At 63.1% G+C, this 115343-nt stretch carries 114 protein-coding genes, 2 pseudogenes and 1 riboswitch (2 of these 117 cut by a window edge); of the genes and pseudogenes, 55 read left to right on the top strand and 61 right to left on the bottom strand.

Annotated elements, in window-relative coordinates:
* From CH290_RS16595 to CH290_RS16580, 4 genes are all read left to right on the top strand, one after another.
* Window positions 1–1473, top strand: partial view of a PDDEXK-like endonuclease domain-containing protein gene (locus tag CH290_RS16595; protein WP_033187883.1) — the 3' end only. 3441 nt of this gene lie to the left of the window's left edge; only the last 1473 of its 4914 coding nucleotides appear in the window; the start codon falls outside the window, past its left edge; it ends in the stop codon at window positions 1471–1473.
* Entirely contained in the window at window positions 1443–3164 is a 1722-nt protein-coding gene (locus tag CH290_RS16590) for a DEAD/DEAH box helicase family protein (RefSeq protein ID WP_052082950.1), read from the top strand. The genes CH290_RS16595 and CH290_RS16590 overlap by 31 nt, the downstream gene beginning before the upstream one ends.
* A gap of 121 nt (window positions 3165–3285) precedes the next feature.
* Window positions 3286–5301 carry an AAA family ATPase gene (locus tag CH290_RS16585; protein WP_170947610.1) on the top strand — a complete coding sequence of 672 codons (2016 nt, stop codon included), beginning with the start codon at window positions 3286–3288 and terminating at the stop codon, window positions 5299–5301.
* Window positions 5298–6146, top strand: a complete 849-nt coding sequence (locus CH290_RS16580) for an HNH endonuclease (protein ID WP_033187881.1) — start codon at window positions 5298–5300, stop codon at window positions 6144–6146. Before CH290_RS16585 ends, CH290_RS16580 begins: the two co-directional genes overlap by 4 nt.
* Before the next feature lie 717 nt (window positions 6147–6863).
* Here the strand turns inward: CH290_RS16580 and CH290_RS29975 are convergent.
* A complete protein-coding gene (locus CH290_RS29975) occupies window positions 6864–7067 on the bottom strand; it encodes a hypothetical protein (RefSeq protein ID WP_141216214.1) in 204 nt (67 codons plus the stop codon).
* A 44-nt stretch (window positions 7068–7111) separates the two neighbouring features.
* On the opposite strand from CH290_RS29975, the gene CH290_RS31155 reads away from it, so the two are divergent.
* Window positions 7112–7591 (top strand): DDE-type integrase/transposase/recombinase, encoded by a 480-nt coding sequence (locus CH290_RS31155; protein WP_141216221.1) that lies wholly within the window; start codon window positions 7112–7114, stop codon window positions 7589–7591.
* On the opposite strand, the gene istB (CH290_RS16565) is transcribed toward CH290_RS31155, so the two are convergent.
* A complete protein-coding gene (gene istB / locus CH290_RS16565) occupies window positions 7472–8275 on the bottom strand; it encodes an IS21-like element helper ATPase IstB (RefSeq protein ID WP_033187880.1) in 804 nt (267 codons plus the stop codon). The genes CH290_RS31155 and istB (CH290_RS16565) overlap by 120 nt on opposite strands.
* Window positions 8272–9902, bottom strand: a pseudogene (locus tag CH290_RS31150) (IS21/IS408/IS1162 family transposase). The gene istB (CH290_RS16565) and the pseudogene CH290_RS31150 overlap by 4 nt, the downstream one beginning before the upstream one ends.
* Window positions 9903–10104: 202 nt before the next feature.
* On the opposite strand from CH290_RS31150, the gene CH290_RS30295 reads away from it, so the two are divergent.
* Window positions 10105–10452: a phospholipase D-like domain-containing protein gene (locus CH290_RS30295; RefSeq protein WP_170947653.1), complete on the top strand. Its 348-nt coding sequence runs from the start codon at window positions 10105–10107 to the stop codon at window positions 10450–10452.
* A 785-nt stretch (window positions 10453–11237) separates the two neighbouring features.
* Here the strand turns inward: CH290_RS30295 and istB (CH290_RS16545) are convergent.
* From istB (CH290_RS16545) to CH290_RS16525, 6 genes and pseudogenes are all read right to left on the bottom strand, one after another.
* Window positions 11238–12044 carry an IS21-like element helper ATPase IstB gene (istB, locus tag CH290_RS16545; protein WP_052082948.1) on the bottom strand — a complete coding sequence of 269 codons (807 nt, stop codon included), beginning with the start codon at window positions 12042–12044 and terminating at the stop codon, window positions 11238–11240.
* Window positions 12041–13539, bottom strand: a pseudogene (gene istA / locus CH290_RS16540) (IS21 family transposase). The gene istB (CH290_RS16545) and the pseudogene istA overlap by 4 nt, the downstream one beginning before the upstream one ends.
* A gap of 601 nt (window positions 13540–14140) precedes the next feature.
* Window positions 14141–14719, bottom strand: coding sequence for a HEPN domain-containing protein (locus tag CH290_RS29970; protein WP_141216213.1), 579 nt, complete (start codon window positions 14717–14719; stop codon window positions 14141–14143).
* Between the two features lie 100 nt (window positions 14720–14819).
* Complete coding sequence (locus tag CH290_RS16535) at window positions 14820–15971, bottom strand: DUF262 domain-containing protein (protein WP_170947609.1); 1152 nt, start codon at window positions 15969–15971, stop codon at window positions 14820–14822.
* A 449-nt stretch (window positions 15972–16420) separates the two neighbouring features.
* Window positions 16421–16699, bottom strand: coding sequence for a hypothetical protein (locus tag CH290_RS16530; RefSeq protein WP_141216212.1), 279 nt, complete (start codon window positions 16697–16699; stop codon window positions 16421–16423).
* A 507-nt stretch (window positions 16700–17206) separates the two neighbouring features.
* On the bottom strand, window positions 17207–17461 hold the full coding sequence (locus CH290_RS16525; protein ID WP_033187877.1) for a hypothetical protein: 255 nt from the start codon (window positions 17459–17461) through the stop codon (window positions 17207–17209).
* A gap of 110 nt (window positions 17462–17571) precedes the next feature.
* Between CH290_RS16525 and CH290_RS16520 the strand changes: the two genes are divergently transcribed.
* Entirely contained in the window at window positions 17572–18204 is a 633-nt protein-coding gene (locus CH290_RS16520) for a DUF4352 domain-containing protein (protein WP_230620832.1), read from the top strand.
* A gap of 513 nt (window positions 18205–18717) precedes the next feature.
* On the opposite strand, the gene CH290_RS16515 is transcribed toward CH290_RS16520, so the two are convergent.
* The 7 genes from CH290_RS16515 to CH290_RS16485 all read right to left on the bottom strand — a co-directional run bounded on the left by CH290_RS16515 (window position 18718) and on the right by CH290_RS16485 (window position 25992).
* Window positions 18718–19662: a choline/ethanolamine kinase family protein gene (locus CH290_RS16515; RefSeq protein WP_033188008.1), complete on the bottom strand. Its 945-nt coding sequence runs from the start codon at window positions 19660–19662 to the stop codon at window positions 18718–18720.
* 7 nt (window positions 19663–19669) lie between these two features.
* A complete protein-coding gene (locus CH290_RS16510; RefSeq protein ID WP_033187876.1) occupies window positions 19670–20605 on the bottom strand; it encodes a phosphotransferase family protein in 936 nt (311 codons plus the stop codon).
* Entirely contained in the window at window positions 20605–22029 is a 1425-nt protein-coding gene (locus CH290_RS16505; RefSeq protein WP_033187875.1) for an amidase, read from the bottom strand. The genes CH290_RS16510 and CH290_RS16505 overlap by 1 nt, the downstream gene beginning before the upstream one ends.
* 91 nt (window positions 22030–22120) lie before the next feature.
* A complete protein-coding gene (locus CH290_RS16500; protein WP_230620831.1) occupies window positions 22121–23353 on the bottom strand; it encodes a M20 family metallo-hydrolase in 1233 nt (410 codons plus the stop codon).
* Between the two features lie 26 nt (window positions 23354–23379).
* Window positions 23380–24942 carry a sodium:solute symporter family protein gene (locus CH290_RS16495; RefSeq protein ID WP_033187873.1) on the bottom strand — a complete coding sequence of 521 codons (1563 nt, stop codon included), beginning with the start codon at window positions 24940–24942 and terminating at the stop codon, window positions 23380–23382.
* 1 nt (window position 24943) lies between these two features.
* Complete coding sequence (locus CH290_RS16490) at window positions 24944–25222, bottom strand: hypothetical protein (protein WP_052060045.1); 279 nt, start codon at window positions 25220–25222, stop codon at window positions 24944–24946.
* Window positions 25223–25227: 5 nt separating this feature from the next.
* A complete protein-coding gene (locus tag CH290_RS16485; protein WP_033187872.1) occupies window positions 25228–25992 on the bottom strand; it encodes an inositol monophosphatase family protein in 765 nt (254 codons plus the stop codon).
* Window positions 25993–26222: 230 nt separating this feature from the next.
* Between CH290_RS16485 and CH290_RS16480 the strand changes: the two genes are divergently transcribed.
* Complete coding sequence (locus CH290_RS16480) at window positions 26223–26984, top strand: GntR family transcriptional regulator (protein ID WP_141216211.1); 762 nt, start codon at window positions 26223–26225, stop codon at window positions 26982–26984.
* Between the two features lie 153 nt (window positions 26985–27137).
* Here CH290_RS16480 and CH290_RS16475 read toward each other — a convergent pair whose 3' ends face one another.
* Window positions 27138–27794, bottom strand: a complete 657-nt coding sequence (locus CH290_RS16475; RefSeq protein ID WP_033187871.1) for a hypothetical protein — start codon at window positions 27792–27794, stop codon at window positions 27138–27140.
* 650 nt (window positions 27795–28444) lie between these two features.
* Window positions 28445–30391 (bottom strand): primary-amine oxidase, encoded by a 1947-nt coding sequence (locus tag CH290_RS16470; protein ID WP_033187870.1) that lies wholly within the window; start codon window positions 30389–30391, stop codon window positions 28445–28447.
* 650 nt (window positions 30392–31041) lie between these two features.
* On the opposite strand from CH290_RS16470, the gene CH290_RS16460 reads away from it, so the two are divergent.
* From CH290_RS16460 to CH290_RS16445, 4 genes are all read left to right on the top strand, one after another.
* Window positions 31042–31830 (top strand): DUF4352 domain-containing protein, encoded by a 789-nt coding sequence (locus CH290_RS16460; RefSeq protein ID WP_033187869.1) that lies wholly within the window; start codon window positions 31042–31044, stop codon window positions 31828–31830.
* A 166-nt stretch (window positions 31831–31996) separates the two neighbouring features.
* Entirely contained in the window at window positions 31997–32839 is an 843-nt protein-coding gene (locus CH290_RS16455; RefSeq protein WP_033188004.1) for an SDR family NAD(P)-dependent oxidoreductase, read from the top strand.
* Window positions 32836–33333 carry a hypothetical protein gene (locus tag CH290_RS16450; protein WP_052082942.1) on the top strand — a complete coding sequence of 166 codons (498 nt, stop codon included), beginning with the start codon at window positions 32836–32838 and terminating at the stop codon, window positions 33331–33333. The genes CH290_RS16455 and CH290_RS16450 overlap by 4 nt, the downstream gene beginning before the upstream one ends.
* An 82-nt stretch (window positions 33334–33415) precedes the next feature.
* Window positions 33416–34624, top strand: coding sequence for a Fic family protein (locus CH290_RS16445; RefSeq protein WP_033187868.1), 1209 nt, complete (start codon window positions 33416–33418; stop codon window positions 34622–34624).
* Window positions 34625–34664: 40 nt separating this feature from the next.
* Here CH290_RS16445 and CH290_RS16440 read toward each other — a convergent pair whose 3' ends face one another.
* The 6 genes from CH290_RS16440 to CH290_RS16415 form a co-directional block, all read right to left on the bottom strand.
* Window positions 34665–35477 carry an HTD2 family dehydratase gene (locus CH290_RS16440; protein WP_033187867.1) on the bottom strand — a complete coding sequence of 271 codons (813 nt, stop codon included), beginning with the start codon at window positions 35475–35477 and terminating at the stop codon, window positions 34665–34667.
* A complete protein-coding gene (locus CH290_RS16435) occupies window positions 35477–36703 on the bottom strand; it encodes a CaiB/BaiF CoA transferase family protein (protein ID WP_033187866.1) in 1227 nt (408 codons plus the stop codon). Before CH290_RS16435 ends, CH290_RS16440 begins: the two co-directional genes overlap by 1 nt.
* A 31-nt stretch (window positions 36704–36734) precedes the next feature.
* Complete coding sequence (locus tag CH290_RS16430; protein ID WP_033187865.1) at window positions 36735–38093, bottom strand: MFS transporter; 1359 nt, start codon at window positions 38091–38093, stop codon at window positions 36735–36737.
* Between the two features lie 23 nt (window positions 38094–38116).
* The gene (locus tag CH290_RS16425) at window positions 38117–39082 is read right to left on the bottom strand and encodes a hydroxymethylglutaryl-CoA lyase (RefSeq protein WP_033187864.1); all 966 of its coding nucleotides are present in this window, start codon (window positions 39080–39082) and stop codon (window positions 38117–38119) included.
* A complete protein-coding gene (locus CH290_RS16420; RefSeq protein WP_033188002.1) occupies window positions 39079–40359 on the bottom strand; it encodes a hydroxymethylglutaryl-CoA reductase, degradative in 1281 nt (426 codons plus the stop codon). Before CH290_RS16420 ends, CH290_RS16425 begins: the two co-directional genes overlap by 4 nt.
* Window positions 40360–40479: 120 nt before the next feature.
* Window positions 40480–42381 (bottom strand): helix-turn-helix domain-containing protein, encoded by a 1902-nt coding sequence (locus CH290_RS16415; protein WP_033187863.1) that lies wholly within the window; start codon window positions 42379–42381, stop codon window positions 40480–40482.
* 92 nt (window positions 42382–42473) lie between these two features.
* Here CH290_RS16415 and CH290_RS16410 point away from each other — a divergent pair, with 92 nt between their 5' ends.
* Together CH290_RS16410 and CH290_RS16405 are read left to right on the top strand one after the other, a co-directional pair.
* Window positions 42474–42878: a DUF6153 family protein gene (locus CH290_RS16410; RefSeq protein ID WP_033187862.1), complete on the top strand. Its 405-nt coding sequence runs from the start codon at window positions 42474–42476 to the stop codon at window positions 42876–42878.
* Between the two features lie 74 nt (window positions 42879–42952).
* The gene (locus CH290_RS16405) at window positions 42953–43555 is read left to right on the top strand and encodes a DUF305 domain-containing protein (protein WP_033187861.1); all 603 of its coding nucleotides are present in this window, start codon (window positions 42953–42955) and stop codon (window positions 43553–43555) included.
* A 92-nt stretch (window positions 43556–43647) separates the two neighbouring features.
* Here the strand turns inward: CH290_RS16405 and CH290_RS16400 are convergent, their stop codons facing one another.
* The 7 genes from CH290_RS16400 to CH290_RS16370 form a co-directional block, all read right to left on the bottom strand.
* A complete protein-coding gene (locus tag CH290_RS16400; protein WP_033187860.1) occupies window positions 43648–44418 on the bottom strand; it encodes a GntR family transcriptional regulator in 771 nt (256 codons plus the stop codon).
* A 140-nt stretch (window positions 44419–44558) separates the two neighbouring features.
* Entirely contained in the window at window positions 44559–45893 is a 1335-nt protein-coding gene (locus tag CH290_RS16395) for an NtaA/DmoA family FMN-dependent monooxygenase (RefSeq protein ID WP_019666764.1), read from the bottom strand.
* 24 nt (window positions 45894–45917) lie between these two features.
* Window positions 45918–46706 (bottom strand): ABC transporter ATP-binding protein, encoded by a 789-nt coding sequence (locus tag CH290_RS16390; RefSeq protein ID WP_033187859.1) that lies wholly within the window; start codon window positions 46704–46706, stop codon window positions 45918–45920.
* On the bottom strand, window positions 46703–47581 hold the full coding sequence (locus CH290_RS16385; RefSeq protein ID WP_019666762.1) for an ABC transporter ATP-binding protein: 879 nt from the start codon (window positions 47579–47581) through the stop codon (window positions 46703–46705). Before CH290_RS16385 ends, CH290_RS16390 begins: the two co-directional genes overlap by 4 nt.
* A 9-nt stretch (window positions 47582–47590) precedes the next feature.
* Window positions 47591–49225, bottom strand: coding sequence for an ABC transporter substrate-binding protein (locus tag CH290_RS16380; RefSeq protein ID WP_033187858.1), 1635 nt, complete (start codon window positions 49223–49225; stop codon window positions 47591–47593).
* A gap of 32 nt (window positions 49226–49257) precedes the next feature.
* A complete protein-coding gene (locus CH290_RS16375; protein WP_033187857.1) occupies window positions 49258–50106 on the bottom strand; it encodes an ABC transporter permease in 849 nt (282 codons plus the stop codon).
* 7 nt (window positions 50107–50113) lie between these two features.
* On the bottom strand, window positions 50114–51223 hold the full coding sequence (locus CH290_RS16370; protein ID WP_033187856.1) for an ABC transporter permease: 1110 nt from the start codon (window positions 51221–51223) through the stop codon (window positions 50114–50116).
* 398 nt (window positions 51224–51621) lie between these two features.
* Window positions 51622–51742, top strand: a riboswitch (SAM riboswitch).
* Window positions 51743–51771: 29 nt separating this feature from the next.
* Here CH290_RS16370 and CH290_RS16365 point away from each other — a divergent pair.
* The 6 genes from CH290_RS16365 (at window position 51772) to CH290_RS16340 (ending at window position 55304) form a co-directional block, all read left to right on the top strand.
* Entirely contained in the window at window positions 51772–52203 is a 432-nt protein-coding gene (locus CH290_RS16365; RefSeq protein WP_033187854.1) for a hypothetical protein, read from the top strand.
* An 80-nt stretch (window positions 52204–52283) separates the two neighbouring features.
* Window positions 52284–52805, top strand: a complete 522-nt coding sequence (locus tag CH290_RS16360; protein ID WP_230620830.1) for a DUF3558 family protein — start codon at window positions 52284–52286, stop codon at window positions 52803–52805.
* Window positions 52806–52813: 8 nt separating this feature from the next.
* The gene (locus tag CH290_RS16355; protein ID WP_033187853.1) at window positions 52814–53194 is read left to right on the top strand and encodes a hypothetical protein; all 381 of its coding nucleotides are present in this window, start codon (window positions 52814–52816) and stop codon (window positions 53192–53194) included.
* A gap of 332 nt (window positions 53195–53526) precedes the next feature.
* Complete coding sequence (locus CH290_RS16350) at window positions 53527–54048, top strand: DUF3558 family protein (protein WP_249277811.1); 522 nt, start codon at window positions 53527–53529, stop codon at window positions 54046–54048.
* 8 nt (window positions 54049–54056) lie between these two features.
* The gene (locus CH290_RS16345; RefSeq protein WP_033187852.1) at window positions 54057–54437 is read left to right on the top strand and encodes a hypothetical protein; all 381 of its coding nucleotides are present in this window, start codon (window positions 54057–54059) and stop codon (window positions 54435–54437) included.
* Window positions 54438–54746: 309 nt separating this feature from the next.
* On the top strand, window positions 54747–55304 hold the full coding sequence (locus CH290_RS16340) for a dihydrofolate reductase family protein (RefSeq protein ID WP_033187851.1): 558 nt from the start codon (window positions 54747–54749) through the stop codon (window positions 55302–55304).
* Here CH290_RS16340 and CH290_RS16335 read toward each other — a convergent pair.
* The gene (locus tag CH290_RS16335; protein ID WP_033187850.1) at window positions 55286–55579 is read right to left on the bottom strand and encodes a hypothetical protein; all 294 of its coding nucleotides are present in this window, start codon (window positions 55577–55579) and stop codon (window positions 55286–55288) included. The genes CH290_RS16340 and CH290_RS16335 overlap by 19 nt on opposite strands.
* Window positions 55580–55680: 101 nt before the next feature.
* Between CH290_RS16335 and CH290_RS16330 the strand changes: the two genes are divergently transcribed.
* From CH290_RS16330 to CH290_RS16310, 5 genes are all read left to right on the top strand, one after another.
* Window positions 55681–55956, top strand: a complete 276-nt coding sequence (locus tag CH290_RS16330) for an SAV_915 family protein (protein ID WP_230620828.1) — start codon at window positions 55681–55683, stop codon at window positions 55954–55956.
* A complete protein-coding gene (locus tag CH290_RS16325) occupies window positions 55953–56237 on the top strand; it encodes a hypothetical protein (protein WP_033187849.1) in 285 nt (94 codons plus the stop codon). Before CH290_RS16330 ends, CH290_RS16325 begins: the two co-directional genes overlap by 4 nt.
* 3 nt (window positions 56238–56240) lie before the next feature.
* Window positions 56241–57308: a hypothetical protein gene (locus CH290_RS16320; protein ID WP_033187848.1), complete on the top strand. Its 1068-nt coding sequence runs from the start codon at window positions 56241–56243 to the stop codon at window positions 57306–57308.
* Entirely contained in the window at window positions 57295–58116 is an 822-nt protein-coding gene (locus CH290_RS16315) for a hypothetical protein (protein WP_052082941.1), read from the top strand. The genes CH290_RS16320 and CH290_RS16315 overlap by 14 nt, the downstream gene beginning before the upstream one ends.
* A gap of 61 nt (window positions 58117–58177) precedes the next feature.
* Complete coding sequence (locus tag CH290_RS16310) at window positions 58178–58939, top strand: hypothetical protein (RefSeq protein ID WP_033187847.1); 762 nt, start codon at window positions 58178–58180, stop codon at window positions 58937–58939.
* Window positions 58940–58984: 45 nt separating this feature from the next.
* On the opposite strand, the gene CH290_RS16305 is transcribed toward CH290_RS16310, so the two are convergent.
* Complete coding sequence (locus CH290_RS16305; protein ID WP_033187846.1) at window positions 58985–59608, bottom strand: DUF2510 domain-containing protein; 624 nt, start codon at window positions 59606–59608, stop codon at window positions 58985–58987.
* Between the two features lie 145 nt (window positions 59609–59753).
* Window positions 59754–60155, bottom strand: a complete 402-nt coding sequence (locus CH290_RS16300) for a hypothetical protein (RefSeq protein WP_033187845.1) — start codon at window positions 60153–60155, stop codon at window positions 59754–59756.
* 173 nt (window positions 60156–60328) lie between these two features.
* On the opposite strand from CH290_RS16300, the gene CH290_RS16295 reads away from it, so the two are divergent.
* Both CH290_RS16295 and CH290_RS16290 read left to right on the top strand, forming a co-directional pair.
* The gene (locus CH290_RS16295; RefSeq protein WP_230620827.1) at window positions 60329–60847 is read left to right on the top strand and encodes a DUF3558 family protein; all 519 of its coding nucleotides are present in this window, start codon (window positions 60329–60331) and stop codon (window positions 60845–60847) included.
* A gap of 60 nt (window positions 60848–60907) precedes the next feature.
* Window positions 60908–61237, top strand: coding sequence for a hypothetical protein (locus CH290_RS16290; RefSeq protein ID WP_230620826.1), 330 nt, complete (start codon window positions 60908–60910; stop codon window positions 61235–61237).
* Window positions 61238–61369: 132 nt separating this feature from the next.
* Here CH290_RS16290 and CH290_RS16285 read toward each other — a convergent pair whose 3' ends face one another.
* Window positions 61370–62995, bottom strand: coding sequence for a long-chain fatty acid--CoA ligase (locus CH290_RS16285; RefSeq protein ID WP_033187843.1), 1626 nt, complete (start codon window positions 62993–62995; stop codon window positions 61370–61372).
* Between the two features lie 142 nt (window positions 62996–63137).
* Between CH290_RS16285 and CH290_RS16280 the strand changes: the two genes are divergently transcribed.
* The 3 genes from CH290_RS16280 to CH290_RS16270 all read left to right on the top strand — a co-directional run bounded on the left by CH290_RS16280 (window position 63138) and on the right by CH290_RS16270 (window position 65787).
* Complete coding sequence (locus tag CH290_RS16280; protein WP_033187997.1) at window positions 63138–63527, top strand: PPOX class F420-dependent oxidoreductase; 390 nt, start codon at window positions 63138–63140, stop codon at window positions 63525–63527.
* A 53-nt stretch (window positions 63528–63580) separates the two neighbouring features.
* Window positions 63581–65059, top strand: coding sequence for an FAD-dependent oxidoreductase (locus CH290_RS16275; protein WP_230620825.1), 1479 nt, complete (start codon window positions 63581–63583; stop codon window positions 65057–65059).
* A gap of 104 nt (window positions 65060–65163) precedes the next feature.
* Window positions 65164–65787 carry a SanA/YdcF family protein gene (locus CH290_RS16270; RefSeq protein WP_019666733.1) on the top strand — a complete coding sequence of 208 codons (624 nt, stop codon included), beginning with the start codon at window positions 65164–65166 and terminating at the stop codon, window positions 65785–65787.
* Here CH290_RS16270 and aztA read toward each other — a convergent pair.
* Window positions 65719–66423, bottom strand: a complete 705-nt coding sequence (gene aztA, locus CH290_RS16265) for a zinc ABC transporter ATP-binding protein AztA (RefSeq protein WP_020112978.1) — start codon at window positions 66421–66423, stop codon at window positions 65719–65721. The two genes, CH290_RS16270 and aztA, sit on opposite strands and share 69 nt — an antisense overlap.
* Window positions 66424–66444: 21 nt before the next feature.
* On the opposite strand from aztA, the gene aztB reads away from it, so the two are divergent.
* The 5 genes from aztB (at window position 66445) to CH290_RS16240 (ending at window position 72217) form a co-directional block, all read left to right on the top strand.
* On the top strand, window positions 66445–67314 hold the full coding sequence (gene aztB / locus CH290_RS16260) for a zinc ABC transporter permease AztB (RefSeq protein WP_020112979.1): 870 nt from the start codon (window positions 66445–66447) through the stop codon (window positions 67312–67314).
* A gap of 228 nt (window positions 67315–67542) precedes the next feature.
* Window positions 67543–68763: a PQQ-binding-like beta-propeller repeat protein gene (locus CH290_RS16255; RefSeq protein WP_230620824.1), complete on the top strand. Its 1221-nt coding sequence runs from the start codon at window positions 67543–67545 to the stop codon at window positions 68761–68763.
* On the top strand, window positions 68760–69650 hold the full coding sequence (aztC, locus tag CH290_RS16250; RefSeq protein WP_020112981.1) for a zinc ABC transporter substrate-binding protein AztC: 891 nt from the start codon (window positions 68760–68762) through the stop codon (window positions 69648–69650). The genes CH290_RS16255 and aztC overlap by 4 nt, the downstream gene beginning before the upstream one ends.
* A gap of 120 nt (window positions 69651–69770) precedes the next feature.
* Window positions 69771–71009 carry a zinc metallochaperone AztD gene (aztD, locus tag CH290_RS16245; RefSeq protein WP_033187840.1) on the top strand — a complete coding sequence of 413 codons (1239 nt, stop codon included), beginning with the start codon at window positions 69771–69773 and terminating at the stop codon, window positions 71007–71009.
* A 197-nt stretch (window positions 71010–71206) separates the two neighbouring features.
* The gene (locus CH290_RS16240; RefSeq protein WP_196248666.1) at window positions 71207–72217 is read left to right on the top strand and encodes an AurF N-oxygenase family protein; all 1011 of its coding nucleotides are present in this window, start codon (window positions 71207–71209) and stop codon (window positions 72215–72217) included.
* Between the two features lie 76 nt (window positions 72218–72293).
* Here the strand turns inward: CH290_RS16240 and CH290_RS16235 are convergent, their stop codons facing one another.
* Window positions 72294–73037, bottom strand: a complete 744-nt coding sequence (locus CH290_RS16235; protein WP_020112984.1) for a FadR/GntR family transcriptional regulator — start codon at window positions 73035–73037, stop codon at window positions 72294–72296.
* A 285-nt stretch (window positions 73038–73322) separates the two neighbouring features.
* On the opposite strand from CH290_RS16235, the gene CH290_RS16230 reads away from it, so the two are divergent.
* The 4 genes from CH290_RS16230 to CH290_RS16215 are packed head-to-tail and all read left to right on the top strand — an operon-like array spanning window position 73323 to window position 79509.
* The gene (locus CH290_RS16230) at window positions 73323–75404 is read left to right on the top strand and encodes a hydantoinase/oxoprolinase family protein (RefSeq protein ID WP_033187839.1); all 2082 of its coding nucleotides are present in this window, start codon (window positions 73323–73325) and stop codon (window positions 75402–75404) included.
* On the top strand, window positions 75401–77218 hold the full coding sequence (locus CH290_RS16225) for a hydantoinase B/oxoprolinase family protein (RefSeq protein ID WP_033187838.1): 1818 nt from the start codon (window positions 75401–75403) through the stop codon (window positions 77216–77218). Before CH290_RS16230 ends, CH290_RS16225 begins: the two co-directional genes overlap by 4 nt.
* Window positions 77164–78402 (top strand): amidase, encoded by a 1239-nt coding sequence (locus tag CH290_RS16220; protein WP_329955214.1) that lies wholly within the window; start codon window positions 77164–77166, stop codon window positions 78400–78402. Before CH290_RS16225 ends, CH290_RS16220 begins: the two co-directional genes overlap by 55 nt.
* A 57-nt stretch (window positions 78403–78459) precedes the next feature.
* Window positions 78460–79509 (top strand): zinc-dependent alcohol dehydrogenase, encoded by a 1050-nt coding sequence (locus CH290_RS16215; RefSeq protein ID WP_033187836.1) that lies wholly within the window; start codon window positions 78460–78462, stop codon window positions 79507–79509.
* Window positions 79510–79563: 54 nt separating this feature from the next.
* On the opposite strand, the gene CH290_RS16210 is transcribed toward CH290_RS16215, so the two are convergent.
* The 4 genes from CH290_RS16210 to CH290_RS16195 form a co-directional block, all read right to left on the bottom strand.
* Complete coding sequence (locus CH290_RS16210; protein WP_033187835.1) at window positions 79564–80373, bottom strand: ABC transporter ATP-binding protein; 810 nt, start codon at window positions 80371–80373, stop codon at window positions 79564–79566.
* A gap of 9 nt (window positions 80374–80382) precedes the next feature.
* On the bottom strand, window positions 80383–81411 hold the full coding sequence (locus CH290_RS16205) for an ABC transporter substrate-binding protein (RefSeq protein WP_019666719.1): 1029 nt from the start codon (window positions 81409–81411) through the stop codon (window positions 80383–80385).
* A gap of 17 nt (window positions 81412–81428) precedes the next feature.
* Window positions 81429–82313 (bottom strand): ABC transporter permease, encoded by an 885-nt coding sequence (locus CH290_RS16200; RefSeq protein WP_033187834.1) that lies wholly within the window; start codon window positions 82311–82313, stop codon window positions 81429–81431.
* Between the two features lie 114 nt (window positions 82314–82427).
* A complete protein-coding gene (locus CH290_RS16195) occupies window positions 82428–83453 on the bottom strand; it encodes a LacI family DNA-binding transcriptional regulator (protein WP_033187996.1) in 1026 nt (341 codons plus the stop codon).
* Between the two features lie 205 nt (window positions 83454–83658).
* Between CH290_RS16195 and CH290_RS16190 the strand changes: the two genes are divergently transcribed.
* The 5 genes from CH290_RS16190 (at window position 83659) to CH290_RS16170 (ending at window position 89615) form a co-directional block, all read left to right on the top strand.
* Window positions 83659–84816 carry a Gfo/Idh/MocA family protein gene (locus CH290_RS16190; RefSeq protein WP_019666716.1) on the top strand — a complete coding sequence of 386 codons (1158 nt, stop codon included), beginning with the start codon at window positions 83659–83661 and terminating at the stop codon, window positions 84814–84816.
* Window positions 84813–85994 carry a dihydrodipicolinate synthase family protein gene (locus CH290_RS16185; RefSeq protein WP_033187833.1) on the top strand — a complete coding sequence of 394 codons (1182 nt, stop codon included), beginning with the start codon at window positions 84813–84815 and terminating at the stop codon, window positions 85992–85994. Before CH290_RS16190 ends, CH290_RS16185 begins: the two co-directional genes overlap by 4 nt.
* Entirely contained in the window at window positions 85991–86842 is an 852-nt protein-coding gene (locus tag CH290_RS16180) for a sugar phosphate isomerase/epimerase family protein (protein WP_019666714.1), read from the top strand. The genes CH290_RS16185 and CH290_RS16180 overlap by 4 nt, the downstream gene beginning before the upstream one ends.
* Before the next feature lie 93 nt (window positions 86843–86935).
* Window positions 86936–88519, top strand: coding sequence for an ABC-F family ATP-binding cassette domain-containing protein (locus tag CH290_RS16175; RefSeq protein ID WP_033187832.1), 1584 nt, complete (start codon window positions 86936–86938; stop codon window positions 88517–88519).
* Between the two features lie 46 nt (window positions 88520–88565).
* Window positions 88566–89615, top strand: coding sequence for an SMP-30/gluconolactonase/LRE family protein (locus tag CH290_RS16170; RefSeq protein WP_033187831.1), 1050 nt, complete (start codon window positions 88566–88568; stop codon window positions 89613–89615).
* A 4-nt stretch (window positions 89616–89619) separates the two neighbouring features.
* Here the strand turns inward: CH290_RS16170 and CH290_RS16165 are convergent, their stop codons facing one another.
* Window positions 89620–90420, bottom strand: a complete 801-nt coding sequence (locus CH290_RS16165; protein WP_033187830.1) for an acyl-CoA thioesterase — start codon at window positions 90418–90420, stop codon at window positions 89620–89622.
* A 125-nt stretch (window positions 90421–90545) separates the two neighbouring features.
* Between CH290_RS16165 and CH290_RS16160 the strand changes: the two genes are divergently transcribed.
* The 3 genes from CH290_RS16160 (at window position 90546) to CH290_RS16150 (ending at window position 92645) form a co-directional block, all read left to right on the top strand.
* On the top strand, window positions 90546–91313 hold the full coding sequence (locus tag CH290_RS16160) for an ankyrin repeat domain-containing protein (protein WP_033187829.1): 768 nt from the start codon (window positions 90546–90548) through the stop codon (window positions 91311–91313).
* A gap of 54 nt (window positions 91314–91367) precedes the next feature.
* Window positions 91368–91895, top strand: coding sequence for a dihydrofolate reductase family protein (locus tag CH290_RS16155; RefSeq protein ID WP_020112998.1), 528 nt, complete (start codon window positions 91368–91370; stop codon window positions 91893–91895).
* Between the two features lie 75 nt (window positions 91896–91970).
* On the top strand, window positions 91971–92645 hold the full coding sequence (locus CH290_RS16150; protein ID WP_230620823.1) for a DUF998 domain-containing protein: 675 nt from the start codon (window positions 91971–91973) through the stop codon (window positions 92643–92645).
* On the opposite strand, the gene CH290_RS16145 is transcribed toward CH290_RS16150, so the two are convergent.
* Window positions 92642–93175 carry a CGNR zinc finger domain-containing protein gene (locus CH290_RS16145; RefSeq protein WP_019666707.1) on the bottom strand — a complete coding sequence of 178 codons (534 nt, stop codon included), beginning with the start codon at window positions 93173–93175 and terminating at the stop codon, window positions 92642–92644. The genes CH290_RS16150 and CH290_RS16145 overlap by 4 nt on opposite strands.
* A gap of 38 nt (window positions 93176–93213) precedes the next feature.
* Here CH290_RS16145 and CH290_RS16140 point away from each other — a divergent pair, with 38 nt between their 5' ends.
* From CH290_RS16140 to CH290_RS16130, 3 genes are all read left to right on the top strand, one after another.
* Complete coding sequence (locus CH290_RS16140) at window positions 93214–94173, top strand: EamA family transporter (RefSeq protein ID WP_033187828.1); 960 nt, start codon at window positions 93214–93216, stop codon at window positions 94171–94173.
* Window positions 94174–94269: 96 nt separating this feature from the next.
* Window positions 94270–94680 (top strand): VOC family protein, encoded by a 411-nt coding sequence (locus CH290_RS16135; RefSeq protein ID WP_019666705.1) that lies wholly within the window; start codon window positions 94270–94272, stop codon window positions 94678–94680.
* Between the two features lie 19 nt (window positions 94681–94699).
* A complete protein-coding gene (locus CH290_RS16130; protein ID WP_019666704.1) occupies window positions 94700–95059 on the top strand; it encodes a VOC family protein in 360 nt (119 codons plus the stop codon).
* Window positions 95060–95069: 10 nt separating this feature from the next.
* On the opposite strand, the gene CH290_RS16125 is transcribed toward CH290_RS16130, so the two are convergent.
* The 4 genes from CH290_RS16125 to CH290_RS16110 are packed head-to-tail and all read right to left on the bottom strand — an operon-like array spanning window position 95070 to window position 96753.
* Entirely contained in the window at window positions 95070–95555 is a 486-nt protein-coding gene (locus CH290_RS16125; RefSeq protein WP_020113001.1) for an SRPBCC family protein, read from the bottom strand.
* Window positions 95552–95929: an ArsR/SmtB family transcription factor gene (locus tag CH290_RS16120; protein WP_230594070.1), complete on the bottom strand. Its 378-nt coding sequence runs from the start codon at window positions 95927–95929 to the stop codon at window positions 95552–95554. The genes CH290_RS16125 and CH290_RS16120 overlap by 4 nt, the downstream gene beginning before the upstream one ends.
* A gap of 24 nt (window positions 95930–95953) precedes the next feature.
* On the bottom strand, window positions 95954–96421 hold the full coding sequence (locus tag CH290_RS16115; RefSeq protein ID WP_033187827.1) for an SRPBCC family protein: 468 nt from the start codon (window positions 96419–96421) through the stop codon (window positions 95954–95956).
* On the bottom strand, window positions 96418–96753 hold the full coding sequence (locus CH290_RS16110; RefSeq protein WP_019666700.1) for an ArsR/SmtB family transcription factor: 336 nt from the start codon (window positions 96751–96753) through the stop codon (window positions 96418–96420). Before CH290_RS16110 ends, CH290_RS16115 begins: the two co-directional genes overlap by 4 nt.
* Before the next feature lie 81 nt (window positions 96754–96834).
* On the opposite strand from CH290_RS16110, the gene CH290_RS16105 reads away from it, so the two are divergent.
* A complete protein-coding gene (locus CH290_RS16105; RefSeq protein WP_020113003.1) occupies window positions 96835–97827 on the top strand; it encodes an isopenicillin N synthase family dioxygenase in 993 nt (330 codons plus the stop codon).
* A 3-nt stretch (window positions 97828–97830) separates the two neighbouring features.
* Here CH290_RS16105 and CH290_RS16100 read toward each other — a convergent pair whose 3' ends face one another.
* The 4 genes from CH290_RS16100 to CH290_RS16085 form a co-directional block, all read right to left on the bottom strand.
* Window positions 97831–99093 (bottom strand): DUF2786 domain-containing protein, encoded by a 1263-nt coding sequence (locus CH290_RS16100; protein WP_033187826.1) that lies wholly within the window; start codon window positions 99091–99093, stop codon window positions 97831–97833.
* A gap of 96 nt (window positions 99094–99189) precedes the next feature.
* Window positions 99190–100740, bottom strand: a complete 1551-nt coding sequence (locus tag CH290_RS16095; RefSeq protein WP_176460152.1) for an FAD-dependent oxidoreductase — start codon at window positions 100738–100740, stop codon at window positions 99190–99192.
* Window positions 100741–100801: 61 nt separating this feature from the next.
* Window positions 100802–101818: an AurF N-oxygenase family protein gene (locus CH290_RS16090; RefSeq protein WP_020113006.1), complete on the bottom strand. Its 1017-nt coding sequence runs from the start codon at window positions 101816–101818 to the stop codon at window positions 100802–100804.
* 80 nt (window positions 101819–101898) lie between these two features.
* On the bottom strand, window positions 101899–102480 hold the full coding sequence (locus CH290_RS16085; RefSeq protein WP_019666695.1) for a TetR/AcrR family transcriptional regulator: 582 nt from the start codon (window positions 102478–102480) through the stop codon (window positions 101899–101901).
* Window positions 102481–102533: 53 nt separating this feature from the next.
* Between CH290_RS16085 and CH290_RS16080 the strand changes: the two genes are divergently transcribed.
* From CH290_RS16080 to CH290_RS16070, 4 genes are all read left to right on the top strand, one after another.
* Window positions 102534–103214, top strand: coding sequence for an FAD-dependent monooxygenase (locus CH290_RS16080; protein WP_230620822.1), 681 nt, complete (start codon window positions 102534–102536; stop codon window positions 103212–103214).
* Window positions 103215–103253: 39 nt separating this feature from the next.
* Entirely contained in the window at window positions 103254–103544 is a 291-nt protein-coding gene (locus CH290_RS30740; protein WP_230620821.1) for an FAD-dependent monooxygenase, read from the top strand.
* A gap of 65 nt (window positions 103545–103609) precedes the next feature.
* The gene (locus CH290_RS16075; RefSeq protein WP_033187824.1) at window positions 103610–104545 is read left to right on the top strand and encodes an ADP-ribosylglycohydrolase family protein; all 936 of its coding nucleotides are present in this window, start codon (window positions 103610–103612) and stop codon (window positions 104543–104545) included.
* Between the two features lies 1 nt (window position 104546).
* Window positions 104547–105056, top strand: coding sequence for an O-acetyl-ADP-ribose deacetylase (locus CH290_RS16070; protein ID WP_033187823.1), 510 nt, complete (start codon window positions 104547–104549; stop codon window positions 105054–105056).
* Between the two features lie 26 nt (window positions 105057–105082).
* Here CH290_RS16070 and CH290_RS16065 read toward each other — a convergent pair whose 3' ends face one another.
* The 10 genes from CH290_RS16065 to CH290_RS16020 form a co-directional block, all read right to left on the bottom strand.
* Window positions 105083–105751, bottom strand: a complete 669-nt coding sequence (locus CH290_RS16065) for an NUDIX hydrolase (protein WP_019666691.1) — start codon at window positions 105749–105751, stop codon at window positions 105083–105085.
* Window positions 105752–105778: 27 nt separating this feature from the next.
* Entirely contained in the window at window positions 105779–107083 is a 1305-nt protein-coding gene (locus tag CH290_RS16060; protein WP_033187822.1) for a T3SS (YopN, CesT) and YbjN peptide-binding chaperone 1, read from the bottom strand.
* A 95-nt stretch (window positions 107084–107178) separates the two neighbouring features.
* The gene (locus CH290_RS16055; protein WP_033187821.1) at window positions 107179–107892 is read right to left on the bottom strand and encodes an excalibur calcium-binding domain-containing protein; all 714 of its coding nucleotides are present in this window, start codon (window positions 107890–107892) and stop codon (window positions 107179–107181) included.
* 192 nt (window positions 107893–108084) lie between these two features.
* Window positions 108085–109209: a hypothetical protein gene (locus CH290_RS16050; RefSeq protein WP_230595473.1), complete on the bottom strand. Its 1125-nt coding sequence runs from the start codon at window positions 109207–109209 to the stop codon at window positions 108085–108087.
* A 58-nt stretch (window positions 109210–109267) separates the two neighbouring features.
* Complete coding sequence (locus CH290_RS16045; protein ID WP_020113013.1) at window positions 109268–110680, bottom strand: dicarboxylate/amino acid:cation symporter; 1413 nt, start codon at window positions 110678–110680, stop codon at window positions 109268–109270.
* 197 nt (window positions 110681–110877) lie between these two features.
* Entirely contained in the window at window positions 110878–111231 is a 354-nt protein-coding gene (locus tag CH290_RS16040) for a VOC family protein (protein WP_033187820.1), read from the bottom strand.
* A gap of 75 nt (window positions 111232–111306) precedes the next feature.
* A complete protein-coding gene (locus tag CH290_RS16035; protein WP_495677199.1) occupies window positions 111307–112962 on the bottom strand; it encodes an FAD-dependent monooxygenase in 1656 nt (551 codons plus the stop codon).
* A 51-nt stretch (window positions 112963–113013) separates the two neighbouring features.
* Window positions 113014–113787, bottom strand: a complete 774-nt coding sequence (locus tag CH290_RS16030; RefSeq protein WP_033187819.1) for an SDR family NAD(P)-dependent oxidoreductase — start codon at window positions 113785–113787, stop codon at window positions 113014–113016.
* Between the two features lie 11 nt (window positions 113788–113798).
* Window positions 113799–115133, bottom strand: coding sequence for an MFS transporter (locus CH290_RS16025; protein WP_371828557.1), 1335 nt, complete (start codon window positions 115131–115133; stop codon window positions 113799–113801).
* Between the two features lie 39 nt (window positions 115134–115172).
* Window positions 115173–115343 carry the 3' portion of an FAD-dependent oxidoreductase gene (locus CH290_RS16020; protein ID WP_033187993.1) on the bottom strand. 1269 nt of this gene lie beyond the right edge of the window, so only the last 171 of its 1440 coding nucleotides appear in the window; the start codon falls outside the window, past its right edge; its stop codon occupies window positions 115173–115175.

Here is a 115343-nt window from a genome sequence, read left to right as displayed (position 1 = left end):
GGCGTCGCCGTCCTGCAGAGCGCTGCGCAGGCGGACCTGATTCGGTCGCTGCTGTTCGAGCGGGTTCCGTCCGAGCAAATCGACGAGCGACGCATCCGCGTCGGCACCCCGCCTGATTTCCAGGGCGACGAGCGCGACGTGATGTTTCTGTCGATGGTCGTCGCACCCGGCTCGTCGTCGAACGCGATGACCGCCGACCTTTTCAAGCGCCGCTTCAACGTTGCTGCCTCGCGTGCGCGAGACCAGCTGTGGCTGTTCCACTCCGTCACGGCCGACAGCCTGTCGGCAACGGATCTACGACGGTCACTGCTGTCCTACGTCGAAGCGTCGCCGACGGTTCCAGTGCCCGCGATGCCGTCGTCGGTCTCGGCGGACAGCGGGCATCCGGACTTCGGATCGCTCTTCGAGCAGCAGGTCTTCCTCGCGCTGCGTGAGCGTGGGTATCACGTCAACCCCCGCGTCGACGTCAACGAGATGACGATCGATCTCGTCGTCACCGGTGCTGCGGTGCGCGTGGCGATCGAATGCGACGACGACACCGAGGTCGACGCCTACGAGCTCCTGGATCGTATGGAGCGCGAGTTCGAACTGCGCCGCAGCGGATGGGTGTTCCATCGTGTGCGGGCGTCGGACTTCGCCCTAGACCGTGAGCGGGTGTTCGGGACCATCACCGAGATCCTCGATTCGGTGGGCGTCCTGCCCGACGAGGTGGCGGTGGTCGTCGAGGGTGCCGAGCCGTCGACGTGGTCGCCTATCGAGCTGGTCCGTGACGCCGACGATGCCGACGCCGACGACGAGGTGATCGAGCTCGCGATCGTCGAAGAGCCCGCGCCGTCGCGGACGGTCGATGTCGATCTCGCGCCGCTGCCCGAGGTCATCGAGACGACCGACGAGCCCGAGGACCTGGACGAACCCGAGGACCACTTCGAGGACGCCGAGGATGAGGCTCTCGTCGAGCCCGAACCGAAAACGACTCGGACGATGCCGCGTGAGGATCTCATCGCGGCCATTCGGTATTCGCAGAAGCGCAACAAGTTCTCCGTGGCACAGACTGTCGAGGACTGTGAAGTCACGCCCGAGGCGGTCCAGGAGGCACTCGCAGAGATAAATTCTCGCGACGATGCGCTGAGAGCCTCGAAGAAGAGACCGCCGGCTCCGACGCCCGACGTCATGCCGCGCAAGCGTCGTACATCGGGTGTGGTGAGTAAACCGGTCGTGGTGTCCGGAAGTCGCTCACTGCAGGCCGAATTGGATGCGTTGCCGGTGGCGTCGTGGGCAGGGGCGCGGGAGATCGCGATTGCCGCGGCGCGTCCGACTGCGCCGTTGACGTTGGAGCGGTGTCAGCGGGTGACGGGGTTGTCGGGGACGAAGGCGGATCAGTTGTTGGCTGACCTGGTTGTGACCCGCAAGCTGGTCAGACGTAAGCGCGATGGTGTGGAGGAATGGGTGCGGCCGCAGGGGTTAACGCTATGACACAGGTGGTGAACCGGTCCGAGGGTTTGCGGGACTGGCAGAAAGAAGCGTTCGAGAAGTGGGTGTCGTCCGGGTATCGCGCGATCGTGGAGGCGGTCACCGGTACCGGGAAGACGCATGTGGGGTTGGCGGCGACACTGGACTCGGTGAGTCGTGGTCGTCAGGTGTTGGTGGTGGTGCCGAGTATCGATTTGCTCGAGCAGTGGTACACCGCGATGGTGAAGGCGTTGCCGAGTGTGCGGATCGGGCGGCGGGGGAACGGGCACAACGACACGTTCCGGCAGTACGACGTGCTGATCACGACGATTCAGTCGGCGATCCGGCCTGGCGCGCCGATGCCGCGGACCGGTGCTCTGCTCGTGGCCGACGAGGTGCATCGTTACGGGGCTGGTTCGTTCGCGAAGGTGCTGATCAATCGGTTCGAGGAGCGGCTCGGGTTGACGGCGACGTTGGAGCGTCAGGACGACGGTGTCGACACGCATCTGATGCCGTACTTCGAGAACTTGGTCAAGGGCTGCGATGCGGCGCGGGGGAGGCGTGACGGGATCCTGGCGCCGGTGCGGGTGATGACGGTGGCGGTGCCGTTCTCTGCGCAGGAGGCGTCGAAGTTTCAGGATTTGGACGAGAAGGCGAAGTCGCTGCGCAACACGTTGATCTACGACTATGGCTGTGCCGCCGAGCCGTTCGGTGAGTTCATGAAGAATGCGGTGGACTTGAGCAAGGAGCGGCATCTGCCGGCGAGCCGGGTGGCGAGTAGGTATCTGTCGGCGTTCAGCAAGCGGCGGGCGTTGTTGGCGGACTGTGAGGGCAAGTTGCAGGCGTTGGCTGCGATCAAGCCGGGGCTGGCGAAGTCGGAGCGGTCGATCGTGTTCTCGGAGACGAAGGAGTCTGCGGCGAGGGGTGCGGAGGTGCTGAAGGCTGGTGGGGTGGCGGCGCATCAGTATTCGAGTCATTTGGATCGGGTGGGGCGGACGCGGATTCTGAAGCAGTTTCGTAGTGGTGAGTTGACGTCTCTAGTGGCGCCGCGGGTGCTGGATGAGGGTATCGATGTGCCGGCGGTGGATGTCGGGGTGATCATAGCGAGCAGCTCATCGAAGCGGCAGATGATTCAGCGGATGGGCCGGATTCTGCGGCTCAAGCCTGATGGTCGGCCTGCGGCGTTCGTGATCATGTATGTGGCGGGGACGAATGAGGATCCGTCTCTAGGGGCGCATGAGGCGTTTCTGGATGAGTTGACGGGTGTGGCCGAGGAGGTCGTGGACGTCGAGCTGGCTGATGCGGGTGCGGTGTTGGCGAGTTGGTTGGGTCAGTCGGCGCCGATTCTGCCGAAGCCACCGGTGGAGCCGACGCCGATCGAGCCGATCGTGATTCCGCAGTCGAAGATGGTACCGACGTTGGTGTCTGCGGCGCGGACGCGGACGGTGAAGGAGATTCTGTCGGAGGCGCAGTACGGGACGCCTGATCAGCTCGACGGGATTCTGCGGTGTATGGCTGCCATCGATGTGCGGGAGGCGTCGGTGTTGATTCGGCGGTACGGCATCGACGGGGCGAAGCCGCGGACGGTGTCGCAGGTGGCGGCGGAGATGAATCTCAAGCGCATGCTCATCGAAAGCCTTGAGAAGCGGGGGTTGAAGTCGTTGGAGAGGGAGGCTGGGAGGGCTCTTGAACGCGTCGCTGCCGGACTGCCATAACTCTGGCGAGTTGCCGCCCTCAACTCGCCAGTGACCAGGTAGAGTTCCGTTTATTTGCGTCATTCGATACAAGTCGAAAGGGGTGGTGATGTCTCCCGATAGTGTGTCGAGATCGCCCCGAGTGTCTTTGGTGGATGGGGCCGGCCAGCTTCTGGAACGGATTGACCATAGTGCCACCAGTAACAAGAAGTACGCAAAATTGGAATACAAGTTTGCAAACATACTAGGCGTACAGCCTTCAGCAATATATACAACATATGTTTCAAAGGCCGGAAACGTGAGGGTGAGACTTTCTCAATCCTCTCGGGCGCGAATTGCGACAGTCTTAGTGGTTCTGGTCAGTGCACAGGATGCGAAAGATGCTGAGGGTGCGATCCGGACGCTTGTAAAATTTCACGCTGCAGAACGGCCGGACTCTGAGATTCTCGTTCTCGAGCGTAGCGGCAAGGATTCGAACGATTGGAGCGCCACCCTCGCTCTCTTCACGAAAAGAAATGCGGAGCCTGCGATCGCTAAGCTGGTCTCGTCGTGGTCAAGTCTCTCTAAAGTTGCTCCGAACCGTCAAGTTTTAGAAGTTAGCGATCAGCTTCAACTTGATGGACACGCGCTTCAAATTATCTCCACGGCAACTCAACTCTCTCGAAAACTCAATTTAAGCTACCCGTTGGCAATGCTGGAATATCAACAATGGGACGACCACGGTTTCAGGTCTACCTTTGCCGCGAAACTGTATCTTTCTCCCGCAAACTACCGAACCCTCGGGAATGTAAAGATACTCTCTACGTCGCAAACGCAGGGCATTACGGAGTTGCCGAAGCGTGTCGTATCTGTTTTGCCTGAAACGCATTATTCAATTGGTCAAGATTTCGACTACTACTTGCAACTTGATGGTCTCCCAGCCTCTTTGAAGCATGACTATCTGAGGGCCATGCGGGATATCACTCGACTGGACGAGGATGCATTGCGGCATGTCCAGACACACTCAGGTTTCGATGACTCCCTGCTGAGGAGTGCCACGGCGGAGAATATCGCAATTAAAAGCGGCGCCGGGAAAATGACGGGAGCAAAAAACGAGGTTGTTGGATCTTTCTCTTATATTCCGCCGATTAAGCATAGTGGTGGTAAGTATGACACGGCTATTAACTTCAGTTTTCTATCCGATGGGTACTTGCCGGGTCGCATAAACGCGCTTATCGGTTACAATGGGGTAGGAAAGTCGCGAACCTTATCGAGCCTTGCGATTCTAGCTGCTACAGAAACGTCCGAGCGGCTGAGGTTGGCTGATGGGCACGGTCGGCTTGAATCCGAAAACTATCGGTACAGTTCAGTATTTGCTGTCTCATACAGTGCATTTGACAATTTCGAGCATCCTTCAACCTCAGCTGGTGAGTATAGCCTCGGGTCTGACACTTACACCTATACATACTGCGGAATAAGAAAAGTCCGAGATGGGTCGCCTCAGCCGGAGCTGAAAGGCCATCAAGAGTTGGTTCAAGAGTATGCAGTGAGTCTCGACAAGATAATTGCTGCAACCGAGCGGTCATTGCTACTAACGCAATGCACAGATCTTTTACGAACTGAGCCGTCGATTGCTAGATCTTCGATCTCGTCGCTTTCGGATTCAAAGTGGGTCTCAGTTGACGATTTCGCGCTGGCTAGCTCCGGGCACAAAGCGGTGTTTCATTCCTTGGTGTTGTTGGTCGCCAACCTGCAGCCCACATCCTTGGTCTTGGTAGACGAGCCCGAGTCGCACATGCACCCCTCCCTTTTGGCAATGTGGTTGCGGGTGTTGGGGCATATTCTCGAAAATCGGGATTCACACGCCATAATCGCCACACACTCCCCGGTAATAATTCAAGAGCTACCGGCACGCGGGGTTAGGGTGCTGGAGCGAATCGGAGACCGCCATTATTCATCGAGTTTGCCTGAGGAATCTTTCGGTGAAAACCTGGGTCGAATCGTGTCGTCGGTATTTCACCTCGATGCCACGGGCACCGACTACCATCAAGTTCTTCGTAGGATGGCACTCGAAATGAGTTTGGAAGACGCAGATTTGCTTTTTGGACGCGGTATGAGTAATCAAGCCCGAGCTTTCTTTATAGCGATCCAGCGTTCGCAGAATCGACCGGCGCAATGAAGAAACCCGAAACTCTCGGTAGGGATCCAAAATCGGATTACGATCTTGCAATAAAGCGACGATCGGCCGCATCAGCCGAGCTTCTGCTGGAAGTACGGGATCGAGTCTTTTCCGAATACTGGCGGTATTTTCATCTGATTGCGTCCGAGTCGGCCAAGGGCTCAAAGTCTGCGATGACGGGGACTCGCCACGGAGGAGCGCTGATCGGAAACTACCGGTTGATGGATTCTGGCCGACCGCTCGATGGCATCAGAATGGATGTGATTCAGTCGGCGTTCCTAGCATTATGCTGGATGTGCGAGGCCGCTACTGCTATCACGGTGGATCACTTTCTCCCGAAGTCTAGGTTTCCTGAATTTTCAATTTTATATTTCAACCTACTCCCTGTCTGTTCTGAATGTAACAATAACAAGCGCGATAGGATCTTCAGTCCAAAAATTCGGTTTGGACACCCGTACGTGACACAAGATTTAGTAGAGGAGTTGCCCTGGTTAGACTGTGTAGTTGGAATCCAAGATTCGGAGGTAACAATAAAGTTCAGGATTCTCAAAAGTGCCGACTACTTTGACGAGTTGCAGGATGCATTCACAGCCTTGAAATTGGAACGTCGATATCAGGCACTTGCTATACAAGAGGTCTACAATATTGTGGATGAAGTGAATAACTTAGGTGTACCCGCTATAGTCGCTCGTGGAGCAATTGACTTGAGTAGGCGCGCCGTTGTTCTCGAGATGAGGTACGGTCATGACTACTGGAAGGTGCCGCTGCTTAAGGCACTAGATCGCTGCGATGATTTCTGGACCGATTGCATCTTGTCTGCCCAGGGGTATCCATTCGGATTGTAAGGTCTCTTCGACGCTCTAAGACCGCAATACGGGCGGTTTGTAAAACTGCAATCCATATTTCTTTCGATTACTCGGCCCCGGAGACCTCTCGCTGCCGCACGCACGTCCTACCTGTACCAAAATCCCTACTGTCTCGGTGCCCAACCAGGTACAGCCTGCTCTCCGCTGGCCAGGGCGGTAGATGTTTCTCCGGCCCAGAAGTTGCTCGCACGTACCCGTCGTATTGGTCGACCCTCGGTTTGAACCGTCCTGGGTTTGATGCCGCTTCGTTCTTTGTAAAGGACGAAGCACATGTCGAAGCGTTACCCGGCCGAGCAACGTGAGCGAGCGGTAAAGACGGTCCTCGACGACCTCCACGAGTACAACTCAGTCTACAGCGCATACAAAGCGATCGGACCGAAACTGGGCGTCGGCGCCGAGTCACTCCGGCTCAGAACACGCCAGGCCCAGATAGATGCCAACCAACCCCCCCGGAGCAACGACCGAGGAGCAACAGCGCATCAAGGAACTCGAACGCGGGAACCGAGATCTCAGGGAAGCCAACGAGATTCTGAAGTCGGCATCAATTTTCTTCGCGAGGGAGCTCGACCCTCGCCGCCGCTGATAGTCCAGTTCATCGATCAGATGCGTGCACTGAACTACCGGATCGAGTCGATCTGCCGAGTGCTTACCGAGCACGGCGTGCAGGTCGCCCCACGCACGTATTGCAACTGGAAATCAGCACCACCGTCCGCCCGCACGATCTCCGACGCGTACCTCACCGACGCTCTCCGTGGCACGGTCGGCGAACCGGAAGAGCTCGACGGTCGGCGCAAGATGTACCGTCACCTGCGTAGGAAGGGCCATAGCGCTGCTGCCTGCACGGTTGACCGCCTCATGGGCGACGGCGGCATGTCCGGCGTCGTTCGAGGGAGACGACACCGCACCACGATCCAGGGTGGCAAGAACGCCACACGGGCCCTGACCTGCTCGACCGTGATTTCACTTCCGACGCCCCGAATCGAAAATGGGTCACCGACTTCACGTACACCAGAACGTGGGCTGGATTCGACTACGTCGCGTTCGTCATCGACTGCTTCTCCCGAGCCATCGTCGGATGGCACGCCTCGATAGTCAAAGCCACCACTATGGTCACCGCAGCGTTGAAGATGGCTCTCTGGCGACGAGATCACGGCGGATACCGCGTCGTCTCAGGGGTCATTCACCACAGCGATGCAGGCAGTCAATACACTTCGAGCGCGTTTGCGGAAACGCTTGTGCGAGGTGTCGCTTGCCAGGTTGATGGGACCACCTGGTTGCCAGAGGGTAGAGACCACCGTGGCGCGTTATTGAGGATGCGTGTTGTCGGTGTTTTCGTCAACTGTCCCGAGGCGGGTGCGTTGGCGGTAGGACGGTCCTTCGATGATGAGGGTGTGCGCGGCGGAGGTCAGTCGGTCGATTGCTGACTGCGCGAGGAGGGTGTCGGCGGTCATGGTCAGCCACTCCGATGGCGCGCGGTTCGAGGTGACGATCGTGGTTCTTTTGCGGTGGCGCTCGACTATCAGTTCGTAGAAGTCGCTGGTCTCGGTGGCATCGAGTGGGCGCAGCGCGAAGTCGTCGATGATCAGAACTTCGATGGCGGTCAGCCGCCGGATTTCGGCGTCGACGGTGTTGTCGAGTCGCGCCGCTCGTATCCTGGTGAACAGTTTGTCCGATCGAGCGAACAGTACACTGTGTCGTCTCCGGATTACCTTGTGTCCCAACGCTGTTGCCAGGTGAGTCTTGCCGACTCCGACCGGCCCGAGGATGATCGCGGACTGATGCGCATCGAGAAATCGCAGTGAGGTCAGATCGCCCAGCAAAGTCCGGTCGTAGCGTAAATCGTCGAGTGCGTTCCATGAGTCGAACGCCATCGCCGGGTCGAGCCCTGCCTTGGTCGCCCGCAGCATCGCCGAACGGGAGTCGCGACGGTTCACTTCGTCGGCGAGGAGTGCCTCGAGGAATCCGATGTGGCTGAGCTTGTGCTGGCGGGCCAGAGCTGCGCGTTCGGGCAGGGTGTCGGCGAGCGCGCCGAGTTTGAGGGCCTTGAGTAGTCGGACGAGGTCGGTGCCGACCGGTTCGGTCGTGGTTGCGGTGCGAGTGGTGCTCATGAGTTTGCCTCCGAAGTTGCGGTGCTGCCGTCTACGACGGAAAGAGATGTGACTGCAGTAGAACGGAATTCGGCTGGGTCGCGGGAGAATCGAGTCGAAGATTGTCCGACCGCTTTCGGTTGATCCGGCGCGGTGGATTCGGTGGCGCGCCCAACATCGAGGCGATCTTGGTGACGGAGACGACGTCGAGATCGAGTGAGAGCGAGCATGCCTGATCAACGCGTTCGGCTCCGTAGCGGCGGACGAGTCCTTGGAGGCGGTAGACGCTGCGGATCCTCGTCCACGGCAGTGGGTCGTCGAGTATCCGTTCGGCGTAGATACCGAAGTTCGGTCCGGTCGAGGTGCACTTCGCGATGAGTGAGGTGACATCGCGCAAGGCGTAGTCGGCTTGTGTTCGGGGAGATCTGCGCGGTCGGTGCTGCGGCCACCAGGAGGCTGACGGGGGTGGATCTTGGCCAGGGTGCCGCGGTCGTAGAACTTCACCAGTTCGGTGTCCGCGCGCACCGACAGGCTCGATCCCATCCACTGCTGCGGCAGCGAATACAACGCGCGTGCGACTTCGGCATGGAAGTCGCGGTGGACCTTGACGTCCTTGAAAATCGACACGTCGTAGACCGCCGGCACCGGTAGCAGTACCGACAGTTCGGAGTCCTCGAATACATCCAGCGCCCGTGCACAGGTCGTGCCATGGATACGCATACCCGCAGTGCTGCTGCATCAGCGAACCACCGCCTCCTGCGCTTGCGAGAGGCTGGTGAACCGTTCCCCGGCCCAGAAGTTCCCGCGCACGTACTGCACCGTTCGTTCCACACGCGGCTTGTCCTTCGGCGACCGGACCCGCGCTGGATCGGTGATGAACCCGACATGATTGCTGTAGTCGAGCCAACCATCGCTGAATCGCGGAGTGATCGGGTCTGCCACGTTGACAACGGGTTTGAGGTTGTCCGGACACAGAACCGCGAAGACTCCGCCGAAGAACTTCCACGCCACCTCGCAGCCGGCAATCACCGCCCACCAATGTCTGCGAGTACGTCAACCACACGAACATGTGCCGGCTGTAGACCGCGGTGAAAATCAGGGCGTGGACCTTGCGGGCGCGCCCGTCGTCGGGGTCGGTGAGCATCCCCAGGTATCGGAAGTCGACCTGGCATTCGATCCCCGGGTCACCGTCGACGACACGGACCGTCAGGTTCTTGCGGCCGAATCCGCACCTCTCGGTGGCGAACCGGTGCAACGTCCGATACGGCACCACACAGCCCTTACGTGCAGGCAGCACTTCGATTTTGGCGATAGTGAGCGGCTTTTGTTCACCATCGCCTTCCACCCACTTGCTGATCTGCTCTTGATGGGGCACGAGCTGCTCCCATGACGCGCCGTGGCCGTGCGGGCGGTCAGGGCGAACAGTGTCGACCACTGCCGCGATCATGTCGTCGTTCACCGCAGCGACGCTGTCGGTTTTCTTCAGGTCAGCCGCCTGGGCGGCCTCTACGTAGCGGCGCACAGTCTTACGGTCCACCCCGGCATGCTCGGTGATCTTCCGCAACCCAGGAGCCGGCAGTGCCGCCGTCCCGAGCCACAATCGCAGTACCTCTCTGATTTCGTTTACACTGATCTCCCGAAAAGCCATGCTCACCGACCTCCGTGACGTGCTTCGTGCTGTCACAGACGATCGAACGAGCAAACGACGGGACCACCGGCACGGCGCGCCGGGTGGTCCCATAACTGGCAATCCAGGTGGTCCCATCACCCTGGCAAAATCAGATCAAACTGGTCCCATGCTCATCGCAGACGACACGAGGGTATCGCGGCTTCCATCGGAAGTGTCGGGGATGCCTACGATAATGCATTGGCAGAGAGCGCGATTGACCGTCCTGGCCGAGGACCCCGGCGACAATCACAACTTCTCGGGCGCACCAGCTACCGCCCTGTCCGGTCTCGTAGTCAACCGGTTGCGCTGGCCGGCGGACCAGCGACCCGCATCCGGGGCGGCCCTGCACGCGAAGGTGGTTGTCATCGATCGATCTACCGCGCTGATCACCAGCGCCAACATCACTCGGCGCGCAGCAGGCGACAATATCGAGACAGGATTGCTTGTGCGGGGAGGAGACATACCCCGCCGTCTCGCCGGACACGTCGATCAGCTTTTGCAACGGCAGGTCTTCCGCGATGCACGATGAGCCACCGGCTCTGGGATTCCCACTGCCGAGAAGCGGCAATTCACCTGTCCTCAAACCGATAGGACCCAGTAGCCTGGTCTTTTGCATCGCCTGGCCACCTCGATTTTCGTACATGCCGAGTACGACGAGCGACGTCGAAACCGTACGAACATCGAACGCACATTTGGCCCCCGCGCCGCCTGTCTGGACCTGACATAAGGGTCCGTTATCGGCCGGATTGGTATATCGGTCGACGCGAGGACGAATCTCGATACCTGCTGGGGCGATAAGGTGGTGCTCCATCTCTCGAGCGCATGCAAGGAGACCCGCGCCTGTGCGGTCGATCGACTCATCGGACCCCGACGCGGCCAGCTCATCCATCATCTTCTCGAACGCGCCGTGCTGAGCAGCCAGGTGTGCCGTGAGCTGCACCGGTCCGGCGGGAGTTACGCCGATCGTCGCCCGGACGTTGCCCTCGGCATATTGGCGCGGTGGACGATTGAGCAGTACGAGCTCGCACCCGACGCCACGTGGTGTTCGACAGCTACCTCGCAGAATTTCTGGAGACCGACGAAACCCGAGCGCTGTTGTCCGAGCTCCGAACTCGGTGCTCGTGGGTCTTAACCTCGCTCGTCAAGACCGCTCTATCGACGTCAGAAGTTCGTGATGGACTACGAAAGCTCATCGATTCAGGCGACGAGCTTCTAGTTGTCGACGTCACGGGAGATGTCCTGTCAATGGCCAAGATGAAGTCCCCACTGGTGGCCAAGTAAAAGTCCCCACCCCGTGTTGATGTTTCCGGTTGGTCAGGTGCGGTCCTTTCGGTGTTGTGCGTCTTTCATGCGGTAGGACTCGCCGTCGGTGACGACGATGGTGGCGTGATGCAGCAGTCGGTCGAGGATCGATGCTGCGGTGGTGTGCTCGGGCAGGAACCGACCCCACTGCTCGAACGGCCAGTGCGAGGCGATTGCCAACGACCGTCGTTCGTAGGCGCCGGCGACGAGCCGGAACAGTAGCTGCGTTCCGGCGTCGTCGAGCGGGGCGAAGCCCATCTCGTCGACAATGATCAGATCGACCCGCAACAGTGATTCGATGATCTTGCCGACGGTGTTGTCAGCCAGACCGCGATATAACGTTTCGACGAGGTCGGGGGCGGTGAAGTAGCGGACCTTGTGACCGGCGTGGATCGCGGCGACTCCGAGACCGATCAGGGTGTGCGACTTCCCTGTCCCGGCGGGCCCGATGATCGCTAGATTCGATTGCGTCCTCACCCAATCCAGACTGGAGAGGTAGTCGAAGACTTTCGGTTGGATCGAGGATGCGGCGACGTCGAACGGTTCCAGCGTCTTCGTCACCGGGAACGCCGCTGCTTTGAGCCGGTTGACGATGTTCGACGCATCTCGGGCTGTAAGCTCGGACTCGACAAACGTCTGCAACACCTCTTCCGGTGTCCAACGTTGGGTCTTGGCGGTGAACAGCACTTCCGGTGCGGTCCTGCGGATCGCCGCGAGTTTGAGCCGCCGCAATCCCGCGTCGAGGTCGGCAGCGAGCTTGGGAACGTGTTGTGGTGCAGCAGACTTCGGCCTGTCTGCAACCAACTTGGTTTCGGTCATGACGGCACCTGCTGACCACCGGACGGTCGACCGACGGCGTAGGCATCCAACGACCGAGTCGGGGCGGTCGGCAGATCCAAGATCAGCGCATCCCCGGCAGGGCGGGGTTGCGGTGTCCCGGCTCCGGCGGCGAGGATCGAGCGCACATCGGCAGCTTTGAACCGCCGAAACGCCACGGCGCGGGTCAACGCCCCGACCAACGCCTCATGACCGTGCGCGGCGCCGAGCGCAAGAAGCACCTCGAGCTCGGAAGACAACCGGGTGTTGCCGATTGCCGCGGCACCGACCAGGAATTGTTCTGCACTTGTTCCGAGTGTGCAGAATTGTTGTTCGACAGTCGTTCTCGGACGTGGGCCTCGGTTCAGGGCGGGCCGGGCGCCGTCGTAATGTTCATCAAGGACCGATGCCGTGCCTGGCTGCGCGAGATCATCCTCGGCGAGAACCTCGCCGCTGGTGGGGTCGACGATCACGAGCCGGCCGTCGACCTGTGTGAGCGTCACGGCGCGGCCGATGAACGTCATCGGCACCGAGTAGCGGGCCGAGGCGAACCGAACACACGAGAGGCGGTCGACCTTGCGGGTGACCGGCGGTGGCCCGATCTGCAGGCGGAGCGACGGCAGCGCAGACAGCAGTCTCGCTCCGAGCTGAGTTGTTCGTCGGGGATGGCGCAGGTTTCCGAGTGGGTTCGGGCGTTGACTTCTGCGCACCAGCTCTTCGCGGCCGCGTTCGCAGCGTGGACATCGACGATGGTGCCGGCAACGGCTGCTTCGGTCAGCAGCGGGACGGCGAGGTCGCGTTGGGCGTAGCCGACGAGGTTTTCGACGACACCTTTCGATTGCGGGTCGTTGGCGTGGCAGAAGTCCGGTGCGAACCGAACATACTCGGGGGTCGGGATGACGACGTTCGCGACGACACCGCCTTTGAGGCATGCCATGCGGTCGGTGAGAACTTTCGCCGGGACACCGCCGACCGCGGCGAGCGCTTCGGCGATCAAAGCCATTGTGGTGGTTGCTTTCTCGTTGGTGGCGAAGGCTACGAATCGCCAGCGGGAGTAGGCCATGACAGCGCAGAACAGATGCAGACCGCCGACGGTGGCCCAGTCGATGACCAGGTAGTCACCCGGTGCCCACACGGCGGGTCGGCGGCCGCGGTGGTGCTCGGCTCGCCACTTCGCTTTCTCGTCGGCGACCAGGCGCCGAAAGTTGCGGTCCGATCCGTCGTAGCCGGCGGTGCGCGCGATCGGCAGGATCCGTTTCGCGGAGATCCGGCCCTGGGACTTTTCGACGCGTTCGGTGACCAGCTCGGCGACCGCGTCGTAGTTGTGTTCACGTTCGACACGAGCGGTAGGCGTCTGGCCTGCTTGTTCGGCTTCGAATCGTTCGACTGTGCGTTTGACGGTCTTGTGGGTGGTGCCGCACAGCTCGGCGGCTGCTCGGTACGACCCGACTTGGTTGTAGGTGGAAATGATGTCCATACGGTCCCTCGCAGACTTCAATGGAACTCCCCGGGTAGTGCGGTGTGTGGTTGGCACCTTCACCGTCACCGCTCGGGCCAGAAGTTCCTGGTCGACACGACGAACACGGGGTGGGGACTTTTAGTTGGCCACCAGTGGGTACTTTTTCATGGCCACGGACACAACGGTTTGCCGGGCACACCCCGGGTCGGTCGGCGACGTCGACGATCGGTGCACCGTCGCGGACCTCTATAACGGCACCTTAACGCACCTCGACGGCGATGCGGGCGGTGCGGGCGGTGAGTGCGGAACCGGACTGGGACGAATGAGGTGAGGGCACCGAATCAATATCAACTAACTTGGTGGACTGTCAGACATGTCCCGGTTACGTCGACTCGAACATGGTCCGAACCCTTACACGGCAGGCTTGCTTCCTGGCGTCCGCCCTGTCTCAAGTTTGCAGTCAGTATCGTGCTCACCAAATTGCCGCCGCATTCGGCGCCGATAAAACGAGCGCTTCTGAAGACCCTAGAGTGACGGCGTTCGGCCCCCGTGGCGGTGATAATTGTATCGGCTAAACTGTTATGCTCTCCGCTGTCGCGGCATACATAAAACTAAAGACGAGTATGCGTATGCAGTCTTGTCAACGTAGTAAAGCCAAACATCTAAGGTCCCACCTGTAGGCTTCTGACGCTAAAAGGTTGATTTGGTCTTCAACGTCCCACGGCGCATAGCGAGCACGGGCTCGCCCGTCTTGTCGATTCAGCACTGATATCTGCATTGGAGGGTTCGCGGCTGGTAGATCTATCAATATCTCGCCTCGTGGATTGACTGCCCTTCCGTGCGCAGCGTCCCCCCGATTCGAACCAAATGCATCCATGGCACTTAGCCATACGTTGTCAAAATCAGACTCGGCGAAACCGAGCGGAAGAAACAGGCTGTAGAGGTTTGATCGTTTGATACCTTGATTATGGTCGATCGTTTTCCGATATCTATCAGCTGCGGACTTGATTTGCTCATCCACACTTCTAAACTGGAATTGAGCTCTTGGTAAACTAGCAACCTGTGCGCGGTAGTCAAGATCAATCAGTGACTGGATTACTGCATTCATTTTCCCTGATGATTTGTATTTCCACAAAGCGGCTTGTAGGACCTTTCGGGCGAGCTCCTCGAAATATGCTTCGAAGACCGCATGAGACGAAATCAACAGCATTTCCCCCATCAGCAAATCGCGATCCCGCGGAACCGCACGGCGCGGAGAACGAAAATTATTGCATAATGATGTGAGATCGCCAGCGAGTTGCCCGCATAGTATGCTGCGTCTACGCATTGTAGATGTATCTATTCGCGGATGGAGAAATTTCAGCGAGGGCTTCCCCCCAGCACTTGAGTCGAGTCGTAACCGCACCAACGGATTTCGTAGTCGCGGTCAGTGAAATCGAAAACTCTTCGTTTTCACGACAAAGCTTTTCAAAACTCAAACGCACTGCGGCAGCGTCACGTACGCAAACCTCACGAACGTCATCGTGCTGGAGATAATAAGACATTATGTCCAACACAGCCCGATTGCGGCGGGTTTCGTAGCCACGATTGGAGTAGCGTTTAAAGGCGTTATTCGAGAAGATCTCGTGCGTAGCAAGTATTGCCGCATCAAGACCATCTGCGGCTTTTTCGACATCAGTGTGTAGGCTAGCCCAAGAGTTATTCGCGTAGGCGCAGGTTTCGTCCAGGAATAGTCTGAGATTTCCGGCGTACTCGTCGATTCTCAGTGTGAGACCTACGTGACGAATCAATATTTCAGCATCACGCATCCGAAAGTCCGGGCGCTTCAGTTTAAGAAATAACCGGATACCGCTGCTCTCGGCGGAGTAACCCATCGCGAAGTCCATAAATGGTCCAGGGTGTAGCGCTCGCCTCAGCTCTTGAGGGGAGAGTCCAGTTACGTTGGAATTCAGGCGTAGAAAAGTGAGGTACAACAGTGCCTCGTTGGTCCAGTCGCGTAACACCACGGCCCGGACGACTTGATTTTCGAGGGCTGCTGCGTGACCTTCGAATTCTGGGCGCTCTTGAATTTGCTTGAATGTGAAACCGTTTAAATTCCGCAGAACCTCCAATCCTTTCAACTTCATTGCTGGACCGTCTAGTCCCGCAAAGCGCTGCAGGCTCCTCAAGCGTTGTTTACCGTCAAGTACGATGAATTTGCCGCGCGCGCTTTTGTGTTCCGCAAGGATGATTTGAGGCACTGGTATACCCAGCAGAAGGCTTTCAATAAATCTGGAGCGGCGCACATCCGTCCAAACGTCTCTTCGCTGAAATGCCGGCTCCAGGTCGAATCTACCTCGTTGCAGTTGGCCAATCAGTGTGTCGACGGTCCAATCTGTCCCCCACGTTACCGAGGAATCAAGTTGCACATCAGTCGCCAAATCGGATTCGTCGATCTCGCTCGACAGCGGGTCATCGTCGTAAGTGCTCACAGACAAAATGTATCTCTTGCGCGCGCCATTGTCACCACACCGACGGACGACACGCACCGGTCTCTGAAGTCGGGCCGCCCCACGGTGCGCTCTTAGCGTGCAGGCATATCAGTCGGAGAACTTCGAATACTGGTGGTGTCGGGCTTGACGGCGTCCGCGAAGAGTCTAATCAGCGCCCACCGCAACGAGTCCGCGACGCCGTAGATTCGGGCCCGGTCGAAGGACGCACTGTCGAACGATCCCCACGCCATATCGAAGACTTCGCCTTTCGTCGCAGTCGAACCGGCGGATTTCCGCCAGCAATGCTCCGATGTCCTGCAACGGAGTTATTAATGCTGCCGAGTCCCAGTCGACGAGGCGCATCGTGCCGTCGTCGAGCGTCAGGACGTTGGGGCCTTGCCGTCGCCGTGGTACGGGACCACGTCGAAGCCGGTGGCGTCGATCCGCGCCTACGCAGGCGCGAGAATGCTCAGCATCCGCGCGAAGTCGGTCGGCAACGCGCCGCCCACCTTCTCTACTAGCCCGCACACATCCGCCAGGTCGTCGAATACCGATGCCCGAGGCGTGATCCTGCGCAACCCGTGCACGGACGTCCGCAGCGCCACGAGGTTGCTGGCCTGTGGTTCCATGACCTGCACGGACGCAACGGATCCGGCCGCAACGTCGGGCACGTCCGGTAGCGCCGAGTACCGCTCTAAATGGGCGCCCCACCAGCTCGGGCTCGCCATCGTGATAACCGGATCCAACCCAAGGTCGGCGGCGGGCCACACCCAACCCGCTCGGTGTGTTTCGTACGGTCATCCAGTGCTCCGATCTTCTGAGCCACTACATCCGTCGGCCAGCTCATGTCGACCTCACGTGCACTTTCGAGCCACTTCGTCAAACGCAGGACGGCCTGATCGGCGAACCGCGGCCCCGCAACCTGAATCCCGACCGGCATGTGCTCGTTAAATTCGAAGCACAACGCCGACGTCGACTGCGCGGTCTGGCTGAACACGCCAAGAAGCCCCCAAATGGTTGTGCGGCATTGAGCCCGACGGCCCCGGCTCCGACCTGCGCCGAAGAATAGTCCGCGGCCGGAGCCGCCCAGTCGGCAACGGCAGGCAGGACTCGAGTTCGTCGCTCGTCCGGAATGGACGCCCACTCCGTCCATGCTCGCACCTGGAACAGTCGATCGAGAGCCGGGTACGGATCCTCGGTGAAGATCGTGGGCATCTCGGTGACCACGGCACCCGCTACGCGCAGTTGGGTTGCTGCAGAACGGACCACACGCAGTCCGTCGGAAATGTTTGTTCGTAGCTCATGTCGAGCATGACGCCGACGCGCAGTTCGGCAGGGGCGAGACGGGTGTGGATGTCGGCGGTGTCCTCGTATGGCAGGCTCCACGCATCGCGTGTATTGGGTCGGGTGATGACGCGGCCCAGTGCGTACTCACAAACAGGAGCGTACGGCCGAGTACCGACATCGTGGATCGCCCGATGGGCCCGCATCGCCGTCTGTATGCGACCGAAAGGACGAAGTGCACCGTCCGATCTGCCGAGGCGCGGACAGGGCCGACGGCGGTGGTGTTGGTGCATTTCCGAATGAAAGGAATTCCGTCATGACCACTAACAACCCGAACCCCCGGTCGCCGTACGCTCCGCCCGCTCCCGACCATAAGAGGAGTTGGTTTGCCCGGCGCAAGATCTTGACCGTCATTCTGGCGATCGTTGTGCTGGGTGTGGTCATCCGGCTAGTCGGTGGTGGTTCTTCGGACAACCAGACGGCCTCTGCGCCGGCCGGGTCCTCGGCGTCGGATGCCGCGGCTCCTGCAGCTCCTACAGCTCCTGCAGCTTCGGCCGACCCGGCTCGGCCGGGGATCGAAGTCCCGTTGCGCGACGGCAAGTTCGAGTTCGTCGTCACCGCGGTTGCACCACCCGTTGCGACGGTCGGCTCGGAGCATCTGACACAGACCGCTCAGGGCGAGTTCCCCGAGGTGACGATTTCCTTGCGCAGCATTGGCGATCGAGCGCAGAGCTTGGACGCGTCCTCGCAAAAGTTGCTCGATGCTGACGGCAAGCAGTACTCGGTCGACAGCGTCGCGACCGCCTACCTCGACGAGGGCATCGGCTACGAACAGATCAACCCGGGCAACGCGATGGACACGACCGTCGTGTTTCGACGTCCCCGTCGGGACGGTGCCTGCCGAGATCAAGCTGCACGATTCAGCGTTCTCGGGGCGGCACGACGGTAGTTCTCCGGTGATTGAGGCCGTCAGCCATCGGTAGCTCCGGATTTGTTCCACTCAATGCAGTGTCGTTCGCGTCCTCCGGGAGAAAGTAATGATCAACCCGGAGCTCTCCTCGGCGCCGCACTGCTCGCCCGGCCGACGGTCACGCTTGCGCAGTTCGGCGACCGGACGAGCTGGTCTACGGCAACACGCCTACCGACGACGTCGGTCCGCTCGTGTTCGAGCCGCGGGAGCACCGCGTTGTACGACGCGATCGGCCGGCTCGTCATCGAGGTCGGAGCTGGGCTGGCTTGCCGGAGCCGGCGAGGAACGTCGGTACTCCGATTAGCGCGGGATCTGCCACGGGCGGGGCAACATCGGCGAGGGAGACGGACTCCGTCGGACTAACTTCCTTGGTAGTCACGAGCGTGAAGGTAGCAACGGTTGACTGCCGACTACACCCGCCCAACGGACCAGTTCCACCAGCCGTATGGGGAGGTGCGGAGGGGGCTCTATCTTCGTTTGCAGTGGGTTTCTTTACAAACTCTGCACCCAGTATGCCCATCTCGGGTCCGCCATTTTGATCCTCGCCCGCGCGAGTTTCCACGACCCGTATTTGTGGTAGTCGAAGTCCCACGCCCCGCTGAGCTTGTGGTTCACACACCCCCACAGGCCCCACTTCACGTCGGCCAAGAAACTGCACACCTGCACCCGGGACACCATGGACCATTCCGCTTTACCGAAGAACTCCTCGATCAACTCCATGACCTGCTGCTCGCCGTAGAACATCTCGGTCACCAACACCGCGAGCTCGTAAGCCCGATCGTTGTTCGACGCGAACTCGTAGTCCACCAGTTTCATCGGTAACCCGTCACCGATGAGGATGTTGCCGGGCATCGGGTCATTATGGCACGCAACCAGATCCAGGCCGGACGCCAGCATTGCAGACTTGGCCTGCCGATACTCGGTCAGAATCACCTCGGCATCACGCGGCAACCGCACATCCAGCTCGGCAACTTGGTCGAGGTGCTCGTCGATCATGTCGAAGATCGTCTTCGTGACGCTCAGTTTGCTGCCCGAATGCAGCGTCCGATACACATCGATCATCCCCAGCGGAATCTCCGGACGCTTCAGATCCCCGTTCGTGCACGCCCGGTAGCCCTCCAAGAACTCGATCACCTCGACCCCGGTGGTCGGATCGAACAGCACCACCTCCGGCCCGATCTCCAAAGCGCCAGCCCGTCGAGCTGCTTCGTTGGCGAGCGATCGGTCGATGAACGAGTCGGTCCCAACACCGGGGAGCTTCATGAAGTAGCGCTTGGGTTTGCCTTCGACGGTAATGCGCCAGTTGCTGTTCATCAGTCCGCCGGTCACGGGGGAGTAGGTGACGTTCAGCCCCTCCCACTCGGTGACGGCAGCGAGAGCTTTTTCGACCTGACGCTCGGGTTCGGTGCGGGCAGATCCGACAGCTATTTCGTTCATGGTCACCTCAGATGTTCCGTACACGGTCGTCGAAATGCGGATCACGCAAACCAGCGCGCGCCCGCAGGAACTGCCAATCGGAGAACTTCGAATACTCGTGCGTTCCGGGCTTGACTGCATCGCAATACAATCCGATCAGAGCCCACCGCAGCGAGTCCGCAATCCCGTAGATCCGCGCCCGATCGAATAGCGCACTGTCGAACGATCCCCACGCCATCTCGAACACCTCACGCGCATCCGAGTCGAGCGGCCGAATCTCGGCCATCAATGCGCCGATGTCCTGCAATGGATCCATCAGCGCCGCGACATCCCAGTCGACGAGGCGCATGGTGCCGTCGTCGAGCATCAGGATGTTGGAGACGTTGCCGTCACCGTGGCAGGGGACCGCGTCGAAACCGGCGGACTCGATGCGAGCCTGCGCAGGGGCAAGGGTGCGAAGCATCCACTCGAAGTCGGCCGGCAACGCGCCGCCGACCTTCGCGATCAACTCTTGCATCACAGCGAGGTCGTCGAACACCGATGCCCGACGCGTCACCCCGGTCAGCCTGTGCACGGACTTGCGCAGCACCACCAGTCTCTCGACGTTCGCGTCATCGTCGAACAGATCCAGGGTGGCGGTCGACGAGACACCGGTGAAGTCCTCCATCACCAACACACCGGAGTCGGCGTCCGAGATGAAGATCTTCGGGCCGATGCCGGCGTCACCAGCAGCAGTAGCGGCAGCGAACGTCGCTGCGAAGTCGACGTAGTCACGTGCCTGCGTCTTCATGACCTTGACGAACGCGGCGGAGCCCACGGCGCTGTCGGCGATGTCGGCTCTGCCGGTGTAACGCTCGGAATCAGCGCCCCACCAGCTTGGGCTCGCCATGGTGGGTCCAGCGTCCAACACGACGTCGCCGGTGGTCCAGACGCCGATGTCGCTCAATAGATTTCGTACAGTCATCAGGCTGCTCCGATCTTGTCTGCCGCCACGTCGACCGGCCAGTCCATGGCGATCTCACGCTGAGTTTCGAGCCATTTCGTCAATCTGAGGACGGCCTGGTCCGCGAAGCGCGGCCCGACGACCTGAATGCCGATGGGCATGCCCGCGTTGGTGCCGAACGGTGTGCTGAAGCCGAAGCACAATGCCGAGGCGGGTTGCGCGGTCTGGTTGAACCACGCGGTGAAGCTGCAGTGCCCCAGCGGTTGCAGCGGATCGAGGCCGACTTCCTCGGCGCCGAACCCAACCGTCGGAATCACGGGACTGATCACGAAGTCGAACTCACTTGTCCTCGCCCGCACGAACTCTTGCGACCGCATCACCGAGTCGGTGTCCCGCGAGAAGTCAGCGGCTGAATAGTGCGCGCCCCCGTACGCCCATTCCGCCACGGCGGGGAGGACCTCGAACCGACGCGCCTCCGGAATGGACTCCCACTCCGTCCGCGCACGCACCTGGAACAGGCGATCGAGTGCCGGATAGGGATCGTAGGTGAACACCGGCGGCATCTCGGTGACAACCGCTCCGGCGGCACTCAGCTGCGCGGCAGCGTTCCGCACCACCGCAGCGACGGGTTCGCTGACACTGTGCCCGTAGCCCATGTCGAGCATGACGCCGATCTTGAGCCCCGCAGGTAACAGTGGCGCATGAATATCGTCGGTGTCCTCGGACGGCAGGCTCCACGTGTCTCGCGGGTCCGGCCGGGAGATGACGCGATACAGATCGATCAGATCGTCGACGCTGCGGGCCATCGGCCCGGCCGACCGCATCGTCGACGGCGCCACATGCGGAATGCGTCCCTGCGTCGGCTTGAGCGCCACCAACCCGCAATGGCCGGCGGGCAGGCGAACCGACCCGGCGATATCCGAACCGACAGAACCGAAACCGATGCCCGACGCCAAACTCGCTCCCGCACCCGAGCTCGACCCACCGGTATTGCGGCTCAGATCCCACGGGTTACGCGTGATCCCGTACAGCGAACTGACGCCGGCGGCCATCATGCCCATGTCGGGCATCGTCGTCTTGCCCACGATGACCGCGCCAGCCTCCTTGATCCGTGCAGCCGGGGGAGCGTCCGTCGTCGACATCTTCAGATCGGCGTTGGCGGCGACACCGTGACGCCACGGCATTCCGATCGCGTGTACCGAGTCCTTGATGGTCACCGGAATGCCGTCGAGACCACCGAGAGCCTGGCCCGCGCGAAGGCGCTCCGTCGCGGCCTGCGCCGCGGCCCGCGCACCCGATTCGTCCACGTACGCAATCGCATTGATCACCGGATTGGTGACCTCGATGTGCTCGAGCGTCGCATCGAGCACATCGAGGGGCGTGGTGTCGCCGGAGGCGAACGCGTCGCGAATCTCGGCGACGGACTTGGTGAGGAGAGGATTCATCGAAGGCCTTTCGAACCGAGCGCGTCGACTCGCGAGCTGCCGGTGAGGACGGCAGTCGTAGCGGGCAAGTCGATCATGTGCGCCTTCTTTCTTACGACGAAGTGTGGCTGGCGTTAGCGAACTCTGCAGGATGAGCTGCGCCGATATCGCCCCGGACCATGCGCGCGACGGTTTCGGTGAGCATCTTGACGCCGGCGAGCAGGTCCTCGTCGCGCGTCAGTTCCTTCTCGCTGTGCGAGATGCCGTCGACGCTGGGGACGAAGAGCATGACCGTCGGGACGATGTCCTTGAGGTTGACCGAGTCGTGCCCGGCCATCGTGAGCATCCGGCGATAAGACAGGCCGAGGTCCTTCGCGGCCTCCTCGGCGAGTTCGACGCCTTCGAGCTGGTAACTCGTCGACGGGCGCAGCGACGAAGTATCGATGTTGACGTTGACCTCGGTCACCTCGGCGATCGCAGCAAGCAGCATCTCGTGGGCCTGTGCGAGCACGTCCGGATCCGAGGACCGGAGGTCGACGGCCATGGTGACCTTCGACGGCACGACGATGGGGGAGTTGGGTTCCACGTCGAACTGCCCGACCGACGCGAGCAGCAGTCCGTCGTCGAACTTGTTTGTTAGCTCCCTGGCGGCGAGGACGACGCGACTTGCGCCGACCAACGCGTCGTGCCGCAGCGCCATATGCGTTGCGCCGGTGTGCGACTGCTCGCCGTGCACGGTGATCGAGTACTTCCGCGCTGCCCAGTTGGCGGTCACGATGCCTATCGTCGTGCCCTCTTGTTCGAGGATCGGGCCTTGCTCGATGTGGATCTCGGCATAGGAGACAGCTTCGGGTTCTGTGTCGGTTCCGTGGAAGCCGATATCGGACAGAGCATCTCGAACGCTGATGCCGGCGCGGTCGGTGACCTTGAGGATGTCGTCGGCGTCGAACTTACCGATGAAGACCCCGCTTCCCATGAGGGAAGGGGAAAAGCGGGAGCCTTCTTCGTTGAACCAGTTGACGGCAGCGAGGTTGAACTGCGGCGTCAGCGAACCTCGTTCGACGTGTTCCTTCAGGTGATGCACGGCGTGGGCAGCGGCGAGGACACCGTAGGCACCGTCGTACTTACCCGCGGTCGGCTGGCTGTCGAGATGCGAGCCGACCAGAACGTAGGGAGCACCGGCTACGAATTCGGCGCTGCCGTACATGTTTCCGATGGCGTCGACGGTGGTGGTGAGGCCGTGCCGGTCGAACCAGTCGGCGAGGAACCGCCTGGTTCGACCGTCGTCCGCGGTCGCTGCCTCCCGGTCGACGCCGCCAGCTGCAGTGGCGCCGAACGAGGACATCGTCGCAAAATCGTCGAGAAAACCCATTAGATCTTTTCCGGAGCAGGGGTGGCGGCCATCTCGTCGATCTGGGCCTCGAAGGACAGATCTGCGGGAGCGGTGCGGGTGGGACGCTTGCTGACCTCGAACATGGCGTCGACGCGGGCCTTCTCCTCGGCCGTGGTGCCGGTGACCTTGGAGACGATGAGGAAGACCGCCAGGTTGACGGCCATGCCGATGACGCCGCCGGTGAGGCTGCCGAGGCCGACGATGTCGTCGGGGAAGATCGCGGTGAGCACGAGGGCGACGGTGAAGCCGGAGACCATGCCGGTGACCGCGCCCTTGCCGTTGCCGCCGCGCCAGAAGACACCGAGGAACAGAGGGATGGCGAGCTGCACGACGCCCTGGTACGAGATCTGGGCGAGGAGCTGCAGACGCGTCATGTTGAACGTGGCGTAGGCGACGACGGCTGCAGCGGCCATGAAGCCGAGCATGCTGATCTTCGCGACCTTGGTGAGTTGGCTGTCGGTGAGCTTGCGCTTGTCGGAGTTGACGAGGTCGTTGGCGATCTGCAGGCCGCAGACCTGGACGCTGCCGTCGATGTGGCCCATGGATGCGGCGAACACCATGGTGGCGGCGAGTCCGAGCAGCCACGTTCCGCCGTAGCTTTCCGCGATGGTGAACCAGCCGGTCTGAGGCGATGCCACGACGTCGGGCATGACCGTGCTGGCGATACCGACGAGCATCAGCAGGGAGTAGAAGACCCCGGAGATCAGGACGGTACGGATGGTGCCGGATTTGACGGCCCGCACGCTCGACGCGGTGTAGATGCGCTGGAAGCTCGTCGGCCAGCAGAGCGATCCGACGACGCCGGTGAAGATGAGGGCGAAGAGGTAGAACGGGCCGTACGCGTCGCCGTCACCGGGGACCTTGAGGTATTCGTCGGCGACATCTCCGAGGGTGGAGAAGCTGATGGGGCCGCCGGCGAGACCGGAAAGCAGGATCAGGCAGAGCGCTGCAGAGAAGACGTAAGCGACGATGCCCTGGAACATGTCGGTCATGATCAGGCCGCGCATGCCCATCTTGACGGTCCAGAACTGGCGGATGACGATGACGGCGAGTCCGACGAACAGGCATGTGGTGACGGACCATGCTCCGGCGCTGGCGACCTGGAAGACCTCGCCGAGTGCCTGCATGCCGAGGACGACCCACGGGAACAGCGAGACGATTCCGATGACGCTGGCGACGATCTTGGTGCCGCGCGAGTTGAAGCGAAGGCCGAGCAGGTCGGGCTGTGAGCGGAGGTTGTACTTCGCTCCCCAACGCCAGGCGCGGGTGGCCATGAAATACATCATCGCGACGCCGAGGCTGGAGTACGCGAGGCCGTAGAGGCCGAACACTCCTGCGCCGCTGGCGAGTCCGAAGAACGCGATGAACACCGATCCGGGCCACCACGAGTTGACGTAGCTCATCGCGACGTACCAGGGGCCGTAGGAGCGGCCGCCGACGGAGTACTCGTCGAATGTGGGGCTCGTCTTCTGCTGTGTGGTGTAGAGGATGAAGATGACGATGGCGTAGAAGACCGCCAGCATTCCCAGCATGATCAACATGTCATTCTCCAGTGAGGGGTGCGGTAGCGGGGAGGAGGTCCTCGTCGAGTTCGCCACGGATGTCCTCGACGATGTAGAGGCCCCAGAGGGTCAGGCCGAGAACGACTCCGTTGATCAGCCAGTACATGATGGCGAACGGAATGCCGAGGATCTCGAAGCGAATGCCGCTGCCCCACATGTAGAGCGGTGGGAACAGCGCGAAGAGCAGAGCGAGAGCGTAGATGCTGCCGAAGAACGTCATGATGCTCTTCCGGCTCAGGCCGCGAATGTACTCTTTCATGTGCGTCATCCTTGGTTGACTATTTTGAGAACCGAGTCGTGCACGGCGCCGTTGGAGGCGATGCCGTTGCCACCGTTGAAGTCTCGCGCTCCGTCGAGCGAGGTGAACATGCCGCCGGCCTCTTCGATGATGACCGGCATGGGGGCGAGATCGTATGCCTGCGTGGTGTAGTCGACGATCGCTTCGGCTTGGCCGCTCGCGACCATCATGTAGCCGTAGGCGTCGCCCCAGGTTCGGATGACGGCTCCTGCGGACTGGAGGTCGACGATGGAATCGGGATGCCAGTCCTCGAGCCAGGTAGCCATGACATACGCGCCGTCGAGTTCCGTTTTGTCCGAAACGTGAACTTGTTTGCCGTTTTTCCAGCATCCCTTGCCGCGTTCGGCGTGCATCAGCACATCGGCGCTGGGAAGGTTGATGACGCCCGCGACGATGGTGCCGTCTTCTTCGAGGGCGATCAGGTTGGCATACAGCGGAACTCCGTGCACGAAGGACTTGGTGCCGTCGATCGGGTCGACAATCCAGCGGTACTGTGAGATTCCGGTGGTTTCGCCGAACTCCTCGCCGAGGAAACTGTCGTCCGGGTAGTGCTCGGTGACCTGAGTCCTGATGTACTGCTCGATCTCGCGATCCGCCTGCGTAACAGGGGAACCGTCCTGTTTCGACTCGACCGCGAGGGCCGACGTATCGAACCAGCGGCGGGCGATCTCACCCGCCGAGCGGGCGAGCTCCACGCCGAGTGCGGCGCGGGCCGACCGGGAATCTTCCACAGTGGTGCACCTTTCGATAAGTGGATTTCTCTGACAGGTAGAACGATGGGCGTAGACCATTTCTGGTTTTGTTCGCGAAGTGTGAACTGCATGTAACGCGTCGGCTGGGCGGAATGACATAGGACACCAGCGGTGTTAATCGTGCGTAAATCAGCAGGTGGAAGGTGGTTTGCAGGCCTCTGGATCGTTTAGATTGCAATGACAACACGTCAGGAGGTGGACCAGTGCTGATGATGGAGCACACCCATGCAGCCCTACTTCGATTGGTGGAGGAGCTCGAGCAGCGCTCGGTGCCCCGGCTACCACCCGAGCGTGAGCTGGCGGAGCGGCTGGGTACCTCACGGACGACCGTGCGTAAGGCCATGGACATGCTCGAACGCGATGGCGTGATCCGCCGCATGAAGGGCCGTGCCGGCGGTGCGTACCTGACCGCCGTCTCGCCGGGTTCGCCCTCGCCTGAGAGCGCACTGTCGGTATGTCAGAGTCGGCGACTGTTGCGGAGCCTCAACACCGTCAAGGGTGTGCCGCAGATGTTGCACGAGCAAGGATTTCGCGACGGCACGAAGGTGATCTCGGCGCGGATGATGAGTCCTTCGGCGGATGCGGCGCGAGTCCTCGGCGACGGTCCGGTTGTGTCGTTGTTGCGCTTGAGGTTTGCCGACGGAGACACGTTGTCGCTGGAGCAGATGTATCTCAGCGGAAGCATCTGCGGGCGGGTGCTGGAGACGCCGCTGAACTCCGTCTACGAAGCACTACGAACGTTGCTCGGAATATCGGTCTGCATGGCGGACGAGTCGATCGAGCTGGCGACCGTCACCGCGCCGGTCGGTGCGTTGCTCCGGCAACCGGAGGGCACGCCGATCCTCAAGCTCGAACGCATCGGATACGACCAGCAGGAACGGCCCGTCGAATACTCGGTGGATCTGTTCCGGGCCGATCGGACGAGGTTGAACGTGCGCACCTCGTCGTTGGTGAGCGCTTCGCTGACGTAGGGCCGGTCGAGTGGCGTGAACAAGTGCAACCTGTTCGCAACCCACAGACAGGGAAGCGAGGCCCCGGACCATAGGTATGTCGGTGGCGGAGGGAACTTGGGACGCAGCGGCGACCGTGGGCCGAGACTGGGCGTCAACAAAGCGATACGGGCATCAGTTTGTGCGCCGGAACAAGCGTTGCCACCAGCGCTCGGGCTGATGTCGACTGGCTTCAAACATCGGTACCGTGCTGCGTGGGACGACATTCGATAGTCGTTCGTCGGGTGGAAACCTGGCTTTGTCCAGCTTCCGGGCGTCCGGCTCTTTATCGGAATCACACATCATCATTTCGAGGTTCCCAACGCTGTGTGTCGTCATGCTGCCTGGTTCGGAACAAAGATCTGATGCAGGGTCGACGGCTTCCGGGGCCACAGGGCTTTCGGTGGGATACTCGAGTGGCTGGGCAAGTTGGTCTGCTGCTACAAACGAGTTAATCTTCCGCTGTATTTCACGCCATTCGTGGAAGAGCTCGACGTCAGCGACCAACGCCCATCCCGCGAAGCGGTGGTGGGCTTCACCCTTTTTGTACCACCTCCGTCGACCCGACCATACCTCTAGCAGAAACTGGTCCAGCTCCATCGGCCGAGTTTTGAAGTAGTGATAATCGGTCTGCGGCGTTTTGCTGCCACCCGAGAACGTCCCGCGGTTTGCCGCGTCGTCCGGAGCCAGCACTGTATTCGTCGCCTTGACCCGCAAACCCTTCAGATCTTGCTTAGTGAGCCAGGGCTCGGCGATGATCGGTTTCGATTGAATCAGCCCTTGGTGATTCACCTTTGCGTTGTGGCTACTTATCCGTACTTGAACGCATGGTTCGCTGAAACATGCACGCGTGTTTCGGCTACTCCCCGCAAACGCTTGACGCAGCAACCACAGTGTATTTGGGTACGATCTCGTGCGCGACGGGATGTCGGTCGCTACCCTCTGGACCTCGACTCGCCCGTGCGGAACGTTGGGAACGAAGACGTCTGCACGGACACCGCCTTCGAGTGTGGTTTCGACCGACCCGCTATATCCAGCAGTGACCGCAACTGAGACTACATATTCTTTGAGCCAGGCGTGTTCGTCGGACTCACCACCCGAACTGCGCTTCACGACTGGTTCGTCCACGGAAGCATGGTCACAACGACGATCGCTTGGAACTGAACTCGCAAATCTGAAGAATCGGGTGCAGCTTCCGTCCTTCCTGGTCTTCTGAACCGCAATTAGGCGGTTGGAGCAACCGGCGCGGCTGTCGGGGCAGTACAGAATGGGGCGCTTACCCTTGGGCGGGTCGTGTACCTCAGCCCAGTCTTCGTCGTTGGCTGCATGGACCGCGCGTCCCAACTCGGAGATCCACGCTGTAACCTTCTTCGGCTCTTTCCCACCCATACTTAGATCAAAGCACTACGGTCTGACATGAATGGCGGGTACTCTATCTGGGATCACTCGCAGCAGTGCCCACCCACCTTAGGTGTCTCAGGCGCTAGATCGAGCATCGGGTTACCGTCGAAGAAGCCTGTGGGCTTGAGGTGCAGGCTCACATGACTGACCGGCATGACTGGCCAATCCTCGGGTCGCACGACGTGATGGGCAGCAATCGTAGGCCAGATCACCAGGTCGGCGTCCTCCAAAGATCGATCCTGCGCGGTGTAGGCGACGAGCCCGTCGTGACCGGGGTTCTGGGCAACGTACTCGCCTGCTGCGTAGCGTTCCCGCTCTGTGTACGGTGTTGCCCACATGTGCTTGGTCGCGAAGCCGCCACGACGCGCCTGCTGCGAACCCGGCTGTGCCAGAGGCAAAGCCACCGCGCCCGACGGCTCGATCTTGTATCCGATGTGCCCACCGAGCTTGTTCGTCTTGTCCGCATTCGCAATCAACCACGTGCGGGCCTTGAGCGGATCGGCAACGCGCTGCGCCTCCGACTCGCTTGTCAACTGCCGCTTGGTCTGACGCCAGGCGTTTCCGTGCGTGTTCTCGGGTCCGACGGGGACAGCCTCGGCTTCGAGCTCGTACAGATTGTTGCGTTCGCCGTCGACCTTCATGTCCAACCGCACGCTGAAGAAGTGCTGGTGATGCGGTCCGTACAGGCCTGGTGCGACGAGGGTGCCGAACTCGGGGATCTGACCCTGCTCGATCGCGCCGGTGGAGATGATGCCGGTCAACTTGATCTCGAACTCGATAGACCCGTCGAGATAGAGGTTCCAATAGAAGCCGTAGTCGTAGTTGCCGACCGTTGCGAAGAACGACACGACCAGACGACGATTACGACGGACCTGCCCCAGGTTGTCGCGGAAGTCCGTGTGCTTCCAGCCGATGCTGTAGTCCTCCTCGTGCATGCAGATCGCGTTGGGGAGCTCGATCGGCTGACCGTCCTGATCGTTGACATACGCGTCGAAGTAGTGGATCTCGCCGAGGCAATCGCAGCCTAGCTGAAGCGAATTGGCGAGGACGCCGAGTCCGTACTCACCCTCGTCGAAGACGTTCTTGTTCCACTGACTGTCGCCGGGATCGCCGTAGGGGACATACATTTCGGACAGTGACGCGCGATGGATGACGGGACGAACGGTACCGCGATCGACGTAGTTCACGTCGTGCAGCACGAGGCCCTCACGTGGTGTGAAGCCTACGCGCAGACGCCAATTGGCCCACTCGACGTAATGGCCGTCGACGGTGAACGACGGGCCGTCGGGTTGAGTTATGTCGATCTTCTTCATCGGCGCACGCTGCTGCGCGAACTCGGGCACGTTGCCGGGGCGTTCGTAGAAGCCGGGCAGGTAGTTTCCGGGTGTCTGGGGGATGGGTACGACGCCGGTGTCGGCGACGTCGACGACTTCCATCGTGTCCATATCGACTGTCACGACGAGGTTTTCCACGGGGCGGGCGTACCCGTTCTCCTGGGCTTCGCTACGCACGAAGGTGAGAGGGCGGGCGAGGCGTCGACCGCCGGGATTGTCGTTCTCCGTCGTGTGACCGCTGGCCCACTTGTCGACCATGGCCAGGCTGAAGTCGGTCACGCCGCGCTTGATCATCGCCTCTTGCCAGCGCGGATCGGCCTTGATGACCTCCTCGCACTGCAGAAACTCTTCGAGCGTGATGGGTGGTTGGGCGTCTTCGATTTCGGTGTAGCTGACGACCGCATCCTCGGTGAGGGAAACGATCGCTTCGAAGGTGGCGTGGGCGTCGCGATCGCGCAGCACGATGAAGGCGCGCCGGTCAGTAGAGAGTTGCTTCAGTTGCATTTTCGACGGTTCGTTCAATTCGATGTAGACGAAGCGTGCAGAGGATGTGAGGTTCTGTTCGCGGATCACGATCGCCGACGCCTGCGAAATCTCCTGCGGACTCAGCGGTTCCAATGCGTGGGTGGTGACGGGCGCGAACGTATCGGTCATCGGAACTCCTGCAATGGGTAGGGTCGTAACTCAGGGGGAATGCTGCGGGTGCGAAAGAAGACGACAGCGGCCGCGAGGACCAGTTCGACGGCAGCGACAGCTGACGCTGTCGTCATGTTCGAACTCTGGCCAGCGGGCTGATGGTGTGCTGGGAACGACGAGTGCGCGAGGATTATGCCGGCGCTAGTGGCCGCGACCATCACCCATGCTCTGTTGCCTCCGGATCGAAGCAGATCCACAGCGCAGTAGGCACACACGAGGGCCATGGCCGTAACAAGCGCGCTGGAGACATCGGTGACTCCCATGGCCACGTGTAGAACGGCCGACACCAGGGCCAGAGCTGCGGCTATCCGGTTGATCCACACCCTTGTCCACTCCCATCCCGTCGTCTGTTAGGTCGACGGTATGGGTAGACCATTACTGGTTTTCGCAGCCCATGTGAGGGGTGTGTTACTCGGGCTCGGACCTGGACTAACTAACTGGCAGTCCCTCGCGGGTGATAGACGTATCGGAGTCGATGTGCGGAACCTCGCTGAGGTGAGAGCGCGGCATGGTCATTCGATCGAATGAATCTGAAGTCAGAGTTGAAACATTCCGACCTACCGGTCCTATAACTACGAAGCACCACTTCGACCAGAGACCAGGACGCCATGACGTTTCCGCACGACCCCAATCAGCCCCAGCCCTCCGGGCAGGCCCCTTACGGTCAGCCTCAGCCCTTCGCGCAGGCCCCTTACGGACAACCCCAGGCTCCCTACGGTGCCCAGCCGCCGCACGGCCAGTCCTACCCCCAGCAACCGTACGGCCAGCCGCAGCCTCCCGAGAAGAAGAAGCGTAAGTGGCCGTGGGTTGTCGGTGGCGTCGTGGTAGTGCTCATCGTGGCTGGGATGGCAGGTGGGGGTGACGACGACAAGTCGAGCACGACAGCACAATCCACGTCGTCGGTCGCGGTCGCACCTCCCGCTGGTGCGAACGCATCTCTCGAGGCGGTGGCGGCACCCGTCGAACCGGCTACTTCCGCACCGACACCGGAACAGTCGGCTCCAGGAATCGGCCAAGAAGTGCGTGACGGCAAATTCGGGTTTGTCGTGACTGGCGTCGAGACAGGTGTAACCACACTCGGTGACAACCCGTATCTGCAAAAGGATGCGCTTGGGCAGTTCGTTCTCGTCAACGTCACGGTCACCAACGTGTCCGATCGATCGCAGACTTACTTCGGCTCGAACCAGAAACTGATCGACACGCAGGGACGCGAGTTCGAGAACGACACAATGGCGGCGATCAATCTCGAGGCCGAAACTGCAATCGGGGGCGACATCAATCCCGGTCTGTCACGGAACATCACGATCGTATTCGACATTCCCGTTGACGCGGTACCCGCGACGCTCGAGGTGCATGACTCCATGTTCTCCGGTGGGGCCGAGATCGCGCTGAGATAGGTTGAGTCGTCTTCGGCCGGGCACCGCATCGGTGTCCGGCCGTTCGTCGTACCAGGCCGGCCGTGTGTCCAGTAGTCCTCTTTCGAGGACTACTGGACACACTCGTCCGTTGCTAGCGTCAGCTCGGTCAGGTGCTGCAACTTATTCGACGGGCAAGGGATTCGTGGTGTCTACTCTTCTTTCAGGCAAAGTCGCCGTCATCACCGGAGCCGCGAGTGGCATCGGACGGGGTATCGCATCTCGGTTCGTCGACGAGGGCGCGCAGATCGTTCTCACCGATATCGACGACGATGCCGGAGCTGCGCTGGCTTCAGAGCTCGGCGAGCACGCCGTCTACGCGCACGTCGATGTCACCACCGAGTCCGACATCGCAGCGGCAGTCGCTTTGGCTGCAGATACTTTCGGATCGCTGGACATCATGGTGAACAACGCTGGTGCACAGGGTGACCCATCATCGATCATCGACGCGGATCCCGATGGATTCGACCGCACCGCAGCTCTCCTGACACGATCGGTGTTGCTCGGACACAAGCATGCTGCGCGCCGGTTCATCGCCCAAGGAACTCCAGGCAGCATCATCTCCACGGCCAGTGCTGCAGCGATTCAAGGTGGGTGGAGCACTGTCGGATACACCGCAGCCAAGCATGCCGTCGTAGGGCTGGTGCGACAGGCGGCCGCGGAACTGGGCCCCAGTGGGATTCGGTCGAACGCCATCGCGCCCGGAATCATCATGACTCCCATCATGGCCCGCACGTTCGGCGTCGAGCCCGCGAAATCCGAACAATTCATGGACTTCCTGGCCGCGCGACTCGGACCCGGACAGCCCTCGCGTCGAGTCGGGTTTCCCGACGACATTGCCTCGGTCGCTACCTTCCTCGCCAGCGACATGGCGGCCTACGTCAACGGCACCGTCATCCCGGTCGACGGCGGCGCAACCACGGTGACACTCGGAACGTTCGCAACCGACGTCGTAGCTGCAGCAGCAGAGTTTGCCGCGTCACAGCCATGAACAGCCAAGTGGCGAGTTCGTGGGGAGTGGAGTCGGACGAGCACGAGCCATCGACAATCCATGTGTGCCTCGACGCGTCCGCGACGGCGGACGCTGAAGACCACGTGTGGCTCACTGGATCTCCGCCGGCCAAGACCGTGGTCATTCGAGCCGACGACCTCGGTCAAGCCCAGTCGATGCGCACGCGAATACGACGTGAACTCGGAACCGAGGGAGAAGATGCGGCGAGTTTTGCCGTCGTTCTCGAGTTGGAAACGCACATCGCCGATGACGCACGCACGGCACGAAAGGAATTGGCCTCGTCCTCGACTGGCGCAACCAAGACGGTTCGGTACGTCGGAACGTCGAGCGGGCTGGCCGGCCTCGTCGCCGATATCGAAGCCGCGTCCGTTGCGGATGCTGTACTGATCATCCCGGTTGTTTGTTCGCGTCGTCAGGCCGTGTGCAACCGCATCTCAGCAGAGGTGGTTCCGTTGCTGAGGCGCATGGCGTAGGAGGCCGAAGTAGGTCAACCGTTGGGAGACTATCATGTTCCATACCAAACGATATTTACCTAAGGTTTGGTATGGTTGTTTGATGGCCAACGATTCGAACAGTGGCCTGGCCGCCGTCGAGTACGAAGATCGGCCATGGCAATCGTGGTCTGCTGCTGCATCCAGGACGCAGCGCAAGCTGCATGCAGGTGACTACCGGGCTGCAGTGCCTCCGCGGATTGCCGATCTGGAACTCCGACTCACCGATGAAGTCGCGGCCGAATCCGAGGACGCGCTGCGCGAAATTGTCCGATTCGACGAGTACGCATCGCAGCGTCTCGGCTCGTCGACCGAGTTGGCGCCGATGAGTTCGATCTTGCTCAGATCCGAGAGTGCGGCCTCGTCGCAGATCGAGAACCTCACGGTCGGCGCGCGGTCCCTTGCGCTGGCCGAGCTGGGTTCACCCTCCAGTCGGAACGCATCGATTGTCAGCGGCAACGTGCGTGCGATGGAGGCCGCACTGGCGGCGAGTTCTACGGTGTCTGCCGAATCCGTGCTCGCCATGCACAGGGCACTGATGGAGCCGGCGGGCGATCCCGACGCCGGGCAATGGCGAACCCAGCAGGTCTGGATCGGTGGTTCGAATTTCGGACCCCACCACGCCGCATTCGTTCCGCCGCATCACGATCGACTCGAGGCCTGTTTGGACGACGTCTTCGTGTTCGCGTCGAGAGTTGATCTGCCCGTTCTTCCTCAGGTGGCCGTCGCGCACGCGCAGTTCGAGACCATCCACCCGTTCACCGATGGCAACGGCCGCACCGGCAGGTCGTTGGTACATACAATGCTTCGTCGAGCAGACGTGGTCGAACGCGTCACAGTGCCGCTGTCCGCGGGTCTGCTGGCCGACACTGCGTCGTACTTTGCGAGTCTCGAAGAATATCGACAGGGCGATGTCGAACCGATCGTTCGCCGGTTGAATGCCGCGGCGTTCGCCGCTGTATCCAACGGAAGGATGCTGGTCGACGAACTCGCCGATGTGCGAGACCGGTTCGGCGCCAACGTCGTTGCGCGTCGCGAATCGGTTGTGTGGAGCCTCCTCGACGCTCTCATTGCACAACCGGTGATCGACAACCCCTTCGTGCAGAGGACATTCGGTGTCAGCGACATGGCTGCTCAGCGGGCCATCGATCGACTCGTCGGCGCGGAAGTTCTCCATCAGACCTCGAAGGGGCGACGAAACCGCGTCTGGCAAGCGGACGAAATCCTCTATGCACTCGACCGTTTCGCTGAGCGCACGCGTCGGGGGCGGTGATGAACTGCGCTGAAATCCCACGCGGCCAAGGAGACGCCCACTAACGCGCGGTCGCCAATCCCCGGGCCAGGACACCGCTCTGGGCGTCCACGACCAGAACCTCGCTACCCGAATCGGTTTCACGCCCGACCAATCGAACCTCTGCGTCCACGAAGACCGGTGCCTGCATCTGGAGCGAGAACCTCTCGACCTGGATCCCCGGCTGCGATCGGACAGCGAAGTCGAGCAACAACATCCGCACCAAAGGTCCGTGGACCAGGAGGTCCTGCAGACCCTCGATGCCGCGAGCCCAATCCCGGTCGTAGTGCACAAGATGTGTGTTGAACGTCAGTGCCGAGAACCGGAACAGCTGGCGGGAATCGAGCGTCAAGGACTCCGTCCACGCCCACTCCGCATCGGGTGCTGGTGCCGGCGGCTTCGCGACAGCACTGGGCTTCGCAGCCTCGAGGAACACGTCGTGCCAGACGCTCGAGATCGCAAGCTCACCGGCGACGAGGTAACTTCTCTCGACATCGGCGAACATCAGCCGTCCGCCTCGACCCTCCTTCTCGACGACTGCGCCGGCCTGAACTCGCTGCTCGACGACGTCGTCGTACGCCAGGGGTCGATGAAAGACAGTGTCCTCACCGGCGTACATCCGTCGCGGCAGGTCGATGACAGGTAGGACGCCATCGTCGGCGGGGGAGCCATCGGGGCGGAGATCGGCCAGAGCGGCGTCGAACGGAAAGTAGATTCCCTCCCAACCCGGAGGGAGCTCACCCGTCGACTTCGGTTCTGCGGCGAGGGGCGCGAAGGTGCCGCGATAGGCGGCCGCAGGCGCGATTCGCAGGGACTCGGTTCGGACCACCGCCATCAGACGACCCCACCCGCTCGCAACTCGGAGATCTTCTCGTGCGAGTACCCCGCCATACCCGCGAGGACCTGATCGGTGTGCTCACCGAGCGAATTGGCCCGACGGGCCGGGTCGGCAGGCGTCGCGCCGAGTTTGATGGGCTGCCCGAACATGCGCAGCGTCCCGAATTTGCCGTAATCCGCTTCTACGATCATGTCTCGCTCGGCGGTGCCCGGATCCTCCACCACCTCGCCGATGTTCTTGATCGCGGTCAGCGGAATGACGGCACCGGCAAGATCTTCCAGTTCGGAGCGCTTGCGCCCGTCGAACCAGCTGATGATCAACGGCTTGACGCGACGCTCGTAGACCTCGGGGTCGAAACGTTTGCGCATGGTGTCGATCTCGGGATCCGTCGCGGCCTCCGGCGTGCCGAACAGCTCGCAACTCGCGTTCCAGAGGCGGTCGGTGTAACCGCCGAAGAACACCTGGCCATCGGCGCAGGGGAACAGCTCGTACGGACGCACCCAGGCGTGCTTGTTTCCCGACGGCACGGCGGTCTTGCCGTCGACGGTGTAATCGACGACGGCAGTTTCCGTCATCGCGAAGATGCTGTCCACCTGTGCGACGTCGACGAGCTGGCCCTGGCCTGTGCGCTCGGCGTGCCGAAGTGCGGTGAGTGCACCGATCACGCCGAACATGGTGGCGGAGAGATCACCGATCGTGACCCCGACGCGCACCGGTTCCTCGCCGAGCTGACCGTTCATCGACCACATACCGCCTGCAGCCTGCGCGGTGTTGTCGAACGCAGGATAAGAACTGCGCGTACCGGTTTGGCCGTAACCGGAGATCGCCAGGTAGACCAGCCGCGGGTTGATCTCGGCGAGGGTGTCGTAGTCGATGCCCAGCTTCTTGGTGGTACCCGGCCGGAAGTTCTCGATCAGCACGTCGGCCTTCGCGACCAGGTCCTTCAGAACCGCCTTGCCCTCGTCAGCTCCGAGATTCAGCGTCAAGCCCAGCTTGCCGCGGTTGTACTGGGCGTAGTACGCAGAGAATTCGTCGTCCTCGGTCTTCATGTAGGGCGGGAACCCGCGGGCCACATCGGGACCCGTCGGATTCTCGATCTTGACGACCGTCGCACCGAAGTCTGCGAACATCTGCGCTGCGTAGGCACCGGCGAGAACGTGCGAGAGATCGAGCACCACCACGCCGGACAGTGATCCTGCGTTGCCTACCTGAGGGAAAGTCATAGAACTACTCTTTCTATATCAGTACTACAGATCAAGCGACGGGCTCGACGTCGGCCACCATGATGGGATCCAGTGTGTCGTCCTGCACCTTCGACGGCAAAGTTTCGGGGAGGAAGGCGATTCCGACGAGACCGATGATGCTCAGGCCCATCAGGTAGGCGGCCACGAGCCAGGGGCTTCCGCTCGACGCAGCGACGAGTGCGGTGGCGACGAGAGGCGCCGTGCCGCCGACGGCAGCCGCGGGGATCTCACGGGAGATGGCGATGCCACTCCATCGGGCGTTCGTCGGAAAGATCTCGGCGAGCAGTGCAGCGGAAACACCGATGGTGGCGCCCTGAATGACGGCGAGGCCGAGGACCAAGCCGACACCGACGAGCAGGATGTTCTCGGTGCCGTACAGCCAGAAGAGCGGGAACGCGAGCACGATGCCGAACACTGCCGCACCGAGAAGCACCGGCTTGCGGCCGATGCGGTCAGCGAGCTTACCGAAGTACAGGGTCGTCGGGATGGTGAGGAGCTCGGCGATGATCAGCGCGACCAGAGCCGCTGTGGGATCGACGGTCAGTGTGCCGGTGACGTAGGAGACCGAGAAGGTCTGGACGATGTAGACCCACGGCAAGGTGAACGTGAACAGCGCCATGCCGCAGATGAGGATGCGCCAGTGATTCTTCACGGCACCGGAGAGCGGCGAGTTCTGCACTGCGCCGTCCTTGGCGGCTTCCTCGAATGCGGCTGTCTCGCTGACCCGCAGCCGGAAGTACAGTGCGAACGCGACGATCACTGCGCTCGCGACGAACGGGATTCGCCAGCCCCAGGCGAGGAATTGCTCGTCCGGCAGCAACGTCAGTAGTGCGAACGTGGTGGTAGCCAGAGCCATTCCGAGATAGACCGACGCGCCCGGGAAGCCCGCAGTGTAGGCGCGGCGCTGAGGATCGGAGGATTCGCTGGCCATCGTCATGGCACCGGCGAACTCCGCACCGGCTCCCGCACCCTGGAAGATGCGGAGGACGATCAGCAGAATCGGTGCCCAGATGCCGATCGAATCGGCGGTGGGTAGCAGACCGATGAACGTCGTCGCGATACCCATCATCATCAGTGTGACCAGCAATGTCATCTTGCGTCCGACGCGATCGCCGTAGTGCGCGAAGATCAGACCACCGATGGGCCGAGCACCGAACCCGACCGCGAACGCCGCGAAGGCACCGAGCATTCCGGCGAAACTGCCCGCGCCGGGGAAGAACAGCGGTGCGAACACCAGAGCCGATGCGAGGCCGTAAAGAGTGAAGTCGTACCACTCGATGATGGTGCCGACCGAGCTGCCGATGACGGCGTGGCGACGTTCCTTCTTGGTCTTGGTGTCGACCTCGGGGAGGTTCGGTGTGTTCGACATGTTGCTTCCTTCGGGGGCTGAGATCAGCGGGTGGGGGAGAGTGCGTGATCGGCGCGCGCTGCGGACAACGCTCGCACGACGGAAGAGTCACTGGGCCGCCCCATCGTGGAGGCAAGCCAGTCGGAAACTTCGGCAAGTGCATGTAGATCGATGCCGGTCTCGATGCCGAGGCCGTCGAGCATCCAGAGCAAGTCCTCGGTGGCGAGGTTGCCGGTAGCGCCCTTGGCGTAGGGGCACCGGCCGAGGCCCCCGGCCGACGAGTCGAACTCGGTGACACCGGCCGTCAGCGACGCGTAAACGTTGGCGAGGGCTTGACCGTAGGTGTCGTGCAGATGCATCGCCACTCGGTCTACGGAGATACCCCGTGCAAGAACAGCATTCAGGACTGCATGGACGTGACCGGGTGTCGCGACACCGATGGTGTCACCGAGTGACAGCGTCCCGACGCCCATCTGAATCAGGCTTTCCGCGATATCGGCGACGCGTTCGACGGCGACGGCGCCTTCCCACGGATCACCGAAGCACATCGAGATGTAACCGCGCGTCGCGGCACCACCTGCAGTAGCACCCTCGACGACGGTGGAGGCCGACGTCAAGGCGTCGGCGACGGTTGTTCCGAGGTTCTTGGCCGCGAAAGTTTCGGTGGCACTGACGAAGACGGCGATCTCGGTGGCACCGGCGGACAGAGCACGATCGAGGCCGCGTGCGTTGGGCGCCAGTACGATCTGCCGGATCGACGACGGTAATTCCAGACTCGCCATCAATTCCTCGGCGTCGGCGAGTTGCGGCACCCAGCGCGGGGAGACGAAGCTCGTCAGCTCGAGGTTTGTGATGCCCGCGGCGACGAGTCGACGACAGAATTCGGCCTTCGTTGCCGTCGGGACCATCGTCGTCTCGGCTTGGAGACCGTCACGTGGGCCGACTTCGTAGACGCGGACCGAGTTCGGCAGTGCCGAGTCGCGGTGCACGTCGGGACGGGGAAGGCTCATACCAAGCTGCCGTTTCGGAGCTCGCCCAGCACCTTCTCGGCGTGCTCGACGCGGATCGAGCGGTCCCCGATGAGCCGCTGGACGACGTTGTCCAGCTCGGCGGCCGTCGCCCCTGCGGTGACGGCAATGGTGCGGGCGTGAAGCCGCATGTGGCCCTGCTGGATTCCCTCGGCCGACAATGCGCGGCACGCGCCGAGGTTCTGAGCCAGCCCTACCGCGACGATGACTTCGGCCAACTCGGTCGCGGACGTGACGCCCAGGATCTCGATCGAGGTCCTGGCCACCGGATGCGCTTTCGTCGCGCCGCCGACGAGGCCGACCGCCATGGGAACCTCCAGCGTTCCGGACAGGTGCCCGTCGGCTGTCTTCTCGAAGTGGGACAGGGCGGTGTAGCGGCCGTCTGCACCGACCGCATGGGAGTGGCAGCCCGCCTCGACGGCTCGGGTGTCGTTGCCCGTCGCGAGTACGACGGCGCTGATGCCGTTCATGATGCCTTTGTTGTGTGTTGCTGCTCGGTAGGGATCCGCCTCGGCGAAGGCCGACGCATGAACGATATTGTCCACGACCTCCTCGCCGCCCAGTAGGTCGCGGTCGAAGATTGCGCGAGCCCGGACGATGCGCTGGTCTGCCTTGTTGGTCAGGATGCGCAGCAGTGGCCTGCCGCCCGCAATGGTGGCCACGCGTGGTGCAATCGCCTCGGCCATCGTGTTGGCGGCGTTGGCGCCCATGGCATCTCGAACGTCTACGACGATGTGCACGACGACGTGCACTCCGGTACGGGTGGGCAGGACACGGACGGTGAGACCGCGAGCACCACCGCCGAACTTCACCAGCGTCGGATCCTGAGCGTTGGACAGTTCGAGGATCTCCTCGCGCGCTTCGAGGATGCGCAGACGAGCTGCCTCGGGGTCCTGCACGTCGAGCAACTGAATCTGCGCCTGCATGACCGGCCCGGTGTGGGAGACGAAGAATCCACCGTGCGGACGGGTCATGCGGGAGGCGTTGCTGGCGGCCGCGACTACGGACGGCTCCTCGGTCGCCATCGGAACGAGGTATTCACTGTCGTTCACCATGACGTTCGTGGCGATGCCGACGGGGATGCCGAGGATGCCTACGACGTTCTCGACCATGTGATCGGCCTGCTCGACGGACAGGCCCGCCGCAGGATCCAGCGGCTCGAGCGCGGTCTCCGGCAGGTCGGTGCGCTCGGCGACGACGCGGCGACGCTCCAGCGGCGACAAGTCTTTGAAACCTGGAATTCGGCTGCTGACGGGCACTTCATCCTCCACGCGTTCGTCTGTGATGTATCGAACTCGAACGCTACGGGGCATGGTGTGACGTGCGATATGTGTCATTGACCCATCGATCCGGACTATCAATGTGCTGAAAGCACACAGCTATCGCAGGCGCGCGGCTCTCAGGGCGTCCAGCCGGACTGCAGTGGAAATACGGAACAGCGCTTCGTCGTCCCGCCAGCCGTCGCCCAACAGCAGACGGAGTCGCTCCAGTCTCTGCAGGATCGTGTTCGTGTGATAGCTCAACGCACGAGCGGTCTTGGTCGGACTCGACTCGTTGCGCACGAATGCGCGCAGCGTCGCGACGAGGTCCGTCCCGTGTTCGGCGTCGTAGGTGATCACCGACCCGATCGTGTGGTCGATGAACGAGTGCACGGCCTCCGGATCCGACCCGAACATCACCATGTAGGGGTGGAACGACTCGGTTGTGACGACACCGTCGTCGATGCCGAGTGCGTCGAGCAGTCGAGCAGTTCGGTGTGCGACGTCGAATCTGTCCGACAGGACATCGACCGACGGTGCGGGCGGGGGCACGATGACACGGACATCCGGCACACCGCCGCTGAGGAGGATGCGTCGCACCTCGGTCGCGCTGGCGATGCGGTCGGAACTGTGGATCACCGCGACCAGTACATCCGAGTACTCGCTGACCAATCCGTTCCGAAAGTGCTGGGCAACGAGTGACGTTGCGGTACTACGCGATCGAGACGTGGTGATGACGAGAACCGTGTCCAGGGTGGAGGAGTCGACGCCATGAGCGCGAGCACGACGGTCGAGATCGCGGCGACGTTCGGGCGACGGGTCCAGAACGTCGGCGATGATCTCGTGTCGAACACGTTGGTCGGCGTCGGCGACGGCGTTCTGCTGCAGGGTGAGCAAAGCCGCCACCTGGGCGGCGCGTTCGATGGTGCGGTCGTCGACAGGACCGAGTTCCAGCTCGCCCGGGCTGAGTAGGACCGCGCCGAAATACAACTCGCCGGCCGTGACCGCAGCGACGACCTGGATGTCCGACGACGTACTGTCGACGTAGGAGCAATGACCGGTCGCGCGGCTCTGTTCCACCGCCCGGTGGGCGGCGCTTCCCATGCTGACGATGGCCGAGATGTGCGCTGACTCCTCCGACGACGCCAAAATGCGCAGATCGGCATCGACGATGGTGACGTAGCGTCCCAGCGCCCGCGCCAATGTGGTTGCCACTTGGCCGAATCCGCCGCCGACGAGCACAGCCTGCACCAATTCCTGATGCACGGTGTTGGAACGGTCGCGCACGGCGACGTGCTCGGTCAACGTGCGAAGTGCAGTGCGGGCCTCCTCTTCCGACGCTCGAAGCTGCGCCAGCGTGTTCGCAGTCTGCAGCACGATCGACGCGTGGTCGGCCAGCGCGGACAGCATCGCGATCTGCTCCGGCGCGAAGACATGTTCCTGACGTGTGGCGGAGAACAACACGCCGAGAACACGGCCGTCGGAGAGCATCGGCACGCCGAGGATCGACACGATGCCTTCGCCGTGAACGGCGTCGTCGATGTCGGTGTCGTGCGTACCCTCGTCGTACTCGCTGTAACGCTGAACCCATTGCGCGCTGCGCGAATCGGCGATCCGGCTGGCTAGCCCCATGCCGGCCGGAACTCGAAGGCGTCGAAACTGAGGGGTGACGGATCCGATCGTCTTGCGAACGTGGAGGTCCCGAGTGCCCGAGTCGAACTCGGACAGGTACGTGACGTCGCTACCCATCATGTCGTGCGCACGCGAGACCAGGCGTTCGAGCAGTCCGTCGATGTCGCGCACTTCTGCCAAGTCGCGGGCGCTGGCGAACAGGGTGCCCAGCTCGTGCTCTCGCCGGCGAAGCCGACTGACCTCCTCTCGCATCGCACGGGAGCGCAGCAGTGCTGACGCCCGTGTTGCGGCATCGACACCGAGCTCGGCGAGGCGCGCGTCGAGCTCGGTGTCACCGATGTCGTCGGTCAGCGCTTCGACAACCTTCGCGGAGTTGTCGGCAGGTGTCATGGGTTCGAGACTAACCAGCTGCCGGTCCGTGGGGTGCACCACGAGACCAGCGACGCTACCCCCTGGGGGTATATGTTGCTATCGTCGATGGCATGCAGTCAGTCGGCTTCCGTGGACGAGGCGCGGCCTCGACGGGACTTCTGATTGCCCTGGTGGTGTTCGGGGTGCTGCTGATGCATTCTGTGACGCCAGTTATGTCGGCGGCGTCTGGATCGATGGTCGGCGATCATCACTCGATGGTGGCGTCGGATGCCGTCGACGGCTCGGTTCCGGTCGCATTCGGCGAGCACGACTGCCCGTCGGCGCATCAGATGATGCACCCCTGCATGGGCACCACTGCGTCGTGGTCTGCGCTGACCGACCCGGTGACGAGCGGTGAGATCGACCTGTCACCGCTATCGACGGAGTGGCGCCACATGCGCGTCGACTCGACTCAGGAGCGAGCTCCTCCGTGGACATTGTGGGAGTTGGACAAATCGGTGATCTTGCGAGTGTGACAGGGAGCCCGGTCGACGAGCGTCTACCGGCGGATCCGATTCCCTGTTCTACTCACTCTTGCAAGGAGTTTCACATGCATACCAAGATTGCCGCCTCGATCGCCGCTGCCACCGTCGGCGCGTTCCTGCTGAGCGGCTGTAGTGACACCTCGACTGATTCGTCGATGGACGGGCAGTCGACGGAGACGATGTCGTCGAGTGCGTCGGCTGAGTTCAACGATGCCGACGTGATGTTCGCGCGGATGATGTACCCGCATCACGCACAGGCAGTCGAGATGGCAGAGATGGTGCAAGGCCGTAGCGACAACCCGGACGTGCAGGCGTTGGCGTCGGCGATCGCTGCCGCGCAACAACCCGAGATGGACCAGCTGACGAGCTGGCTGGCCGAGTGGGATCAGCCCGCACCCTCGGGGGACATGGGCACCATGGGCGGGATGGATCATGGCTCGGGCACGGGCATGATGACCCAGCAGGACATGGATATCTTGGCCGGCCTGACGGGTGCGGAGTTCGATCGGCAGTGGTTGACGATGATGATCGCTCACCACACCGGTGCGATCGAGATGGCGCAAGCCGAGATCGCGAACGGATCCAACCAGGACGCGCAGCAGATGGCCCGCACGATCGTCGACACGCAGCAGCAGGAAATCGACACCATGCAGCAACTGCTGGGCTGATCTGAAGTTCTGTCCAACGAAGGGCCGCATCCTCATTCACCTCGACGGGGATGCGGCCCTTCGCTGCGTGTCATCGACCGCGACGCGGCCGGCTATGCACCGGGCATTGCCCAGTCCGGGGAGTGTTCCGAGGAGAACGTGACCCGGTCGGCACGGTAGTTGTCGAAGGTGGTCTGAATCGGCCGATCTTCCGGGTCGAAGAAGGTCTGTTGTCGAGACAGCACCGCTGAGCCCGGGGTGATTCCCAGCAGACGGTTGGTGCGGGCATCGCCGATGCTCGATCCGACCGTCGTACTGATTTTCGCCACGGTGCTGCCGAAGAACTGCTCGACTACGTTCCGCATTTCGACGGATCCGGTATAGCTCGTGGCATTGAAGTGTGCGCGGAAGTACGCGGTCCGAACTCCGATGACCTCGGAACCGAGGGAGAAAGTGTTCTCGATCATGCGCACCCGGGCGTCGGTGGTCGCGAGGCGAACGCGCATCAGCGGGGTGCTCGGGACCATGCGTTGTTCGGTGATCTCGAGTTCGACCCGTTCCGACGAGCCGCCCAGGATGTCCACATTGGCCAGGTGCATCTGTACCCCGGTCCGCACCACGATGGTGCCGCTGCGGGGATGCCGTTCGACCACTCCCACCTCCGCGAGCTGGCGCAATGCCTCGCGCACCGCGTTGCGGGAGGCGTCGAACGCGTTGATCAGATGGTCCTCGACGAGCTTTTGGTCCTCGACGAACAACCCGGATCGGACAGAGGCCAACAGTAGGTCGTGCACTCGGCGTGAGAACGTCTGCCGGCCGCCGGCGGATCCACCGGTCGAGCGGGGATGCCCGGTTGCGGAGGGAGAAAGTTCGGTAGATGTCACCGGTGGTCCTTTCGGCAACTGTCGAAGTTCGAGTCGATGTCGAACTTTGGTTGTTCTCGAGCGTAGGCCCAGTGCCTGCTCCGCACCGTGCGGAGCAGGCACCTCACAGCGTCGGTGAAATGTGAAGTGTGCCGCTCGGGTCAGAATTCGAGCAGGTTCTCGCGCAGCGTCGAGTAGTCGTAGCCGTCTCGAATGAGTCCGCGCTTACGCAATGCAGGCGCGAGGCCGTCGGCGATCTCCGCGATGCTGATACGAGTGGTGGGGGAGTAGATCAGGAATCCGTCGCCGCCTACCTCGTCCATGATCTCTTCCATTTTCCCAGCCACGGTGTCGGGGCTGCCCACGAGTCCGAGGTCGGTGATCTGGAACGACGACCCGGCTATCTCGCGCAGTGTCTTCCCGGCACTGTCCTGGAACAGGTTCGCCAGCGATGATTGCTCGCCGTTCCCCTTCGACAGATCGATCTCCTCGACCGGTGTGTCGAGATCGAACGCACCGAAGTCGATGCGGCCGCCACTGGTGTACGTCATGTTCCACAGGTTGTACTCGACGGCCGGGTCGGTGTATCGGAACTGACGCAGGGCCTCCGCACGATCCTGGGCCTCGGCATCCGTCGCCGCGACGATCGGCGTGGCGAGGTAGAGAAGTTTGATGTCGGTGGGCTTGCGTCCGGCGAGCAACATCCGTCGGTGCATGTCGACGCGGTACGCCTTCATGTCTTCGACCGTTTTACACATGGCGAGCATCGTGTCGTCGAACCTGGCCGCGAGATCGCGCCCGGGAGGCGAACCGCCTGCCGACGCAATCGGGATCTCGCGCTGCGGACCGGGAATGGTGTTCAGCGGTCCGCGCGAACGAAAATACTTGCCCTCGAAATTGATCGGGTGGACCTTGGTGTGGTCGGCGTAGATGCCGTTCACGTCGTCACCGACGATGGCATCGCGATCCCACGTGTTCTGGAGTTGCCGCACCACGTCGATCCACTCCTGCGCCATGAGATAACGCTCGTCGTGATCGAAATGCTGGTCGTGACCGTAGTTCTGGGCGACCCGGTCCGTCACCGAGGTCACCACGTTCATACCCACTCGTCCCTCGGTGAGATGATCGAGCGTGTTGTACAGACGGGCAGCGAGGTACGGAGGGTACTGAATCGTCGAGACCGTGGGAATGACGCCGATATGCTTGGTCCGCTGAGTCATCAACGGCACCAAAGGCATCGGATCGTTCTTGGGGGCCATGAAACCGCGTCGGAGAGAGGTGTCCGCCGAGCCGGCGAAACTGTCTTCGACCATCGCGGTGTCCTCGATGAGTATGTAATCGAAGCCCGCCCGCTCGAGCGACGCGGCGAGATCGACGTAGATGTCCGGCTTCATCCAGTCGCGCATGTTGCTTCCGACGAAGGGGCCGTCGCCGCCCGCCGGGTTCCATGCTTGAATGCCGAAGCCGTTTCCGAGGAACCAACCGAGGTGAAACATGAGGTGTGCCTTTCGTTCGTGTGATCAGGAAAGTGCGGGGACAGTGCCCGCTGAATACGCGTGGACGAGTTCGTTGGTGTACGGGTGAGCTGGCTCAGCGAGAACCGTTGCAGTGGAACCGCACTCGACGATCTTCCCGGCCGACATGACTGCCAGAGTGTCGGTGATGAATGCAGTGGCCGGAAGGCCGTGGGAGATGAAGACGAGCCCGGCGCCGGTCTCACGGCAGTAGCGTTTGAGCAGGTTCAGCACCGAGCCTTGGACCGAGACGTCGAGAGCGCTGACCACCTCGTCGCAGATCAACATCTGCGGTGAGACGATCAGTGCCCGCGCGATCGCCATCCGTTGGCGTTGTCCACCCGACAACCGTGAGGCAGTCCGATCGGCCGTCTCGACAGGCAGTCCCATCTGCACCACGATGCGGTCGACGGCGGCGTCGGCGGCCTTGCGATCGAGTCCACCGAGAACTTGGGCCGGCACCCTCAGCGATTCTCGAATGGTGTGCCGTGGATCGAACGACGACGTTGTGTCCTGTGCGATGAGCTGTACGACTCTGCGGTACCGGGTGCGGCCACTGCGGCTTGCGAGCGCCTGTTTGAGATTCGATCCGTCCCAGGTGATCTCACCGCTCGTCGGCGTTTCCAAGCCTGCGAGCATCTTTCCCAGGGTGGACTTGCCGGAACCGGATTCACCGACGATTCCGAGGAGTTCACCCGGCTCGACGGTGAGCGAGACGTTCGAGACGGCGCTAGGTCCCCTCGCTGGACCGTACTTTTTGGTGACTGCGTCGACGACCAGCTGCGGCGCGCTCATGCGGCCGGCTCCCAATCCAACGTCGGAAGCTCTTCGAGCTCCGCACTGGCCAGCGTCGGAACGCACCGCACCAGTCCCTGGGTGTAAGGGTGTTGTGCCTTGGTGTCGAGATCGGCCGACGCGATCTGCTCGACGGCCACCCCGTGGTACATCACGACGGTGCGGTCGGAGAACTCCCTGCACAGCGCGATGTCATGGCTGATCATGAGCAGCGCGGCATCGTTCGACGAGGACAGCTCCACCAGTAACTGCATCGTCGAACGAGCCAGCGCGGCATCCAACGCGCTGGTGGGCTCGTCGGCGATCAGCAGTCGCGGTGATCCGGCCAGCGCGATGGCGATCATCGCGCGTTGCCGCATTCCTCCGGACAGTTCCCGCGGATGGGCCGCGAGAACTCGGGCCGTGTCGGTCAGACCGACGCGGCTGAGCCAGTGGCGGCTGCGCTCTCGGACCTCCTTGCGAGGTACTCCAGCGCCGCGCAACACCGCGGCGATCTGGCTGCCGATGGTGAACACGGGATCGAGAGATGTCATCGCATCCTGAAAGATCATCGACAAACCCGGTGTCCGCCTCGGAATCCGACGATGCTTCCGATCCAGCACCGAGTTGCCGGCGATCGCGAGCGTGGTTGCCGACACCTGCGTGGTTTCGTCGAGAAACCCGGCTACCGCGAGGCCCAACGTGGTCTTTCCCGAACCGGATTCACCGACTACCGCGATACGTTCCCCTGGGGCGATATCGAGGCTGACGTCGTCGACTGCCGCAGTTGATGATCCGCGGTAGCGGACGGTCACATTCCGTACGGACAGGGCAGGGGGCGCAACGGAATCGGTCGATTCAGTGGCGGCACGGTCGGATGCTTGGAGAATGCTCATGTCGATCGGTCACTCCATCTCGAGTTGCGAGTAGTCGATGGTGTTGTCCGTGCGGAACTTGTATCCGTTCACCGAGGCGCTGAAGGCATTCAATGGCTGCACCGAGTTCATCCAGACTGTCGGCACCTGGTCCTGGACGATGCGCTGCGCAGCGTTCCACTGTGCACCGGCTTCGGGGCTGAGCGGATCGCCGGCCTCGACACCGGCATCGACTGCGTCGTAGAACGCCTGGTTCTCCCAGTTCGGCCAGTTGATGGGCGAACCGGCGGTGTAGAACAGAAGCAGGCCGTACGGGGGCGACTGGACGACGGAATAATCGCGGCCCAGCGACGCCTGGAACGTCTTGGCGGCGAGGCCCTCGTTGTAGGCGGCGGACGGTAGCGCGTCGATGGTGATGTCGAAACCTGCTGCGGCGGCCGCTGTCTGGATCTGTGTGGCGGCTTCCATCAGGTCGGGAGTGCTGTTGTTGACCGTCAGGGTGAACGGAACCGGGCTGGTGATTCCGGCGCCGGCCAGGATCTCCTTGGAACGTACCGGGTCGTAGACGAACGGTGCGAGACCACTGCCGTCGTATCCGGGTGCGTTGGGGTTGAGCAGTCCGGCAACCTTGCCTGCTCGGCCGCGGTAGGTGTCGCCGATGATCTGGTCGTACGGAATGGCGAAGGTCATCGCGCGACGGACGTCGACGTTGTCGAACGGCGCCATCGTCGTCGTCATCGGCATGTACGTGAAGGCGTTGGTGTCGGTGTCGAACATCTGCACGTCCGGGTTGCCGGCCAGATCTGCCTGGTCGGCTGGGCGCAGTTGCGCTGCGATCTGTGCGTCCCCGTTTCGCAGAAGGTTGGCACGAGTGCCGGGATCGGCCACGACACGCTGGACGATGCGCTCCACCGCCGGTTTGCCGAGAACGTAGCCCTCGTTGGCGGTGTAGATCATTTCCTCGCCGGGCTTGATCGAGTCCAGCCGGTAGGCGCCGAAGCCCCAGTTGCCGTTGGTCGCCGACCACTGTGCCGCATAAGGGTCTGCGTCGGAGGCGTGCTCCTTCAAGACCGCGGAATCGTAGATGGCACCGCTGGTGCTCGACAACAGCGAGAGCAGGGTGAAGCCGTAACCGGGCTTGTCGACGGTGAACGTGACGGTAGCGTCGTCGAGCGCGGCGACCTGTGTCGCGGGATCGGTGATGATCGGAGCGTTGACGAACGGCGCGATCGAGGTGGGTACGGCGAATTTGCGCTCGTACGAGTACAAGACATCCTCGGCGGTCAGCGGATTGCCGGCCTGGCTGCGAGCGTCGGGGTCGAGGTGGAAGGTGTAGGTCAGCTGGTCGTCACTGACCTCGTAACTCTCCGCCAGCAGTCCCTCGAAGTCGTACAGATCCTGGTGATCGGCCAAACCGTCGGTGCCGGCCACGTAGGGGTTGCGGACGAGGGTTGCGTTCGAGTTCATGAAGTACTCGGCGTTCTCGTAACCGGTGCCGTTGACGTCCTGGGCGTAGGAGTTGGTCTGTGCGCCGGTGACGATGACGAGCTGATCCGCAGCAGAGCTGGAGCCTGCGGAACCACCGCAGGCCGTGAGAAGAGCGGCGGACGCGGTCGCGGCGGCGATGCCCGCGATCAGCCGTGAAGTGCGTCGGGTGGATCTCATGCGCTGGTGTGCCTTTCGGACGAAGTTGGGGGTCAGTCGGAGTGCGAGAAGAGCGCTTTGGTTGCTCCGGCGGCGGCAGCGACGGTGATACCGAGGGCGAGTGCAGGGAAGAGGGCGGACCACCAGCGGCCGACGGCTGCGTCGGTGGCTCCGCTGGCGAGCATCGAGCCCCATTCGGGAGTGGGAGGGGGTACGCCCACGCCCAGAAAGCCCAGCCCGGCGCAAAAGATGATTGCGATACCGAAGATGGCCGAGGTGTTCTCCAGGGCCGACGACGCGGAGTTGGGGAGCACGTGGCGGACCAGAATGCGCACCTCGTGCAGTCCGGACATCCGGGCTGCGTCGATGTAGGCCTCGGACCGCACGCGCAGTACCTCGGTGCGAACGAGCCTGGCCTGCATGGGAATCAGGATGATCGTGAGCGCGATGATCAACGTCGGAACGGTACGCCCGAAGAACGAGAGCAGTACGAGACCGGCCACCATGGCGGGAATGGCCTGCACCATGTCCACGGTGCGTGCGCTCGCCCGGGCCAACATTCCGCCTGGTCCGCGACGATGTTCGTTCATGCCGGCAAGAAGTCCGATGATCAGAGCGATCGTTGTGGCAGCCACGGTGACCACGAGGCCGACACCCACGTCGAGTCTGGTTGCGGACAGGACCCTCGAGAACACATCCATGCCGTTGGTGTCGGTGCCGAACCAGAACTGACCGCTGGGGCCGGTCGACGGAGCGCCGACGACGGTGGTGTCGTCATGGGGAGTCAACCACGGTCCGACGAGGGCGATCACGACGATCACCCCGAAGGGAACGGCGGCGTACCACCGTCTGAAGTGTGCAGATTTCGGTGTGTCGACAGTGGTGCTTGGTGCGACGCTCATGACAGGATCACGCGCCCTTCGAGTAGCTGGGACGACGGCGGATGTCAACGCTCATGGTGAGCAGATCCGCCACGAGAAACACCGTCAGTGACATCGCCGCAATGACGACCAGGAAGCCACGCAACGCGATGATGTCGGCGGAGTTGACCGCGTCGACCGCGTATTGCCCCATACCGCCCAACCCGAACAACGACTCGAGCACCACGGCCCCGCCGATCATGTAGCCGAACAGGGTGCCGAGCATGGCGATCATGGCCGGCATCGCGCGACGGTAAATCGAGTACACGACGGTGCGTTGGGGAGCACCCGAGGCGATCCGGAACCGGGTGGGGGCGGCGTCGATGGCGTCTGCCAAGCTGTTGACGAGTGTCTTCGTCAGAATCGCGGAATGGGCGACGATCATCACGAGGACCGGGAGAATCAAATGGGCGACGGCAGAACCGAACAGTGCCGGATCGCCACCGATGGCCGCATCGACCAACGGAAAACCCGTCACACGGGGAGGATCGGAGAATGCGAAGTCCAGCCGGCCGGACGGGGCAGGCGACCACTGCAACGTTGCGTAGAAGATGAACACAGCCGCTACACCCAGCACGAATTCCGGCAGAGCTCCGGCTGAACGGGCATATCCGACAATGATTTTGGAGATCCAGGTGCGGCGATAGACGACAGCGACGTACGAGATGACGAGCGAGCACACTGTTGCGCCGACGACGCCCAGCACGATGAGTTCCAGAGTCTGCGGTATGCGGACCGCGAAGTCCTCCGACAATGGGCGGCCCGTGGTGATCGACGTTCCGAAGTCCAGGTGCACCAGACCGGTCAGGAAGGTACAGAGCTGAGTGGGAATGCTTCGGTCGAAGCCGAGTTGCGTTCGCACGGCGGCATAGTCGGCGTCGGACAGCCTGCCCCCGGTCATGATGGTGATCGGATCCCCAGGTATCAGCAGCACGAGAAAGAACGCCGCAACGGCGAACAACACCAGTTGTACCGGCAACATGAGGACTCGCGTGAACCACCATCTCTGTGCCGCAACGCGATCACGCCACCCGGAGGCGGATGGCACTGGAGGTTCGTCGAGCTCCTGGACGTCGGTAGCGAGTGCGGTGGGCGGCATAGGGCGGCCTCCTTTCATGGGCGTTCGCCGATCCGGCGGATGAGAATGCAGCTTGTGAGGTACAGCGACCAGCTTCGTGGTCGACTGTTTCCATCTGCGTGCTCCGGGGTAAAGCGTCTTTTGCGCAAGCTGTCGGTCACGCGTCCACCCAGCTCGAGGTCCCGGAGCTTGTCATTGCGCCACTCGGACGGAATCCGATTGTGACTGGGCTCGCACAACGAACACTCGTGGAACCAGATCGAACCTCCGCCGAGCTTCCAGCAGCCGAAGGTTGGTCATTGATTGGTGCGGCCGACGATCGGGCGACGGGTGTAACGGCTGCCCACGCGTCCAGAACGTGCTTCGGTCGGCAGACGTGGTCGAGCGTCGACGACCGAGGCGAGTATCGTCGTATGCAGGTTCAAGAGTGACAGTCACGCGGTACCTGGCCGACTGTCCGGCAACCCCGTCTCCATCGACAGGGGTGCCCCAGGGGAAGAACCGGCTCGACCGACGACCGTCGGCGAGCAAGTCGATGAAGGTACCGAACCTCCGGGACGAGGTGAATCATGTCTGAACCATTCGGACTTGCTGAGGCACAGGCGAAGTGGAACCCGATCCCGCCGGAACGCAGACGACGGTGGTGCCGGACCCTGCTCGACTACCCGCCGGTCTGGTACGGGACCTTCGCGATGATCGCGACGAGGCAACACATCCTCGACGGCGGCTACACCAACATCGTCGCGTGGATCGATCTCGCCAAAAGAGCGGAAGCCGTTGGCTTCACCCCGGAGACGTGGCTGATCTTTCGCCAAAGCCTTCAGCGTGAGTACCTGATCGAGTACTTCCCGTTTCACCCGGCGAAACGGCTCGGCAACGGCGGGATCGAGTCCCTCGTCGTCGACCCGGAAGACTTCGCCGACTGGCCATGGATGTACGAGGCCGGATATCGAGCATCCGAGTCGACCGTCAGATCCCTCGCACGACCGGCCGACCTGTAGGTCACCGCGCTGCGGTGAAGCGGAACCGTTTCGATGGTCATTGCGTCTAACCTGTTGATCGACGTGATCGAGGGGGTCGGGTGCGTACACGAATAGCGACGCTGGTGGCTTTGTTGGCTTTGCTTGCCGGATGCAGTGGGGGTGTCGAAGGCAGTCCCGTCGCCGCTGAGCGCTGGGATCCGTGCAGCATCACCCCAGAAGCGGTGGACGCAACTGGGTTGGACAACTCCACCCGTCAGGAAGGATGGGGTCGCGGTATCGAGGTTCCGGACTGGGCGCGGTGCGTGTTCAGCGCTCCAGGGGGCGCGAATTCGCCTTACGGACTGAGCGTGATGTCATCGATTGAGCACACGCTCGACGAAGCCCGTGCCGACCCCTCTAACCGTGACGGCCGTGATCTAACAATCGGTGGTCGCGATGCCTACATGTACGTTACCGAGTTCGGTAATGCGCTCAGAGACTGCAAGATCGCTATCGATGTCCCGCCAGGCGTTGTGGTGTTCACTGCGCTGTATGAGATGGACGACGGCGTGGATGCCTGCGAAGTAGTGAAGAGGCACGTCAACGATCTGGAGTCTGCGGTTCCGGCCGCACCGAAGTAGGGGGCTCGATGAGTAATCCTGGAGAACCGGTCACCTATTGGAAGGCCCTGGCTGTTGCTGCAGACAACAATCAGTTGTATCTGAACGAGGAAGCTGCCCACGCCTGCTACGAAGCGTGCGACAAGTACATCGCAAAGTTGAAGGTGCATCAGAAAACTGCGAGGGATCTTCGGAACGTTACCGGCTGGGGTGACTTCAATATGGGACTTCACTTGCAGAAGGTTTTCGCCGACAAAGCCGATGGCGGCGAGAACAACATGGTCGACGTGTTGCAGAGTCATATCGACGTCGTCGAGGAAATGAGGGTTGTCTTCAACAAGTTCTTCACTTCGACAAATGACGTGGACGAGGCAAACGCCGGCGGCATTCAAGTCGACGGGCCTAGGTAGCGGGAGGTGGTGGCGAGGCGCGGCGACTACCCTGCCCCCGCGTCTGCTGTTCTGCGTTCCCGCACACCTTCCAGTTCCTCGCACAGGATGCAACATGTGCGAGAAGCTGCAACGTGTGCGAGGGACGATCTGTCTCGAGTGTTCGGCCACCCGTCTTCATCGACAGGGTTGCCTGGGGGAAGAACCGGTTCGTATAACAGTCGCTGGCGAGCAGATCGGGGAGGTGGAACACCTGTTTGATCGGTCGGTCGTCGCGGTGCGTGGAGTCGAACTGGAACCGTTTCGATGGACGTTGCGTCTAACCTGTTGATCGACGTGATCGAGGGGGTCGGGTGCGTACACGAATAGCGACGCTGGTGGCTTTGTTGGCTTTGCTTGCCGGATGCAGTGGGGGTGTCGAGGGCAGTCCCGTGGCTGCTGAACGTTGGGATCCGTGCAGCATCACGCCGGAAGCAATCGCCGCAACGGGCTTGGATCCGGAATATCGCGATGAGGGGTGGGGCAAGGGGATCGAAATTCCGGATTGGGGTCGATGTGTGTTCCACGCGCCAGGCGGTACCGCCTATCCCTACGGTCTGGACGTCACATCGAGTGAGAAGTTCACGATCGCAGACGCACGCGCTCGCGACGGCAACCTGAGCGTGCGCGAACTCCAGGTGGGCGGACGAGACGCGCACATGTATAAAACGGAGACGGGCAAGTCAGTTCGCGACTGCAGCATTGCGCTGGAGGTGTCCACTGGCGTCGTGGTTTTCACGGTGGTCTATCACACGGTGGACGGAGTGGATTCTTGCCAGGTCGTATTGAGGCACGTGAACGATCTGGAATCTGCAATTCCTGCCGGGCCTAAGTAGGGGGAGATATGGGTAATCCGCGCGAAATTTCGACGTACTGGCAGGCGCTAGCTGTAGCTGCTGACAACGATCAGCTCTATTTGAATGCGGAAGCGGCCCAGGCCTGCGCTGTGGCTTGTGACCAGTACATCCTGAGGTTGAGGCATCATCAAGAGACTGCCACGGCGCTTGCTCGGGTCAGCGGCTGGGGTGACTTCGACATGGGCCTTCAACTGCAGGACATCTTCGCCAAAAAGGCTGTAGGCGGCGAGAACAACATGGTCGACGTTTTGCAGAGTCATATCGACGTCGTCGAGGAGATGAAGGTTGTCTTCAACAAGTTCTTCACTTCGACAAATGACGTGGACGAGGCAAACGCCGGCGGCATTCAAGCCGAGGGTCCTAGGTAGCGGCAGACGGCACGGAAACGCGGCGTTGATCGTGCCTACGTCTGCTGGTCTGCTGGTCTCAGTTCTCGCACATCTTTCAGCTCCGCGCACAGGATGCAACGTGTGCGAGAACCTACAACGTGTGCGAGAGACGGTCGGCCCTACATCTGTCCGATCGGGGGTTGGCAGCAGCACTGTATGGCGTCCGCGACCGATCACCGGTGCCCTTGTCGCGGGGTTTCACCCCAGATCGAGAACGACCGCCCGGTCCTTGTCACGAGCGAAAGCGATTGTGCGGCAGCGTGGCATGTGAGCCGGTAGATTCACCGAATGCGACCTCTGCGGTACTCCATCAACGTCTCGCTCGACGGATGCGTCGACCACAACTTTGCACGCCCGTCCGAGGATTTGCACCTGCACGCGGCGCAGAGCATCGCTCGTGCTGATGCATTGCTGTTCGGGAGGACGACGTACGAAATGATGGAATCGGCGTGGAGACGACCCTCACCCGACATGCCGGAGTGGACAGCGCCGTTTGCGCAGAGCATCAGCGAAAGCAGAAAGTACGTCGTCGCGAGCACGCTGACGTCGGTGGACTGGAACGCTGAGATAGTCGACGGTGACATCGAGGAAACCGTCCGGCGACTCAAGAACGAGCCGGGCAACGGCATTTTCACCGGCGGGGTGCAACTGCCACTCGCACTCGCCGACATGGGACTGATCGACGAATACGAGTTCGTCGTTCACCCTGTTGTGGTCGGTCGAGGGCCGACCCTGTTCGCCGGGCTGGCGGAGCGCGTCGAACTCGAGCTCGTCGGGCGGGAGGAGTTCAGTCACGGCGTCGTCGCGTCGCGGTATGTCCCAGCCGATCAGCCTCTGTCGAGGTAGAACTCCGCAATTTCGGTTGCCACCGCCGCGGCTGCGCGAGCGAGATCGAAATCGACACTCACGGCAGTCGAGGCACTCAATGCGTCGGCGAGCGGGGCTCCGCGCAGGTCACGCGACTGCACTAGCTCCCACGCATACTCCATCACCCGAACCGACGCCGCGAAGTCCAGACCCGGCACGTTCGCTCGAAGGGCGGTGGCGGCCCAGTCCGCGTCGAACGTCCCGCGGGGTGGCCCGAACACTCGCTCGCCCGACGAATAACTCTGAGGTTCCATACCCACCGATGGTATCCGTCGGACAGTGGAACCGATTCACAACTCGTTGCGTCTGAATCTGTAGGACCGGTTTTCACACCGGAGCAGGGGAGGACGTTTTCGTGAAAATTCCGTCAGATTATCCACCGGTGTTGTATGTGCCGTGCGCAGAACAAGTTTCGGACCCGTCGGATGCACGTGTGTTGATCAACGACACGCGCGACGGCAGGTCTGCGCTTCTGGTCTACTCGGCACTCGATCGTTTGCACACGTGCATGGGCAGGGACCAGCCGTGGATCGTGGTTCCGATCACCTTTCTGCCTGCGATCGAAGAAGTCGCCCACTTCGATCTGGTGCTGCTCGACGTCGTCGTGCCGGATAAGGCGCGCGCATCATGAGCATCGTCGTCGATCACGAGGAAATTCGTCTTCAGGCGGGGTACGTGAGGGACGCTGCGACGAGAGTCGACGAGATCGCACCGTCGATTCCCGGTGCCGTCGACGGCGGTGTGGGCACCGCCGCGATACTCGGTATTCTGAGCAACTTCGTTGCCTCCGCCGGTGAGCTGGTCTCGGGACTAGCAGGCCTGGACGTGACTCTGAACGAGTGCGCCACCCGGTACGCCGAGCAGGACATCGTCGCAGCCGACGAAATCAACGTCGCGGCATGGGCGGAATAGAACATGAGCATAGACACCCACATCGACGGTGACCCGGAGTCCGTCCGCCAAATATCGCGATGGCTGCGTGACCAGCTAGCGCCCGTCCTGGACGATGCGGCAGACAAGGTGTTCGCCGCGCGCAACCGAATCGACGGCGCCTGGGACGGCCCTGCCTCCGACGCGGCGATGCCGAAGCTGACTCGAGCCGCCGAAGGCGCGGAGAAGATCGCTGTGGCGGCTCGTGATTACGCCCAGCAGATCGACAATTTTGCGGCCGGCCTGCAGAAGGCACAGTCCATGATGGCTGATGCGCGCCGCAATGCCGCAGTAGCCGGCCTGACGATCAGCAGCGGCGCGATCGACGATCCGCTGTCAGGGGACCTGTCGGCTGCGTACGGTCAGGCGACCAGAGCGGCTGAGGAGTCTCGCTCGGTCGAGCGTGAAGCAGCAGAAGCGCTCGTTGGAGTCTGGACCAACCCCTACGTCGATTGGTTCTTTCTGGCAACCGAAGTGGTCGACGCGGCCGCGATGTCTGTCGTCGACGTCCAGACGTGGGCGATGAACGGTAAGTCGGCCTGGCTGACGGCGGAATCGCGGCGGTACATCGATCTCGCTATGAACGCCCAGGAGGGTACGCCGGCTTCGGTGATCTATCGGGACATCGATTACGCGAACACTACTGCCGCGAGGGCTGTCGATGTTGCCGAAGCTGCAGAGGATCTGGGGACGAAGGCCGGCCGCGTATCGTCCCGTTTGGGAAGTGGGCTGGCTGTCGCTGGAGTTGCGTGGGACATCTACAACGGCAAACCCGCGGACCAGGCCATCGTGTCCGCCGGCGCGAGCTTCGGCGCCTCGGTTGCGGCAGGCGCGGCTATCGGAACTCTCATTCCAGCGCCGGTGATCGGCACGCTCGCAGGTGCGGCTGTCGGAGCCGTTGCCGGGATCTACACCTCCGGTGCAGTGGATACCCTGTACGCCGAGGGGTTCGGTAGCGCAGGCGACGCCGTCGTCGACGGATGGGATGCGCTGTACGACACCGGCGCGTCCATCGGCGAACTCGCAACAGGAGCGTGGGATGTCTTCTTCTGATTTCCAGACAGAGTCGATTCTGGGAACCAAGCCCAAGCCGAGGCTTATCGCGCAAAGCGCTTGCGGTGCGGTGTTCGCAGTATTGATGATCTACACGGCTGCCCAGGTTATTCCGGACGGCCGGCTGCGGGAGGGCGGCATGGCGTTGTCCTTCGGGTTCTTCGCGGTGATGATTACAACCTTTCCGTGGTTCAACGAGCCGTCGACCAAGTCCGGTTCCGCAGTGTTGGCGAGGGTCAAGAACTCCACTGTCCGGTACGAGCTGCGCGGTTGGCTCTGCTTGAACATCCTTTTCGGATCGATGGTCATTGCCATGAGTTTTTGGATTTGGTTTCTCGCCCCTCCACTACTGACGTTCTATTTCTCGGTCGCATTCCGCTCGGTGCGAAATGGTTGGGTCGAGCTCGACGAGAAAGGGATTCGTCACAGGGGGTGGTCGTTCGAGTCCGAACTGAAGTGGGACTCGGTCTGGACTACGCAGATGCCGGTGCGCGTCTTCCGCAACGCCTTCATGCGCCTGTTCCCCCGCTGCGCCGTGGTGTACCGTGTCGTGTCGATATTGCCCAAAATCGACCGTAACCGACGCAGAGACTTTCGTTCCTGCGACCTCGACGGTTCACGGATCACTGCGTGGATATGGCGTATCGAAAAGAGGTCGAAGCTGTCGATCGATCTCGACACCCGTCGTTTCGACGTTCATCCAGAGGTGTTGCAGGCCTGGATAATGTTCTATGCGCACAACCCCAAGATGCGGTTCGAGCTCGGGACCGATGCTGCGGCGCAGCGACTGGCGTCCATAACGCCGTGACCAGTGGGCCTAGCACACCACGAGCGCGACGAGTGTCCGAGTCCTGAGGTACCTTGCGACGATGAGGTGGAACCCGTTCGATAGACGGTCGGCAGACATTCGGGCCATCGACGACACCTTGGTCGGTCTCGACGCCAAGGCTGCCGCGAAACAACCTGACCTTGTGCGCGAGGCACTGAAAGCATGGCGTGGATCGGCGGTGGCGGATCCAAGTTCCACGCGACGGGAGAAAGTTCGCAAGATCGTCGATCGAGATCGCGGTGTCGATCACCTCGGGGCCGAGCACGCTGAGTTGCTTGCTCTCCGGTCGGCCACCCGCGGCAAGGTAGTCCACGCGGTGGTCGTTCTCGCAGCCGAGATTTCGTCGTTGAGCGCGTGGACTTCGCTGGACACCGCCCACCGCATCGTCCGCATCGACTTGGTCTCGGAGGTGACTTCTGTCGCTTGGAGCGCAGGCAAGCTCGAAGCCGCATTCGTGCGGCTCGGCCCCAAACCGACAAACCACCTTGCCGACGACGCCGAAGTGCAGAAGATCTACCAAGAGCGCATAGACGCTTTGGCGGATCGTCAGCGAACACTGATCACCCGACTCACGGCGTTACGGTCCTATCTCGACGGGCTCGTCGAAATCGACCGAGAACTTCAGAAAGTCCGCTGGATCGAGAACCACGGCACCCCCGACGACAGCGAATACGAAACCCGCGAAGGCGATGAGCTGGGCTCGCTACACCTCAACGCCGCTCGGGACATGTTCGACGAGACCACCGACCGCATCGGCGCCCAACTCCGCGACGCCGTCGAGCAATTGGATCGCCGGGCCTGACGTCCGTCATGTCCGGCTCGACGAAGCGTTTGCCTGCTGTGTCGTCTAGGGAGCGCCGAATCCGTAGGTGAAGCTGCCAGTGGACCAGTTCATGGTGGAGTTGTACTTGTAACCGCTCATCGTGCCGTCACCGTTGTCCTTGTTTGCAGCGAAACACTCGAAAACTGTTGTGGTCTCGGTCAAGTCATCAGTCGACCCACCGCCGACGGGTGAACACTTGACTTTGATGATCGGCCCGTCGACTATTCCCTTCTCCACGTGACCTTCAGCCATCGTCTTGACGCTGGTCTCGATTTCGGAGACCGACAGAATCCTGGACAGCCGTTCAGCGTCGTCCTTCTTCTCCTTCTCGGCGGCCTCGGCGGCAAGTCGGTCGGATTCGAGCTGGGCAGCCGCCTGCGCGGCTGCCTCGACGGCCTGTTGCTCCTCGCGTGCATTGGAGTCCGCCACGAGCTTGGTCGTGGTTCCGCCGATGACGAGGACTGCCAAGACCGCGGCGGCAACGATCACAGCTTTCTTAGTTGGGCGCCATCGCGGCTGCGACGTTCCGGTGTTGTGCGTCGACGCAGGGTCGGGTAGATCCAACCACGCCGTTCCGTTCCAATATCGCTGTCCGCCATCGGGCGTCGGATACCAGCCAGGTTGTGCCGCTTGCGAGTCGTTGTTCATCGGGGTTCCATTCTCGGCGATTCAGCATCGTCGACAAGATGGGTGGTTCGACGAACTGAGGGGGTTTTGAGTGTCACGTCCGACTGCTGTCGAAGCGTATGAGTTGAACTCGGGCCCATGAGCCCGGTCGTTAAGCAGCGCCAGCTCAACCCTGGAACGGGTAGGGCTGACTGGGCTGAGGGGCGGGGTACTGGCCCGGCTGGAACGGCTGGGTGGGGAAGTGCCCGTGCGTGCCGAACTGGTGGCCGTTGAGGTAGGCCTGGTTCTGGGCGTTCGCGCTGTCGATCAGACGCTGCTGTTCCTGACGCGCGGCGAGCTTCTTCGCTTCCTGATTCCGGTAGACCTTGATGCCGATCCACACCGCAGCCACGATAATCAGAATCCACGGATTGGCACCGATGAAACCGATGCCGAACAGCACCAGAATCGCCGTCAGAATCGGATGGCGACGAGGCCAGGACCGCTGCGGAACGACGTAGCCGACGTGAGTGGTCTGGTGGATGTTGATGGTGCCGTAGTTGGGGCTGTTGTGGAACTGATTGTTCATGGGTTTCTCTTCTCGAGAGGCAGGGTGGGTCAAGTGCTGTGCACTGTGCCAGACGGGTACGACACAGTTGGTCGGTTTTGCTGTCAGGTCCGTTACAGCTGTCGGACGAAGTGGAACCGATCGAGGAAGCTGTGCGTCTAATCTGGTAGCCGTACTCGACGGAGGGGGACCGTGTGCGCAGATGGATTGTGGCCGTGATCGCGGCGTCTGCCCTGCTTGGGGGGTGTGCGAGGGAGGTCTCGCCGCAGGCGACGGCCGAGCCGACCCGATGGGATCCGTGCAGTATCACCCCCGAACAGATCGGGGCAACCGGCTTGGATCCGGACTTCCGGAAGGTGGGTTGGGGTCGGGACATCGTCGTGCCGGACTGGGATATTTGCCGGTTCCGGCCCGTCGGTGTCGACGTGCCTTACTACTTCGTTGTGAAATCGTCGCTGAACCGCACTGTCGAGGAGGCTCGCAACGACTCGGGGAATCTCGCGGGACTCGATACCGAATTGGACGGACGAGATGCATACCAGTTCGAGACCGACGTCGCGCGTTCGATCATCGACTGCAATCTGGCTGTCGATCTACCGTCGGGAATAGTCGTCTTTTCGGTTGATTATCGGCACGTAGGCGATGGTGTGGATCCCTGCCTGATACTGCGCCGTCACGTCGATGATCTGAAAGTTGCGCTACCGAGCGCTTAGCGAACAGGACCAAGAATTAGCAATTACGGTGAGTCTCTCACGTACTGGCAGTCTCTCGCGGTGGCCGCCGACGCTGGTGACCTTTACCTGAACCAGGAGGCGGCGCGGGCATGCAGTGCCTCCTGTGATGAGTACATCAAGAAACTATCGGACCATCAGAACGCAGCCAAACAACTCGGCGATGTCACCGGCTGGGGTGATTTCGATATGGGCAAACAGATCGCGCAGGTGTTTTCGCAGAAGGCTGTTGGAGGGGAGAACAATATGGTCGATGTCCTCGAGGGCCATATCGAGGTCGTCCGGCAGATGCAGGCGGTGTTCAAGAAGTTTTTCACCGACACCGTTGCTCGGGACGAGGAGACTGCGTCCAGTTTCGAGGGTCCGCGGTAACTGCGGACCCTCGAAACTCAGTCGACGCCTTCGTTCGCCTGCGCCCGCGACCAGCTTCGAGCGAAAGTGGTGTTCAGTCAGTCAGACTGACCGAACGGCCCGTTCGCTCCGGAGAAAGTGCGGTGAAAAGGTTCAGCCCAGTTCGATGACGTTCAAAGCGCCGTCGGCGTGGGAGCTTCGCAGACGCTTCTTGTCGTACTTGCCGACGCTGGTCTTGGGAACTTCGTCGATGAAGGTCCAGCGTTCGGGCAACTGCCAGTGAGCGACTCGGCCGTCGAGGAAACTACGCAACTCCTCGGCCGCGACTTTTTCGCCGTCGCGCACCACGACGGCGACCAGAGGACGCTCGTCCCACTTCTGGTCGGGAACTCCGATGACCGCGGCCTCGCGCACGGCCGGATGCTCCATGACGTGGTTCTCCAGTTCCACCGACGAGATCCATTCTCCACCGGACTTGATGATGTCCTTCGATCTGTCCGTCAGCGTCAGGTAACCGCCGGGGGAGATGGTGCCGACATCGCCGGTCCGGAGCCAGCCGTCGTCGAACTTGTCATGCGCGTCGTTGCGGTAGTAACTGCCGGTGATCCACGGCCCCCGCACCTCCAGTTCGCCTACCTGCTTGCCGTCCCAGGGCAGTTCCTTTCCGCTGTCGTCGACGAGGCGAGCGCGAACCGCAGCGATGAAACGCCCCTGCGTGCAACGGAGATCGAATTCTTCCTCCGCCGACAGTCCGACGTCGGGTCGTCCCGAGGTGCCGACGGGCGAGGTCTCCGTCATGCCCCACGCCTGCGTGATGTGTATCCCGTACTTCTCGTGGAAGGCGCGCATCAGCGAAGGCGGGCAGGCACTTCCGCCGACGAGGACATCTCGCAGGCTCGACAGGTCGGCCGGATGCTCGTCGAGATGAACAAGCAGTGCCTGCCAGATCGTCGGGACGGCAGCAGCAGCCGTGGGACGCAACGTCGACATCATCTCGGCAAGGGGAGCAGGCTGCAAAAACCTGTCCGGCATGATCAACGACGTCCCGACCATCAACGCGGCGTACGGCAACCCCCACGACATGGCGTGGAACATCGGCACGATCGCCAGCACCTTGTCGGACTGAGCGAGGCCCATCGCGTCGGACATGCACGCCTGCATGGAATGCAGCCAGATGGAACGGTGCGAGTACACCACGCCCTTCGGATCACCGGTGGTTCCGGACGTGTAACACATTGCCGCAGCCGATCGTTCGTCGAGCTCCGGCCAGTCGAACTCCTCCGGGCGGCCTTCGAGAAGGGCCTCGTAGGCGAGCACTTCGATCCCGTCGGGCGCGTCGACATCAGCGGGATCGACGTCGACGACGACGAGGTGACGCACCGTCGGCATCGTCGGAAGCAAAGGCGTCAGGAGCGGCAGGAGGCTGGCGTCGGCGATGATCACCTGGTCCTCGGCGTGGTTCACGATGTAGGTGAGCTGCTCGGGGAAGAGACGAATGTTCAGCGTGTGCAGCACCGCGCCCATCGCGGGAACGGCCATGTACGCCTCCATGTGAGGCGCGTTGTTCCACATGAACGTGGCGACCCTCTGGTCGTCGTCGATCCCGATCGACCGGAGCCCATGAGCGAGCTGCGCCGCCCGCTTGCCCAGATGCTCGAACGTGACGGTCGACGGACCGTGCTCGCTCCAGGTCGTGACCTCCGCTGCCGGGTGAATCGACGTCCCGAACCGAACGAGCTGGCCGATCGACAACGGGGTGTCCTGCATGGTGCTCTTCATGAACGTTCCACTCCCAATCATTCCGTGCGCTGTGTGCTGCGCGTCACACTTGCACAATACGGACTACCGCCGAGTGCGCCCGCAGAATCGGCAGGGACTCGAGCCGGCAGCAACGAACCGATCAGCGCGTACGTTGGCATCCATGACCGCTTCGTTCCTCGCGCTCGGTGACCAGCCGTTCGTCTCGCTCACCACGTTCCGTAGATCCGGCGAGCCGGTCTCGACGCCGGTGTGGATCGGCCGCGACGGGGACGAACTGATCGTGCTCACCCCGACCGACAGCGGCAAGGTCAAACGAATCAGGAACTCGGGACGCGTCGAACTCCGCCCCTGCAACCGGCGAGGAAAGGTGCCCGACGACGCCGTCACGCACGCTGGTACCGCGCGCATCGTCACCGACGAGCCCGCGCGCCGTGCAACCGAGTTGATTCGACAGAAGTACGGCGTCGAATTTCGGATCGTGATGCTGATCGAGCGGGTGGTCGCGCGCGGACGCAAGCCCCGGGTGATTCTTGCCATCGACGGCGGGTGAATTCTCACCGAACTCGTCGCGCACGGGACTGGTTTCGAGACACCATCTCCTGCATGACGATCTTCGATACCGACGTCCTGGTGGTGGGAGCGGGCCCAGTCGGGCTGGTTCTCGCCGTCGACCTCGCTCGCCGCGGCACACGAGTGCGCGTCATCGACCGCCGCACCGAACCCACCGATGAATCCCGCGCCGTCGTCGTACATTCTCGAAGCCTGGAAATGATGGATGCACTGGGCGTCGTCGACGACATCGTGGCATCGGGACGCACGACAGTGGGAGTGCATTTCCACGCCGACGGAAAGTTGTTGGCGCAGATTCCGCTGGACACCGTCGACAGCGCCTACCCGTTCACGGTGACCACGGCACAGACGGAAACCGAAGCCGTCCTGACGAGGCGGCTGCTCGACTTGGGGGTCGAGATCCAAAGAGGGGAAGAGCTGACCGACTTCGTCCAGGACGACGACGGGGTGCGGGCAACTGTCGGAGGCGACACCGTGACGTGCCGATACCTCGTGGGATGCGACGGGGCGTCGAGCACCGTTCGTCATCACCTCGGTCTGAAGCTGCAAGGCTCGTTCGTGGGCGAGCGCTTCCTGATGGGCGACGTCGACGCCACCTACCCGTTCGACACGAGCGCGATGCACATCTTCGCGTCCGCCGGGTCGGGCCCGGCGATGCTGTTTCCGATGGTCGGCGACCGCGTCCGCGTCATCGCAGCAATCGACGCATCCGAATCCGGGCGGGCGCCGTCGTTGGATTGGTTGCAGCGCCTGTGCACTCAGCGAGGGCTCGGCGTGCACCTGCGCTCGCCCCGGTGGCTGACGACGTTCGAGATCCATCACGCGCAGGTGCCGAGGTACCGGACCGGCCGGGTCTTCCTCGCCGGCGACGCCGCCCACGTGCACAGTCCCGCGGGCGGGCAGGGCATGAACACCGGGATGCAGGACGCATTCAACCTCGGCTGGAAACTCGCAGCAGCGACGAGAGGGAACGCGTCGGAACTGCTTCTCGACAGCTACCACGACGAGCGGCATCCCGTCGCTGCACACGTCATCGCCGAGACGACGACCTTGACCACCGCGGCCACCGTCGAATCCAAAGTCGTTCGGACCGTGCGCAACAAGGCGCTGCGCATCGTGGCGGGAACCAAGTTCGCACAGCACCGGATCGCCGACGAGATGGAGGAATTCACCGTCGCCTACCACGGCAGCCCGATCGTCCGGCAAGGCGTGCACGGACATGTGGCACCTGGCGACGCGGCGCCGTCGGTCGCCGGAACCGAGTTGTGGCACAGCCTCGCTCGGGCACATCGGGAGCATCCGAACGACCATCTGCTGGTCGCCGGCACCCACTCAATGTCGGTGCCCGGAACGACTCCCGTCGTCGTCGACGATCCCGAGCGCAAGATCGCGCAGCGGTACGGGCTCAAAACACCCGACGGTGTCGTTCTCGTGCGGCCCGACGGCTACGTCGGCGCCATCTCGCCTCTCGGCGACCGTGCGCCGATCGACGCCGCGCTGGCCCTGCTCTGAACAGCGGACGACTGCCTCAGAGATCCCTCAATCTCGGCCGGTACGGTGACGCCCGGTAGCGTCGGGCGGAGATCGGGAGTTCGTTGAGAAAGAAGTTGTGGCGAGTGTCGGTCGGCCTCGTCGTCGGCGTGCTCGCCGCTGTCCTCGCGTCGGCGGCATGGGTGGCGACCGTGTCCTTCGGGCGGGTGCACGACGCCGCCGACGCACCCGCCGCCCCGGTGGTCATCGTCCTCGGATCACAGGTGCGCGACGGCAAGCCGATGAAGTACCTGGAAGGCCGGCTCGACGCCGCTGTGTCGCTGTTCGAGTCCGGTCGAGCCCGCGCGGTTCTGGTCTCCGGTGATGCGAACGGTCGGTCCGGCAACGAAATCGCTGCCATGACCGAATATCTCGTCGACGCCGGAATCCCGTCCGACAGGATTGTCGGCGACGACTACGGCCTCGACACCTACGACACTTGCTGGCGCGCCGCGACGACCTTCGGGGTCGAGAAGGCACTCGTCGTCAGTCAAGGCTTGCACGTGTCCAGAGCTGTCGCGCTGTGCCGGGACGCAGGCATCGACGTCGACGGGGTGGACGCAGAATGCGAATGCAACCGACTCGCGGTGCTACGGAACTTCGGTCGCGAGTGGCTCGCACGGCCCAAAGCCGTGCTGGACCTACTGTCCGGACGCGAGCCTGCCGTCGTGAGCCCCGCCACCGACGAATTGACGGTCACGACGCGTTGACGACAAAATCTCCCCGCGCCCGAGAGTGATGGTGACATCCGCGCGATCCGCATCGTCGGCGTCGTGAGTGGCCATGACCACCACGGCGCCGCGGGCCGCCTCGTCGTCGACGACGCTGTTGATGATCTCGCGGGCCTCCGCGTCGAGACCCGTCGTCGGCTCGTCCAGAAGAACCAGATCTCCATGCTCGACGAGCGCCTGCGCCAGCAGCGCCCGCTGACGCTGCCCCCCGGACAACTCCGCCAACCGTCGCGACCGGAGATCGGTCAGTTTCAATCGATCGATGGCCTCGTCGACGGCACGGCGATCCGCAGCACTGGCCCGACCGAGGATTCCGCGACGTGGCCACGTCCCCATCGCAACGACCTCGCCGACGGTGACAGCCATCCGATCGTTGACGTCACTGCGCTGCGGAACGTAACTGATACGTCGGTGTCGAATGTCGACCGCACCCGACGCGGGCTCGACGATGCCTGCAAGAGATTGCAACACGGTCGATTTGCCGGAACCGTTGTGACCGACGAGAGCGGTGACGGTGCCCGGCTCGAACGACGCACTGACGTCGTGGAGGGCAACGGTGTTGCCGTACCGGACGGTCAGGGATCGAACAGACACGGATTCGCTCACGACAACCATTATCGCATAGGGTTCCAGGCCGTGGACTGGCTACTCGACCCCTTCGCTGTCTCGTTCGTACAGCGCGCCCTCTGGGCAGGCATGCTTGTATCGATACTGTGCGCGCTCGTCGGAACATGGGTCGTGTTGCGCGGCATGGCATTCCTGAGCGATGCCGTCTCGCACGGAATGCTGCCCGGCGTCGCGATCGCGTACCTCCTCAGCGCGAACCTGCTCATCGGAGCGGCAGTGAGTGCCGTCGTCATGATCGGCGGCGTCGCCTGGGTATCCCGCAACTCCCGACTGTCCGAGGACACCGGAATCGGACTGCTCTTCGTCGGCATGCTCGCACTCGGCGTAGTGATCGTCTCCCGCGCGAGATCCTTCGCCGTCGACCTGACATCCTTCCTCTTCGGCGACGTCCTCTCCGCCACCTACGCGGACCTGGTGTTCCTCGTCATCGCAGCCGCCGTCGCACTCGTCGTCTCCGTCGTCGCCTACCGCCCCTTCGTCGCCATGGTCTTCGACGAACGCAAAGCCCACACCTTCGGATTTCGGCCCCGCCTCGCACACGTCGTACTCCTGGCCCTGGTCGTCCTGGCCGTCGTCGCATCCTTCCGAATCGTCGGAACACTCCTCGTCTTCGGCCTACTCGTCGCACCCTCCGCCACGGCCTACCTCTTCGGGCGATCCATCGTGCAGTCGATGATCATCGCCACCCTCCTCGGCTGGTCCGCCACCATCACCGGACTCCTCGTCTCCTGGCACGCCAACACCGCCGCCGGCGCCACCATCGCCGGCCTGGCCGTACTCCAATTCTTCCTCGTCGCCATGGGCAAATCCGCACTCTCGCGCACCCGTCCCTCGGAAATCCCGAACGTGTCCGAGGGCGCACTTTCGCGGACCGAATGAACCGTTCGGTCACTCAGAGTGACTGAACGCCACGTTCGCTCCGAGCGGAGTGGTGGGTGCGGACGAACGGGGGCGCACTTTCCCGGACCGAATGAACCGTTCGATCACTCAGAGTGGCTGAACGCCACGTTCGCTCGGACCGGGGGGCAAACGGGGCGCTATGGGGTCTGCTTGGGGAATGGTTTAACATAAACGACAATCGTTATCATTTCTGCTCCGAGGAGTTCTGTGTTCGCCCGTAAAACCGTTCTGACCATTGGCATTGTTGCTCTGACTGCTGCGGGGTGCGGTAGCAGCGATGATGCCGCACCTGTTGTGGAGGAAACCGGCACTGCTCGGGCGGGTAGTGACCTGGCTGCGGAGGCGGGGGCGACCGAGGTCGAGGGTCCGGAGCCTCGGCTCGTTGTCGCCGACGCCGACTCCGGGCGCATCGAGGTTCTCGATCTCGCCACCGAGGAGTCCGTTCACACGTTCGATGTCGGAAACGCGTCGAGCATCACGACCATCAACGGTCGCTATGCCGTCGCGACCGATGACGAGCAAGCGCATCTGCTCGATCCCGGCTCGTGGACCATCGACCACGGCGACCACACGCATTCGTACGTCAAGGATCCCGTCGACATCGGCTCGCTCGACGGCGCCGAGCCCGCGCATGTCATCGCCGGTGACCGGAAGGTGTCGGTGTTCTTCGACGGCGCCGGGCGTGCGGATGTCGTCGACTTCGATTCGTTGAGCAAGGCCGAGTCGACGGTTGCGACGACGATCGAGTCCAACGCTCATCACGGCATCGCGGTTCCGCTGTCCGATCACTTCGTGGTCTCCACCGGTGGGACGGAGGAGGACCTGCCGACGGGTCTCGAATTGCGTGACAGCTCGGGTGACGTCGTTCGTCCGCTGGACGCGGCGTGCCCGGAGATGCACGGCGAAGCGGTGTTCTCCAACTACTTCGTCGTCGCCTGCGAGGACGGCGTGCTGAAGGTGGATGCATCGGCGGACTTCGCGACGACGAAGTTCCCGTACCCGACGCCCGACGCTCGGGCATGGTCGTTCGCTCACGGTTCGCGGGGCGCACTCGTTGCCGCACCGACGGAGACCGGGGTGCTCGTACTCGACACGAGGTCGGGGGAGTGGGTGCAGGCCAGGACCGCCGACGAGGCGCTGTCGGCGGGAGTGTCCAGCGATGGCAAGACCGTGTTCTCCGTGCAGGCGGACGGTACGTTCCGTGTGTTCGACGCGGTGACCGGCGCCGAAACGTCGTCGACGCCCGTTGTTCGACCGACGACCGACGACGGTGACGCGCCCGAACTTCAGGTCGGCGGCACCCGCGCCTACGTCTCTGATCCCGTGGCCAGGACAGTCACCGAAATCGACTACCGCGACGGCGGTCGCGTCGCGCGAACCTTCGACTTCGACTTCACGCCCGCATCGATCGGTGTGATCGGCGCATGAAAAAGCTTCTGCTGGCGGTCCTCCCGGCCGCGCTGATTCTGGCGGGCTGCTCGGGTGCGGACTCGTCGGGCACACCGACGATCGTGGTGACCACCAACATTCTGGGCGACATCACCTCCAGCATCGTCGGAGACCAGGCCGATGTGCTGGTGCTCATGCCGCCCAACTCGGATCCGCATTCGTTCGAGATCTCCGCAGCGGAGGCTGCGCGGGTGGAATCGGCGGATCTGCTGATCGCCAACGGGCTCGGGCTGGAGGAAGGCGTCGCCAAGACGATCGACGCAGCACGGGCGAACGGCACCGACATTCTCGAGGTCGGCCCCGGCGTCGACCCCATCGACTACGTCTCCGGGCAGTCGTCGGGCGCCGCGGATCCCCACATCTGGACGGATCCGGAGCGTATGCGCACGGCTGTCGGGCTGATCAAGGATGCGGTGACCGAGTCGCTGGACGGTGTGGACGTCGAGGCTGCCGCACAGGACTACGACGCCCAGCTCGTCGAGTTGGACGGGCGCATGCAGGAGCGGTTCGCGCCGATCGTCAATCGTAAGTTGGTGACGAACCACCACGTGTTCGGTTACCTCGCAGACCGTTACGACTTCGAGGTCATCGGTGCAGTCATCCCGAGTGGCACGACGCTCGCATCTCCGAGTGCGTCCGACCTGTCGGATCTCGCGGGCACCGTGCGCGACGCGGGCGTGCCCACCATCTTCGTCGATTCGTCCCAGCCCGACAGGCTGGCGCAGGTCATGGCGTCGGAAGCAGGAGTCGACGTCGACGTCGTGAAGCTGTTCACCGAGTCGCTGGGGGACGAGAACTCGGATGCACCGACGTATCTCGACATGATGGACTTCAACTCGACCGCCATCGCTGCGGGACTGCGCTGACCCACACCTGCGTGTGCGTGCCACGGTGCGCACACGCAGGTGAAAGTGCTTGTCACACATGCATTTGTGCGCACTATAGGCTTTGACAATCATTTGCATGTACCTGTATTTCTTTGGAACATGATGAACAACCGCACCACTCGATCGCTCGGCGCCGTCGTTGCGCTGGGCACCTCGGTTGCCTTGTTGGCAGCCTGCTCCTCTTCTTCCGATTCGACCGACAGTGAAACCAGCGAAAGCTCGGCCGCAGCTGCACCCGTGTCCAATTCCGCTGCGACGCCGCGCTTGACGGTCAGCTACGACGGCGGCGTCCTGGTCCTCGACGCTGCCACTCTCGAGACCGTCGACGACGTCACCGGTATCGACGGCTTCACGCGGCTCAACCCCGCCGGCGACGGCCGTCACGTCTTCGTCAGTGGCTCAGGTGCTTTCACTGCGCTCGATGCCGGTACCTGGACCTCGGGTTCGGAACACTTCACGTCGACGCCGGCGCTCACCGACGTCAAGTTCGACGCCACCACACCGGGGCATGTCGTCCGGCACGACGGCAAGACCGTTCTGTTCGACGACGGTACCGGCAAGGTCGAGATCTTCGAATCCGCTGCGCTGCTCGAGGGTGAGAAGCCCGAGACCGACACCTACACCACACCCGAGGCGCATCACGGTGTCGCGGTGGAACTCTCGGATGGTGCACTGCTCACCACCCTCGGAAACGAGGACGAGCGCACCGGCATCGTCGTCCTGGACGCCGACCGCAAGGAAGTCGTCCGCAACGAAGAGTGCCCGGGTGTGCACGGTGAGGCTGTTGCAGCCGACGAGACCGTCGTGGTCGGCTGCCAGGACGGGCTGCTCATCTACCGTGACGGTGCGATCACCAAGGTCCAGAGCCCGGATGCATACGGCCGCATCGGCAACCAGGCCGGCGACGAGGACTCGCCGGTTCTGCTCGGCGACTACAAGGTCGATCCCGACGCTGAGCTCGAGCGTCCGACTCGTGTTTCGCTGACCGACACCGTGAGTGGTGAACTCACGCTCGTCGATCTCGGAACCAGCTACACCTTCCGCTCGCTCGGACGCGGACCGGCAGGCGAAGCATTCGTACTCGGCACCGACGGTGCGCTCCACGTCATCGATGTGAACAGCAAGTCCGTCACGCAGACCATCCCCGTCGTCGACGCGTGGGAAGAGCCGGTCAAGTGGCAGGAGCCGCGCCCGGCGTTGTTCGTCCACGAGGGAACCGCCTTCGTCTCGGACCCGGCGAAGAACTCGGTCCACGCCGTGGACCTGTCCACGGGTGAGGTCACCCAGACGGGCGAGCTCGCCCACACACCCAACGAGCTGACGGGTGTGACCGGCTAGATCCTTGCAGGCGCAACATCGGACGAACCATGCCCGGTGTCGGTGATAAATCACCGACACCGGGCTTGTTCGTTGTCGAAGGACCCTTCCCATCCGGACGAAGTGTGTGTAACTTTGGTTACCAGCAAGCATGATTGTTTCCGAGTGGATGGGCTGCCACCAGGCGTATCGCCGGTGACGGACGGGAAGAGGATCGCATGGTTACAGTTACCGGCAAGAGCACGTCACGTGCAGGCGGGTCTACCAGGCTTCCGGTCGAGACGTACCGCGAGATGCTCGATGTCCTGTCCGAAGGTTCGGTGCGCCGGAACTTCGACCCCTACCGAGACATCGACTGGGACAGCGAAGAGTTCCAGATGTTCTCGCACGATCCGCGGTGGATACTGCCGAACTACCATCCGCTCGGCGGGACTGCGTGGTATCAGCAACTGCCGCGCGGACGGCAGATCGAGGTCGGACACCACATCCAGATCAACTCGGTCAAGGTCGGCGCCGCGTTCGAGAGCATCCTCATCCGCGGAATGATGCAGTTCATCATGAAGATGCCGAACAACTCGCTCGAGTTTCGGTACTGCCTCCACGAGATCACCGAGGAGTGCAACCACATTCAGATGTTCCAGGAGTTGGTCAACCGATCCGGGGCCGACGTGCCGGGAATGCGCACCGACTTCCGCCTCGCTTCACCGACGATGGGCATGTTGGGCGCGGCGTTTCCCGTCGTGTTCTTCATCGGAATCCTCGCGGGCGAAGAGCCGATCGACCACTGGCAGAAGGAAGTCATCCGGCAGGGCAAGGATGTTCCCCCGGCGATGTTGCGCACCATGGAGATTCACATCGCTGAGGAAGCGCGCCACATCTCGTTCGCGCACCACTTCCTCCGTCAGCACTACCCGAATCTCGGCAGAATCAACAAGTGGCTCGTCTCGGTGTCGACGCCGATCATCATGCGCTGGCTCGCCGGCGTGATCATGGCGCCGCCGCGCAGACTGGCCGCAGACCTGGACATTCCACGTTCGGTCGTCAAAGAGGCGTACTGGGGTGGCCCGGTGGGCAGCAACCAACTGCAGTCCTACTTCGGCGACGTCCGAATGCTGGTCGACGAGATCGGCATGACCAACCGCACGGCCAAGTACCTGTGGAAGAAGCTCCGCATCGACGGCTCGGTCTCCCGATTCCGCGGCGAGCCGGACCGTTCCGCACTCGACTGAGCCACCGCGTATCGCGACGAAATATCAGAGTTTTGCTCGAGCTCGCCACACGCCCACTCGCGCAATCAGCAGATGATTACCGCAGAGTGTCCATCTGGCGGTAGGAATCCCCCAGGTGGTCGAGGTGCTTTCGCATCAGGTCCATCGCGCCCATGGAATCGCCGTCGGCGACGACGTCGAGAATCGCGCGATGGTCGTGGTCGACGCACGTCCAGAAGCCGTCCGGGGCGTGGTCGCGGCCGAATCTGCCCGACAACACCCGGAAGACGGGTGCAGTGATCAACTCGAGCAGCGGGTTCTGGGCGGCGCGGAGCAGGACCAGGTGGAACTCCTGATTCTTGGTGAACGTTTCCGGACCCTGGGCGTCGGTGGGGTCGAAGATCGTCTGGCGTAGCTGCGCGATGTGCTCGTCGGTGCGACGGAACGCGGCGATTCCCGCGGCCGGCACCTCCATCAGGTTGCGCACCTCCATGAGCTGATCCACGGTCACGGTCTCCGCGGCTGCCATCAAGGCGACGCCCGTTTCCAGGTGGGCACTGATGTGCCCGACGGTGGGGGCCGAGACGAAGCTGCCGCCGGTGACTCCGCGCGTCGTCTGAATGAGATTCTGGCTGGCCAAAGACCTGAGTGCTTCGCGAATGGTGCTCCTGCCGACCCCGAACTCTGCGGTCAGCTCGGCATCCCCGGGCAGCCGTTGACCTGGTTGAAGTTCTCCCGACAGGATGCGCTCACGCAAATGCGTGGCGAGGACTGCATACGCAGGTCCGCTTTTCGGCACCGTATCGGTCACGTCGAGGTCCTCACTGTCCGTTCGTCGCATAGTTCGGTCGCATAGTCCGGTTGCCGATGAGCCTAACCTCTGGAACGCGGACCGCTGGTCGAATCATCGGTTCTTTTGCAGTGACATGCCCTAGCCGAACCAGTGGAGGACGCTCGCCAGGGTCTCTGTAAAGCGGAAACATCAGAGGTATTGCGTTCGCCGGGATCGGCGGGCACTATGACTCGTGTCACCTTGCATCAGTGATCCACGACACTCGCAAGGTCGAAAGAGCCTACTCAGCACCTCTCCGCTCCACCGTGGGCGCCGGCAGAAACGGAAGCTTTGATGAAACGAATTGGAGTCGATGTCGGAGGAACGTTCACCGACCTCGTGCTGTGGGACGACGACGGCACCGTCGTGGTGCACAAGACGCCGTCGACCAATCACGATCCCTCCATCGGCACCATGGACGGCATCGCCGTTCTCGCCGAACGAGCGGGGATCGATCCGTCGGAGATCGACATGTTCTTCCACGGTACGACGGTGGCGACGAACATCGTGCTCGAGCACAACGGATGCGACGTCGGCATGATCACCACCGAAGGTTTCCGCGACCTTCTCCACATCGCCCGCAAGAAGCGCCCGCTCAATTACTCGAACTACCAGGACCTTCCGTGGCAGAAGTGGCAATTGGTGCCGCGCCGTAACCGGCGCGTCGTACCGGAACGCATCGATGCCGCGGGCACCGTCCTGACTCCGCTCGACGAGGACGCCGTACGCGAGCAGGTGCGCCTGCTGAAGCAGCGCGGAGTGCAGGCGATCGCTGTCGCGTTCCTGCACTCCTACCGCAACCCGACGCACGAGCAACGTGTCAAGGCGATCATCGCCGAGGAATTCCCCGGTGTGTTCGTCTCGCTCTCCAGCGAGGTCGCACCGCAATACCGTGAGTACGAGCGCTTTTCGACGGCTGCGCTGAACGCATTCATCGGCCCGAAGACCTCCAAGTACATCGCGAATCTCGCCGGCAAGGCACGGGAGGCTCAGGTCGGCGAGGACGTTCACCTGATGACCTCCGCGGGCGGCCTCGTGACATCGCGCAGCGCGAGCGAGATCCCGGTGTCGCTGCTGACAAGTGGTGTCATCGCCGGTCTGCTCGGCGGATGCGCAATCGGCAAGGCGTCGGGCTATCCGAGCGTCATCACCCTCGACGTCGGTGGCACCTCCGCCGACGTCGGCGTGGCACCCGACGGTGCACTGCGCATGAAACACCTGCTCGACACCCGCATCGGTGACTACCACGCCATGGTGCCGATGGCCGAGGTCGACACCATCGGTGCCGGTGGTGGATCCATCGCTGTCGTCGACGACGGTGGCATGTTCCGCGTCGGGCCGCGCAGTGCGGGAGCCGTGCCGGGTCCTGCCTGTTACGACCGCGGCGGCACCGAACCCACCTCGACCGACGCCATGGTGTCGATGGGCTGGCTGCGCGAGAACAGTTTCCTCTCCGGCACCATGGAAGTGAAGCCCGAACTCGCCCGCGAGGCCATTCAGTCCCACATCGCGGACAAGCTCGGCACCCCGCTCGACGAAGCGGCAATGGGCATCTTCAAGATTCTGGCGCACTCGATGACCGAGGCCATCAGCCTGCACTCCGTGCGCAAAGGGTATGACCCACGAGACTTCTCGCTGATCGCCGAGGGCGGCGCCGGGCCTCTGTTCGCATGGCAGATCGCCGACCAACTCGGTATCCCTCGCGTGATCGTGCCGGGCCACCCCGGCATCACCTCGGCCGTCGGGCTCCTGACCACCGACATCCGTTACGAGGTGCCCACGACGGTGTGGACGTCGTCGGCCGACCCGGACATCGAACTGGTCGCGTCGCAGATGGAACGGTTGTCCCAACAGGCGATCGCGCAGCTCGAAGCCGACGGCGTTGCCGCCGAGAACATCTCGCTCGAACGTAGCGTCGACTGTCGGTACGTCGGCCAGGGTTACGAACTTCGCGTCCAGGCACCCGACGGCGCCATCGACGACGTGTGGATCAAGACCACCGCCGAGGCGTTCCACGAAGCCCACGGCCGAACCTACTCACAACGCTTCGACGACAAGCCTGTGCAACTCATCAACATCAGGGTCACCGGCGTCGGCGCGGTTCCTCACGTCCGCATCGCCGACATCGAGAAAGGCGGCGCCGATGCGTCGGCCGCGATCAAGACCACGACGCAGGCTCTCTTCTGGGCCGACGAAGCGGCCAAACCCGAATGGGTGGAGACGCCGGTCTACGAGCGATCGCTGCTGCTCGCCGGCAACACGTTCGACGGGCCCGCCATCGTCGAACAGTTCGATTCGACCACCATCGTCGGTATGAATCAGCGCGCAGAAGTCGACGCCGTCGGCCACATCATCATCGAGAGGAAATCCGCATGAGCAAGGCGCTGATGCCCAAGACCGGAGTGTCACTCGCCGGTGAGGCAACACGAACGTGGAACGATGTCGAGGTCGACCCGATCACGTTGCGTGTCATCGGTGGTGCACTGCAGTCCATGGCCAAGGAAATGGCGCAGGTCCTCTACCGAATGGCGTATTCGAGCCTCATCCGCGAGTCCGAGGACCTCGGCGCGGGCATCTTCGACGTCAACGGACGAGAGCTCTGCGAATCGGATTCCACACCCATGCACTGCGGTTCGATTCCCGCCTACATCCGCGGAGTCAACCGTCGGCTCGCGGGAACGTACAAGCCGGGCGATGTCATCCTGCACAATCATCCCTACCACGGGGCGGCGCACTCGCCGGACTACGGCGTGATCATCCCCATCTTCTGGCAGGGCGAACACATCGGCTTCGCCGGCTGTACAGGTCACGTATCGGATGTCGGGGGAAACTTCCCGGGACTGTGCATGGACGTCGTCGACGTCTGGGCCGAAGGCAAACTCATGGACTCCATGAAGATCTACGAGGCCGGAGTTCGCAACGACTACCTGATCCAGCACATCCTCGACAACGTTCGCACGCCGGAGCAGAACCGCGGCGACCTCGAAGCCCTCATCGCCTGTTCGCGGATCGGAGAGAAGCGATTCACCGAGCTACTGGAGAAGTACGGCCTCGACACCGTCATGAGTGCCGGTGAGCGGTGGATGGACTACTCGGAGAAGATGCTGCGCAACAAGATTCGGGAGATACCCGACGGCAGCTACTCCGCGCCCATCGGCTACCTCGACGACGACGGCAAGAACCGCGGTGAACCGTTAGCGGTGGCCGTGCGAGTCCAGGTCGACGGCGAGGACATCCTCATCGATCTCACCGGGTCCAACAGTCAGGTGCCGACGGCGTTCAACGTCCCGTTCGAGGGTTCCGTTCTACCCGTGGCTGTTTCGGCCATCCGCACGATTCTGCTCGACGAGGACGTCACCGAGGAATTCGTGCCGCAGAACGACGGGTGCTTCCGTCCCGTCAAGGCATACGCACCCGAGGGAACCATCTTCAATCCGGACTTCCCGGCGTCGTGCTTCGCTCGCTTCTCCCAGGTCAATCGAGTGTTCGACTCGATCAACCTGGCGCTTGCACCAGTACTTCCCGATCACGCCGTCGCCGGTTCGTCCGCCGCGCTGTGCGCGATCGCGTACTCCGGGATCGCGCCGGACGGCGAATCCTATTGGGTCTACATCGAAATCAACGAGGGATCCTACGGCGGCCGGAACGGCAAGGACGGGATGGATGCCGTCGACGCGTTGATGGCCAACACCCGAAACAATCCGATCGAGGAACTCGAGCTCAATCACGCGATGCGGGCTCTGCGATACGAACTGCGTGACGAGGCCCCCGCTCCCGGGCAGTGGCGCGGCGGCATCGGCAGCGTACGCAAGTGGCTCATGGAGACCGACACGTTCCTCGGCTCGGAAGCAGACAATCGCTCCGACGCCCCGGCCGGCGCGCTGGGCGGGCACAACGGTGTGTCCGGATCCTTCACCCGCAACGCCGGGACCGATCGCGAGGAAGTGCTGTATTCCAAGGTCACTCAGGAAACCATCCGGGCCGGCGACACCCTCGAGATCAAACTTCCGTCGGGCGGCGGTTTCGGAAATCCCTTCGAGCGTGACCCGTTCCAAGTGCTCAGCGACGTGTGGGACGAGTACCTGACCGAGGAAGACGCGCGACGTGACTACGGTGTGGTCGTGAACACCGAGGACTGGACCGTCGACGAGGAAGCAACTGCGGGCCTGCGCGCCGGGAGCGCGGCCTGACCGATCTCGGCGCGGTCATCACCTGGTGTGACCGCGCCGGGTCAGGCACCGGCCCCGTGGCCGGGATGAGAATCGGCGTCAAGGACAACATCGACGTCGACGGTGTGGCCACCACGTGCGCATCGAGATTCTTCGACGGGCACGTGGCGAATCGCGACGCGGAGGTCGTCGCTCGACTGCTCGACGCGGGTGCTCGGATCACTGCGAAGCTGAACATGGCCGAGTTCGCGGTCGGCGTCACCTCGCAGAACACCGCGGCCGCCGTCCCTCGAAATCCGTGGGACACGAGCCGGGTACCCGGTGGCTCCAGCGGGGGATCGGGATCCGCGGTGGCCGCGGGACTCGTCGACGCATCACTGGGAACGGACACCGGAGGTTCGGTGCGGCTGCCGGCGTCGGCGTGCGGTGTCGTCGGACTCCGGCCGACCTGGGGAGCGATCAGCAACGACGGTGTGTTCCCGGTCAGCGAGGAGTTCGACACCGTCGGGCCGATGGCACGGACGGTCGACGGTGTTGCCCGGCTGTTCACCGTCCTCGCCGACCACCCGGGATCGGCTGCACCGACAACCCGGCGGATAGGTGTTCCCACCACGTTCTTCACCGACGACGTCGACAACGGTGTCGCCGACGCCGTCCACGTTGCAACCCGAGTTCTGGGAACCCTCGGCTACGACATCGTGCCGATCGAGATCCCGGGCGTCGCCGACGCTCAGGACATCGTCTACACCATCGTCTACTCGGACCTGGCGCACCGGCACCGAGCCCGCGTGGACCGACAACCGGAACTGTTCCAGCCCGCGACACTCGAAAGAATCTCCCTCGGGCTGGGCATCTCCGATGCCCAACGGGCGGCCGCCGTCCGCGGTCGAACGGAGTATCGCACCGGACTGAAGAAGGTGTTCACGGACGTGGACGTGGTGCTCACCCCCACGATGCCGGTGGACGTTCCCCGCATCGACGGGGGAGACGACGTCGTCGCCCAGTCTCGCCGGATGGGTCAGTTCAGTTACCCCTGGTCACTGCACGACGGTCCCACTCTTGCTGTTCCCGTCGGATTCCACTCCGGCTCGGGTATGCCGGTGGGAATGCAGCTCACCGCCGCCGCCCACCACGAACAGCAGCTGTTCGACATGGGTTCGCGCTATCAGGCGGCGACGGACTGGCACACCCACTCACCTGGGTGAGCTGGAGCGTATGGTTGTAGATACTTTATGAAGTATCTACAAAGGAAGTAATTCATCATGTCCGTGTTGGAAGCCCAGCGTTACGTCCATGTCGTTGCTCCGCACCGAGCGGAGACCGTGGACGAGGCACGCGCACCCGAGCCGGCGGACGACGGCGTGGTCGTGGACATCAGGTACTGCGGGATCTGCGCGACCGACACCCACGGGTACTCGTCGGCTGCCCTGCCCCCGGCTGTGTTCGGCCACGAGTGGACCGGAACGGTCTCCGCGATCGGCAAGGACGTCACGACCGTTGCTGTCGGGCAGCGGGTCGTCGGCGGAGTGGGCCCAGCATGCGGGCGGTGCCCTCAGTGCACGGCAGGACACGCAGCGCACTGTGATCTGGCGTTCGCCGAGGCCAACGGAATCACCGACGACGCACCGGTGCACGGCGGATTCGGCACCACGCTGACCGTCTCGGCCCGTCGCGTGGTCGCGGTGCCCGACGCGCTCACGGACGAGGAAGCCGCACTCGTGGAACCGGCGACCGTGACTTTCCATGCAGTGAAGCGGACCGCCATGACGCTCGGATCGACCGTGGTGGTGCAGGGAGCCGGGCCCATCGGCTTGCTCACGGCGCAGCACGCCCGCAACGCCGGTGCCGGCCGGGTGATCGTCTCCGAACCGTCACCGCATCGCCGCGAGCAGGCGACGCGGCTCGGGTTCACCGACGTGGTGGAACCGGCCGACCTCGATCGCGTGCTGCGCGGAGCAACCAACGGACTCGGTGCCGACGTTCTCTTCGAATGCACCGGAGTGGCAAGTCTTCTCCAGCCGTCGGCACAGTTGGTTCGTCGGGGTGGAGTGCTGTCGCTGCTGGGCTACCCGGGAACGGACTCGCAGGTGAGCTACGGCGACTGGCAGAGTCGCGAGCTCACGGTCATCGGATCGCTGGCGTACTCCCACGAGGACTTCGTCGGGTCGATGACCGCGATCGCCGAGAAGCGACTCGATGTCGCGTCTCTGCACACCGGCACGATCGGGCTCGGGGAGTTGACCGACATGTTCGTCGAGCTGGATTCGGGACAGAGCACCCACGCGAAGGTCTTGGTCGATCCTCGCCGCTAGCGCCTTGTGTGAGTGGAAATGTGGCCTCCAGGACACATTTCCACTCACCTAGGGTCAGTCGGCGTTCGTCGTCGCGCCCAGGAGGTCGCGAACCCGATTGGCGACGGTGATGAACTCCGGCTGTTCCATGGTGGAGCTGTAATCTCGCTCGACAGGGAGGTCGACGTCGAGGATTTCGACGATCCGGCCGGGTCGCGGGCTCATCACGACGACCCGATTGGCCAGGTACACGGCCTCGGCCACGGAGTGCGTCACCAGCATCACCGTCGTTCCGGTTTCGCGCCAGATGCGATGCAACTCGACGTTCATCTTCTCTCGGGTGAGAGCGTCGAGAGCGCCGAACGGTTCGTCCATCAGCAACACTTCGGGCTCGTGCAGCAGGGCGCGGCACAGCGAGACTCGTTGCTGCATACCGCCGGACAGTTCGTGGGGGAGTGCGTTCTCGAAACCACTGAGGCCGGTCATCTCGATCAGCTGGTCGGCTTTCGCGGCTGTCTGCTTGCGGTTCATGCCGCGCATCTCGCCCTGCAGCAGGATGTTCTTGCGGACGGTCCGCCATTCCAGAAGTGCGGCGCGCTGGAACACGTAACCGATGCCCCGCTGCGGCCCCTTCACCTGCTTGCCGCGCAGGCTCACACTGCCGGAACTCGCATTGGTCAGTCCGGCAACAACTTTGAGCAGCGTCGATTTGCCGCATCCCGACGGTCCGGCGATGGAGACGAACTCTCCTTCTCCTACCGTGAGGTCGACATCGCTGAGCGCTGTCACGTCACCTCGTTTGGAGGAGAAGCGGACGCTCAGGTCGTCGACGGCCACTGCGGTGTCGGTCAGGACGGTTTTCGGTCGATCGAAGGTGGCGGTCATGTCCTTACCTCACTGCTCGGTGGTCGTGGTGAAGGTGGAATCCCAGTACTTCGACGGCTCGTCGGCGCTCTCGAGGAGGCCGGCGTCGGAGAGAACGGTGATCGTGGACACCCAGTCCTCTTCGGAGTTGACGCCCGGCGCGTTGCCTTCGGTGTTAGGGGTGGTGAGCAGCGGGATGGTTTCCTGCCACTGCTGCAGCAATACCGACTCGGGCGGGGTCTGCGGGTCCTTGCCGACCATGGAGGCCACTGCCGCCTCGGGGTTGGCGATGGCGGCTTCGAAGGACTCGGTGGTGGCGTCGACCATGGCCTGGACCAGCTCGGGGGAGCGTTCGATGGTCGACTCGTTGGCGATGAGACCGTTGCTGAAGAAGTTCAGGCCCGCGTCGGAGTACTTCAGGTACCGCATCTCGCGGCCACTCTTGTTGGCGATATTGGGGCCCTGATCGTGTGCGAAGCCGATCAAACCGTCCACCTGGCCGGACAACATGGCGGCAACCTTGCCTGCGGAGTCGAGGCTCTGCTGGGACACCGAACTCTCCTCGACGCCGACGGCATCGAGATAGATGGGGAACGTGGTCGTCGGCGCATCGCCCGCGGAGACCGCGATGGTCTTGCCGGCGAGGTCGGCCGTGGTCTGGATGGGGCCGTCGGCGTAGACCTGGACGGCCGAGGGTGTGGTCTGCAGGAAGACGCCCACGCTCTTGATCTGTACGCCCTTGTCGATGTTGGACAGGACGGCCGCGGAGTCGGCCCAGCCGAAGTCGGTCTGGTTGGATCCCGCTGCCTGCGCGGTCTTGGTCGAGCCCTGGCCGGCGGTGATGGTCAGATCGATGCCGTGCTTGGCGAAGATCCCCTCCTGGACGCCGTAGTAGAACGGGGCGTGCTCGCCGTAGGGGTACCAGTTGAGCATCAGCGATGTTGCCGTGGTTTCACCGTCGGTGCCGGGAGCCTTCTCCTCGGCGCCGCCTCCGCTGCAACCGGCGAGTACGAGGGACGATGCGGCGGCCGCCGCGATGACGAGTTTTCCGAGTTTCATTCGATTTCTCCGATGTGTCAGACGGCGGACGCGGATGCAGTGGATCGACGCGACGCGTGCCAGGGGATGAGGAACTTCTCTGCGATCTCGATGATCATGAAGAGGATGATGCCGAGGGCGGACATGATGATCAGCGCCGCGAACAACATTGCGGTGTCGATGTTTCCGTTCGCCTGGAGGATGACGTAGCCGAGTCCTTCGTTGGCTCCGACGAATTCACCGACGACCGCTCCGGTGACGGCGAGTGTCGCGGCGATCTTCAGTCCGGACATCAACTGCGGCAACGACGCCGGGAACCGGACCTTGGCGAAGGTCTTCCATTTGCTGGCGCCCATCGTGGAGGTGAGTTCGAGGATCTCGGGGTCCACCGAACGCAGTCCGGCCATGCCGGCGATGACGATGGGGAAGAACGCCATCAACACGGCGACGAGGATCTTGGGGCTGGCTCCGAATCCGAGCCACACGACGAACAGTGGTGCGATGGCGATCTTGGGAATGACCTGAGCGAAGAGGATGAGTGGATACATCGTCTTCTCGATGCTCGACGAGTAGATCATCAGCACCGCAACAGCTTCGCCGACGAGCGCCGCGATCACGAATCCGGCGATGGTCTCGTACGTGGTGACCCAGGTGTGCCCGACGAGGTACGAGGCGTTGTCCGCCATCGTCGACCAGGTATCGCTGGGCGACGGGAGGATGTAGGGCGCGACGAGTTCCGACTCGGTCACCGCCCACCATGCTGCTACCAGTACGGCCACGAGCGCGAGCGGGCGCCACAGTCCGGACCACGTGTTTCGGAAAGAGGGCAGAATGTTCTTGAAGCTCCGTCGATGATCCGTCGGCGCAGGGTGTGTTGCCGACGGATCAGCGGAACGGATCTCGACCGACGTTGTTACCGCCATGAGAAGTCCTCGAGCTAGTAGTGGGCGGGCTACGACGCTCCCGCTGGAATGCGCTTTCCGAAGCTGAAGCGAATGTAGTGTGACCGCGCCCACACTGTCAAGAGTTCTTAAAGTTCACCTGGTCAGAGCGCTGCTCGCACGCAACACGACGGTGCCGGGGGCGTACTCGTGCGTGTCCTGCTCCCCGTCGAGAGCGAGCTTCACCGCACGCTCACCGATCTCCACGAGCGACAGGGCGACGGTCGTCAGGCTCGGAAAGTGATCCCGCAGCGTCGGGATGTCGTCGAAACCCGCGACGCAGACATCGTCGGGCACGCGAAGGCCCTGGCTGCGCCACGCCGCAATGGCGCCGATCGCCATCACGTCCGTGACGGCGAAGACGCAGGGCGGCGCGGTCTCGGAGCCGGGATGCAATTCCAGCGCCGCGGCGAGGCGTCGGGCAGCGCTGAATCCGCCGTCCCGTGAGAAGTCGCCCGCCACTTCGATTTCCGGGGCCAAACCGTGCCTGGCCAGGGCGTCGACGAAACCGTTTCGCCGGTCCACCGACGTGCGGATGTTGCCGGGCCCGCCGATGATCGCGAACCGTCGGTGTCCCTCGCCGATCAATGCCTCGGCGAGTGCCGCTGACGCCACGAAGTTCTCCGGTTCGACGGCCGCGCCGAACGGTAGCGGTTGCCCGATGACTACCACTTTTCCGTCGTTCTTTCGATACGCAGCGAATTCCTTCTCCAGATCTCGATCCAGGTCACCGCTCTGACGCGAGCCGGCCAGAATGATGGCGTCGGCGCGGTGCGAGATGAAGGTGCTGACCGACTGGCGTTCGATGTCGAAATCTCGCTCTGTGCTGGCCAGGAGGACCAGCTTGCCGGCTGCGCGCGCCTCGTTCTGCACTCCGCGCACGATCGAGGAGAAGTACGGATCCGCAACGTCGTGGACCACCAGCCCGATCAGGCCGGTGGAGGACCGCGCGAGCGCCTGGGCCTGGGCATTCGCCACATAGCCGAGGTCTGCCGCGGCTGCGCGAACCCGGTCTGCGACGCCTTCTCCCGGGATTCGCGAGGAACCGTTGAGGACTCTCGACGCAGTGGCCTGGGAAACCCCGGCCGCCGCGGCCACGTCCTGCAGTCTGACTGCCGCCATGATCGATTCTCCTCGAGTTGCCGCTTGACCAACCGACGTGGACAGCATAGCTTGGAAAGCGCATTCCGAAGCTGACTTGTTCGCTCGACGCGTGTGGAACTTTCCGCCACACCGTTTCTGGAACCCTTCCCGACGGCTCAGCCCGTCCCCAGCCCTGAACGTCCGTGAACACCTCGACGTCCCTCCTGAAGAACAGGCAACTGCTATGCCCAACCCCACTCGTACCCTGCGTATCGCCATGAACGGTGTCACCGGCCGCATGGGTTACCGTCAGCACCTCCTGCGTTCGATCCTCCCCATTCGCGAGGAAGGCGGCGTCCTTCTCGCCGACGGCTCACGCGTCCAGGTCGAGCCGATCCTCGTCGGTCGCAACGAAGCCAAGCTGCAGGAACTCGCCGCACTGCACGGCATCACGGAATACAGCACCGACGCCGCATCCGTCATCGACGATCAGAGCATCGACATCTACTTCGACGCCCAGGTGACCTCGCGACGGGCCGAAGCACTGGCGTCGGCGATGAAGGCGGGCAAGCACATCTTCACCGAGAAGCCGACCGCAGAGACCCTCACCGAAGCGATCGAACTGGCCCGCATCGCCGAGAACGCCTCCGTCACCGCAGGAGTCGTGCACGACAAGCTCTACCTGCCAGGGTTGGTGAAGCTCAAGAGACTGGTCGACGAGGGATTCTTCGGTCGAATTCTCTCGCTGCGAGGCGAATTCGGTTACTGGGTCTTCGAAGGTGACGGTCAGCCGGCGCAGCGTCCCAGCTGGAACTACCGCTCCGAGGACGGCGGCGGCATCATCATCGACATGTTCTGCCACTGGAACTATGTTCTCGAAGGCATCCTCGGCAAGGTCGAGACCGTCACCGCCAAAGCGTCGACCCACATCCCGACACGCTGGGACGAGCAGGGGCGCGAATACACGGCCACCGCCGACGATTCCGCCTACGGCATCTTCGAGCTCGAGAACGGCGTCGTCGCCCAGATCAATTCGTCGTGGGCGGTGCGGGTGTTCCGCGACGAACTCGTCGAATTCCAGGTCGACGGCACGCACGGATCCGCAGTCGCCGGGCTGCGCACATGCGTCGCCCAGCACCGATCCCACACACCGAAGCCCGTGTGGAACCCGGATCTCCCGGTGACGGAACCGTTCCGCGAGCAGTGGCTCGACGTACCCGCGAACGCGGAGCTCGACAACGGCTTCAAGCTGCAGTGGGAAGAATTCCTCCGTGACGTGATCGCCGAGCGACCACACCGGTACGGATTGCTCTCCGCCGCTCGGGGAGTGCAACTGGCCGAGCTCGGTCTCCGCAGCTCCGCCGAAGGCCGCCGACTCGACGTTCCGGAGATCACGCTGTGACCGCGGTCGATCAGCGTGTGGCGATAGCATTGCCGGGCAGAGGCATTCACACGCTGGGAGAGCCAGAGGAGTGGACACGGCCGACGAGCCCGATCACCTCGCGCATCGTCTACGCCGCCGCGCACGTCGTCCCGCGTGCGACCGGAGACAACACGCCCGGCGCACTCGCGGACATCGACTGGGACGCAACGCTCGCCTACCGTCGCGAACTCTGGTCCTACGGACTCGGCGTCGCCGACGCCATGGACACAGCCCAGCGCGGGATGGGGTTGGACTGGGCCGCGACCGCGGAGCTGATCAGGCGTTCGGGTGCGGAAGCGGCACGGGTCGGGGGACTGCTGGCCTGTGGTGCCGGAACGGACCAACTGGACCTCGACGCCGTGCCGACGGGTCCAGCCGGGCTCGAGATGGTCCTGGGCGCCTACCGTGAGCAGATCGCCGTCGTCACCGAAGCAGGTGCCAACGTCATCGTCATGGCCTCGCGCGCTCTCGCCAAGGTCGCGGCGTCACCGGACGACTACCGCTACGTCTACTCGACGTTGCTTCGCGAAGTCGATCGGCCCGTCATCCTGCACTGGCTGGGCACCATGTTCGACCCTGCACTCGCCGGTTACTGGGGAAGCACCGACATCGACGAGGCCACCTCGGTGTTCCGCGGACTCGTCGACGAGCACGCGGACAAGGTCGACGGCGTCAAGGTCTCCCTGCTCGACGCACAGCACGAGATCGCCTTGCGCCGAGCACTACCGTCGGGCGTGCGGTTGTACACCGGAGACGACTTCAACTACCCGGAGTTGATCATCGGCGACGAGCACGGCCACTCCGACGCTTTGCTCGGCATCTTCGCCGGCATCTACCCCGCGGCGTCGACGGCCCTGCAGGAACTTGACCGCGGCAATACCGTACGTGCAGAGGAGATCCTGCGGTCGACGCAAGAGCTGGGACGCCACATCTTCTCCGCGCCCACCTATTACTACAAGACCGGTATCGCCTTCCTGTCCTGGCTGCGCGGAAAACAACCGGGGTTCTCGATGATCGGGGGCTTGGCGTCGGGCCGAAGCGTCGAACATCTGACGCAGTTGTTCGTCCTGGCCGACAGAGCAGGTCTGCTCGACGATCCCTCGTTGGCCGTGCACCGCATGGAGCTGTTCCTGGAACTGAACGGAGTCACGTCGTGACGCTTGCCTGCTACGACCTCGACAACCCCTACGCTGCATTGTCGTTGAACACCAAGACAGTCAACAGGTGGACCTTGAAGGAAGCGGTCGACGGCGCCGCCCGCGCCGGACTCGGCGCCGTCGGCCCATGGCGAGACCGCGTACACGAAGTCGGTGTGGCGCAGGCCGCAAAGCTGGTGTCCGACGCAGGCCTGCGCGTATCGAGCCTGTGCCGAGGCGGATTTCTGACCGCCCTCGACGACGACGGGCTCGACGACAACCGCCGTGCACTCGACGAGGCTGCAGAACTCGGAGCGCCGGAACTGGTCATGGTGATGGGAGGAATCCCGGACAAGGACCTGATCGGCGCCCGCGCCCGCGTCGAAGATCGCTTGGCCCAGTTGGTTCCCTACGCCCGCGAGCGGGGAGTACGAATCGCACTCGAACCGCTGCATCCGATGTACGTTGCCGACCGCGCCGTCATCTCCACTCTGGGACAGGCACTGTCCATGGCCGAACCCCACCCGGCCGAGACCGTCGGCGTCGTCGTCGACACCTTCCACATCTGGTGGGATCCAAACCTGGAAGAGCTGATCCGCACCGCGGGACGACGCGGCCGCATCAGCTCCTACCAGGTATGCGACTGGCTGGTTCCGATGGAAGCCGACCCACTGCTCTCCCGCGGAATGATGGGGGACGGCGTCATCGACTTCACGACCATCGGCACCTGGGTACGCGAGGCAGGCTATCGCGGCGACGTCGAAGTCGAGATCTTCAACACCGCAGTCTGGGACACCGACTGCGACCTGGTCGTCGACACGATGAAACAGCGCTACCGCGACCTGGTGCTACCGGCTCTCGTGGGATGAGCGTGGACGGGGATCGCCGCGAACTGGCCTACAGTTGTCGGCGATACCCGGTCACATCCCTAGTAGGAGCTGTTTCGTTTGAGTTGGATCCGCATGAACGACGTCGCCAAGGGATACGACGGCAAGGTGATGCTTCGCGAGGTGTTCTTCAAGCTCGCCGACGGCGACAGGATCGGCCTGATCGGACGCAACGGCACCGGCAAGACGACCCTGCTGCAGCTGCTGTTGGGGCGTGAGCAGCCGGATTCCGGAATCGTCGACGTCACCGACGGTGCCCGCATCGGGTACTTCTCCCAGTTCTCGGAACTCGACGGTGAGCGCAGCATCCAAGCCGAGCTGGAGTCGCTCTTCACGGCAGTGCATGCGATCGAATCCGAGCTCGCCGAGGTCGAGGCATCGTTGGGTGGCGATCTGGACGAGAAGCAGATGTACAAGCTGGTCGATCGCCAGGCCGAGTTGCTCGAGGCGATGGACAGCAGCGGTGGCTGGACCTACCACCAACAGATCGACACCGTGCTGTCCATGCTCGGGTTCAACGCCGACCGTCGGGATCTTCCCGTCGGCAAGTTGTCCGGCGGCTGGAGAAACCGCGCCGCGCTCGCGAAGATTCTGCTCGAAGCGCCGGACGTACTGTTGCTCGACGAGCCCACCAACTTCCTCGACGTCGCAGGCATCGCGTGGCTCGAACGCTGGCTGCGAGACTTCCGCGGAGCCCTGCTGGTGGTGTCGCACGACCGGCACTTCCTCGAGCAGGTGGTCACCAGCATCGTCGAGATCGAGAACCATCACCTGCAGACGTACGACGGTTCGTACTCGGAATACGTTGTGCAGAAGCAGTTCCGGCTGAAGAACCTCGAACGAGAATTCAGTAGCGAACAGCAGTTGCTGGCGTACGAACAGGAAGCCATCTCCGATAGAAAAGAAGCACTGAAGAACCCGAGCGGCGTCCTCAAGCGCAGGCTCGCGAACATCAAGAAGGCCAAGAATCCTCGACCCGTCGACACCGTGGTCACCGCCATCTACGGGGGTCTGCACGTCCACGATATCCTGGCGGAAATCAGCGGGATCTCCAAACGCCATGGTGATCAGGATCTTTTCTCCGACGTGTCCTTCGAGATTCACCGAGGAGACCGGATCGCGATCACCGGCCCCAACGGATGCGGAAAGACAACTCTCGTCGACATCCTCACCGGCGCACAGCAACCCGACGCCGGCAAGGTCAAGTGGAAGACCAAAGCGCCGTCGTTCATCTACTACAACAAGGTACTCGCGGACCTGGACCCCGACGACACCGTCACGCACGCAGTGAACGCCATGCCCGGCAGCCTGGCATTCACCGCCACGAAGAAGGAAGTCAATCGCTTCCTGACCTTGCTCCAATTCTCGGAACTCGATCTCAAGACGCGCATCGGCGTCCTGTCCGGCGGGCAGAAAGCACGTGTCGCTTTGGCGCAGTGCCTGTTGTTCGGAGCAGGCGTCATCGTCCTCGACGAGCCCACCAACCACCTGGACCTGGCCAGTACACAGGTGCTCGAACGCGCCCTCATCGCCTTCCCCGGCGCCGTGATCCTCGTCAGCCACGACCGGTTCTTCGTCGAAAAAGTGGCCGTGCGGCAACTGTCCTTCGACGGCCAGGGCGGCGTCGCCGAAACTGCCGGGGTGCAGATGCCGCTGTGACGTGGGACGGCAGCCAATATTTCGGACATATGGAACACTCGGGAGGGTGAAACGCGCCCCCTTCGTGATTCCTGCCCTTGCTGCCGTCACCGCGCTTGCGGCGGCATGCGGATCCTCCGATCCGACACCGGCCGCAGCGCCTGACACCACGTCCTCGTCTCAGGCGCCGGCGTCGTCGGCATCGACACCTTCTCCGTCGAACGCCGATATCTACACCCTGCCGGGAACGGATGTGTTTCCCGAAGGCATCGCCGCCGACGACGAGACGTTCTACGTGACGTCGACGGGTGACGGAACGGTGTTCCGGGGAACGCTCGGCACCCCTGAGCTGCAGGTGTTCCTGCCCGGCGGTGCAGACGGGCGAACCGCTGCGGCGGGCCTCGACGTCTCCGACGGCGACAACGACGACGACGACAACGACGTCGACGACGTGAACCGGCTCGTCATCGCAGGGGGACCCACCGGCAAGGTCTGGGTCTACGACAGTGTGTCCGGTGCCCTCGTCGGCACGTTCACCAACGGCCTCGGCGAGGACGCGACATTCCTGAACGACGTCGCGATCGCCGACAACGGCGACGTGTTCGTCACCGATTCGCGCAGCCCCGCGCTGTTCCGCATTCCGGCAGTGCAGGTGCGCGACGGAGCTCAGGACGGTCCGCTCGAAACCTTCGTCGACTTCGACGGCACCCCGTTCCAGTACGGCGAGGGTTTCAACGCCAACGGCATTGTGGAGGTCGACGACGGCGCGCTGGTCGTCGCGCAGTCGTCCACCGGAAACCTGTACCGAGTCGACGGACGGTCGAAGGAAGTCACCCAGGTCGATCTCGGCGGTCGGACTCTCGTGAACGCCGACGGACTCGAGCTCGACGACGACACGCTCTACGTCGTCCGCAATCGCGACGGACTCATCTCACGGGTGGATCTGTCCGACGATGGTAGGTCCGGCCGAGTCGTCGGAGAGATCACCGACGGATCCTTCGCCTACCCGACAACCGTCGCTGCCACGGACGATCGCCTGCTCGTGGTGAACAGTCAGTTCGACAAGCGGGGAGGAGATCCGGTGGAGCCCTTCACCGTCAGCTCCATTCGAGAATAGGCGCTCAGTCCTTGTAGTAGACCACCTGATGGCTTGTCGCCAGTAGCTTCTCGTCGCTGCTCCACAGTTCGGCCGACTGATCGAAGTACCCCTTGTGGAACCGTCGGGCTGCTGCGTTCGCGAGAACGAACGAATCCGACTGCACAGCAAGATCGTCGGCCGTCGCGAAGTAGTGGATGGTGAGCGAGATGGTGCCGGCGGGCACGTACTTGCCGCGGCGCTGGAAGACTCGTGGGTAGAACACGTCGCACATGGACGTCAGTGACTCGAAATCCAATGCGCGTGCCGGGGTGTCCCTCACCCACAGGGCGATGGCGGAGTCCGCGGCTTCGTTCTCGCTCAACGGTCCTGCGGCGAAGCGCATTTCGTAGTTTCGCGCCCACGCGATGAACTCCGGGAAACCGCCCGACTCGAGCTCTGACGGCGCAGGCACGGCCGGGGGAGTCGCTTCGTCGTCGTCCCATGTGTCGCGTCGAGTGCCGAAGACGGCGGTTGCCGTCGTCGCAACGACGCCGTCCTGGGTCAATTCCAGGTACCAGTGCTGGTTCGATCGATTGGTGCGCACCGCGCGCGTCGAGATCTCGAATTCGCCCTCGGCGATGGGGCCGGCGAAGTTGATCGTGAGCGAGATCGGGTCGCCGAGACGATCCGGATGCAGACGGACAGCGCGCACGAAGGCTGCTGCCGTCACGCCACCGAACGGGCCGACCATGTTGTTGTACGGCGCCGAGGTGCGGCCCAGGAACACCCCGGGACTGATGCTCTCGAGTGCAATGGCCTCGTCGAACTGATGATCGTCGGACATCGTTCCCCTGCTCTGATCGGCGGTTCTATGCTGCGCGTCATAGTACCGGACTCGAGTAGTTTCACCGATCCGCCCACTGTTCCCTCGCGCATACAGTCGTTCGACATCGAACGAAAGGACCGGCCATGCCCAAGGTCACGAAATGGGCGCTCCCGTTGTTGGTGGCTCTCTGCCTCTCCGGTTGTGCGTTCGAGCCGCTGTCCAGGTTCTTCGGAGCGGACGCGGACAAGTACTTCGACGATCCGCGGGTCATCGCTCTGCTGGACGCCGCGCAGAAGGGGAACCTGGACGAGGTGCGTTCCCTCGTCGAGGACGGCGCAGACATCGAGTCGCCGAGCAACGACCACGACCCCAAACGCGCAGCGATCACACCTTTGCTGTGGGCGGTCGAGTTCGGTTCGGCGTCGACGGTGACCACTCTCCTGGAGGCCGGAGCCGACGCCCGCGCCCAGACCGTCGGTGGCTACAACGCCCTCAACTATGCAGTGCTGCGAGACAACATCGAATCCGTGGAGGCGCTGCTGAACTGGGATGCAACCCTCGTCGACTCACCGGACCGCTTCGGCGGCAACGCCGTTCACGGCATCGCGCTGTATGGCCGCGAGGACATGCTCGACGTGATGATCGACGCGGGGGCGTCACTCGACACCCGTCAGACCGTGAGTCGCCAGACTCCGTTGTTCTCGGCGGCGGCCGTGAACAACGTCGACATGTGCCTGCGGCTCGTGAAAGCCGGAGCCGACGCCGGTCTTCGTAACGACACCGGTGAGACGTTCCTGACCTCGCTGTACCGGACGAACGACACAGTGATGAATCGCGACTTCCTGTCCTCACGCGAGAAGCTGGTCGACGAGATGCGCGCCCGAGGATTTCCGGTCGAGACCGGCCGATGATTCCGCCGCTCGGGGCGAGTCTCACCATGTAACCGACCAGAGAGGTACGACGTCATGGCAACTCTGCTGTATTCGGCGACGATGTCGCTCGACGGATTCATCGCCGGTAGAGGCGGGGACATGTCCTGGCTGAGCGAGTACGTGGGGGAGCCGAACGAGGCTGCGGATCGATTGCTGTCCCGAATCGGGGCCATTCTGTGTGGAGCCGTCACCTTCTTCGGCGACGACCCCAATCGAGGCACGGATGCCGAGGGTGCGTTCGGTGGCCAGTACGACGGCCCCACCGTGCTGCTGACGCATCGACCTCCGGTGAATCCCATTCCCGGGGTCTCGGTCGCCACCGACCTGCACGCAGCCGTCGAACGCGCTGCCGCTGCGGCGGGGGAGCAGTATGTCAACGTGCTGGGTGCCGATGTCGCCCGGCAGTGCATCGACGAAGGACTGCTCGACGAGATCCTGGTCTTCACGGCGCCGGTTCTCCTCGGCGACGGTGTGCGTCTCTTCGACCGCCCCGGTGGTGAGCGGGTGACCCTCGAACGCATCCCCGGTGAAGTCGAGAACTGGTACCGCGTGCTTCGCTGAAGCGGCCTGCGCGGTTCTGTGACTTGCACGTCGGTGACGAGCCTGAAGTCGGATTCTTCGGGCACAGTGGATCGGGTGACGATCGATATCCCGCGCCTCGTGCGACCCGCCTCGGCCGGTGCCGTCGCCATCATCCTCGGTTCCATCCTCGTGCTCGTGCTGGACATTCTCACCGCGGCGAGCAATGCCAGCCACCTGCGTCGAACCATCAGTGAGTACGGCCTCGGCGCCCAGCAGTGGGTCTTCACCGGAGGAGTGCTGCTTCTTGCGCTGGGATCCGCCGCGACGCTGGTGGCTGCGGTTCGCACCGGGTTGGTCAGGCCACGATCGACAGCGGCGGTCGCCCTGACGCTGTGGACCGTCGGCCTCGTCGCCGTTGTCGCCGTCCCCAAACAGGATTGGAGCAACGACGCCACACTCGGGCTCGGCGGTGCCATCCACCGGGCCGGTGCGGCAATGGCGTTCGTGAGCGTGCCGATCGCCGTGATCGCCTTCGCTCTGCCGTGGTTACGCGACGGGCGGTGGGGTGTTCGAGCGCGGTCGACGCTCGGCCTGGCATTCCTGTCGGTGGCCACGTTGCTCCCCATCCTGTACGCGCTCGTCGTCGGCGCGACCACGACGACTCCCTGGTACCGGGTCGTCACGCTGGGTTACGTCGAGCGCGCCCTGGTGGTCGCCGAGGTGCTGGCGCTCATCTCGCTGGCCCTCTGGGTTCGGGCGGCGTCGGCGAACAGGGTGCGCGAGCGTTAAGTTCCGGCCTGCCTCGTCCGGTACGCCGCGACGGCGGTGCGGTTACCGCACGCTGTGCTGCAGAACTTGCGCGATCGATTACGCGAGAGGTCGAGCACGATGCCCTCGCAGTCGGCTGCACAGATGGTCAGACGAGAGAGTTCGTCGGCGCGGATGACGTCGATCATCGCCATCGCGGTCTCGACGGCGATGCGTCGCGCAAGGGGACTGTCGTCGCTGACCGCGTGCAGGTGCCAGTCGGTCTCGCCGTGGCGGACCAGTCGGGGCAACGCGCAGGCGTCGGCCAGGATCGTGTTGACGAGCTCCACCGCAGTGTCACGGTCGCTCGTCAGCAAGGTCCGCAACGACGGACGTAGGGCGCGGACGGCATCGAGCTCGGCTGCGTCGCCGTCGAAACGTCCCGTGTAGTGGTGTCGGGCGAAGAACTCCTTCAGCTGGTCCCGGGTCACGAGTGTGTCGGGATCCTCGCCCGAGTTGGCCAAGGCTACGGCGGACACCAGCGCACCTGCGGTGTCATCGGTGAAGACCATGTTGACACCTTACCAATCGGTTCCTACTGTAATGAGCCATGACGGCGTTGACCAATGACGGAACTCCTTTGGGTGGGATGGCAGCCACTCCATCCAGGCTGGCCTCGGGCCTGGGATTGGCGGTTGTCTCATCGGCTGCGTTCGGGCTGTCCGGGCCGCTGGCGAAGAGCCTGCTCGACGCCGGGTGGACGGCTGGGTCCGCCGTCACGGCCAGGATCATGATCGCTGCCGCCGTCCTTCTGGTTCCCGGCATGTTCGCGCTACGGGGACGGTGGGCACTGCTGTCGAAGAATCTGCGCACCATCCTCGCCTACGGCGTGTTCGCCGTCGCCGGTTGCCAGTTGGCATTCTTCAACGCGGTGAACTACATGCCGGTCGGGGTGGCGCTGCTCATCGAATTCACCTCTCCGGTGGCAGTCATCGGGTGGATGTGGTTGCGGCGAGGGCAGCGCCCGACGCTGGTGACGGTCGGTGGCGCTGCCGTCGCCGCCGTCGGCCTGTTCCTGGTGCTCGATCTCGTGTCCGGTGCTTCGTTGGACCCCCTCGGGGTCCTGTGGGCGCTGGCAGCAATGGCGGGCGCGGCCGTGTACTGGATCATGTCCGCCGACGAGGGAAACGGGCTGCCCCCGTTGACGCTGGCCGCTGCCGGATTGCTGTGCGGCGGAACGATTCTGCTCGTCGCAGGCGCGCTCGGAGTGGTTCCCTTCGCGGCGAGCACCGACGATGTCGTCCTCGCCGGCGCGACCATGCCCTGGTGGGGGTCTGTCCTCGGGCTGGGAATCGTGACGGCAGCGCTGGCCTACGTGTGCGGAATTGCCGCCATTCGCAGGTTGGGGTCGAGACTCGCGTCGTTCGTCGGGCTCACGGAAGTGGTGTCGGCTCTGCTCTTCGCCTGGCTGCTTCTCGGTGAAACGCCACGGCTCGTTCAGATCTCGGGCGGCGTTCTCATCCTGATCGGAGTCATCCTGGTCAAGCTGGGTGAGCCGCGTATCCCGTGAATGCCGCACATATCCGAACACGCCCCGGCCGGCGGTCAGGCTCCTAGGATTGTCGTCGAACCCCGAAGTGGCCGGCACCGAGCGCGAGGAGACATCATGACGACCCGCCTGAATCCGTATCTCAACTTTCGCGGCGACGCCCGTGAGGCACTGCAGTTCTACCACTCCGTGTTCGGAGGCGAGCTCACTCTCAACACGTTCGCAGACTTCGGTGCGAGCGACGACCCGGCCGAGAAAGACCAGATCATGCACGGCCAACTCGTCTCGCCCAGCGGTCTGACTCTGATGGGTGCGGACACGCCGTCGAGCATGAACCTGAACGTCGGCGACAACATCTCCGTCTCGCTCAGTGGCGAAGACGAGGCCGAACTGACCGGATACTGGAACACACTGGCCGACGGGGCACAGAACACGATGGGTCTGAACAAGGCCCCGTGGGGTGACACCTTCGGCATGCTCACCGACAGATTCGGCATCAACTGGCTGGTCAACATCGCAGGTTCGTGACGGAAAGTAGGCTGCCGACATGGCCGAGAACATGCACCATCGACTGAACTACATCGAACTGACAGTGACAGACCTGGCCGCAGCCCAGGCCTTCTATTCCGGCGCATTCGGCTGGGGGTTCAACAATTACGGGCCCGAGTACGCCGGAATCCAAGGCGCCGACGGGGACGAGGTCGGTGGTCTCGCGCTCTCCACCGAACCACGCCCGACCGGTGGCCCGTTCGTTCTGCTCTACTCCGACGACCTGGAAGCGTCACTGGACGCAGTGACCGCAGCCGGCGGTGAAGTGGTCAACGGGCCGTACGAATTCCCCGGAGGTCGACGCTTTCACTTCACCGACCCGAGCGGAAACGAACTGGGAATCTGGGCGGCGCAGTAGTTTCCGGCCGCTACCCAGCAAGCACGGCGTCGATCTGCCCCATGGCGAGGCTCATGCCTTCCTCCATGCCCATCTCGATGAGCGTGTTCATCTGCTCGGCACTCACGAAGGTCGCGACCGTCGTCATGCGGGTACGTCCGTCGACGTCCTCGAGCGTGACGGCGGTCTTCGTGACGCCCAAGTTGTCGATGGGGTTCCAGTCGTCGTCGGCGAAACCGTCGTCGAACGACAGGCTCGACGGAGCGTCCAGTGACGTGATGCGCCACCAACCGCGGGCCTTCTCGCCGTCGGGACCGGTCATGTAATAGAGCGCCTTGCCACCTTCGACGAACTCGTGGGTGTCGAAGGTCGCGGGCCAGGTCGGTGGGCCCCACCAGCGTTCGAGCTGACGAGGGTCGGCCCAGATCTGCCACACCCGGTCGACTGTCGCGTCGAACTCGGCGACGATCGTGAAGTTCAGTCGGTCGGGGTTCTGTGTTGTGCTGATGACGCTCATGAGGGTTCTCCCTGGTCTTCGGCGAGGATATCGGCGATCCGGTCGACGCGTCGGCGCCAGATCGTTTCGTACTCGGCCAGCAGTGCTCGTGCTCTTTCGATGCCTACCAAATGAATTCGCACGATCTGCTCCCGTCCGCGCTTCTCTTTGCTCACGACCGAAGCGCGTTCCAAAATCGCAACGTGCTTCTGCACGGCCGCGAAACTCATGGAGTAGTGAGCGGCGAGCGAGGACACCGAATGCTCGTTCCGTAGAAGCCTGGACACGATGTCGCGCCGAGTGGTGTCCGCGAACGCCTGGAAGAGGCGGTCGAGATCGGCATCGCTCACTTCATCTACAACCATTTGGTTGTACGTTAGGCGGTCGGTCGGCATCGGTCAAGGGTCGAGGACTTCCTGTCAGGCCTCGACCAGTTCGGCGAGCTGCCGGGTGACGGTTCCCCACCCGTCGTGAAAACCGAGCTCGACGTGCTGCGCAGCCGTGGCTGCATCCTTGTGCATGACCGTCGCGAGATACTCGGTCCCGTCCGGGTGGTCGGCGAACGTGATGACGGCAGTGATGAACGGGTCGGTAGCCGGTCGCCAGCCTGCAGTGAGTGCATTCGTGAACACCAATCGTTCCCCGTCGACGACGTCGAGGAAGCATCCCGCGATGTGCGGCCCGAACGTCTCTTCTGTCTCACTGATCTCGGTGACGAACGATCCACCCGGTCGCAGGTCGAGGTCGACGACACGTGCCGTAGCGGGCTTCGGCACCCACCACTGTTCCAGCTGGGAGGGTGTCGTCCAGGCTTTCCACACTCGTGTGCGTGGTGCGCGAATGATCCGAGAGACGGTCAGATCGAGGTCGGATTGCGTGTGTGTCATGACGGCTCCTGTGTTTCGGTGACGAACTGTTCGAGACGGTCGGTGTGCGCTTCCCAGGTGGAACGCTGCTTCTCGAGCCACATTTCGACCGCGGAGAATGGATCCGCGACGAGCGTGCAGATACGTGTTCGCCCGGTCTTGTGGGTCAGAATGCACCCGCTGTCCTCCAGCAGGCGAATGTGTTTCAGGAAGGACGGTAGGGCCATGGAGAACGGCTCGGCCAACTCTCCGACGCTTGCCGGCCCTCGTCCGAGGCGTGCGAGAACGGCCCGTCGGGTGGGATCGGACAGTGCGTGGAAGACGAGATCGAGCGTCGGCGAAAACTGAGCCATAAGGCAAACTATCAACGTCCAATGGTTAGCGCAAGGGCTAACCATTAGCGGATGTCGATGCGGAGTTCGATACTGGACAGCATGCTTCCGGTTCTCGACCTCACACACGCGGACTCCGACCCGGTGCGCTTTCGCGCCGATCTGCTCGCCGCCGCCCACGAATCCGGGTTCTTCTACCTGACCGGCCACGGGGTGTCCGGATCCCGAATCGCAGAGGTGTTGCGCCTGGCACGGGAGTTCTTCGCCCTGGACGACGGCGCCAAGGACGAGATCTCGCAACTGAAAAGTCCGCAGTTCCGTGGATACTCGCGTCTCGGTGGAGAGCTCACCAACGGACGAACCGACTGGCGCGAACAGATCGACATCGGCCCCGAACGTGCCCTCGTCGACGGGGCAGAGGGCTACTGGCACTTGCAGGGTCCGAACCTCTGGCCGTCGGCGCTGCCGAAACTGCGTCCCGCGTTCGAAGCATGGGAACAGGAACTGTCCGACGTAGGCCTGCGGCTGCTACGACAATGGGCAACGGCCCTCGGTGCCGAACCCGGCGTGTTCGACGACGCGTTCGCACACAACCCGGCAACCCTGATCAAGGTGGTGCGGTACCCCGGAAGCTCCGAGAATCCGCAGGGAGTGGGTGCGCACAAGGATTCGGGAGTGTTGACGTTGCTGCTCGTCGAGCCGGACTCCCGAGGCCTACAGGTGGAGCTCTCGCCGGACAAGTGGATCGATGTTCCGCCCGTCCAGGACGCGTTCATCGTCAACATCGGAGAGCTCCTCGAAGTGGCAACGCAGGGATATCTGCGTGCCACCCGCCACCGCGTCGTCGCGCCCAGCGAGGGCACCGACCGAGTATCCATTCCGTTCTTCCTCAATCCAGCCCTCGACGCCGTGATTCCCATTGTCGAACTCCCGGACGAACTCGCCGCTCGAAGCCGGGGCGTCGAGGACGATCCCACCAACCCCATCTTCGCGACCTACGGCGAGAACGCATGGAAGTCGCGAACACGAGCCCACCCGGATGTCGCCGAGATCCACCACGGCATCACGGCGACCGGTCCGGGCTCGGCGTACTGAGGGTCAGTCCTCGATCTTCTCTCGCCCTCCGGTGATATCGGCGCGGTCGGCAGCAACCCGACCATGTTGCCAGCCACTGTGATTGGAAAAGCTGGTCTTCCTCGACTTCAGCTTCGGGAACATCTCGTCGAACAGCGCCGTGACGGCTCGGTCGCGTTCGGCGAAGACCGGGACCAGGGCGGTGCCGTAGTGTTCGCCGGCCTCGGTGCGAGCTCGGAGGAATGCCTCGGTGATGCGCTCCTCGACTCGCTGGGCATAGGCGAACAGGAACGACCGGCGAAAACCTCTGCCGCGCTTGCTCGGATCCACACCCACCGCGTCCAGTTCCATCGACGACTGCACCAACAACGACGTGTAGAGCAACTCGCACAAGTCGATATCGACGGGCATGCCTACCGCGGCGACGAGCTGAAAACTCCGGTAGTGAACGGTTCTGACGCCGTTGGGACGAGCGACGGAGGAGAACAACCGCATCTTCGCATCGACGTAAGGGTTGTCGACGGTGAATCTTCTGACGGCGACACGGGTGTCGATGGGGTCGGACGACCGCGCGTCGACCATCGCGGTATCGATCGCGTAGCGCGTCATCAGTTCCTGCGCCTTGGCGGAGAACGATTCTCGTTCTCCCGAGAACGACGACGATTCCGCCTTGGCCAACAATCCGCGGATCTTGTTGAGCACTTTCTCGTCCGACCTGACGCGATCGGATGGCGACTTCTCACCCCAACGAGACGGCGGTGGCCCGGTCATTTCCATGATGGGCAACCTGCGGACGGTGGCATTCAGGTGCAGGAAAGTGGTCCAGAATTCGTGCGGCGTGACTCGGCGGTTGGTGCGGAGGCCGGCGAGCTCCGCACCCGGATCGACACCGAGCGTGCGCAATTGCCCGATCCACTCCTGGGGAGCACGCGAGAACGCATGACTGCGCCGTGCGTGCTCGCCGAGAAGAACCACCAGCATCGGTGCGGCTGCCTTGTCCGCGCCCTGGCCGATGACGTGCACGAGTTCTGCAGGCATCCACCCACGCTCGAACGCCGTCTCCAGCAGCGACGCGGAGAACACCGAGCTCTCGATGCACAACCGGGCCGCCGAAAGCCGATTCTCGATGTCCATGAGCCGACCGACGAAGGCGTGCAGTGCCGTCTCGTCCGTCAGCAGACTCGACGCCAGATCGATTCCGGCGGTCATCAGAGTGTGAATGTCGATATCGATGTTGCTGTGCCCGAGCCACCACTGCGGGGCGCGAGTCAGATCCGAAGTGCCCATGAATGTTCCCCTCGTCGAACGAGTCGTCGACGCCAGTGAGGGGCTGGCAACGCTGTCGACGAAAGTTCTATCAGGGCACTACGACATCGAATCCACTCACGTGCGACGGAGTCGCCACTGTCGGCGGGGTGGGGTTGCGACGCCGAGATCGGGGAGCAGTCCGTTGTTGAAGTCCTCGACCAGGTTCAGAACGGTCCCTTGCGCGCAGGACTTGTTGGTTCCGATGAATCCCGACGGTCCGCGCTTGATCCAGCCGGTCACGTAGGTTCCGGGAACGACCTCACCATCGGGGGAGTCGAGCACACGGCCGTCGTCGTTGGGGATGATTCCGCGACGGTCGTCGAAGGGCACACCGGGAAGCGCGACGCCTCGGTAGCCGATCGAGGTGAGCACGAGTCCGGCGTCGACGGTTTCCTTCTCGCCCGTCGCTACGCTGCGCACGCCTCCGTTTTCGTCCGTCTCGAGCGTCATCCGATCGAATTCGACTCCGGTGACCGAGGTTTCGCCGAGGATGCGGGTAGGGGAGAGCAGGTAGCGCAGCACGATGCGCCTGTTGTCGCCGCCGGGGGTGTCCTCGACGCGACGCAGCAACTGCAGCTTCTGCGCGACGGCGTGGGGAAGGTCGTCGGCGTCGGCCAGCGCGGCCGTGGTGGCATCGAGTTGGATCTCGTCGTGGTGCAGCGAGATGTCGATGCCCGGGGTCGAGAGGAGGCCGGCGAACTCGGGAACGGTGAACGCCGACTGAGCGACACCGCGTCGGCCCACGACGAGCACTTCCTCGATCTTGGACTCGCGCAGGGTCTTGACCACGTGATCCGGCACGTTGGTGCCTACGAGTCGCTCGGGATCGATGGTGAGAATGCGCGCGACGTCGAGAGCGACGTTGCCGTTGCCGACGATGACGGCGCGCTTGTGCGACAGGTCGTACCGGCGGTGCGAGTGGTCCGGGTGCCCGTTGTACCAGGCGACGAAGTCGGTAGCGGACGTCCGTCCCGGGAGGTTCGCGCCGTCGATCGTCAACTCGCGGTCGCGTGAGGCGCCCACGGCGTAGATCACCGCGTGGTGAGTCTCGAGCAGCTGGTCGTGGGTGATGTCCTTGCCGATCTCGGTATCGAGGTGGAACTCGAAACCGGACTGCGCGGCAATCTGGTCGAACAGACGCGACACCTGACGGGTCTTCTCGTGATCGGGTGCCACGCCGAGGCGAGCGAGACCGTGGGGCTGGGGGAGTCTGTCGTACACGTCGACCTTCACGCCGGGCTGCGTCAGCAACTCGTCTGCCGCGTACATGGCCGACGGGCCGGAGCCGACGATCGCCACACGGAGCGGCTCGCGTTCCTTGGTGACTGCTGGTGCAGGCGATACCGGGGCGAGGATCGGACGCGGCGGCCGTTCCTGCTTGTAGAAGTCGGAGTTGATCGTGAGGAACGGAAGCTGACTCTCGGTGAGCTTCGACTTGGGAACGATCGCGTCGACGGGGCACGCCGACACGCACGCCCCGCAGTCGACGCACGACGCCGGGTCGATGTGCAGCATCTCTGCCGTCAGGAAATCAGGCTCGTCGGGTGTCGGGTGAATGCAGTTGACGGGGCATGCGTAGACGCACGATGCGTCGCTGCAACACGATTGGGTGACAACGTGGGGCATGAGTATTCCTGACGGCAGGCGCTGCTGTGGAGAGAACTGGCGCTGTGAAGGACGGGGAGAATCAGGCGGCGAACTGGCTGGAGCTACGGTCCGGCTCGCTGCGGAAACGCGAGGCCTTGCCGTCGATTCCGCACAGCTTCCACATGAGCTTGGCCGGGCGGCTCATCATCTTGGTGTCCTTGGCGAGCATGCGCACGTCACCGAAGTAGTCCTGCAGCGTGTGCTGGGCTTCCTCGCTCTCCCAGAACAGGTCCTTCTTGACCGACGCCGGGATGTCGAACTTCTTCCAGAACCGCTTCGGGGGAATGACGATCGCGTCGCACAGCACCCGCATGACGATCGGGAAAGCGAGCGACAGGAAGAAGCGACCCACCTTGGACATCTTGGGTACGCGACGACGCAGCAGCTGGTGCGCGAAGGAGATGTGGCGTGCTTCCTCGGCAACGTGAATGGCCATGACGCCCTGCATGATCGGGTGGATTTCCTCGCCCGACCGCAGCACGCTCTTCTGGATGTGGTCGATCGGCTCCTCGCCTGCGAGGACGCCGACGAAGAACAGTTCGGGGGCGATCGACGCGAACAACGGGATGATCGGCGACAGCATCTTCATCGGCCGACTCATGCCGGGTGCGTCGTTGTCGACCCGGTTGACCATTTCCTGGAACATCAGCGTGTGGTTGCACTCTTCGATCGACTCGTGAGTGCAGTACCGCGCCTCGGCCGAACCGTTGGGCAGGGAGAAGACGTACTGCATCATCCCGCGAATGAGGATGTTCTCGAACTGCAGTCCGACCTTGGCCACGTTGGCTTGGCGCCACATGCCGATCGCGATCTTCTTGTCCTCCGGCAGAGCCTGGTACCAGGCGTGCCCACCGATCGGATCGGTCTTGGTCGGGAGAATCCACCGGCGATCGTTCTCGGTCACCGCGAACTCGGGGGACTCCCAGTCGATGTCCACGTACGGGTCGAAATGCTTGTGCACCGAGCCCTCGGACAGAAGGCGCAGAGTCTCGTTGTACTTCTCGGTCTCTGCGTCCGGGTCGATCGAGATCGTGCCGTCTTCTGACGTCAGTGTCATCGCTTCCTCCTACATGGTGCGAACGTGTTTTTAATGTAACTCGTAGTATCAGCAAAATCCAGTTTACTAGCGAGTAACTTTCAAGAACGGGTTCGACCTGCAGTTATTCGGTCGACGGCCACGCCGATATCCACGGAATCTGTGTGTGACAGCGTGCTCGAACTTGTCGCAGTGGCGATTTTGTGGAGGATCAGGCCGTCCAGGTAGTGGCACAGCGCGCGGGCGCACGACGCCGTGTCCTCGGTCGAGATGTGGATCAGAACGCTCTCTGCCCACTCGACGATCCGGGCGCGGATCGCGCCGAGCCTTGTCGCCAACTCGGGATCCGCGGCCGCTGCGGCGAAGAGTGCGAATCGCGCGGTCGTATGCGTTCGCCGCGGGCCGATCGCGTCGTCCACGAATGCGACCAGCGCTGCCGTCAGTTCCCCGCGAGACCGAGGTCGGGGTGTGGCGGACGCGTTCTCCCACGCCTCCCGGTCGAGTTCTTCGAGATGTTCGAGCACGCCTGCGATCAAGGCGGACCGAGTGCGGAAGTAGTTCGAGGTGGTCCCCGCCGGCACGCCTGCGCGAGCGTCGACCTTGCGATGCGTGAGGCCGTGGAGCCCGTGTTCGCCTACCTGTACGAGAGCTGCTGCGGCGGTGTGTCGACGCTGGGTGGTCATGGCTCACTATAAAAGTAGTGCCATGGCACTACGATCGTAGTAGTGTCCGGAAGATGAAGTCAGCGGTGATCGTCGGGGGTGGAATTGCAGGACTCGCCGCCGCGCCGATTCTGGTCGGTGCGGGGTGGGATGTCCGTGTGCTCGAGAAGTCGGACGAGGTGTCCGCGGGTGGTACGGCTCTGGGGATGTGGCCGGAAGCGCTGCGGGCCCTGGATGCAGTCGGGGTCGGCGACGCTGTTCGATCCGCGTCGGTCGAAGTGACCGGCGCGCGATTTCTACGCCCTGACGGTTCGTGCATCGCTCGTCTGGGCGCGAAGCATTCAGCTCGTCTCGTTCCTCGACCGGATCTGCTGGAAGCGTTGGCTGCGGCGAGTCCGACAGGTGTCGTGGAGTTCGGCCGCCGGGTCGAGGCGTTGTCCGACGTGTCCGAGTGCGACGTGATCATCGCCGCCGACGGGATCAACAGCGCCATCCGGTCGGAAGTCTTCGGGCCCGAGGGGGCGCCGATTCCGTTGGGCGCTGTTGCGTGGCGGGGGACCGTCGACGGCCCATGTGTGTCCATGACGGAGACGTGGGGCCGAGGCAAGCTGTTCGGAACGACGCCCCACGACAGCCGTCGCACGAATTGGTTCGCGTCTGTGAGGCGAACGGAGCTGGGCGAGGGTGAGTCGATGGCGGAGCATTTCGCGTCGTGGCACGGCGGTGTGTCCGACGTGGTTGCGCGAATCGATTAGCAGCGCAGCGATTTCCGTGAGCTCGCGATGATCCCGTCGATGAAGTCGTGGGTGCGTGGGAATGTCGCGCTCGTCGGTGACGCCGCGCACGCAATGGCGCCCAATCTGGGCCGTGGTGCGTGTGAGTCCCTGCTGGATGCGGTCGCTCTGGCCTCTTCCCTCGTCGAGGAGGAGACGGTCGCCGGCGCTCTGCGTAGGTACGACGCTGCTCGACGCCGCCGGGCGTACCGGATCTCGCGCGCGTCGTCGTTGGCTGGTTCCTGCGCAACCGCTCGTCGGTGGACGAGAGCGCGGGACCTGCTGGCGGGTGGTCTCGCGAGGATCGGGTGAGCTGTTGCAGTTTAGCTCAAATATGCGCTAATCTAAGCGCACAAACGAGCTAAGGAGATTCGGCAGTGACATCGAATACCGGTCGAAGCGATCGCGCAGCCGGAGTGCTACTCGGTACGGCAACGGGGGATGCCCTCGGTGCCGGCTACGAGTTCACCCATCCAGCACCGGGCACAGTCGTCGACATGATCGGCGGCGGCCCGTTCGACTGGGCACCAGGGGAGTGGACCGACGACACATCCATGGCTGTTGCAGTGGCCCTCGCAGCCCGCGATGCAAAACCAGGAGAGGGCGCCGGACTCGATGCCGTGGCCACCAATTTCGTCGCCTGGTACGACACCGATCCGGCCGACATCGGACATCAGACGCGGTCGGTACTCGGGTACCGAAGCGAATCCGCCGCGGACATGACACGTCGGGCGGGAGCTCTCACCGGCCGCACGGGAGGAAACGGTTCGCTGATGCGCACGGCCCCCGTCGCGCTCGCCTACCTGAACGACACCACCGACGACCTGATGAACGCAGCCCGATCGATCAGTGAACTCACGCATTCCGATCCGCAGGCAGGCGAGGCGTGCCAGCTCTGGACGTTCGCGATCGCACACGCCGTCCGGCACGGAAACTTCGACGGCGTGCGCGGATGGCTGGACGTCGCCGGACGCGCGGCCGACTTCTGGGCACCACTGCTCGAGGAGGCCGAGAACGGGAACCCGACGGACTTCCCGAACAACGGGTGGGTCGTCCACGCGCTGCAGACGGCATGGTGGGCAGTAACGAAAGCCGAGCAGGCAGGACCGGAACACCTGGCGAGCACGCTCGAGCTCTGTGTTCTCGCGGGCGGTGACACCGACACCACTGCGGCGATCGCCGGAGGACTCGTCGGAGCCCGTTGGGGTGCATCGGCTGTTCCGGAGAAGTGGCAGATGATGCTGCACGGGTACCCGAACCTGACCGGCAGGGATCTCCTCACGCTTGCCGCCGACATAACAGGAGAGATCTGACATGGCCATCATCGACGTCGTTCGCGGCGACATCACCACGCTACGGGTCGACGCGATCGTCAACGCGGCCAATTCGACGCTTCTGGGAGGAGGGGGTGTCGACGGCGCGATCCACCGAGCAGGAGGGCCCGACATTCTCGCCGCGTGCAAGGAGCTGCGCCGCACGAGCCTGCCCGACGGCTTGGCCACGGGCGCTGCCGTCGCGACCACCGGAGGCCGATTGCCGGCTCGGTGGGTGATTCACACTGTCGGACCACGGTATTCGGCACACGAGGATCGATCGGGGATCCTGCGATCGGCATACGTGCGTAGTTTGGCCGTCGCAGATTCGCTCGGCGCGTCGACGGTGGCGTTTCCGCTCGTGTCGGGCGGGTCGTACGGATGGCCGGTGGACGATGCAGTGGCGCAGCAGGTCGCCGCCGTCACGGGCGCTCGTACGTCCGTGGACGTGGTGACGCTCGTCGCCTTCAGCGACAGCATTGCGCGAACGACGACGCGTCTGCTGGGCTGATTCAGCGGACAGGCCGCATCCTGCGGCTAGGACCGCAACAGCGCGGACGCCGTTTCCGGCAGGACCGCGCCGACCTTCCGTCGATACAGTTCTGCCGGACGGCCACCCGCGGCGACGGACGTCGCACCGGTCCCGTCGAGGGCCGGTGACACGTGGCGTCTGAACGTGTCCTTCGGGAATCGATTCCCGAACACCACCTCGTACAACTGCTTCAGCTCGAGCAGCGTGAACTCCTCACCGAGCAGAAGCGACGGATCGATGTTCGACGCATACCGCCGGCGCAGGTCCTCGACGGCGAGAACGACCATGTCGCTGTGGTCGAACGCCAACGGCTGTGATGGCCGATCATCCTCGATGCGAACCACTTTCACACCGATGGGTAGCGAGCCGTACGGAACTGCAGCGCCGTGCGCCATCGACAGGACCCAACCGCGGTCGTCGCGGTCGGGGGCGTCGAACATGCCGATCTGGTGAAACTGCAGTGCCGTGATACCGGCCTTCGATTGCAGCACTCGATGCGCTGCATCGGACAGGCGTTCACCGGGATGAAGGAAGGTACCGGGCAGTGCAAGGCCACGAGGTGAGTCGACGGTGACCACGAACAAGGCGGACTCGTGCACGGTCAGCACTGCGACGTCGACGGCTACCGACGGACGTGGGTAATCCGTCAGTGTCGTGCCCGCGCCCTCGGTCATTCGTCGATTTTAGCGCACCCACTGCTGTTAGCGCGCTGGTGAGTTATCCACTCGGACATCGAACAACGAGGGCTGGTCGAACTGGAGGAACAGCTGGGTCTGTTCGCCGCGGGGAACCGGCGCAGGTGCAGGCCGGGCGGCGCGCTTCAGGCTCGCAGCGACGTCCTCCCAGGCTGCCGCGAATTTGTCGCACAGGACCGCGGCTCGGAGACGGCGTTCGTCGCCCAGCCGGTGGGCGTGCCCACGAAAGCGCTCGGCCGACCACAGTGCGCGCTCGGTGAGTTCGGCCAGGTCCTGGCGACGGCACAACGCATCGACAGTCGCCGCGTCCACGGGACCGCCCGTCAGCTCGCACGCGGCCCGCAGAGTGCCGAGCGTTCCACTGTCGTCGGACCACGTGACCTGTGCAAGAGCATCGGGATGTGTGTGGTCCGGATCGAACACAGTGCCGCCCAGCTCGGACGCGAACCCGGTGTCGATGCGGTCCGCGAACAGACCGAGCGAATAGATGGCGGCAGTGAGGTGCCGAGGGACGAAGGTGCGCGTCGTGACGTCGACACCTGCGAACAACTGCCCACCCGCAACGACGAAGTTGATCTCCTTCCATCGTGTGCCGAGCCAGGCCATCTTGCGTGACAGGGCAGTGGAGTGCCGAATACCGGTCACGAGAGGAGCGTGCAGTCGGACGGCCGTGGCGTCCGGACCGAGACACACGTGGACCGGTAATGCGAATCCACCGATTGCTATGTCGCCGTTGTCTTCCTGTGAGATGTCGATACCGGCTGCGCGAAGGGTGTCGATCATGAGAGCGCGAAGATGATCGATGTCCAGCGGTACCAGTGCGGTGGAATCGGTGCGGCGAGGATCGGCGGCGGTGCGAAACTGGCGTCCGCTGCCGCCCTCCGCGTCTGCGGACAGGAACGCCGGGTGGGTGACGTGCCAGACGGACCGGAACGCAGTGACGATTCGCTCCGCGAGATCAGCCGCGTCGGTGCGGTTGCACTGCAGGGAGCAGCTTTTCACTCCGAAGACGTCTCGTTCACCCGGCGTGGCCCACCCCAGTTCGCGGAGCTTCTCGTCGTCGCCCACCGGCGGCTCGATCCCGTGGTAGAGGTAGCTTCCTAGCGCAGCGTCCGACACAATCTCTCCATCCGGACCCGAGGACACTCGGATCCACGGCGAGTCCCCGTCTGTCCGGTCCACCCCAGACTCCGCACTCAACGTCAGTTCCTCACCGTCGGGCATCTCCGCGACGAACGCGGCGAGATCCGCCTGGTAGGTGCGCCACGCACCCTCGATGAAGTCGATGAGATCGAAGTTTCTGTCGTTCACTGCGCACCCCTTGCCACTGACGTCATTGCTTGCGCGGCAGCCGAATCGGCCTGCGACAAGAACTGTATCGGTGGGGTCCGACAAGCTCGGCGAGCTCAGTTCTCGCAGCCGACGCCGTCGCCGTCACGATCGAGTTTGGAGCTGTAGCCGGGATCGCCTGCGTAGATCGGTGCGGCACCGGCAGCCCGAACCGCGGCGCAGTTGGCGTAGGAGACGTACGACGGAACCGCCGCTGCCGCGGGGGCCGGTGGCACGTACGCCGGCTCGGGCTCGGCGATGTAGACCGGTGCGGGCTCGGGAACGTACGGCACGGTAGTGGTGGGCGGAGGCGCATAGACGGTGACGGTCTCGGGAGCCGGCGCGAGGGTGGTCGTCGGTGCGGTGGTAGTCGGCGCGACCGTTGCCTTGGAAGTGGTCGTCGTCGGTCGTGTGGTCGTCGGGCGGGTCGTCGTCGGGGACACCTCGGCGATAGCCGGTGCAGCGAACGCCGCCGGGGCGGGTACGTCCTCGGAGTGTGCTGTGGGAGCAACGATGCCGACGGCGACGAGCGCGGGAATGGCTGCCAAGGCAGGAGTTGCCCAGACGACTCGGCCATGGGAGGGCTTGACGATCAAGTACAGCGCACCAGCCGCGGCGACACACAGTCCGAACACGATGCCGGGGAGCGAGAAGTCCGCGATGGACGCGAGGAGGACCAGCGCGCCGAGTACTGCGGCGCACCACGCGATGATCCGGCCGATCAACGGTCGGGGTCGCTCGGGTCGTTCAGCACCGGGGAAGACGTAGGGCTGGGAGAAAGGATCGGTCATGGGGGGAGTCCTCGAGTGATGGAGAAGTGGCGCGTGAGCACCGTGACCAGTCGAGACGGCCGATCGATCATGTCGGGGGATCGCTTTGTCGTACGACGGTGGGGCTCGAAGCGAGAATCCGGCTGCCGCGGACTGTTTCACGGGGCCGTGTGCTGTATTCCGAGCACCATGTCGTACGTACCGCGTAGTTCGTTACAGGTCGTCCGGATCCTGATCTCCGAACGGTTCCGCCAGCGACACACCCGCAAGAACGGCAGGTCGCAGTGCCTCGGGAACCGTCAATGCGTCGTCGGCGGAGACCAGTACGGTTTGCTCCTGCAAGGCGCGGATCCGGTAGTCGATCAACTGCGCCGTCCGCAGGTCCTCGCCTTCGAGGCCCTCGTAGTCCTCGTCCGCGTTGTCGAGGGGCAGGTCCTCGGTCATAGCCGCGAGCAAGGTCTGGATGGCAAAGGTGTTCGACAGGGACATCGAGACGTCGGTCTCGCTCATGCTGAGTTGGTGGCGGATGTGCTGGGTGAGGACGTCTCGAAGCACGTCGACGGATCGCGAGGAGAAACTGTCCACCGCCGAGCCCGGCACGACTCGGGTGCCGTCCGTCTCCAGAATGTCGGTGGCGAAGGCGACTGCCCAGTGGTCGAGGGCCGTGATGTTCTCGGGCTGCGGTTCGTGGTCCGAGTGGTCGTGCTCGCCTTCCTCGGACAGCGCCGTCGACAGTTCGGGAATGTCGTTCACCGAGGCGCCGGATCCCACCCGGTCGACCAAGGCTGCGACACCGGCCACGACGGGAAGTGCGGCCAGCGCTGCCGACTCGTCGGCCGGCGCGACGAGCGGCAACTCGATGTCGTCCGGGGCGAGGACGTCCGGATCGTTGTCGATGAAGTCGGTGAGGTCTTCCATGCAGTGCGCGAAGTCCTCGTCGCTACCGGTCCATGCGTCGGTCTCGTCGAGGAAGGTGAGGAATTCGAGCAGCGTCACGACGATGTTCGTTGCTGCGGCAGCACCGTTGTCCGGATCGGAGTCCTCGATCCGCTCGACGGCGTCGACGATGAAGTGGGCGTCGTTCGGAGTCCAGGAGGTCACGACGAATCCCGGGTTGGCCCGGTCGACCTGACCCAGCGTCGTCTTCACCAGGCTGACCACGCGGTCGGCGTGCTCACCCATGTCGCGATCGGTGAGCCAGGAGTGGAAATGTTCCAGCAGGGCATGGGAGATCGTGGATGTGCGGGCAGCGGAGCCTGCGGATTGTTGCCGTCGGGCACGCGCCTTCGTTTTCGCTGCGCGCTTCTGCCCCCGGCTTGCCGGTCCTTTGGATCCCATGAGCGCCTAGTTTAATGGCTGCGACGGCGCGCTCGGCGCACCGCCGCAGCCATTGTCACTAGGACGACAGCTGCGGCTGGCGGTCCGTCGGCGGCGTGACGTCGTCGTCGCTGAACGGGTCGCCGTTACGCGGGCTGTTGTACCGGGCTTCGTCGAGGATGCCCTCGCGCTTGGCGACGATCGCCGGGACGAGCGCCTGTCCGGTCACGTTGACGGCCGTGCGGCCCATGTCGACGATCGGCTCGACCGCCAGCAGCAATCCGACGCCGGCGAGTGGCAATCCGAGCGTCGACAGTGTCAGAGTCAACATCACCGTCGCACCGGTGGTTCCCGCGGTCGCGGCGGATCCGATGACGGAGACCACGACGATCAACAGGTAATCGGTGAACGTGAGGGAGACGCCGTAGAACTGGGCGACGAAGATGGCGGCGATGGCGGGATAGATTGCCGCGCAACCGTCCATCTTGGTGGTGGCGCCCAGCGGTACTGCGAAGGATGCGTACTCACGCGGCACACCGAGATTGCGTTCGGTGACGCGCTCGGTGAGGGGCAGCGTGCCGATCGACGAGCGCGAGACGAAGCCCAGCTGCGTGGCGGGCCACACGCCGGAGAAGAACTGGCGAACCGAAAGTCCGTGCGCACGAACGATGACGGGGTACACGACGAAGAAGACGATGGCCAGGCCGACGTAGATGGCGACGGTGAACACGCCGAGGGAACCGATCGCATCCCACCCGTAGGTCGCGACCGCGTTCGCGATGAGTGCGGCCGTGCCGATTGGGGCGAGCCGGATGATCCACCACAACACCTTCTGCACGATCGCGAGCAACGATGCGTTGAAGTTCAGGAACGGCTCCGCTTTCTCGCCGATCTTCAACGCCGCGATGCCGATGGCGACTGCGATCACGAGAAGCTGGAGAATGTTGAAGCTCAGCGAAGTGGTTGCTGTGCTGGCGATTCCGTCACCGGCAGCTTCGGTGGTGACCGATGTCTTCGACCCGAGCGCGAAGAAGTTGTTCGGTACCAGCCCGGTCAGAAACGACCACCAGGAACCGACACTGCTCGGGTCCTTCGCGGACGTCGCTTCGACGCCGGTGCGTGAACCCGGTTGAGCGACCAGACCGATGACGATTCCGATGATCACGGCGATGAACGCGGTGATCGCGAACCACAACAAAGTCTGGACCGCCAACCGGGCAGCGTTGGCTACCTGGCGAAGATTCGCGATCGAGGACACGATGGCGGTGAACACCAGCGGCACGACTGCGACGGTGAGCAGCTTGACGTAACTCGACCCGATGGTGGCGACGGTGCCGACCAGCCAGTTCTCGTTACCGTCGGCCGCGTCGGGCATCGATCGTGCGATGAGACCGAGAACGACGCCGAGGATCAACCCGGCGACGATCTGAGGCCCGAAGGATTTTGCCCACGTGGGTATGCGGGACGCGCGCGTAGTACTGGGCGCAGACATGAAGATGCCTTTCGACAGGAAAAGAGGTGAGGGCGGAGAAGCCCTTCGAATCAGAGAATGCGACGCCGAGACGACTCGGTCACAGACAGAGAGAGCTCGCTTGTAGGCGCAGGTCGACGTAGCGTCGACTGGTCAGGAGCGGCATCACTTACTGGAGATTACTCCCAGTTGATTCGACCTCGAACCTGCGCCCAGGTTCAGTAGTCGAACCGGAACCCGCCGATGAGGGTGATGGTGTTGCCGTCGGGGTCGAGAACCGTCGACAACCGAACGCCTTTGTTCGCGTCGACGACGTCACCGGCGTCGATACCTCGGGATGCGAGTTCCGCGCGGTGAGCGTCGAGATCGTCGATCCCGAAATTCAGCAGACCGGTGCCTGCGCGTACGTCGTCGACGGTGACCTGCACCCACCCGACATCGGTCACCTTCCATTCGACGAGGGTCGGCATCGGGTTGTTGGTGGCAGGCGCCCCGAAGAACGACGAGTACCACGTTTCGGCTGCGTCGATGTCCGTCACCGGTACGACGGCGAGTACGTGTTCGATGGCCATGAGGTGTCCGTTCGTCAGGAGAACTGTGCTTCGTACACCTATGAAGACCCGCGCCGGCGTGCGAAGTCATCGATCTCAGGCGAAGGTGCCTTTCAGATAGCCGACGACCGCCGCGGTATCGGGAGATCCCCGGTGGCCCAGGTACCCGTCGGGCCGCACGACGAACACCTCGGGACCGGCAATCGAATACGCGTCGCGAAACTGCCCCTGCGCGTCGACGATCACCGGCAACGTCGAGTCGACCCGCTCGGCGACCACCAGGTAGGCGTCGAGCAGGCCGTGTGCCGCAGAGACGGCGTCAGCTGCCAGTTCCTCGTACTCCGCCACCCAGCCCCCCGAGCCCCCCGAGACGTCCGACCACAGCAGCAGCGTGTGCGACACCCCGGCGAACAGATCGAACAACCGGAAGGAGAACGCGACGATGTCCCGACGCAACTCCCGAGCATCCGGAGCGCGTTCTCCCGGTTGCACCGCGGTCGACGCGTCGTCGACTGCCGACACGAGAGGACCCGGCGGGTAGGAGATCAACAACTGCGCTTGCCGACGCATCGCCGTCTCGAAGGAGTTCTCACCGGCGCCGATGCCCTCGCGGGCGCTGCGGACGGTCATCCCGACGACGTCCTCACCGACAGGCCTGCGCTCCGCGTCGTAGGTGTCCGTCAGGCCGTCCGCGGCGATGCCCCGCACCGAGAGGGCTACCTTCCACGCCAGATTGTGCGCGTCCTGAATGCCGGTGTTCATGCCCTGAGCGCCGGTCGGAGGATGAATGTGCGCAGCGTCCCCGGCGACGAAGACGCGTCCCCTGCCGTACGCGTCGACGATGCGGTGGCTGATCTTGAACACGGAAGACCACCGCAGATTCCGTGCCGTCGTCGGTTCGGGCGACAACCGGTCCAACACCGCCTGGATGTGGTGGAGTTCGGGCGCCGGCCCACCGGTGAAGCCGTGCACGATGCCGTCGCCGGCACTGGGCGCGGCCGTGAGCTCCTCCGGCACGAACATCGACATCCGGTAACGACCGTGGCCGGGAAGTGGGATCGCCACCAGCAGATCGTCGACGGTTCCGTCCTCGGTCCGGTGTGAGCTCCTGACCCCGTATCCCGGTGGTAGCGACCAGTCGACCTCGATGTCGCCCAGCATGTAGCCCTCCGCGAAGGCCCCACCCTCGAACGTCAGTCCCAGCTGCTTGCGCACCGCGCTGTGGGCCCCGTCGCAGCCGATCAAGTACTGCACGTCCGCCGTCGATCCGTCGGTCAGGGTCGCAGCGACGCGCTGCTCGTCCTGCTCGAACGACGCCAGCCCGACGCCCCGCTCGACCACAGTCCCCAGCCCGGCGAGATGCTCGGCGAGAATGCGTTCGGTTTCGTACTGGGGGAGTCCGGCGAACCAGTACGGAACATCCGGCGGCAACGTCAGCTCGATTCGGCCGACCTCGACACCTCCGTCGAACGCGATCTGACCCCGCATCGGCACCGAAGCATCGAGGATCGCACCGGAAACGCCCATGTTCTCGAACACCTCCAGCGTGCGCGGCTGAATACCAACGGCTTTCGCGTACTGCGGCGGAGTCGACGCGGAATCGACGATGCGGCAGTCGATACCTCGCCTACGCAGCTCTATCGCCGCGGTCAGCCCGATGGGTCCCGCTCCGGCAATCAGCACATCTGCACTCACGTGTACGCCACCTCCGTCGCATGATCGAACGAGGACGAGTATGGGCCGCAGCGACATGCTGCGGCCCATACTCGGATCGATCTCATGCTTGGCGGATGACTGCGACGATCATCCCTTCAGCTCGCGGGTGATTCGGTGGTAGATCCCGCCGGACGTCAAGCCACCGTCGACGACTATCTCGGTCCCGGTGATGTAGCGAGCGGCGTCGGACAACAGGAATGCGACGGACTCGGCGATCTCCTCCGAGTCGGCGACACGACCTGCTGGAACGGACTTCAGGCTGGTGTCGACGAACTCCGAAGAGCCCGAGTGCAGCAGTGGGGTGTCGACAAGGCCGGGATGGATCGAATTGACGCGGACATCGTGCTCGGCGAATTCGAGTGCACCGACCTTCGACAGACCACGTACTCCCCACTTGCTGGCGCCGTATCCGGCCGCGAAGTAGCCGAGCATGCCGGCGATGGACGAGACGTTGACGATGGACCCACCTCCTCGCACGAGCAAGGACGCGCAGAACTTCATGCCGTAGAACACCGAACTCAGATTGATGTCCATGACGCGGTGCCAATCTTCGACGGTCGTCTCGACGATCCCCGCTCGGTGGCTGACGCCTGCATTGTTGACGAGTCCGTCCAAGCCGCCGTCCACGTCTTCGATGCGTTCCACGAGTTGCTGCCAGGAGTCCGGCGACGTCACATCGAGAGCGTGAAACTCTGCGAGGCCACCGTCGGCGACGATCTCTCCCGCCACCTGTTGGGCCGAGGTGGACGAGATGTCGGTGACCCACACCTTCGCGCCGCGCTGCGCGAGCAACTGCGATTCGACTTTGCCCATACCGCTGCCCGCGCCGGTCACGAGAACGACTTTTCCTTGAAAACTCATGTCTGCGTTCCCTATCCGGTCTTCAGCTCGGTGCCCTTGGTCTCGGCGACGAAGAAGACCGTGACGAACGTGAGGATGGCGCAGAACACGAAGTAACCGGCCGGAGCCAGTGCGTTGCCGGTCATCGAGATCAGCCACGTCGCGATGAACGGCGCGGTACCACCGAGGAGCATGTTGGTGGTGTTGTTTCCGAGTGCGAGACCGCTGTAGCGCACCGATGTCTTGAGCATCTCGACGTAGGTGACGTACGAAGCGCCGTTGACCACCGAGACCGCGATGAACAGGACGGACTGGCCGACGACGGCCTGCCACAAACTGCCGCCCGCCATCATCATGAACATCGGCACGCCGAGGACGATGGATGCGAAGCTGCCGCCGAACAGCACCGGCTTGCGACCGTACTTGTCGGCCATGAAGCCCGCGATCGGAAGGGTGATGACGCCCAGGACCAGGGCCAGGGAGGTGGAGAGGAATGCTGCCTGGGCAGTCTGGCCGCCTTCGGTCCTGAGGTACGTCGCCGCGTAGACCGAAGCGATGTAGTAGCCGCCGGTGATGAGTGCGCCGAGAAAAATGATCTTGACGACGCTTCCGCGGGAGGTGCTCAGGAGCTCCGAGATGGGCAGCTTCTTGGTCTCGCCCTTGTCCTCGAGCTCCTTGAACTCCGGTGTGTCGTCGAGCTTGCTACGGATCCAGATGCCGACTCCGCCGATGACGAGGCTGAGCAGGAATGGGATTCGCCACGCCCACGACAGGACCTGGTCCTCGGTGAAGACGGTGTTCAGCGCCAGTGCGCACAGTGACGCCAACAACGAACCGATGTAGGTGCCGGTGTTGACCATCGAGGTCTGAGTCGCACGCCACCGAGTCGGTGCGGATTCCGAGACGAAGGCGTTCGCTCCGCCGAGTTCGCCGCCTGCGGCGAATCCTTGAAGGCATCGACACAGCACCAGGACCGAGGTCGCCCACACTCCGAGGGTGACGTACGTCGGCAGCAGTCCGATTCCGGCTGTCGCGATGACCATCAGCAGGATGGTCCAGGACAGCGCGTTCTTCCGTCCGTACTTGTCACCGATGTGTCCGAAGAAGATTCCACCGGGAACGCGAAGGAAGAAGGCAACAGCGAATGCCGCGAAGGTTCCGAGCAACGCGGCGGTGGGATCTTCCGATACGAAGAACAGGGCTGCAATGGTCGTGGCCATGTAGCCGTAGATGCCGAAATCGTAGTACTCGACGACGGTTCCGACGACGGCGGCGCGTATCACCGTCAAGGGGGATTGCTTCACCGTGGTCGACTCATCGGCCTCGCGGCCGGGCTCGGAGTGCACGGCGCTCTCGTTGGTAGTCATCATTGTTCCTCAGTGGTCAAGGGTAGGGGAGTGGAGAGGTCAGATCGCCAGCGCCTCGGCGCTCGCTGTTGCGTGCGCGGCGTTTCGGCCGGCGATGCGACCCATCGTCAACGCGTTGGCTACTGCGTTACCGCCGCCCACGTAGCGCAGGCCGAGAACACCGGCACCTGCCTCACCGGCGGCATAGAGTCCGGGAATCGGAACGCCGTC

The sequence above is a fragment of the Rhodococcus sp. 06-156-4 genome (assembly GCF_002259345.1).
Lineage (GTDB): Bacteria > Actinomycetota > Actinomycetes > Mycobacteriales > Mycobacteriaceae > Rhodococcoides > Rhodococcoides fascians_E.
This window is presented reverse-complemented; position numbering and strand designations above follow the sequence as displayed.

Coding starts and splice junctions, on each gene's coding strand:
- CH290_RS16590 (WP_052082950.1), top strand. CDS start 1,443: ATGGGTGCGGCCGCAGGGGTTAACGCTATGACACAGGTGGTGAACCGG.
- CH290_RS16580 (WP_033187881.1), top strand. CDS start 5,298: ATGAAGAAACCCGAAACTCTCGGTAGGGATCCAAAATCGGATTACGAT.
- istB (WP_033187880.1), bottom strand. CDS start 8,275: ATGAGCACCACTCGCACCGCAACCACGACCGAACCGGTCGGCACCGAC.
- CH290_RS30295 (WP_170947653.1), top strand. CDS start 10,105: ATGCCTACGATAATGCATTGGCAGAGAGCGCGATTGACCGTCCTGGCC.
- istB (WP_052082948.1), bottom strand. CDS start 12,044: ATGACCGAAACCAAGTTGGTTGCAGACAGGCCGAAGTCTGCTGCACCA.
- CH290_RS29970 (WP_141216213.1), bottom strand. CDS start 14,719: ATGGGGGAAATGCTGTTGATTTCGTCTCATGCGGTCTTCGAAGCATAT.
- CH290_RS16530 (WP_141216212.1), bottom strand. CDS start 16,699: ATGGCGAGCCCGAGCTGGTGGGGCGCCCATTTAGAGCGGTACTCGGCG.
- CH290_RS16525 (WP_033187877.1), bottom strand. CDS start 17,461: ATGCGGGCCCATCGGGCGATCCACGATGTCGGTACTCGGCCGTACGCT.
- CH290_RS16520 (WP_230620832.1), top strand. CDS start 17,572: ATGACCACTAACAACCCGAACCCCCGGTCGCCGTACGCTCCGCCCGCT.
- CH290_RS16515 (WP_033188008.1), bottom strand. CDS start 19,662: ATGAACGAAATAGCTGTCGGATCTGCCCGCACCGAACCCGAGCGTCAG.
- CH290_RS16510 (WP_033187876.1), bottom strand. CDS start 20,605: ATGACTGTACGAAATCTATTGAGCGACATCGGCGTCTGGACCACCGGC.
- CH290_RS16505 (WP_033187875.1), bottom strand. CDS start 22,029: ATGAATCCTCTCCTCACCAAGTCCGTCGCCGAGATTCGCGACGCGTTC.
- CH290_RS16500 (WP_230620831.1), bottom strand. CDS start 23,353: ATGTCCTCGTTCGGCGCCACTGCAGCTGGCGGCGTCGACCGGGAGGCA.
- CH290_RS16495 (WP_033187873.1), bottom strand. CDS start 24,942: ATGTTGATCATGCTGGGAATGCTGGCGGTCTTCTACGCCATCGTCATC.
- CH290_RS16490 (WP_052060045.1), bottom strand. CDS start 25,222: ATGAAAGAGTACATTCGCGGCCTGAGCCGGAAGAGCATCATGACGTTC.
- CH290_RS16480 (WP_141216211.1), top strand. CDS start 26,223: ATGATGGAGCACACCCATGCAGCCCTACTTCGATTGGTGGAGGAGCTC.
- CH290_RS16470 (WP_033187870.1), bottom strand. CDS start 30,391: ATGACCGATACGTTCGCGCCCGTCACCACCCACGCATTGGAACCGCTG.
- CH290_RS16460 (WP_033187869.1), top strand. CDS start 31,042: ATGACGTTTCCGCACGACCCCAATCAGCCCCAGCCCTCCGGGCAGGCC.
- CH290_RS16450 (WP_052082942.1), top strand. CDS start 32,836: ATGAACAGCCAAGTGGCGAGTTCGTGGGGAGTGGAGTCGGACGAGCAC.
- CH290_RS16445 (WP_033187868.1), top strand. CDS start 33,416: ATGGCCAACGATTCGAACAGTGGCCTGGCCGCCGTCGAGTACGAAGAT.
- CH290_RS16440 (WP_033187867.1), bottom strand. CDS start 35,477: ATGGCGGTGGTCCGAACCGAGTCCCTGCGAATCGCGCCTGCGGCCGCC.
- CH290_RS16435 (WP_033187866.1), bottom strand. CDS start 36,703: ATGACTTTCCCTCAGGTAGGCAACGCAGGATCACTGTCCGGCGTGGTG.
- CH290_RS16430 (WP_033187865.1), bottom strand. CDS start 38,093: ATGTCGAACACACCGAACCTCCCCGAGGTCGACACCAAGACCAAGAAG.
- CH290_RS16425 (WP_033187864.1), bottom strand. CDS start 39,082: ATGAGCCTTCCCCGTCCCGACGTGCACCGCGACTCGGCACTGCCGAAC.
- CH290_RS16415 (WP_033187863.1), bottom strand. CDS start 42,381: ATGACACCTGCCGACAACTCCGCGAAGGTTGTCGAAGCGCTGACCGAC.
- CH290_RS16410 (WP_033187862.1), top strand. CDS start 42,474: ATGCAGTCAGTCGGCTTCCGTGGACGAGGCGCGGCCTCGACGGGACTT.
- CH290_RS16405 (WP_033187861.1), top strand. CDS start 42,953: ATGCATACCAAGATTGCCGCCTCGATCGCCGCTGCCACCGTCGGCGCG.
- CH290_RS16395 (WP_019666764.1), bottom strand. CDS start 45,893: ATGTTTCACCTCGGTTGGTTCCTCGGAAACGGCTTCGGCATTCAAGCA.
- CH290_RS16390 (WP_033187859.1), bottom strand. CDS start 46,706: ATGAGCGCGCCGCAGCTGGTCGTCGACGCAGTCACCAAAAAGTACGGT.
- CH290_RS16385 (WP_019666762.1), bottom strand. CDS start 47,581: ATGAGCATTCTCCAAGCATCCGACCGTGCCGCCACTGAATCGACCGAT.
- CH290_RS16380 (WP_033187858.1), bottom strand. CDS start 49,225: ATGAGATCCACCCGACGCACTTCACGGCTGATCGCGGGCATCGCCGCC.
- CH290_RS16375 (WP_033187857.1), bottom strand. CDS start 50,106: ATGAGCGTCGCACCAAGCACCACTGTCGACACACCGAAATCTGCACAC.
- CH290_RS16370 (WP_033187856.1), bottom strand. CDS start 51,223: ATGCCGCCCACCGCACTCGCTACCGACGTCCAGGAGCTCGACGAACCT.
- CH290_RS16365 (WP_033187854.1), top strand. CDS start 51,772: ATGTCTGAACCATTCGGACTTGCTGAGGCACAGGCGAAGTGGAACCCG.
- CH290_RS16355 (WP_033187853.1), top strand. CDS start 52,814: ATGAGTAATCCTGGAGAACCGGTCACCTATTGGAAGGCCCTGGCTGTT.
- CH290_RS16345 (WP_033187852.1), top strand. CDS start 54,057: ATGGGTAATCCGCGCGAAATTTCGACGTACTGGCAGGCGCTAGCTGTA.
- CH290_RS16340 (WP_033187851.1), top strand. CDS start 54,747: ATGCGACCTCTGCGGTACTCCATCAACGTCTCGCTCGACGGATGCGTC.
- CH290_RS16335 (WP_033187850.1), bottom strand. CDS start 55,579: ATGGAACCTCAGAGTTATTCGTCGGGCGAGCGAGTGTTCGGGCCACCC.
- CH290_RS16325 (WP_033187849.1), top strand. CDS start 55,953: ATGAGCATCGTCGTCGATCACGAGGAAATTCGTCTTCAGGCGGGGTAC.
- CH290_RS16320 (WP_033187848.1), top strand. CDS start 56,241: ATGAGCATAGACACCCACATCGACGGTGACCCGGAGTCCGTCCGCCAA.
- CH290_RS16315 (WP_052082941.1), top strand. CDS start 57,295: ATGTCTTCTTCTGATTTCCAGACAGAGTCGATTCTGGGAACCAAGCCC.
- CH290_RS16310 (WP_033187847.1), top strand. CDS start 58,178: ATGAGGTGGAACCCGTTCGATAGACGGTCGGCAGACATTCGGGCCATC.
- CH290_RS16305 (WP_033187846.1), bottom strand. CDS start 59,608: ATGAACAACGACTCGCAAGCGGCACAACCTGGCTGGTATCCGACGCCC.
- CH290_RS16300 (WP_033187845.1), bottom strand. CDS start 60,155: ATGAACAATCAGTTCCACAACAGCCCCAACTACGGCACCATCAACATC.
- CH290_RS16285 (WP_033187843.1), bottom strand. CDS start 62,995: ATGAAGAGCACCATGCAGGACACCCCGTTGTCGATCGGCCAGCTCGTT.
- CH290_RS16280 (WP_033187997.1), top strand. CDS start 63,138: ATGACCGCTTCGTTCCTCGCGCTCGGTGACCAGCCGTTCGTCTCGCTC.
- CH290_RS16275 (WP_230620825.1), top strand. CDS start 63,581: ATGACGATCTTCGATACCGACGTCCTGGTGGTGGGAGCGGGCCCAGTC.
- aztA (WP_020112978.1), bottom strand. CDS start 66,423: ATGGTTGTCGTGAGCGAATCCGTGTCTGTTCGATCCCTGACCGTCCGG.
- aztC (WP_020112981.1), top strand. CDS start 68,760: ATGAAAAAGCTTCTGCTGGCGGTCCTCCCGGCCGCGCTGATTCTGGCG.
- aztD (WP_033187840.1), top strand. CDS start 69,771: ATGATGAACAACCGCACCACTCGATCGCTCGGCGCCGTCGTTGCGCTG.
- CH290_RS16240 (WP_196248666.1), top strand. CDS start 71,207: ATGGTTACAGTTACCGGCAAGAGCACGTCACGTGCAGGCGGGTCTACC.
- CH290_RS16235 (WP_020112984.1), bottom strand. CDS start 73,037: ATGCGACGAACGGACAGTGAGGACCTCGACGTGACCGATACGGTGCCG.
- CH290_RS16230 (WP_033187839.1), top strand. CDS start 73,323: ATGAAACGAATTGGAGTCGATGTCGGAGGAACGTTCACCGACCTCGTG.
- CH290_RS16225 (WP_033187838.1), top strand. CDS start 75,401: ATGAGCAAGGCGCTGATGCCCAAGACCGGAGTGTCACTCGCCGGTGAG.
- CH290_RS16215 (WP_033187836.1), top strand. CDS start 78,460: ATGTCCGTGTTGGAAGCCCAGCGTTACGTCCATGTCGTTGCTCCGCAC.
- CH290_RS16210 (WP_033187835.1), bottom strand. CDS start 80,373: ATGACCGCCACCTTCGATCGACCGAAAACCGTCCTGACCGACACCGCA.
- CH290_RS16205 (WP_019666719.1), bottom strand. CDS start 81,411: ATGAAACTCGGAAAACTCGTCATCGCGGCGGCCGCCGCATCGTCCCTC.
- CH290_RS16200 (WP_033187834.1), bottom strand. CDS start 82,313: ATGGCGGTAACAACGTCGGTCGAGATCCGTTCCGCTGATCCGTCGGCA.
- CH290_RS16195 (WP_033187996.1), bottom strand. CDS start 83,453: ATGGCGGCAGTCAGACTGCAGGACGTGGCCGCGGCGGCCGGGGTTTCC.
- CH290_RS16190 (WP_019666716.1), top strand. CDS start 83,659: ATGCCCAACCCCACTCGTACCCTGCGTATCGCCATGAACGGTGTCACC.
- CH290_RS16175 (WP_033187832.1), top strand. CDS start 86,936: ATGAACGACGTCGCCAAGGGATACGACGGCAAGGTGATGCTTCGCGAG.
- CH290_RS16165 (WP_033187830.1), bottom strand. CDS start 90,420: ATGTCCGACGATCATCAGTTCGACGAGGCCATTGCACTCGAGAGCATC.
- CH290_RS16160 (WP_033187829.1), top strand. CDS start 90,546: ATGCCCAAGGTCACGAAATGGGCGCTCCCGTTGTTGGTGGCTCTCTGC.
- CH290_RS16155 (WP_020112998.1), top strand. CDS start 91,368: ATGGCAACTCTGCTGTATTCGGCGACGATGTCGCTCGACGGATTCATC.
- CH290_RS16145 (WP_019666707.1), bottom strand. CDS start 93,175: ATGGTCTTCACCGATGACACCGCAGGTGCGCTGGTGTCCGCCGTAGCC.
- CH290_RS16140 (WP_033187828.1), top strand. CDS start 93,214: ATGACGGCGTTGACCAATGACGGAACTCCTTTGGGTGGGATGGCAGCC.
- CH290_RS16135 (WP_019666705.1), top strand. CDS start 94,270: ATGACGACCCGCCTGAATCCGTATCTCAACTTTCGCGGCGACGCCCGT.
- CH290_RS16130 (WP_019666704.1), top strand. CDS start 94,700: ATGGCCGAGAACATGCACCATCGACTGAACTACATCGAACTGACAGTG.
- CH290_RS16125 (WP_020113001.1), bottom strand. CDS start 95,555: ATGAGCGTCATCAGCACAACACAGAACCCCGACCGACTGAACTTCACG.
- CH290_RS16120 (WP_230594070.1), bottom strand. CDS start 95,929: ATGCCGACCGACCGCCTAACGTACAACCAAATGGTTGTAGATGAAGTG.
- CH290_RS16115 (WP_033187827.1), bottom strand. CDS start 96,421: ATGACACACACGCAATCCGACCTCGATCTGACCGTCTCTCGGATCATT.
- CH290_RS16110 (WP_019666700.1), bottom strand. CDS start 96,753: ATGGCTCAGTTTTCGCCGACGCTCGATCTCGTCTTCCACGCACTGTCC.
- CH290_RS16105 (WP_020113003.1), top strand. CDS start 96,835: ATGCTTCCGGTTCTCGACCTCACACACGCGGACTCCGACCCGGTGCGC.
- CH290_RS16100 (WP_033187826.1), bottom strand. CDS start 99,093: ATGGGCACTTCGGATCTGACTCGCGCCCCGCAGTGGTGGCTCGGGCAC.
- CH290_RS16095 (WP_176460152.1), bottom strand. CDS start 100,740: ATGCCCCACGTTGTCACCCAATCGTGTTGCAGCGACGCATCGTGCGTC.
- CH290_RS16090 (WP_020113006.1), bottom strand. CDS start 101,818: ATGACACTGACGTCAGAAGACGGCACGATCTCGATCGACCCGGACGCA.
- CH290_RS16085 (WP_019666695.1), bottom strand. CDS start 102,480: ATGACCACCCAGCGTCGACACACCGCCGCAGCAGCTCTCGTACAGGTA.
- CH290_RS16080 (WP_230620822.1), top strand. CDS start 102,534: ATGAAGTCAGCGGTGATCGTCGGGGGTGGAATTGCAGGACTCGCCGCC.
- CH290_RS30740 (WP_230620821.1), top strand. CDS start 103,254: ATGAAGTCGTGGGTGCGTGGGAATGTCGCGCTCGTCGGTGACGCCGCG.
- CH290_RS16070 (WP_033187823.1), top strand. CDS start 104,547: ATGGCCATCATCGACGTCGTTCGCGGCGACATCACCACGCTACGGGTC.
- CH290_RS16065 (WP_019666691.1), bottom strand. CDS start 105,751: ATGACCGAGGGCGCGGGCACGACACTGACGGATTACCCACGTCCGTCG.
- CH290_RS16055 (WP_033187821.1), bottom strand. CDS start 107,892: ATGACCGATCCTTTCTCCCAGCCCTACGTCTTCCCCGGTGCTGAACGA.
- CH290_RS16050 (WP_230595473.1), bottom strand. CDS start 109,209: ATGGGATCCAAAGGACCGGCAAGCCGGGGGCAGAAGCGCGCAGCGAAA.
- CH290_RS16045 (WP_020113013.1), bottom strand. CDS start 110,680: ATGTCTGCGCCCAGTACTACGCGCGCGTCCCGCATACCCACGTGGGCA.
- CH290_RS16040 (WP_033187820.1), bottom strand. CDS start 111,231: ATGGCCATCGAACACGTACTCGCCGTCGTACCGGTGACGGACATCGAC.
- CH290_RS16035 (WP_495677199.1), bottom strand. CDS start 112,962: ATGTCGCTGCGGCCCATACTCGTCCTCGTTCGATCATGCGACGGAGGT.
- CH290_RS16030 (WP_033187819.1), bottom strand. CDS start 113,787: ATGAGTTTTCAAGGAAAAGTCGTTCTCGTGACCGGCGCGGGCAGCGGT.
- CH290_RS16025 (WP_371828557.1), bottom strand. CDS start 115,133: ATGACTACCAACGAGAGCGCCGTGCACTCCGAGCCCGGCCGCGAGGCC.